This is a genomic window from Levilactobacillus hammesii DSM 16381, assembly GCF_001434395.1.
Lineage (GTDB): Bacteria > Bacillota > Bacilli > Lactobacillales > Lactobacillaceae > Levilactobacillus > Levilactobacillus hammesii.
Genome location: NZ_AZFS01000016.1, coordinates 1 through 99,993, shown reverse-complemented (window position 1 = coordinate 99,993; position 99,993 = coordinate 1). Strand labels below are relative to the sequence as shown.

Genomic DNA, 99,993 nt, shown 5'->3' with positions numbered 1-99,993 from the left:
AAGATTAATAGATGAATTATTGTTTTTCATCTGTCAATCTTAAGGGGACTATAGCAAGTGGCCGTTTATCTGTGTAATGTTATTTTCTAGTGAACGTCATCCCGGAAGAGGCCAACAACCTTACCCAGGATGCTGACATTGTTCAAGATGATGGGCGCCATGGTGTCATTCTCGGGTTGGAGCCGGAAGTGATCAGCCTCCTTGAAGAATCGCTTACACGTGGCTTCGTTTTCTTCAGTCATGGCAATTACGATATCTCCGTTGTCGGCATTTTGTTGCCGGCGAACGATGACCTGGTCACCATTCAGGATTCCGATATTAATCATACTTTCACCACGGATGGTGAGCATGAAGAGTTGATCGTCGTCGCGTTCAAATTCAGGCGGAACGGGGAAGTAGTCCGTGGCTTCTTGGACGGCCAAGATTGGTTCTCCGGCCGTCACGGTGCCCAACACGGGGATCCGTGTCTGCTGTTCGTGAACGCCTAATTCTTCAAGCCCGGCTGGTGTGACTTCCAGAGCCCGTGGCTTGGTGGGGTCCTTCGTCAAGAGCCCTTTCTTTTCTAGGCGGGCGATGTGGCCGTGCACCGTAGAGGTTGAGGACAGAGAGACGGCTTCACCAATCTCCCGAACCGTTGGTGGATACCCCTTTTCATTTACCCGTTCCCAGATGAAGCGCAGGACGGCTAGCTGTTTACTTTCAGAAGCTTTACTCATTTTTTGCCACCTCGTTCGTCATTCGTAGTATAGTTTAATCACAGTGTAGCATACGTTCCCCGTGTTTTCAAACAGATGTTCGGGTAAATGAGTTGAAATCTGAAAATAACCCTGATATGATAGGGCATGTCTTGAAATACGCGGAAAATGATGATCGTATTTCAATTGGAAAGCCTACCATTGTCGGGTGTGTGTGGTTGGTGACTGACTCGGGTCGGTTGACCGAACCAATTCGCATCACTGAGAATAGGTAATCAAAATAAAATAAAGGAGGGTTGTTCATGGCTGAAGAAACGATGGACACCTTATTAGTACGGATTAATGAATTGGCTCATAAAGCCAAGACCAGTGAGGGCCTAACCGCTGAAGAGACCGCAGAACGGGCAACATTACGGAAAAAGTATCTAAAACTGTTCCGGGCCAGCTTTAAGAGTCAGGTTGAAATGATGCAAGTTTATGACAAGGATGGCAAGGAAGTCACCCCAGAAAAGGTCCGTAATATTCAACGTAAGAAGGGTTTACGCGACAATTAATTGCGAGAGCGGGTCTTTTTACCGGATTCGCTCTTTTATTTTGCGTTAAATTTGTGTAAAATTGTAAAATGAATGACTGCAAAAAGGAGGGGAATACCTTGTCAACTTGGATCTGGATCATTATCGTCATCGTTGTCGGCCTTGGCTGTGCGGCTGGGGGCTTCTTCGGTGCCCGTAAGTACATGGAAAACTATCTGAAAGACAATCCGCCAATTAACGAAGACCAATTGCGTGCTATGATGTTGCAAATGGGGCAAAAGCCATCACAACGGAAGTTACATCAAATGATGAATGCGATGCAACAACAGTCACACAACAAAAAATAGGTCGGGTTTTTCTGACGACTCGCTTCCAGTTTTCCTGGGGGCGAGTTTTTTTGTTTGCTTTTTGCTGTGATTTCTGTAAAATTGGAAAGTCTGTTACAATTTAATCATATTTTAATTTAAGGAGGGGACGTTCGTGAGTATCTTTCGCAAATTGGCTTGGTATTTTCGCTTGGAATGGCGAACGTATCTGCTCGGTGTCATTGGCTTGCTCCTAACGGCCATCATTGCTATTATTCCGCCGCGGATCATTGGGAACATGGTCGACGGCATTCACGGGCAAACCATGACCGGGCGACTCCTAGTCATTGACTTAGCCTTTGTCACACTGGCTGCTTTGGGTCAGTATGCGACCCGCTATTTATGGCGAAATGCGATTTGGGGAGGGGCGGCCCACCTCGAACAACTGTTACGAAACCGCCTGTTTAATCATTTCATGTTGATGGATCGTGAATTCTACCAGCACTACCGTACGGGTGATCTCATGGCGCACGCGACGAACGACTTGGAAGCCGTTCAACGGGTTGCCGGTGGGGGCATTCTACAATTCGCCGACGCGATTATCACGGGGGGGACCACGCTGATTGCCATGATGACGTTAATTGATTGGCGATTAACCCTGATTGCGATCGTGCCTTTTCCATTTTTAGCCGTGATCTCATGGTTCCTGGGGCAACGTATTCACCGGGCCTTTGGCGCCTCTCAGGCGGCCTTCTCGCGACTGAACAACAAGGCTCAGGAAAGCATTAGTGGGATCAAAGTGATCAAGGCACTGGGCCAAGAAGACGCTGACGTTGCGGACTTTGATGCGCAGGTTGATCAGACCATTAAGATTAATCGCCGAGTTAACCGGTTGGATTCCTTGTTTGATCCAGCCATTACGTTGGTGATTTCACTGTCGTATGTGGCGACGATTGTCTTGGGTGGGCTTTTTGTAACCCACAACGTGATCACGATTGGAAATTTAGTTTCATTTATTAGCTACCTGGCCATGATGGTTTGGCCGATGTTTGCCGTGGGAATGTTGTTTAACACCATGGAACGTGGGAATGCCAGTTACGACCGGGTCATGGAGCTTCTCAACCAGAAGACCCACATCATCGATCGGGTTAATGGTATCAAGACCCGTCCAACGGGGACACTGAGCTATCACGTTAAGCGGTTTGATTATCCGGATGATGCCGGTGCAAGCCTCCAGCAGGTCGACTTTGAGCTACAAGCCGGAAAGACGCTAGGCATTGTCGGTCGTGTCGGTGCGGGTAAATCGACCATCATGAAGTTGATTCTGCGTGAATTTGATGCGTACGACGGCGAAATTAGTTTTGGGGGTCATCCAATCAAGGCATACGCGTTGGATAGTTACTTGCCAGCCATTGGGTATGTTCCCCAAGAGAGTTTCCTGTTCTCATCGAATATCTTTGAAAACATTCGTTTTGCTAAACCGGATGCTTCACAGGCTGAGGTTGAAGCTGCGGCTGCAAAGAGTGATCTCTCCGGACAAATTGCTCAACTCCCTGATGGCTATGACACGCAGGTTGGTGAGGAAGGGATTTCTCTGTCTGGTGGGCAACGGCAACGGATGGCGATCGCCAGAGCGTTGCTGATTAATCCGGAGCTGCTGATCTTGGACGATGCCTTATCCGCCGTTGACGCGGAAACCGAGGCGGAAATCCTGGCGAACCTCAAGGCGGAACGGGCCAACAAGACCACGATTATTTCGGCACACCGGTTAAGCTCCGTGATGGGTGCCGATGAAATTCTGGTGTTGGACCAAGGAAAGGTTGCCGAGCGGGGAACCCACGAACAATTGATGGCGGCTCATGGCTGGTATCAACGGATGTTTGAACAGCAACAATTGGAAACGCAAGTGAAGGGAGGCGTTCGTCATGACGGATAAGCATGAATCGGCTTGGGCCCACAGCATGACCACACGCGAGCAGTGGACGGTCATTAAGCGCCTCTTGAAATTTGCGGCGCCATACAAGTGGTTCTTTATCGGATCGATTGTTTTGTCGGCGGTCATCAGCGGTGTTAATGTTTTCCTGCCCTGGTTATTGCAGACGTACATGGACCGGTATCTGCGAGCGGGTAATGCCACGATCGTGATCATGTGGCTCTTCGCGGGCCTGTATTTCTTCGGCATGTTGATGCGTGCACTGATGCAGTTCTGGCAAAACTATACCAGTACCATGGGTGCCGAATACATGCTGGAAAATGTTCGCCGCCAGCTCTTTAGCCAGCTCCATGGCAAGGGGATGCGTTACTTTGACCAGACACCGGGTGGTTCCATTCTGTCGCGATTGATGAATGACACGATGACCTTCTCAAACTTCTGGGCTTTGCTCAACACCTTGATTTTGGCCATCTTTGCGGTCATCTCGTCCTTTATTGCCATGTACTTCACGGACGTTACCGTTGCATTGTGGACGCTGGTCCTCGTGCCATTTCTGGGCGTGACCATCTGGTACTATCAACGGTACAGCTCAAAGGTTTATCGGCGCATGCGGGAACGGCTCAGTGAGCTGAATACCAAGCTGGCCGAGGCCATTACCGGGATCAGTGTGATCCAGGAGTTCCGACAAGAACGGCGGACCGCGGCCAATTTTGAAACGACCAACCAAGCCTACTATGACACGCGTAAGGCTATGATTCGGACCAATTCGTTACTGCTGAGTCCGATGATTAACCTCTTCTACGCCTTAGGCACGGTCATTGTCCTGAGCATCTTTGGGATGCGTGGCCTGCATGAGGTTGTTGCGGCCGGGGTAATCTACGCGTTTATTACCTATCTCAACAACTTCTACAGTCCCATGAGTAACATGATGGATAGCCTAAGTGACTTCCAAAATGGGATGGTTGCCGGGTCACGGGTTCTGCGTGTGGTTGACGATCAGACGTTGGCCCCTAAACAACACCCTGTGGCCGATGCCAAGATTACGCGAGGCAAGGTTGAGTTTCGTCACGTGACGTTTGCCTATGATCGGGAACATCCCGTTTTACGCGACGTTTCCTTTGTTGCGGAACCGGGCCAAACCGTGGCCCTAGTTGGTCAAACGGGATCGGGGAAGACGTCCACCATTAACGTGCTCATGCGTTTCTACGAGTTCCAGTCGGGTGAAGTATTGATCGATGACCGTGACATTCGCGACTATCCGGCTGAGGAGCTACGGACGAAGATGGGGTTAGTTCTTCAGGAACCCCAATTGTTCTATGGCGACATTCAGACGAACATTCGGATGTTTAATTCGGATATTTCGGACGCGCAAGTGCATCAGGCGGCGCACTTTGTTCAGGCAGATGACTTCATTGATCAACTGCCACAGGGTTACGCGACACCGGTGTTGGAACGGGGAACGGAGTATTCGGCTGGTCAGCGTCAACTGATTACGTTTGCCAGAACGGTGGTTACCGATCCGAAGATCCTAATTTTGGATGAGGCCACGGCGAACGTTGATACGGAGACGGAAACGATGATTCAGACGGGGTTGTCCCGGATTCAAGAAAACCGGACGACGATTGCCATTGCGCACCGATTATCGACGATTCAAAACGCCGATCTAATCTTGGTTCTGAACCACGGTAAGATTGTAGAACGTGGAACCAACGACGAGCTGATGCAGAAGCAGGGGTATTATTACGATATGATTCAACTGCAGAACGCGGCACACGTTGACGATTAAAATAAGGTGCATTCACCAAATGAAGTGGGTAATTCGCCATTGAATTGCCCATTTTTTTTGCGGTTTCGACCGGCGCTGGACGCTGTTTTGCTAAAAGATGACGGTACGGCAGCCATTTCGCGTGGCGTTATCACGGCCACCAGTTGGTCTTTGTTCCAATACGATGGTTTCGAACGCAATAGCAGTCCCTATTAATACTAACGATATTTTGCCGGAATCAGTCTCATCGAATTGGTTGGATGCGGGCTTTAGCGAATAAGCCATTACAGGCACTAACCTTTCCGACAACCGCAGTCATCGGCCACCGATGAAAAAAGGCCCGATCAACTGGCATTTGGCAGTCGATCGGGTCTTTCTTGGTTAATTTTGGTCGGATTTATCTCGGTCCTTTTCACCTGAAACATCCACGTACTCAAAATTGGGGTTAATTTGTTTATCTAACGCGTTGAAGGCGGCCTGCATTTGTTGTTCGATATCGGCTTGGCCAGCTTCGTCTAGCTTCAACTTGCGGTCGATGGTGATGGGATCACCGAAGGCCACCGTGACCCGCTTTCTGGAGAATAGACGTTTGAACGTCAGGGGGCCCTGATAGACGGCGGGGACTAAGGGGACCTTTGCCATCTTAGCAATCACGGCCGCACCACCCTTGAGTTCCTGGGAGTGCCGGGAACCGGAGGGAAACATAATCAGGGACAACTCACCCTTGCGCAAAATCCGCACGGGGGTCTTGATGGCTGAGGGACCAGGATGATCACGATTTACCGAAAAACCATTGACATGATGGAGTAGCCATCGGAAAATGGAGTTCTGGAATAGTTCTTCCTTAGCCATGAAACTAAACTTACGAGGACTGGCGGCAAGGGCAAAGTAGACGGGATCGAACCAAGTCCGATGAGGCCCCACCAGAACGTAGGGACCTTCGGGTAATTTTTCACGGTTTAGGTATTTGGCCTTACCGTTTACAATAAATAGGATAACGCGGATGACGTTCCGCAGAAACGAATAAAACATGTGTTGTGCTCCTCTCGCAGTGAATCTAATGAATCTAGTATGCAAAAAAACAGGCGGGGTTGCAAGTAATCTTAACGAAAAGTGAAAGAAGGTGGGGATGGTGACTACCCCAGAATTAAAGGCTGGCGAACGAATTGACCAGCTCTACAGTCAGGATGTTCAAATTATTCAGAGCCCGGAGGTTTTTGCCTTTTCATTGGACGCCGTGCTATTGGCAGACTTTGCCAAGCTGCCATCGCGTCAATCAAGCCAAACGGTCGATCTGTGTGCGGGTAACGGGGCAGTGGGCCTCTTCATGAGTCATAAAACACGGGGACAGATTGCTGAGGTCGAGATCCAGCCGCGTCTCGCCGACATGGCCCGTCGGAGCGTGCAGCTTAACGCGTTAACGTCACAGATGACGGTGTATGAAGGTGATCTTGCCCAGGTCAATCAATGGATTCCCAAGGACTCCGCTGACGTGGTAACCTGCAATCCGCCGTATTTTGCGGATCTGCCGGACAGTCAGAAAAATCCGAATTCCTATTTGGCTATCGCACGACATGAAATCAAGACCGATTTGGCGACAGTGGTGGCAACGACCAGTGGCTTGCTCAAGATGAACGGCAAGGCCTACTTTGTTCATCGGCCAGATCGGCTCCTACAGCTGCTTGACCTCATGGCGGCTAACCGATTGGCACCTAAGCGGATTCGATTGGTCCATCCCAAGCCGGGTAAGGAAGCCAATATGGTCCTGGTAGAGGCGATTAAGGATGGTAAGCCGGGGGGACTGCGTTTCTTAGCCCCCCTGACCGTGTATGATCAAGCGGGGGACTATACTCCAGAAGTGAAGGCGTTACTGTATGGAACAGACTAAACGATACTACTTTTACGTGTTATTGTGTGCGGATAACTCGCTGTATGGCGGCTTTACGACGGATGTGGCCAAGCGGTTTGCCACCCACGTCGCGGGTAAGGGCGCGAAATATACTAAGGTTCACCGGCCCTTAAAGGTGTTATTTAGCCAAGAATTTGAGAGCAAACACGATGCCTTACACGCCGAATGGGCATTTAAACACCAGTCCCGGCAAAAGAAACTTCAGTTCTTAAAACAGCAAGGGATTTCGATGCAAAAGTAGGCGTTTTCTCCCTTAAATAGTGGGGACTATGGTACACTTGTGGCGGGTAGTAGATGTTGTATTTTAGACAAGTGAAGGAGGAACTTACTGTGAAAATTATTGCTTATGGCATCCGTGACGATGAACGACCTTACTTAGAAGAATGGTCCCAGGACCAGGGCATCGAAGTTAAAGCCGTGGGTGAATTATTAGATGAAACGACGGTTGATTTAGCCAAGGGTTATGACGGGGCAGTAGTTTACCAACAAAAGCCATATACGGCGGCAGTACTTGATCGATTAGCTGCCGATGGTGTAACGAACTTATCTTTACGGAACGTTGGGGTCGATAACGTTGATGCCGATGCGGTTAAACGCAACGGTTTCAAGGTAACTAACGTGCCTGCTTACTCACCGGAGGCCATCGCTGAATTTACGGTGACCCAACTGATGCGCCTACTGCGACGGACGCCAACGTTTGATCGCAAGCAGGCTAACGGTGACCTGCGCTGGGCGCCAGACATTGCCGATGAACTCAATTCCATGACGGTCGGGATTGTGGCGACCGGGCGTATTGGTCGTGCAGCCATGAAGATCTATCAGGGCTTTGGGGCCAAGGTGATTGCGTACGATGTTTTCCACAATCCAGAATTGGAAAAGCAAGGCATCTACGTGGACACCCTGGATGAATTGTATGCTCAAGCCGATGTAATCTCACTGCACGCACCAGCCACTAAGGATAACAATCACATGCTGAATGATGAGAGCTTTAACAAGATGAAGGATGGCGTGTGGATCTTGAATCCGGCTCGAGGTGCACTGATTGACACGGACGCCCTGATTCGGGCCCTCGACAGTGGCAAGGTTGCCGGTGCAGCTCTGGACGTTTACGAAGACGAAGTGGGGATCTTTAACGCTGACTTTGGGAGCTTTGATGCAATTCCTGACGAACGGTTAAAGAACTTGCTGAAGCGCGAAAACGTTTTGGTTAGCCCACACATTGCATTCTATACACGGACCGCGGTTAAGAACATGGTCCAGTTTGCCTTAAATAATAACAAACAGTTGATCGAAACGGGGAAGGCCGAAAACGAAGTCGCCTTTTAGGTTTTAATCATCACAAAAAGAGACGTGCATTTTACTGCGCGTCTCTTTCTTTGTGAAAACGATTAGGCTTCTGAACAGGCAACGGTTAACGCCAGAAGCAGATCCTGAAGTTCGAATGAATCCGTCACGGTTTGATCGGGAATCCATTGTCGATCGGGGATCTCTAAGTTACGATGATTAAACCAGAAGGCGTGCCAGCCAGCCTGTTTGGCGGCTTTGACATCCATACTGTAATTATCGCCAACGTAGGCAACTTCACTCGCCCGCAAGTTAAGTTTGCGGTTCATTAACGTGAAAATCTGGGGATCAGGCTTGGCAAGTCCAGCTTCTTCTGAGGTGACGATGGCTTCCCTAGTAATCCATCGGTGCATCTGAAGTTGCATGACCTTGGCAAGCTGTGAATCCGTGTTGCCATTCGTAATAATACCCAATTGGTATTGCGCACTCAGTTGGTCGAGGGCGGTTTCTAGCCCCGGAAACAACTTGATTTGGCGCAATCCCGTCGTGTAGGCCCGTTGGAAGTCAAGAGCTGACTGGGTATCCACGGCGGGTAAATGTTGGGCTAAAAGCGCGGTGTTGAGCCGCTTAACGGCCATTTCCTGGTGCGACCACCGGCCATTGGCAATCCGTGCGTAGGCATCGGCGCTTTGCTGGCGGTAGGTCTGGAAGGTCAAATTAAGATCAAAATCTTGCGGTAAATTTAAAATCGGCGCAAGGGCGGCCTCGAAGGGCGCTTTTTGATCGTAGAGCGTGTCATCGACATCGAAGACGACCGCTTTAATCATATTCGTTTCCTCCTCAGTTATGCCTAAGCAGTTTACCATAACTAAAAATAAAAGCAACGGGCGTTTGATGGTTAGGCACGTTAAGAATACGGATAACCTATCGTTTTTGCCGGTTAGTCAGTAAATGTGGTTAACCTCTAAGGCTGCGATATCAGGTGTTTCAGACGGCCATCCGATTGGTAGGTTCACTGAGAAACGAATGATGACGATTAAATCGCGGCTTTTCACAATTTCCCCTTGTGTTAGGCGCCGTAGTTTTGTATAATAACTTTCGGTGCGTATGCGCCAATTCACACCTCGCGTGATGACCGGAGGGGTGCTCACCTGGTGAGTTCTCGGGTCAATTGAGCGTGGGGGAGGAAATCAAAAACTATTTGGAGGCATTTTATCATGGCTGTTATTTCAATGAAACAACTGCTCGAAGCCGGTGTCCACTTTGGTCACCAAACCCGTCGTTGGAACCCAAAGATGAAGCAATACATCTTTACGGAACGTAACGGTATCTACATCATCGACTTACAAAAGACGGTGAAGTTGATCGACGCTGCTTACAACTACATGAAGGACGAAGCTGCTAAGGGCGCCGTTGTTCTGTTTGTTGGGACTAAGAAGCAAGCGCAAGACTCTATCGAAGAAGAAGCTACCCGTGCTGGTCAATACTACGTTAACCACCGTTGGTTAGGTGGGACTTTGACCAACTGGGAAACCATCCAAACTCGGATCAAGCGTCTTAAAGATTTGAAGAAGATGGCTACTGACGGTACTTTTGATGTTCTTCCTAAGAAGGAAGTTTCCTTACTTAAGAAGTCTCAAGACAAGTTGGAACGTTTCTTGGGTGGTATCGAAGATATGCCTAAGTTACCTGACGTTATGTTCATCGTTGACCCTCGCAAGGAACAAATCGCTGTTCACGAAGCACAAAAGTTGAACATTCCGATCGTTGCTATGGTTGATACGAACACTGACCCAGACGAAATTGACGTGGTTATCCCATCTAACGATGACGCTATCCGTGCCGTTCGTCTGATCACTTCTAAGATGGCTGACGCTATCGTTGAAGGCCGTCAGGGTGAAGACCAAGTTGACGAAAAGACTTTCGAAGGTAAGAAGTCAGCTGACAAGAAGGGCGACAAGCCTGCTTCTGACAACTCGATGGAAGACATCGTTAACGCCGTTGAAGGCGACAACAAGTAATTAAATGCAAGGTGTCAGTTTTGACACTTTCCAAATATAAGATTTAAAGCACCTTAGGCTGGCTTAATGTTTAGGACCGATAATGGCCTGAGATTGAGTCAGTCTTTTTTGCTGAAATAGATGCATTAATAAAAGGAGGCCATTACACATGGCAAGCAAAATCACTGCGGCACAAGTTAAAGAATTACGGGACAAAACCCAAGTTGGGATGATGGATGCTAAGAAGGCCCTCGTTGCTTCTGAAGGCGACATGGACAAGGCCATCGATTTCCTGCGTGAAAAAGGGATTGCTAAGGCTAAGAAGAAGAGTGGCAACGTTGCTGCTAACGGTTTAGCTCGTGTGAAGGTTAGTGGTAACACCGCTGCCATCATCGAAGTAAACTCCGAAACTGACTTCGTCGCAACTAACGACACGTTCAACGCTTTAGTTGATACGGTTGCTGACACGATTGCTGCCCAACAACCAGCTGACTTGGATGCCGCTTTAGCATTGAAGACGACTGATGGCGACACGTTAAACGATGCTATCGTTAAGACCACGCAAATCACCAGTGAAAACGTTCAATTACGTCGTTTTGCTGTTGTTAAGAAGACGGATAGCCAAGTCTTTGGTTCATACTTACACCAAGGTGGCCAAATCGCCGCTGTCGTTGTCTTAGACGGTGCTGATGAAGCTACGGCTAAGGACGTTGCGATGCACGTTGCTGCGATCAACCCAGAATTCGTTTCTAAAGACGACATTCCTGCTGACCGTTTAGCTCACGAACGTGAAGTTTTGAAGCAAGAAGCTTTGAACGAAGGCAAGCCTGAAAAGATCGTTGAAAAGATGGTCGAAGGCCGTTTGCACAAGTTCTTATCCGAAATCAGTTTAGCTGACCAACCATTCGTTAAGGATGGCGACCAAACTGTTGGCCAATTTGTTGCCAGCAAGGGTGGCAAGTTAGTTAACTTTGTTCGTTACGAAGTTGGCGAAGGTATCGAAAAGCCTAAGAGTGACTTGGCCAAGGAAGTTAACGACCAAATCAACGGCTAATTTCAGTGAAAAAGCGTAGATTCCGGTGGGAGGCTACGCTTTTTTATTAGAGTTTTTAAGCGAATTATGGTAATTCATAACCCCTGACTATCACTAGCCCCGGGAATATGATAGAATTATTGTCAGAATACAATAGGAGGAAACACAATGGCGGACGTAAAGTATAAACGGATTATGCTCAAGCTAAGTGGCGAGGCTTTGGCCGGCGACAAGGGTTTTGGGATTAATCCGCCTGTGATTAAAACCGTAGCGGAAGAGGTTAAGAGTGTCTATAATTTGGGCATTCAAATCGCTATTGTGGTTGGTGGCGGTAACATGTGGCGTGGCGTGTCTGGTGAGCAAATGGGCATGGAACGCGCACAGGCTGATTACATCGGTATGTTAGCCACCATCATGAACGCGTTAGCCTTGCAAGACAATTTAGAGTCAATTGGGGTACCAACGCGTGTCCAGACTTCTATTGAGATGCGGCAGATTGCCGAGCCGTACATTCGGCGCAAGGCCATCCGTCACTTGGAAAAGGAACGTGTTGTCATCTTTGCTGGGGGGACGGGTAGTCCGTACTTCTCAACGGATACAACCGCTGCTTTACGGGCGGCAGAAATCAACGCGGACGCAATCTTAATGGCTAAGAATGGGGTTGACGGTATTTACTCTGCTGATCCCAACAAGGATCCAAACGCCGTTAAGTTTGATCAGTTAACGCAGTTGGACATCATTAACAAGGGCCTGAACGTCATGGATACAACAGCTAGTTCACTTTCAATGGATAATGATATCCCGTTTGTCGTATTCAACCTCAATAAGAGTGGCAACATTCGTAAAGTTGTTGAAGGCGAGAATATCGGGACCACAGTTAGGGGAAAATAGATATGGCAGATCAGATTATTACAGATGCACAGAGTCGGATGAAAAAGGCCGAAGAAGCTTTGAAGCGGGAGTTAGGGACGATTCGTGCCGGCCGCGCCAATGCTAGCATTTTGAACCGGGTTACGGTTGATTACTATGGCGCCCAGACGCCATTGAATCAGGTTGCCTCCATTACGATCCCAGAACCACGGGTCTTAATGGTTACACCTTACGACAAGTCTGCCCTAGAAGATATCGAAAAGGGTATCCTCGAATCTGACGTTGGGATTACCCCAGCGAACGATGGGACGGCATTGCGGTTAGTGATTCCACAACTGACCGAGGAACGTCGTAAGGAAATTGCTAAGCAGGTTAAAGCAACTGCTGAACAAGGCAAGGTTGCTGTTCGGAACGTTCGTCGTGACGCTATGGATAGCGTTAAGAAGGGCCACAAGAATGGCGATTACACTGATGATGACCTCCACAACTTGGAGGACCAAGTCCAAAAAGCAACGGATAAGGCCATCAAGGGTGTCGATGCAATTGCAGCAGATAAGGAAAAAGAAGTCTTAACTGACTAATTCAAGAGAGTAAGGAGCGCTTAAAAATGGCAGAAGATAACCAAAATAACCAAGATAACGTTGAAATCACGCCCGGTACTGAGGAATTTGGGAAGATGGTTTTCCGTCTGAACAACCCAGTTAACGCTGAGAACGTTTCTGTTCTGAATTATAACGGTGCCGAATTGGAACAAATCCAGGATGGCGTCTACGCACAACCAGCCTATGTTAGTGATGATTTCAACTTGTTCTTCGTTGTGACCCAACTCATTGGTGACGACTGGATTGTGGCTTTCTCCAAGGCTACGATCGAAAACGGTAACGAAATTACCGACCTCTCAGATCCACTGCCAACTGGTGAAGGCTTAAACCTCTTAGGCCAAACCAGTGCTGACGATGCCAACAACCTCTTAAGCTACTTTGGGACGTTGGTTGACGCTAAGCGCGGCGAATGGCGGTTAATCGAGTAATACCGGTCAAAAGCTAAAGAATTTGCTCAAATTGGGGGCCGGGATAGTTTCCCGGCCCTTTTTTTGTTATGATGAGAGGTTGTAGAGATAAACTGACTGGTGGCTGGACATGATGTCAGCCCACAAGAAGGTTAGGATTAAGTTATCGCTAACAAACTAACTGTATTGGATTTGATCGGTGTCAGCCGTGAGGGTGATCCTGTAGGTGCTTAGTGGTGTCTTTTGTGTTACGGACGGTTTTTTTCCAGTTACACAAAGGCCGAACTTGAAGACCCATGTTTTTTATGGGGCGCCAAGTCGTGCCCACCACGTTCCAGCGTCTACAGGACCGCCTGGTAAGGCGTAGGTCAACGACCAGAACCAAGGTTAGTTTGTTGGAGAATGGAAGAGTACGAAGAATCAACGGAGGTGCGCAGTGTTTTCATTTTTGAATAAGGATCAAGCCACGGGCGAGGTCACAGAGCGCCAGTTAGATGAACAAAACATTCCCGCGCACATCGCCATTATCATGGATGGTAATGGTCGGTGGGCACAACAGCGTCATTTGCCCCGGATTGCCGGACACAAGCAGGGAATGAATACCGTAAAGACGGTGGCCAAGGCCGCTAGCCATTTGGGCGTTAAGGTTCTCACGTTATATGCCTTTTCCACGGAGAACTGGAAGCGGCCTTCAACCGAGGTGAATTACCTCATGAAGCTGCCGGTCGACTTCTTTGGAACCTTTGTGCCTGACCTGGTAAAGAACAACATTCGCGTGAAGGTCATGGGGTATACCGATCAGTTGCCCGCCGCCACGCAGAAAGCGGTTCATGATGCCATTGCTGATACGGCCGATTGTACGGGAATGGTGCTGAACTTTGCCTTGAATTACGGAGGTCGTGCTGAGTTGGTGACGGCCACACAACGGTTGGCTGAGCAGGTACAAGCCGGCCAGTTAGCGGCCACGGATATCACCGAGGACATGATTGGTCGTCAGCTGATGACCGGGGACTTGGCGGATCTGGCCGATCCCGATCTGTTGATTCGAACCAGTGGTGAAGAGCGGCTATCGAATTTCATGCTCTGGCAGGTGGCCTACAGCGAGTTTGTCTTCATGCAGGAACATTGGCCAGACTTCGATCAAACGACGCTGGAACGGGCGATTTATACGTATCAGCAGCGTCATCGGCGCTTCGGTGGGTTAACACCTGCGGCCGATAAAAAATAAGAAAACCGAGGAGTTTGTAAAATGAAACAACGGGTTATCACGGCGGTTGTCGCCTTAATTATCTTTATCCCCATTATCATCGCTGGGGGCATCTGGGTTGATATTGCCGCCTTTGCTCTGGGATTAGTGGCCTTATCAGAAATTTTAATCATGCGTAAGAAACTCTTAGTGAGTCCAGAAGCAATTATTTCAGGAATTGGGATCCTACTGGTGATTGCACCACAGGGCTGGTGGGCAGACTTGCCACACTTCCTGGATCCTTGGTACATCGTTTACCTGTTTGTGCTGCTCTTGTTGCTACGGACAGTGGTTTCCAAGAACCGGTTCTCCTTTGACGATGCCGGGATGATTACCCTGAGCATGCTGTACATCGGGATTGGGTTCCACTTCTTCATTGCGGCTCGGGCCGTCAGCCTGGTCGCCTTGCTGTACGCCTTGTTTATTGTTTGGACAACGGATTCCGGCGCCTACATGATTGGTCGGAAATTAGGGAAGCACAAATTGGCACCACACATCAGTCCTAACAAGACGTGGGAAGGTTCCATTGGTGGGTCCCTGGTGGCCACCATTGTCGGCAGTGTCTTCTGGTACTTCTTCCCAATTGGTCACTACAGTTTAATTGTCATGATTATTTTAACGTTGATCTTTTCAATCGTTGGTCAGTTTGGTGACTTAGTTGAGTCGGCACTCAAGCGGTATTATGGTGTCAAAGATTCTGGTAAGATTCTGCCCGGCCACGGTGGGATTTTAGACCGGTTTGACAGTTTACTGTTAGTTCTGCCTGTTATCCATTTGTTTGGGTTGATTTAACTTCTTGCTGTTCGCTTGCGCCATCTAGGGTGGTTAGGGTATGCTATACAGCAGTTAAAAAACGACAAATCAATACGAACAGTAGAAGGGACGACAGCTGTGATTACAACGATTATTACCTTTATTATCGTCTTTGGGATTCTGGTCATTGTCCATGAGTTTGGTCATTTCTATTTTGCCAAACGTGGCGGGATTTTAGTCCGAGAATTTTCCATTGGTATGGGCCCCAAGCTGTTTTATCGGCGGGGCAAGGATGGAACCACCTATACGGTTCGCCTTTTGCCAGTTGGTGGGTACGTCCGCATGGCCGGTGCCGAGGACGATGAAGACGAGATTAAACCGGGAACCCCTGTGAGTCTGTACCTCGGTAAAGATGATCAAGTTGAACGGATTAATGCTAGTAAAAAGTCGACATTATTTAATGGGATTCCGGTAGAAATTACCGGGTCTGATCTGGAAGAGGAACTCTGGATTGAGGGCTATGAAAACGGTGATGAGTCAGAGGTTAAACGGTACCCCGTGGCGCACAATGCGACGATTATCGAGACCGATGGCACCGAGCTGCAGATTGCCCCCAAAGACGTTCAATTTCAGTCGGCTTCTTTAGGACGCCGGTTGATGACCAACTTTGCGGGACCAATGAATAACATCATTCTGGCGATTGTGACGTTTATGTTGATGTCGTTCGTTCAGGGTGGCGTCGCGATGGGGACCAATCAGGTTCAGGTGGCGAATTCACCCGTTTCGGTCGCCAAAAAAGCGGGAATTCAGACCAACGATAAGATTTTGTCGGTCAATGGCCAACAGACGAAGGACTGGACGTCGTTGAGTACGGCGATTCAGCCCCGTGCCAATAAGGCCACCAAGGTGGTTATTCAGCGAGACGGTGCCAAGAAGACACTGACGCTGACGCCTAAGGGTGAAAAATCCAATGGTAAGACGGTTGGGATGATTGGCATTACACAGGCGCAAAACAAGCATATCGGACCGATCTTGCTGTCTGGGTTTACCCAGACGTGGACCATGACGAAGGCCTTGTTCGGTGCGCTGTGGTCCATGGTTTCCGGGCACTTTAGTCTCAACGACTTGGGTGGACCCGTGGCCATTTTTGCGACGACCTCGCAAGCCACGCAGTTTGGCCTCGTTGGCGTTCTGAACTTCTTGGCCTTTCTCTCAATTAACTTGGCAATTGTCAATTTACTACCAATTCCTGCCTTAGATGGTGGTAAAATATTATTGAACTTTATTGAGGCAATCCGGCGCAAGCCCCTTTCCGAAAATGTGGAAGCGGGGATCACGCTGGTGGGTGTCGGCTTCCTGGTAATCCTGATGTTACTGGTTACCTGGAATGACATCGAACGCTACTTTATTCACTAGTAAAATAGGGATGTAACGAGAAGGGAATATTTGACTATGAAACAATCGAAACTGCTCATTCCAACGCTCAAAGAGGTACCTAATGGTGCGGAGGCGCTGAGCCACCAAATGATGTTACGGGCCGGCTACATTCGCCAAGTGACAGCAGGGGTTTACGCCTACCTGCCACTGGCCTATCAGGTGCTGGAAAACATCGAAAAGATCATCAGAGAAGAAATGGCTAAGATCGATGCCGTGGAAACTTTGATGCCCGCCATCTTACCAGCATCATTGTGGGAAGAATCCGGTCGTTACGAAACGTACGGTCCGAACTTATTCAAGCTGAAGAACCGGCACGATAGCGACTTTATTCTGGGACCAACTCATGAGGAAACCTTCACCATGTTGGTACGGGATGCGGTCAAATCCTACAAACGACTACCACTGGTGATGTACCAAATTCAGCCTAAATATCGTGACGAAGATCGTCCCCGGTATGGATTGCTGCGAGGTCGCGAGTTCATCATGAAGGATGGGTATTCCTTTACGATCAACGATGAGGACCTGGATCGAATCTATAACCAAATGGAACAGGCTTACGAAAACATCTTTGATCGCGTTGGGTTGAACTACCGGGCCATTGTGGGTGACGGTGGTGCCATGGGTGGTAAAGATTCCAAGGAATTTTCTGCCATTGCGCCGGTCGGTGAAGACACGATTGTTTACTCCGACTCGTCTGACTACGCGGCTAACCTGGAAATGGCACGGAGCCTCTTCATCAGTAAGAAGTCCCATGCGCAACCAGAAGAAATGCAAAAAATTGCGACCCCTGGTGCTAAGACGATTGATGAGGTTGCTGAATTCCTAGATGTGAAGCCGTCAACCTTGGTCAAGAGCATGCTCTACGTGGCCAATAAGGACCAGCCTGTGATGGTATTGGTTCGTGGCGATCACGAAGTCAATGAGACCAAGCTTAAGAACTACTTGGATGCGGACTTCTTAGATCCCGCAACGCCAGACCAAGCTCAGAAATTCTTGGGGGCTAACTTTGGTTCTCTGGGTCCCGTCGGTGTTGGTGAAGACGTCAAGATTTTGGCGGATCAATACGTGGGCGATATGGTCAATGTGACCGTGGGTGCCGATGAAGATGGCCACCATTACATCAATGCAAATGCAGGCCGCGACTTCCGGGTCGATGACTACGCTGATCTTCGCGAAGTTCAGCCAGGTGACTTGTCACCAGACGGTGCTGGCGTGCTGAAGTTCACGAAGGGAATCGAAATCGGTCACATCTTCAAGTTGGGGACGCGTTACTCCGATGCATTGGGCGCTACGGTGCTCGATGAGGGAGGCCGGCAAAAACCAGTGGTCATGGGTTCCTATGGGATCGGTGTGAGTCGTTTGCTGTCCGCTATTGCGGAACAACAAGCCGATGAAAACGGTCTGGTATGGCCACGGAACATCGCGCCATTCGACATTCATTTGGTCCCAGTCAACCTGAAGAAGGAAGACCAAGCCAACCTGACCGAAGAGCTGGAAAAACAGTTAACGGCCAAGGGCTACCGGGTCTTGACGGATGATCGAAAGGAACGGCCAGGGGTTAAGTTTGCCGATTCTGATTTGATGGGGATTCCGGTCCGTATCACAATCGGTAAGAAGGCCGGCGAAGGCATCGTTGAGATTAAGATTAGAAAGACTGGTGAAACGGTCGAAGTTATTAAGGATGAAGTCGCAAGTACTGTGGAAATCCTCTTTAAAGACATCGACTAGCTTACCGAAAAGACCAGCTAGCGGCTGGTCTTTTTAGTCTTTCAATCAAAGAACCGAAAGTGGCGGGGCAACGATTGTGTCTGCTGGCCGCCTTGCCGTTTGCCAAATTTGGGCCGGAACGCGGTGGGCAGGACGGAAGAAGCCTTAAGAGCGGTCTTCTTCCTCGCTTTGAGCCGAAAAGTTCACGTCTCAAAGTCGCCATTTTCCAAGCCAGAGCGCTTGGAAAATCCCACGGCTGAGCCCAAATTTGGCTTCACTAGCGGCTACGGGAGTGTCACAATTTAAGGTCGTCTTTTCGGTATTGTGGTGCGACAATGTTGCCGTTAGCCGGAGAGGGTCAAGGATGGAGGCAGCCGTGACAACGGTGTTAGCCGATGCTTTTTCGGCTTACAGCGTGGGACGTGTTTGGAGACCGGCGAAATTTGCCGGGCTTCAAACCGAGCCGGAGGACCGCTTTTTAGGCCGCAGGCGGTCCCCACAGACGCCGGAATTCTTGACCATCGCAGGCGGTAGAACACAACATTTTCGCGACCAATCAGGGATAGAGAGTAAGGAACAAGAAGGTTAGATAGTGTGAAAGGAGTTCGCTTGTGGACGAAGATCGCCATGCATTATTCGAAAAATTATTACAACAACTAGATTTGTCCGGTGCGGCGGACCAGTCGTACTTCCAAACGGCGACGATTGACCGGTTGACCGTTCATGAACAGTCCCGGCGCTGGCATTTTTACTTAAAATTACCCAGCATTCTGCCCTTTACGGCGTTTGTGGAATTTCATAATCATTTACAGATTGCCTTTCGGGAAATTGCAACGGTTGAGGCTTCGGTCGAAGTTGACCAACCGGAACTCACGGATCGGTTACTCGGTGACTACTGGGAATGGATTGTGAAGAACAGCGGATTGACGGGGAACCTGGTTCAGGAACTCTGCCAGTCACAAGTCCCACAATTGGATCCAGACGGACGGGTTCTGTTATACGCCCAGAATGAAGTGGTCAAGAATTTCTTGACGACTCAGGCGTTGGGGCCCATTGAGGAGACCTATCGCCAGGCCGGTTTTCCTAAATTTAATATTCACGTCATGGTCGATGAGTCCAAATCACAGGCCAAGATTGACGAATTTAAGGCACGGCAAGAAAAGACCGACGCACAGTTGGCCCAGCAGGCCGCTGCGGCTATTGAAAAGGCCAACCAGAAACGGGCCAGCCAGAGTAACGGTGACGTTCAGGCGGCCAGCGGTCCAACCCAAATTGGGAAGGCCATCAAGGGTGACCAGCCGACGATGCGGATGGTGGACATTACGCAAGAAGAACGTTCCGTTATCGTCGAAGGGTACATCTTTGACAAGGAAATTCGAAAGCTCCGTTCCGGTCGGCAGTTATTGACCATTAAGATTACTGATTATACATCGTCTATTGTCGTTAAAAAGTTCTCACGGGGTGCCGAGGATGAGGCCCAATTTGCCGGGGTTGAAGAGGGCAGTTGGGTCAAAGTTCGTGGGAGTGTTCAGGAAGACAGCTTCATGCGTGATCTGGCCTTGAACGCCTACGACATCAATGAGGTCAAGCATGCCAGTCGTCAAGACAAGGCGCCGGCCGATGAGAAGCGGGTCGAATTGCATTTGCACACGACCATGAGTCAAATGGACGCCACTAATCCGATTGGGGATTACGTCAGCCAGGCCAAGAAGTGGGGCATGCCCGCGTTGGCGATTACGGATCATGCCGACGTGCAGGGATTCCCGGCCGCCTTCAATGCCGGGGCCAAGGCTGGTATCAAAATGCTTTACGGGGTTGAAGCCAACCTGGTCGACGATGGGGTTCCCATCGGATATAACAGTGCTCACGTCCCGCTAGATGGGGCGACTTATGTGGTCTTTGACGTGGAAACGACCGGATTGTCAGCCATCTATGACAAGGTGATCGAACTTTCCGCGGTTAAAATGGAGCATAAGAACGTGATTGCTCAGTTCGAGGAATTCATCGACCCTGGTTTCCCACTGTCCGAACAGACCACGAATTTGACCAGTATTACCGATGATATGGTGGCGGGGTCCAAATCCGAAGAAGAAGTCTTCAAGCTCTTCCGGGAATTCTGCGGCGATGCCATCATCGTTGGACATAACGTCACGTTTGACGTGGGGTTCATGAATACCGGTTACAAGCGGCACAATATGCCTGAGATCAGCAATCCCATCATCGATACCTTAACGTTGGCACGATTCCTATATCCTACCTTGAAGAGTTATCGGTTGAATACGCTGGCTAAACGCTTCCACGTCAGTCTGGAACACCATCACCGGGCCGTTTATGATGCGGAGTCTACCGGTCACCTGAATTACCTTTTCTTAAAGGATGCTGAGGATCGCTATGATATTCAGTATCACGATCAGCTCAACGATCACATGACCGATAACGATGCGTATAAGCACGCACGGCCGAGTCATGCTATCCTGATTGCGAAGACGCAAGAGGGCTTGAAGAACATGTTCAAATTGGTCTCGGCTTCCAACGTGGAGTACTACTATCGGGTGCCCCGGGTCCCTCGGAGCGTGCTCGACCACTACCGTGAAGGGATCATTGTGGGCTCGGCCTGTTCCTCTGGTGAAGTCTTCACCGCGATGATGCAAAAAGGACAGGTTGAAGCAGCGGCGAAAGCCAAGTACTACGATTACCTGGAAGTGCAACCCAAGGCTGCTTACCAGCCACTCATTGATTCAGGGCTGATTGCCGATGAGTCCAACCTGGAAGAAATCGTGGGTAACATGGTGCAGTTGGGCCATGACCTGAATAAACCGGTGGTCGCTACGGGTGACGTACACTACTTGAACCCAGAAGACTACATTTATCGTAAGATCTTGATTCACTCACAGGGTGGGGCCAATCCGTTGAACCGGCAGGAGTTGCCGGATGCCCACTTTATGACGACTGATGAAATGCTGGCCGACTTTGCTTACCTAGGCGAAGACACGGCTAAAGAAATTGTTGTGACCAATACCCAGAAGATTGCCAACGATGTCGATGAGGTTCATCCGTTGAAGGATAAACTGTATACGCCACGAATGGAAGGGGCCGAAGACGAAATTCGGCAACGGACCATGGATACGGCGCATGCGTGGTATGGCAACCCACTACCTGAATTGGTGCAACACCGGGTTGACCGGGAACTGAAGTCAATCATTGGGAACGGGTTCTCCGTGATTTATTTGATCGCCCAACGGTTAGTTGCCAAGTCCAACAAGGACGGGTATTTAGTTGGGTCACGGGGGTCCGTTGGGTCCAGTGTGGTGGCCACGTTTACCGGGATTACCGAAGTGAACCCACTGCCGCCACATTATCGGTGCCCGAACTGCCAATACTCTAAGTTCTATACCAAAGGGGAATACAGTTCCGGTTACGATTTGCCCGAAAAGAACTGCCCGAACTGTGGCACGTTGATGATTGGCGATGGCCATAACATTCCGTTCGAAACCTTCTTAGGTTTCAAGGGGAACAAGGTGCCCGATATCGATTTGAACTTCTCGGGAGACTACCAACCGATTGCCCATAACTACACCAAGGTGTTGTTCGGTGAGAAGAACGTTTACCGTGCCGGAACGATTGGTACGGTGGCGGATAAGACGGCTTACGGGTACGTGAAGGCCTACGAGCGTGACACGGAGCAGACGTTCCGGGGCGCGGAAATTGATCGGCTAGCCAAGGGTGCGACCGGGGTTAAACGGACGACCGGACAACATCCCGCGGGGATCATTGTTGTGCCGGACTACATGGATATTTACGACTTTACGCCGATTCAGTATCCCGCCGATGACCAGAACGCGGCTTGGCAAACGACCCACTTTGATTTCCATTCGATTCACGATAACATCCTGAAGATTGATATTCTGGGACATGATGACCCGACCATGATCCGGACCCTCCAAGATTTGTCGGGGGTTGATCCCCAGACGATTCCGATGGATGATCCGGGCGTGATGGCCCTGTTCTCTGGCACGGATTCGCTCGGCGTCACGCCGGAACAGATTCAGTCCAAGACGGGGACGCTGGGTGTGCCAGAATTTGGGACGCGTTTCGTGCGGGGGATGCTTGAAGAAACGCACCCGAAGAACTACTCACAGTTGCTTCAGATTTCTGGTCTGTCTCACGGGACCGACGTGTGGTTGGGCAATGCCGAAGAACTCATCAAGGCCGGTACCGCCACCATCGCCAACGTGATTGGGTGTCGTGATAACATCATGACCGACTTGATCAACTTCGGTCTCGATTCCGAAACGTCCTTCCAGGTGATGGAACACGTGCGGAAAGGCCGAGGGATTCCAGACGAGTGGCAAGAGAAAATGAAGGAAACCGACTGTCCGGACTGGTACATTGATTCTTGTTTAAAGATCAAGTACATGTTCCCCCGGGCCCATGCCGCAGCCTACGTGCTGATGGCGCTACGGGTGGCTTACTTCAAGGTCTACTTTCCAATTATCTACTATTCAGCATACTTCTCTGTTCGGGCAGACGACTTTGATGTCGTGGCCATGTCACAAGGGAAGACGGCGGTTAAGGCAGCGATGAAAGAGATTAATGACAAGGGGATGGACGCCTCCACCAAGGAAAAGAATCTCTTGACGGTGCTGGAACTGGCCAATGAAATGTTGGAACGTGGTTTTGAATTCAAAATGATTGACCTAGAAAAGTCGGATGCAGCTGAATGGATCATTGACGGTAACACGTTGATTGCGCCATTTAAGGCAGCACCTGGCCTGGGTCTGAACGTGGCCAAGCAGATTGTGGCGGCGCGTAACGACCGGCCATTTATTTCTAAGGAAGACTTGGCTAAGCGGGGCAAGGTTTCGAAAACGTTGATCGATTTCATGACCGAAAACGGTGTGCTCGATGGCTTACCTGATGAAAACCAACTGAGCTTGTTTGACGACATGATGTAAAAGTACTCGGTGGCTGATGTGATCGTGCAGACGACGGTAGCAGTCACTGCTGTATGCGTTAACCATTAACTTGAATGATGAGGTTCACCGCGTAGGCAGTCTGCCTGCGCGGTGAACCTTTTTTGGCGAGCTGGGCTTATCTCATAACTAACGAATTTTAGGCGGCAGTCCCGTCTTTTTGTCCAGTGGCGTGAATCATTTTAAATCTAAATTGGTTGTGGAGTCTAAGTTGTTTCATATTACGCTCGAGACGAACGGTTATGGATACCACGTGTACTTTACAGTGACGCGCAAAGTAAACGGTCGTAAAAATCCAGTAAAGTCGCGGCTTGAAGCGGTTGTTTCACAACCCGTCTTTATCAGGATTAATAGCATAGTAAGCGCTTACAGAATCGTCAAATTATGGTACAATAATGGTGAGGAATCAAGGAACCATTACTAAACTTTAACGAAAGCGGGTGTTCACCATGCTACAGCGGTTTGCACGTTTACCAGACGGTTGGCTATTTCTGGCAGGCTATTGTTTGATCGGTTTAGGTTATGTGTTGTTTGGCTTGGTATCAACTGTCGCGGCCGTTCCATTTTTAGCAGTTGTGATCGGTTACTTCCTGATCGCGTTCATTCTGACCGTGATCAAGGCGATTAGCTTAAAGGAAATGGCGTTGAATCGGTTAAACTTATTGGTTTTTGAATTCATTACGATTGCGGGATTTGTTTTGCTCCTGTTTACTTGCGAACAGTAGGTAGCACAATGGTTGCAATCCCGCGTGAACTGTAGTAAAGTAAGCTTTGTAGTTAAACTCGTTTTTTAAATGAGTGAGCAGTCCATGCTCACTCTTTTTAATGGAAAAATGTAGGAGGCGGAATTCTTTGAGTACAGTCGTCGAGACCGTGACGGCCCTGGCCCAGCCAATTGTGGCGCATCATCAGTTTGAATTAGTTGACGTTGAATTTGTCAAGGAAGGTAAGAGCTGGTATCTACGGCTCTACATTGATAAGCCCGGGGGCATTAATATTGAAGAATGTGCGATGGTGAGTGATGAGCTATCCGAAAAGCTGGATGCCATTGACCCTGATCCCATTCCCCAAGCCTACTTCCTCGAAGTTTCTTCACCGGGCGCTGAACGGCCGCTGAAGAAGCCGGAAGATTTTGAGCGAGCCGTGGGTGATTATATTCACGTTTCTCTCTACCAAAAGATTGGTCAAAGCAAGGTCTATGAAGGCACGTTAGAAGCATTGCGTGACGATTCCTTGGACTTAACTGTTAATTTAAAGGGACGCATCAAGACGTTGACCATTCCACGCGATGCGATTGCCCAAGCCCGGTTAGCCATCAAGTTCTAACTAAATAAGGAGCGAAACACAACATGAGTAAAGAATTATTAGGTGCCCTTGACGTCCTTGAGACGGAGAAGGGTATCCAGAAGTCAGTCGTTATTGAAGCTTTGGAAGCGGCCTTAGTCTCAGCTTACAAGCGGAACTACGACCAAGCCCAAAACGTTGAAGTTCAATTCGACCAAAAGAAAGGTGACATTCACGTCTTTGCCGTTAAGAAAGTCGTTGACCAAGTCTACGATTCACGGCTGGAAGTCAGCTTAGACGACGCCTTGGCTATCAGCAAGGGCTACGAAATTGGTGATGACATCAAGTTCGAAGTGACGCCTAAGAACTTCGGTCGGATTGCAGCGCAGACGGCTAAACAAGTCATCTTACAACGGGTTCGTGAAGCCGAACGGAACATCATTTACGATCAATACAGCCAGTATGAAAATGAAATCATCACCGGTGAAGTTGAACGTCAGGATTCCCGTTTTGTCTACGTTAGCTTAGGTAAGGTTGAAGCCGTTATGGGCCGTCAAGACCAGATGCCAAACGAAACGTACCGGATTCATGACCGGATCAAGGTTTACGTGACCCGGGTTGAGAATGCCACAAAGGGTCCTCAGGTTTTTGTTAGCCGGACACACGCTGATTTATTGAAGCGCTTGTTCGAACAAGAAGTGCCTGAAATCTTCGATGGTACCGTTGAAATCATGGCGATTGCCCGCGAAGCCGGTGATCGGGCCAAGGTTGCGGTTCGTTCAAACAACCCTGATATCGATCCTGTCGGGACCAGTGTTGGGCCTCGAGGCCAACGGGTCCAAACCATCGTTAACGAACTCGGTGGCGAAAACATGGATATCGTCGAATGGACGGATGACGAAGCGAAGTTCATCGCCAATGCGTTGAATCCTGCCGAAGTTTTGGATGTTATTTTTGATCCTAACAACGAACGGGCTTGCCAAGTCATCGTGCCGGACTATCAACTGTCATTAGCCATTGGTAAGCGGGGGCAAAATGCCCGTTTGGCTGCTAAGTTGACGGGTTACAAGATTGATATTAAATCAGAATCCGAAGCTTCTGCTATAATGGAAGCTGACCAGGCTGCTGACGAACAGCCAGTGTCTGACGATGATGTCACGGAAGCACCAGCTGCCGAAGAAGACACGACGGTAGCTCCTGAAGCAGCCGATGATGTCTCTGCCGATGCAGCAACGTCTGAGACAGCGGATAACGCCGATGAGACGAGTGATGCTACGGCTGACGATTCATCAGCCGAATAGGCCACATCTAAAGGAGGGTTGGTCCCATGAAACAACGGAAGATCCCCATGCGCAAGGATATTGTGACTGGGGAAATGGCACCTAAGAAGCAATTGGTACGGGTTGTACGCAACCAGGACCAAGAAGTTAGTGTCGACCCGACCGGCAAGCAATCCGGTCGCGGTGCCTACATCGCTTTAGATGTGGACATTGCCAAACGGGCCAAGAAGGAACGGACTTTTGATCACGTCTTTGGCGTTAAGATTGACGAGACGTTCTATGATGACCTCATTGCTTACGTGGATCACCAACAAGCACGGCGGGAATTATTCGACAATGACTAATTCTGAGCGCGCTTTACAACTTTTAGGATTGGTTCGGCGAGCAGGTAAGCTGGTCACCGGCGAATCCTTCGTCATGGCAGCGGTTAGAGATGGCTCGGCCAAGATGGTTCTGTTGGCAAGTGATGCCGGCAAGACCAGCCAGAAGCAATTTCGCGATAAGACCACCAGTTATGACGTCCAAATTAACGAGGACTTTACGAAGGATCAGTTGAGCACGGCCATTGGGTCAGCGCGCACGGTCCTTGCAATCACCGATCCGGGTTTCGTCCGGAAGTTACAACAATTACTTGCTAAGTAGCCGCCTGACGTTCTCGTGATCGGCAGAATACAAAGGAGTGTGAAGATATGGGGAAAAAGCGAATTTATGAACTCGCCAAAGAAATTAACGTCTCCAGTAAACAGATCATTGCGAAAGCCGAAGCAAAGGGCTTTCCGGTGAAAAACCACATGTCAACGCTCGGCGAGAACGAAGAACGTCAGCTCCGCGAAGCATTTAGCAAGTCAGCTGCTGGTAAGACGTCACACAACGCCCAACCAGCTAAGCGGCCTGCCATGCAAGCGGCACGACCTGCTAGTCAAAAGAGTGATCACCCCAAGACCAGCCACAAACCTGCAACGCAGAACAGTGGCAATGGGTCTAGCCATGCAACTGCCAATCAGGGTGGGAATAAACCTACCAGTAATCACGGCAATCACACGACTAATGGGAATGGGCAATCGACTAACCAGCGGTCAAACAACAGCGGTAATCGTAACCAACAACGTAGTACCAGTAATAACAATAAAAATAATAATGGCCAGTCCGGAAGCCAACACACTGAGCAACATCGTTCCGGGACCGGCAGATTTGGTGGAAGCTTGAATAATAATACAAATAATAGTAACGGCCGGCGTGGTAGTAGCAACGGCAGTAGCCGCGGGGGCCGGAATAACCGGAACAACCGCAACAATCGCCGCCGTAACAACAATAACAATAACCGGTATAAGAAGAACCAACGGATTAAAGACACGAACCAACACAAGGGCGCACCAGAACGGAAGAACAAGGCTTTACCTGAAGTCTTAGTTTATACGGATGGGATGAACGCGCAGGATTTGGCCAAGATCTTACACCGTTCTTCAGCAGAAATCGTGAAGAAACTCTTCATGCTGGGTGTGATGGTTAACCAAAACCAATCCCTGGATAAGGATACGATTGAAATCTTAGCGGATGACTATGGTATTCAAGCCCAAGAAAAGGTTCAAGTTGACGTTACCGATATCGACAAGTTCTTTGACGCTGAAATGGCTAACACGGATCATCAAGAGACCCGTGCACCCGTTGTCACGATCATGGGACACGTTGACCACGGGAAGACGACGTTATTGGATCACCTGCGTCACTCTCACATCACTGAGGGCGAAGCCGGTGGGATCACGCAGGCCATTGGTGCCTACCAAGTCCACTACAACGACAAGTCCATTACCTTCTTGGATACACCAGGACATGCGGCCTTTACTGAAATGCGGGCGCGTGGTGCTGAAATCACCGATATCACGGTCTTAGTTGTGGCTGCTGATGATGGGGTTATGCCACAAACCATCGAAGCCATTCACCATGCGAAGGCTGCTGGAACACCAATCATCGTGGCAGTTAACAAGATTGACAAGCCAGGTGCTAACCCGAACCACGTCATGGAACAATTGACGGAATACGAATTGATTCCTGAAGACTGGGGTGGCGACACCATCTTCGTTGAAATTTCTGCGAAGTTTGGGAAGAACATTGATGAACTGCTCGACATGATCTTGCTGCAGTCCGAAGTGCTGGAATTAAAGGCTAACCCAGAACAAAACGGGGTTGGTTCCGTCATCGAAGCCCGGTTGGACCAAGGTCGCGGTTCCGTTGCAACCTTGCTGGTTCAACAAGGGACCCTGCATGTGGGTGACCCAATCGTTGTTGGGAATACCTTTGGTAAGGTTCGGACCATGACTAACGAACGTGGTCGGCGGATCAAGGATGCCAAGCCATCAACACCTGTTGAAATCACGGGGTTAAACGACGTGCCAGAAGCCGGGGACCGTTTCGTGGTCTTTGACGATGAAAAGACCGCGCGTTCAGCCGGTGAAGAACGGGCGAAGGAAGCCTTGGTTCAAGAACGGAAGAACACCAGTCATGTCACCTTGGACAACCTGTTCGACTCCCTTAAGGAAGGCGAAATGAAGGAAGTTGACGTGATTATCAAGGCTGATGTTCAAGGTTCCGTTGAAGCCTTAGCTGGTAGCTTGAAGAAGATTGATGTTTCCGGTGTTCGGGTCAACATCATTCACTCTGCTGTTGGGGCCATTAACGAAAGTGATGTCACCTTAGCGGAAGCTTCCGATGCTATTATCATCGGGTTCAACGTGCGTCCTACGCCACAGGCACGGATGCAAGCCGACAGCGACAAGGTTGACATTCGTCTGCACAACGTCATCTACAACGCCATCGATGAAATCGAAACGGCGATGAAGGGGATGCTGGAACCAACCTACGAAGAACAAGTGACCGGTGAAATTGAAGTTAAGGATATCTTCCATGCTTCTAAGGTCGGCACGATTGTCGGTGGGATGGTTACCGAAGGCTACATTACGGCGGATGCCGATGTCCGGTTAATTCGGGATGGCGTTGTCATCTACGAAGGTAAGCTGGGTAGCTTGAAGCGTTTCAAGGACGACGTCAAGCAAGTTAAGATGGGTTACGAATTAGGATTAACTATCGAGAACTACAACGACATCAAGGTAGACGACGTTATCGAAGCCTACGTGATGAAGGAAGTTCCCGTTAAATAAAAATCGGAGGCAAACGTCATGGCACAATATCGAGTTGGCCGGTTGGAGCAAGAAATCCAACGGGAAGTTACGGATATTCTCCTAAAACGTGTCCGCGATCCGCGGGTCGAGGGCGTCACCGTTACCGGCGTGGAAGTCACAGGTGACTTGCAGCAGGCAACGATTTACTACAGTATTTTATCGGACAAGGCCTCATCTGTGGAAAAGACACAGCAAGGTCTGAAGAAAGCTACGGGACTGATTCGCTCTGAATTAGGATCACGCTTGAGCATCTATAAGACGCCCGAGTTGGTCTTTGAACAGGACCAATCCGTGCGTTATGGTAGCCGGATCGATAAACTGCTAAACGATCTCCACCACCAGGAGTAATTTCCGCGGTGTTTGAGATGGAGGCGTTGGTCCTAACGGGATCAACGCCTCTTTTTAGGTTCCAAGCTGGCTAGAAATCGGAAATGAGAAACGGAGGAAGCAAGATGGACGGGATTATCCCACTGTACAAGGAACGGGGCCTCACCAGCTTTGACTGTGTGGCCAAATTGCGCCACATTCTCCATACGAAAAAAGTGGGGCACAGTGGCACGCTGGACCCTAGTGTCGATGGGGTTCTTCCCATCTGTATTGGGAGCGCCACTAAAGTAGTGCCATATCTGATGGCCTCAGGTAAGGTTTACAAGGGGACGGTCACCCTGGGAATCGCGACGACGACGGAGGATCTTGATGGGGACGTGATCGCACGTCAGCCTTTGACAACCCCGTTTGATCGCGCTAAACTGCTTCAAGCGGCCGCAACGCTAACCGGCACGATTCAGCAGACGCCACCGATGTACTCTGCGGTCAAAGTGAATGGGCGTAAACTCTATGAGTATGCGCGTGCTGGGGAGACCGTCGAGCGGCCAACCCGGACGATTACCGTGACGGCCTTTGATCTGGTTGAAGCTGGGACTTTCGATGCGGAGGCTGGGACCCAGACGATTGCCTTTGAGATTGCCTGTTCCAAGGGAACCTATGTCCGCACCCTGGCGGTCGATCTGGGCCGGCAGTTGGGCGTTCCCGCTGTCATGGCCTCGCTAACGCGCCTGAAGAGTGGCGGCTTTGATTTGGATCAGACCGTCACACTAGAGCAGGTAGCCACGGCAATGGCGAACGAAGACCTGTCCGGAATTCTCCGGCCGATCGACTATGCGCTGCGGGATTATCCCCACGTGGCGTTGTCGGATCGTCTCTGGGGACTGGTCAAAAATGGCGTTTTCTTAGACGAAGCGCAAGTGGGCCAGACCGCACCAATCGTGGCACTGACCTATCAGGATCAGACCAAGTGTTTGTACCAGTACCTGCCTGAAAAAAAGCAATATAAACCGCTAAAGATGTTTGCGGTGAATTAAGATTTGAGAAAGAGGCGTCTTGTCATGGAAGTTATTCGAATACATCATCCCCTAGACCCCCGTCAGATTCCCGAAGATCCCGTCGTATTGGCTATGGGATTCTTTGATGGCGTCCACCGGGGCCACCAGGCGGTCATTAAACGGGCTAAGGCGCTCGCTACGGCCAAACACGTGAAGCTTGCGGTGTTGACCTATGATCACCATCCCGCGTTGGTCTACCGGCCGCTAGAGGGCGATGATCGTAAATATCTGAGTACACCGGACCGTAAGCTACAGCAACTGGACCGTTTGGGTGTGGACCGGGTTTTCCTCGTCAGCTATACGGGTGAGTTTTCAGCACAAACGCCTCAGGAGTTTGTTGACAATTATTTGGTGGCCTTTCATACGGTTGTGGCGGTCGCAGGGTTTGATCACACCTATGGCAAAAAGGACGTGGCCACGATGGATCGCCTGCCAGCGTACGCGCAGGGACGATTTGACGTGGAAACGGTGGCTAAGGAGACCAGTGGTCAGGAGAAGATTAGTTCAACCCAGATTCGAGCAGCGATGAAGGCTGGCGATATTGATACGGCTAATGCCTTGCTAGGCTACTTGTATCGGTCAACTGGCGTCGTGGTCCACGGGGAAGCTCGGGGGCGCACGATTGGTTATCCAACGGCTAATGTCTTGACGCCGGAAAATGAGTGGGTTCCCGGCATTGGCGTCTATACGGCCCGACTCAAGGTGGGCGCCATTTGGTATCCCGGTATGATCTCAGTAGGTCGTAACGATACGTTTGGTGATAATCGGCCGATCACGGTGGAGATGAACCTGTTGGATTATCAAGGCAATCTCTATGGCGAAAACGTAGAGGTTGAGTGGCATCACCGTTTGCGGGGCCAAGTGAAGTTTGACTCGGCGGAGGGGTTAATTACCCAACTCCAGAAGGATGAAGTTGCTACACGTGACTACTTCTCACAGGTAGCAGCCGATTAATGAAATGACCTATCATCATGAAGTCTAGGCCTTGCGCCTAGGCTTTTTTGCCGTTTCAATGGCGTAATGGGTTAAGAATCGCCCGGGGATTGTGTTCGCGTAAAGGGCGTTGTTTTGGGAAGATAATTGCAAGTCCTGACAGATTTGATATGCTGGTGACTGGTTGATGCTGGGTTCCCCAAGCAGGTGAGTAGGCGAGAGTCAGCAAAAATTAGCACTTAATTGCAGAGATTGCTAATTTTTCTACCAGATTTCTTGACTTCAAAACCCGGTTTTGCTACATTATATATGTGTCTTAGCACTTGATTAGTTTGAGTGCTAAAAAAGGGGTGATTGTGATGCTTTCAGAAAGACAAATGATGATTCTGCGAGCCGTTGTCCGAGACTTCACCAATACCGGTGTTCCGGTGGGGTCTAAGGCATTAGCCAAGCAGTTACCCATCCACGTAAGCTCAGCGACAATTCGTAACGAGATGGCAGCCTTAGAGGAACAAGGGTTGATTAAGAAGACCCATTCCTCTTCCGGCCGAGTTCCTTCGGTCGAAGGCTACCGGTACTATGTTGATCATCTGGTCAAGCCCGATCCTTTGCGGCCGAACGATATTGATGTGATTCAGTCCTCCTTAGGGGGCGATTTTCATAAGATTGACGAAATCATTTCGCAATCCGCGACGATCCTCTCTAACCTGACGAGTTACACCGCGTTCACGTTAAAGCCGGAGCTCAAGGATAGTCGGCTCAGTGGGTTCCGATTGGTTCCCCTGGGGAAGCGGCAAATTATGGCGATTCTGGTCACCGACAGTGGTGACGTTGAAAACCAAACGTTTGACGTGGCTGGCGACGTTGATGGCGAACAGCTGGAGGCAGTGGTTCGTTTGATCAATGATCAACTCGTGGGGTTGACTTTACCGGAAGTCTTGAAGAAGTTGCAGGCTGAGATTCCCGTTCAGATTGCCAACTACCTACAGAGTCCGCAGGGATTCTTAGATATCTTTGGCGATGTGCTGACGCGGGCCGCACAAGAGCGGTTCTACGTTGGTGGGCGACTTAACCTACTGAACTTTTCCCAGGATAGTGATGTTGATTCACTGAAGTCACTGTATTCGTTGATTGATAAAACCGACGATATTGCCAGTGTTCTCGGGCAACCCAGTGATAAGATTTCGGTGCGTATTGGGAATGAAATGACCAATGATGCGCTGCGAAACTTCAGCTTAATCACGGCGACCTATGACGTTGACCAACACGGCCAAGGGATGATCGCCATCCTGGGACCCACGCGAATGCCATATTCTCGGATGCTCGGAATCGTTGGTGCGTTTCGTGAAGAGCTCGCGAAAAAACTATTAGATTACTATCGGTTTTATGACGAGTAAAGAAAGGGAGGTTTTTTATCGTGGCTGACAAGCAACAAGCGTCTACCGATGACCAAACTGCGGCAAAGGCCGCCACTACTAAGCCAGATTCAAAGACTGAATCGGCTAAAGAGGCAGCACCGAAGAAACCGAAATTATTTAAGAAGGTTGCGACGGCTGCTGAAGTCGATGCACTTAAGAGTAAGGCCAGCGACTTTGAAGATAAGTACCTGCGTGCGGAGGCGGAAGTTCAAAACATGCAAGCGCGGTTCCAAAAGGAACAGGCGACGCTTATCAAGTACGATGGCCAGCAATTGGCTAAGGATGTGCTCCCCGTCATTGATAACTTAGAACGTGCTCTGGCGGTAGAAGCAACGGACGAGACGGGCCAACAGCTGAAGAAGGGTGTCCAGATGACGTACGATCATTTGGAAGACGCTTTGAAGCGGAACCACGTCACGGAGATTGAAGCTATTGGGAAGCCTTTTGACCCAACACTTCATCAAGCCGTTCAATCCGTTCCGGCAGAGGAAGGCCAGACCGCTGAAACGGTGGTTAAGGTTCTCCAAAAGGGTTACCAGTTGAAGGACCGTGTTCTGCGACCAGCAATGGTTGTTGTGGCACAATAAATCAAATTAAAAAAACTAATAAAGAGGGAATTTTTGATGGCAAGTAACAAAATTATCGGAATTGACTTAGGGACGACCAACTCAGCCGTTGCCGTTCTCGAAGGTAGTACCCCAAAGATTATTGCGAACAAAGAAGGCGCCCGGACGACGCCATCAGTTGTCGCTTTCAAAGATGGCGAAACCCAAGTCGGTGAAGTTGCCAAGCGGCAAGCAATCACGAACCCCAACACGATTTCATCTATCAAGAGTCACATGGGTGAAGCGGGTTACAAGGTTAGCGTTGATGGCAAGGACTACACGCCACAACAAATCTCCGCAATGATCTTACAATACTTGAAGTCATTCGCTGAAGACTACATTGGTGACACGGTTGAAAAGGCGGTTATCACCGTCCCAGCCTACTTTAACGATGCCCAACGTCAAGCCACTAAAGATGCTGGTAAGATTGCCGGCTTAAACGTTGAACGGATCATTAACGAACCAACGGCTGCTGCCTTGGCTTATGGTCTGGACAAGCAAGACAAAGATGAAAAAATCATGGTTTACGACCTTGGTGGTGGGACCTTTGATGTTTCTGTCTTGGACTTAGGTGACGGTGTCTTCGATGTGCTGTCAACGAATGGTGATACCCATTTAGGTGGGGATGACTTCGATAAGAAGATCATGGACTGGTTAATTGCAGACTTCAAGCAAGAAAACGGTGTGGACTTGTCTAAGGACAAGATGGCTTTACAACGTTTGAAGGACGCTGCTGAAAAGGCTAAGAAGGACCTTTCTGGTGTTACCGAAGCCCAAATCAGCTTGCCATTTATTTCAGCCGGCGACAATGGCCCCTTACATTTGGAAAAGTCATTGAGCCGTGCTAAGTTCAACGAATTAACCGCTGACTTAGTTGAAAAGACACGGATTCCTGTTGAAAATGCGTTGAAGGATGCCGACTTAAAGGCTGGCGACATTGACGTTGTGATCTTAAACGGTGGTTCTACGCGGATTCCAGCCGTTCAAGAAGCCGTTGAAAAGTGGACGGGTAAGGAATCTAACCACTCCATCAACCCTGACGAAGCCGTTGCTTTAGGTGCCGCTGTTCAAGGTGGTGTGATCACCGGTGATGTTAAGGACGTTGTCTTGCTTGATGTGACGCCATTATCCTTGGGTATCGAAACCATGGGTGGTGTCTTCACGAAGTTAATCGATCGGAACACGACGATTCCTACCAGCAAGTCCCAAGTCTTCTCAACGGCCGCTGATAACCAACCAGCCGTTGATATCCACGTCTTACAAGGTGAACGGCCAATGGCTGCTGACAACAAGACGTTGGGTAACTTCCAACTTGCTGACATCCCAGCTGCACCTCGTGGGGTTCCTCAAATCCAAGTGACCTTTGATATCGATAAGAACGGGATCGTTAACGTTTCCGCTAAGGATATGGGCACGAACAAGGAACAAAAGATTACCATCAAGAGTTCCGGTGGTTTATCCGATGAAGAAATCGATAAGATGATGAAGGAAGCTAAGGAAAACGAAGCTGCCGACAAGAAGCGTAAGGAAGAAGTCGACACCAAGAACGAAGTCGACCAATTACTCTTCCAGACTGACAAGACGTTGAAGGACGTTAAGGGCAAGGTCTCTGATGATGAAATCAAGAAGGCTGAAGATGCTCGTGATGCTCTGAAGAAGGCCCAAGAAGCCAACGACTTGGATGACATGAAGACGAAGAAGGATGATTTGACGAAGATTATCCAAGACTTGTCTGTCAAGTTATATCAACAAGCACAACAAGCCCAAGGCGGCGACGCTAATGGTGCTGCTGGTCAAGCTGCAGGCGCTGATGGTGCCAAGGCTGACGGCAAAGATGGTGACACCGTTGACGGTGACTTCCATGAAGTCCATGATGACGACGACAAGGATAAGAAATAAGACTTGTCTCGTGAAGTAGCAAGGACAAAAAGTCAGAGTCCATGGGGCTTTGGCTTTTTGTTTCGAGTATGCTATTCTTACTAGTAGCGAAAAATTTCGGAACGGATTGGGAGGAAAACGATGGCGCAATCGGACTTATATGGCGTTTTAGGTGTCTCAAAAGATGCCAGCCAAGATGAAATTAAAAAGGCCTACCGGAAACTGTCTAAGAAGTATCATCCAGATTTAAACAAGGCCCCCGACGCGGCGGACAAGTTTAAAGAGGTTCAGGATGCCTACGATGTTTTAGGCGATAAGGACAAACGGGCTAACTATGACCAATACGGTTCTGCCGATGGCCCACAAGGCTTTGGTGGCTTTGGCGGCGGCAATGCCGGTGGCGGCTTCGGCGGTTTTGGTGGCGGCGGTGGTTTCGACGACATCTTCAACCAATTCTTTGGCGGGGGTGGCGGTCAACGTAACCCTAACGCGCCACGGCCGGGTCGTGATCTCCAGTACCAAATGAACCTCAAGTTTGAAGAGGCCATTTTTGGGAAGAAGACCAAGATCAAGTATACGCGTGAAGCGCAATGTCATACGTGTGGTGGGAATGGTGCTAAGCCAGGAACTTCACCAGTCACTTGTCACCAATGTGGCGGTTCTGGTTACGTGACGACGGAAACCAACACGCCACTGGGCCGGATGCGGAGTCAACAACCATGTCCTGTCTGCCACGGTACGGGTCAAGAAATCAAGGAAAAGTGCCCAACCTGTGGGGGTTCTGGTCACGAAGAAGAACAGCATGAAGTTGAAGTTACCATCCCAGCTGGGGTTGATGACGGCCAACAAATGCGGTTACAAGGACAGGGTGAAGCCGGTCAAAATGGCGGTGGCTATGGGGACCTCTTCATCATCTTCCAAGTGACGCCAAGCAAGGACTTCCGTCGTGATGGCACCGAAATCTACTTTGACCAGCCGATTTCATTCGTCCAGGCTTCTCTGGGTGATGATGTCACGGTCAAGACCGTTCACGGTGACGTCAAGTTAAAGGTCCCCGCCGGAACACAAGGCGGAACGACCTTCCGACTGCGGGGCAAAGGTGCACCGCGGTTACGGGGCAATGGCAACGGTGATGAACACGTGACGGTTAAGGTAATGACGCCTAAGAACCTGAATAAGGGTCAGCGTGATGCCTTACGTGACTTTGCGAAAGCTAGTGGTGAGACCGTTACCGGCACTGGCAAAGGTAACTTATTTAACAAAATGCGTGATAAATTTAACGAAAATTAACTTGCGGGGCGAAGCCCTCAAATAGCTAATCTATCAAGGCTGCTGAAAGTTTCAGTAGCCTTTTTTAGTGGGAAACTCTATAATAGAAGTTATGAAATAAAAAGAAACCATTAAGGTTGAGTAAGGTTAATTGCAATCCGGTTTTAGCAATGATACTCTCAAAACATAAGGATCACAGTATAACTGTGGATTTCCTCACCACGTAGCGTGGATTCGTCGGAGAAAGTACACGCTGGGTGGTTGCGAACGGAAGCTGGTTTGGGGGACGAATCGACCAGCAAAACTTGGGGGTGAATTTCATGAGAGCAAAGTGGCTGGCGATCTGGCATCAGCCAGTGATAGCCTTTATTGGATGGACCTTATTTTACTTTGTGATTTTGATGGTTTTGGTTTATTTGTACGGTTATAGTGGTTTGAACAACTCGACGTTTATTTACAACGAGTTCTAGTTGTGGGGTCAACTAACTAATAACCACGATTCTTCTGGGGGGGATATAGAATGATAGAAAACATGATCACGGCGATCGATCAGTTTGCCACGAGTGAGCCAGACCGCATCGCGTATGATGATCTGGGGCACACGAACACGTATGGTGAGTTAAAACAACGCTCGGATGCTTTAGCCGCCCACTTGGATGCCATGCAGTTACCGGCGCACGCACCCGTTCTGGTTTATGGGGGCCAAACGTTCGATATGATGGCAACCTTTCTTGGCATTGTCAAGAGTGGTCACGCCTACGTGCCAATTGACACACACTCGCCGCTCGAACGGATTACGACAATCAATGAGATTGCCCAACCGGCAGCAGCTATTGCTGTCAGCGCGTTACCCACGACTTTAGGGGAGACGCCGGTCTTAACGCCGGCCAACCTGCAGACCATCTTTGAGAGTCCTGTAGTGGACTATCAAGTGGATCACGCTGTTAGTGGGGATGAAAATTACTATATTATCTTTACGTCCGGAACGACTGGGAAACCTAAGGGCGTACAGATTTCACACAAAAATTTACTAAGCTACGTGAACTGGATGTTGAGCGCGGACTTTGTCCTACCAACGTATCCACGCACGTTATCGCAAGCACCGTATTCGTTTGACCTCTCCGTTATGGACTGGGGGCCAACGTTGGCTAGCGGTGGGACATTGGTCGCCTTGCCAAAGACGATCACAGATAACTTCAAGCAACTCTTTGAGACGTTGCCACAAATGAACCTGAATGTTTGGGTGTCAACGCCATCATTTATGGATATTTGCTTGTTGGAGCCCACTTTTGATGCCGAACATTATCCAGAACTCAGTCGTTTCCTGTTCTGTGGTGAAGAGTTGACGCATGCGACCGCACAGGCCTTGCATTTACGCTTCCCAGATGCGCGGATCTTTAACACGTATGGTCCTACCGAAACCACGGTGGCGGTCACACAGGTTGAGATTACGGCGGAAGTCTTGGCCGATCATCCACGATTGCCGATTGGTTATGCCAAGGGCGATACGGAGATTAGTGTGGTGGATGATCAGCTTAACCCGGTACCAGCGGGGACTGAAGGCGAGATTCTCATCAGTGGGCCATCCATGTCGAAGGGCTACCTGAACAATCCTGAGAAAACGGCGAAAGCCTTCGTTACGGTTGACGGTAAGACCGTGTACCGTTCCGGTGACTTGGGTGTTCAAATGGCGGACGGCTTGATTATGTACCGTGGGCGGACTGATTTTCAGATTAAGCTGCACGGTTACCGGATCGAACTGGAAGAGGTTAACCATTACCTGTCACAGGAAGATCACATTCAGGTTGGGGTCGCCGTACCACGGTATGACCGGAATCATAAGGTCAGCCAACTGATTGCTTGGGTGGTACCAAGCGAACATGATTTTGCCAGTGAATTAGACCTTACCAAGGCGATCAAGGATAATTTACAAGGCGGCGATATGATGGAATACATGATTCCACAACGCTTTGTTTACAAGGACAGCCTACCGATGACCCCCAACGGCAAGGTCGATATCAAATCAATCATTGCTGAGGTCAATCAATAATGTTGACATTCGAACCGTACGGCAACCCAACGTATTTCGCCTTGTTGGGAGTGGCATTATTGCCACTGATGATTGGTCTTCTGTACGGTAAACGGTCACGTCTCTACGAAACGCTAATTTCAATCTTCTTTCTGGTCTTAACTTTTGGCGGTGCCAAATGGACGCAGGGGATTGCATTGATTATCTACATTTTGTACGAGGTGGGATTGACCTGGGGGTACGCCGTTTACCGGAAGAATCATAATTCAGGGCCGTTCTTCTACCTGATGGTGATTCTGGCCATCGCACCACTGACGATCGTCAAGGTGACGCCGGCTGTTGAAAACGGGCAGTCGTCACTCATTGGTTTCCTGGGGATCAGTTATCTGACCTTCAGAGCCGTTCAGACGATTATGGAAACACGGGATGGCACATTAAAGAACTACAACCTCATGACGTTCTTGCAGTTCATGTTGTTCTTCCCAACCATCTCCTCCGGACCTATTGACCGTTACCGGCGCTTTGAAGCGGATTATCGGTCAGTGCCGGATCGAGAAAAGTATCTGGGAATGCTACAAAAGGGGATTCGTTACCTGTTTGTCGGTTTCCTATACAAGTTTATTCTGGCGTACTACTTTGGCACGATTTTGATGCCGAAGTTGCAACTCATGGCGATGCATTCACGAGGTGGGTTCTTAGACCTATCCTGGCCGCTGGTGGGTTACATGTACGCTTACAGTGCCGATTTGTTCTTTGACTTTGCGGGTTACAGTTTGTTCGCGGTGGGGACCTCATACATTATGGGAATTGCCACGCCAATGAACTTTAAGCAACCCTGGCGGTCACCGAACATTAAGGATTTCTGGAATCGTTGGCACATTACGCTGTCGTTCTGGTTTAGAGATTTTATCTACATGCGCTTAGTTTTCTGGTTCATGAAGCATAAGGTCTTTAAGAAACCGACGACGACGGCGAATGTCACCTACATCATCAACATGTTAGTCATGGGTTTCTGGCACGGGGTAACCTGGTATTACATTACCTACGGGCTGTTCCATGGGGTCGCGTTGATGGTTAACGACGTTTGGCTACGCTACAAGAAGAAGCATCGTCAAAGTGTGCCACATAATCACTTTACGCAGATCTTCGCGATCTTCTTGACGGCCAACCTGGTCTGCTTCAGTTTCTTAATCTTTTCGGGGATTTTGGATAAAATTTGGTTTCAATAAAACTTAGAGGATTTATTTCATCGAGGGGGAAATAAAAATGGATATCAAAGCAACTGTATTAGACATTTTAAACGATTTAACGGGTAGCGATGTTAGTGGCGCGATGGACGAAAATCTGTTCGACAGCGGCATCATGGACTCAATGGCTTCTGTTCAATTATTACTGTCACTGCAAAGTGAATTGGGCGTTAACGTGCCTGTTTCCGAATTTGAGCGGTCAGAGTGGGACACGCCCAACAAGATCATTGCGAAAGTTGAAAGCCTGGACTAGCCAATGGCAAAGCGATTACTGCGGATTTTTGGTCCGTTAATTCTCGCGGCTATTCTAGTTTTTGCGGTGCTCGCCTCGCCAGTCACCTTCGGGTTTAAGCACATTAGTGCCACTCGGGAACGACAGGCGGCGGTGTCACTGTCACCCAACGTTTTACGCGGTAAGCATGTTAAGGAAGCAGCCCTCAGTAATGGTTATGTGCCGTTCTTTGGCTCATCGGAATGGTCACGGATCGATCCGATGCACCCATCGGTTCTGGCACAGAAGTATCACCGGGACTATCGGCCGTTTCTGTTAGGCGCGCGGGGGACCCAATCGTTAACGCAATTCTTCGTGATGCAAAATATTCAAGGCGAGTTGCGCAACAAGAAGGCGGTCTTCTTCATTTCGCCGCAATGGTTCGTGAAGAACGGGACGCGTAAGGATGCCTTTGGCTTCTACTACTCACAATTACAGACGACGGAATGGTTGACCCATTACCGTCACGATGCGATTGATCAGTACGCGGCTAAACGGCTTCTACAGATGCCTGCCGCACAATCCGACCATTTCATCTATGCTGCACTACAACGGGTGGCAGCGGGTAAGTCAATGACCGATTATCAACGGTTCTATCTGCAAACGCGGAAGAACATGTTGACCCAAGAAGATCAGTTCTTCTCCGGCATCAACTTACCATCGCAGAACTTGAGTCGAGTTAACCGGCAAGCCAAGAAGTTACCCACTCATTACTCCTATTCGGCGCTGGATCAACTCGGTGGTCAGTTAGGGAAAGAAGCAACGGGCAACAACCGTTTCCAAATCAGTGATAAGTTCTACAATCAGGGACTGAAGCAGGAGATTAAGACGGGAAATCTGAAGAACTTCCAGAAGAATCTGTCTTACCTGAAGTCGCCTGAATATGGTGATTTCCAACTGGTATTGGATCAATTCGCCCGACTGAATACGAACGTGATGTTCATTATTCCACCAATCAATAAGCGTTGGCAACAATATACCGGCTTATCTGAAACGATGCTGAAGCAATTCGATCAGAAGATTCGTTATCAGTTACAGTCGCAAGGCTTTAACAATATTGTTGACCTGTCAGATAAGGGGAACGTGCCGTACTTTATGACCGACACGATTCATCCGGGCTGGCGCGGCTGGTTGGCCATTGATCGGCGGGTGGACCCATTCTTAACCAAGAAGCAGGCCCAACCACACTACACGATCAATGATCGGTTCTATGACAAGCAATGGCAGCAGTTAGGGCCAGGGCAACTCACGCAGTACGAAAACAATACGAAGTAACTGAGAAGGTCCGGGTGAATGCCCGGGCCTTTTGTCGACTATAGGATGCGCTAGCTAGCGGGGCGCCATTGACGTTCAGCTTTTTGTGCCGTGTGAATTTCTTTTAGTTTGTGCTTACCGCTGATGGTTGGTATAATTGTCTGGACATGGTGTTTAAGAAAGTAGGAAATCAACATGGATCTTGAGAAATTAAAAAACCATCAAAAATATATTCGCAACTTTTCCATTGTGGCGCACATTGACCACGGGAAATCCACGATTGCGGACCGTATCTTGGAGCTCACGGATACCATCTCCAAGCGCGATATGCAAGATCAAGTGTTGGATAGCATGGATCTTGAACGCGAACGGGGTATCACGATTAAGTTAAATGCCGTTGAATTGACGTATCACGCCAAGGACGGCCATGACTATGAATTCCATTTAATTGACACACCAGGGCACGTCGACTTCTCCTATGAAGTCTCACGGAGCCTGGCCGCCTGTGAAGGGGCCGTTCTGGTCGTTGACGCGGCGCAGGGGGTCGAAGCTCAGACCCTGGCTAACGTCTATTTAGCCTTGGATGACGACCTGGAGATTGTGCCCGTCGTCAATAAGATTGATTTGCCAGCCGCCGATCCGGAGAAGGTCAAAAAAGAGATTGAAGACGTGATTGGCCTGGATGCCTCCGACGCCGTTTTGGCTAGTGCCAAGCAAGGGGTCGGGATTCCTGAATTACTGGAACAGATCGTCCACAAGGTCCCCGCCCCAACGGGAGATCTGGATGCGCCACTCAAGGCCTTGGTCTTTGACTCCGTTTATGATGACTACCGTGGGGTCGTGATGAGTGTGCGGCTCTTTGAAGGGACCGTCAAGCCGGGCGATAAGATCTTGCTGATGAACAGCGGCAGTGAGTACGAGGTCACTGAGGTGGGTGTGAACTCACCTAAGCCAATCTCACGCGATTACCTGATTGCGGGGGACGTGGGTTATATTACGGCCAGCATCAAGGATATTGCTGATACTCGAGTGGGTGATACCGTGACAAATGCGGCAATGCCTGCTGAAAAGGCGCTGCCAGGCTACCGGGAAATGAACCCAATGGTCTATGCTGGGTTGTACCCAACGGATAACGCTAAGCTGAATGACTTGCGGGAAGCCCTAGAAAAGTTGAAACTCAACGATGCTGCGTTGGAATTCGAACCCGAAGCCTCACAGGCCTTAGGATTTGGGTTCCGGTGTGGGTTCTTGGGGATGCTCCACATGGACGTCATCCAGGAACGGTTGGAACGTGAATTCAACCTGGATCTGATTACGACGGCACCATCGGTTACTTACCATGCGTACTTGACGGATGGCACGATGAAGACGGTGGAAAACCCTGCAGAAATGCCGGAGGCTGCCTCAATTAAGCGAATTGAAGAACCGATCGTGAAGGCAACCATCATGGCACCAAATGACTATGTGGGGGCAGTTATGGATCTGTGCCAACACCGTCGTGGGCAATTCTTAACGATGGAGTACCTGGATGACTACCGGGTGAATATCATCTATAACATGCCGCTGTCGGAAATCATCTTTGACTTCTTTGACAAGCTGAAGTCCAGCACCCGGGGCTATGCCTCATTGGATTACGAGCGGAGTGGCTACCAAGAAGCCGATTTGGTTAAGATTGATATCTTGCTGAACGGTGACAAGGTCGATGCACTGAGCTTCATTGCGCACAGAACGTTTGCGGCACAACGGGGCCGGGAGATTGCATCGCGGCTGAAGGGCATCATCCCTCGCCAAAACTTTGAAATCCCCGTTCAAGCGGCTATCGGCGCTAAGGTCATCGCTAGAACGACGATCAAGGCCTACCGGAAAGACGTGACCGCCAAGCTCTATGGTGGTGACCGAACCCGGCGGATGAAGCTGCTGGAGAAGCAGAAGGTCGGTAAGAAACGCATGAAGGCTGTCGGGAAGGTCGATATCCCGCAGGAAGCGTTCATGGCCGTTTTGAAGACTGATGAGGATGAAACGAAGTAACAGGAAACGTCAGCAGTCCGCGTTAGGTGCGATATTACCTGATGGGGGCTGCTTTATTGATAACAACAGAAAATTTTAATTTGAGCAAGTTCTAATCAAGGATGTTTAATGTATAAACGAAGCATGAAAAGGAGGTAGAAAGGGTGAAATATTTTCAAGCAAGGATATCTAGAGAAACAGCTCAAATCTTTCAGATGTTAAAAGATACTTATGAACAAGTTGATGGTAAAAGTTTAACGCAGGCGATGATAATTTCTAAGGCCGTGGACGATGTGTCGGTTTTGAAGCGCTGGGATAAAGTTGTCAATGATAATTCAGTTAAGGGCAAAGAGTTAGAAAAGATTACGGATAAGGACTTAAGAATTAGGGTGCAATTGAGTCCGCAAACTCAGGAAAAAATTCAAAATTATAAATACTACTTTCCCCAGCTGGTTGGAACGCGGAGTGTTACATTAGGTGTCGCTTTAAAATTTATCTTTAAAGGTGCGCTCTTAATGCGAGATGATGCGACTTTAGTCGATTTCCAATCGAGAGATGTTGATAGTATTATAGACAGCTGTAAATACAAGTTGGCAGAATTAATTGCACCGACCAATAAAGTGGCCTTTGAAGCCATTTTCAGTGAGATGAAAAATGAAATTACCAGCTTAAAAAAATAGAAACATGTCGAAAGTTTGACGCCATTTAATTGGATTGATTATTTGCGTCAAACTTTTTTAATATATTTGTTAGCGTTCATTTGAGTGTCCACCGGACGTAGATTCTTGACAAATGATTGAAACTTCGCTAATATGAGATATATGGAACGGTAATAGCATAACTTTATCGGTGGAGGAGTTGCTGGGTCCGAAAGAAATACGAGTCGTTAGAGTAGTCACATCGGAAAAATTAATGCAGGGCACTATTGAAGGTGAACAAGAGAAAGGTTGCGCTTCTAATGGCTGATTTCATGAGAGTAGATATCACTAAGAATCCAGGTTTTGACAGGAAAGAAAGATTAAAGCATCCGGATGCCGAGTCATCAATGGCAGCAATGGAGTTTTTATGGATAACATATAGTCATGTTCGGTGGGATTTTTCAGATGATGTTTGGTTTGGCGGCGAAGGGGATGCTCGCTTTAATAAGGGGATGGCGTTCAAACTAAAACATGGCTCAAAAAATCATCAGTTACTTGGATATAAGACTATGGTATCGGGGACTTTGGACTTCAAGTTTGATGCAATACCAAGTGGTGTTCTTGAGCAACCTAGTGTACCAGGATCAGTCCAAAATTTAAGTGATCTTTGGGCAGATTGTGTTGGACGAACTTCTAGCTATCTCAATTTTAGTTTGATGCCAATGTTGGGTGAGAGAAAATTGCCTAAGTCCCCATGGTTGCCGGTATTTTTGGTCGAACTAAATCAATACTATACAGAGAACTCGCAGCGTATTTTCAAAGGCTTCACACATTCTGAGCAGAAAATGTTTGAATTGTACTTGGATAATGCCTTTAACTTAAAACCCTTCAGAAATCAGGCTAGCGGAATTAGCGACTATTGTCGTCAAATTTTATTTCTGGAAGATCCTTGGTTGTTGGAAGCTGCTGTTGATTTTGGAGAACGATTTCAACAGGCAGAGGATGCTGGTAAATCACTACTATGGGATCCCGTTGAGGTTCGTAAGCTCATCTACTTGGCTCGATGGTATTGGGCTGAAAAGGAAGCCAATCATCCGTTCCTTTGAATAATCATGAAAAGAGGGAAAAATATGGCAGGCGTGTTGGCAGCAAATATTCCGTTCGTCGAAGGAAGTGACGCGATTTTGAAAGACGATCTGGTTACCCGTTAATCATGAGAGGAGAAAAGAATATGACAAGAGAGAAAGACACGACAAGCGTGATGGCGGCAAATATTCCACCCATCGATAGAAGCAGTGTAGTTTTAAAAAAGAGTGGGATCTCAGATGAACTGCGGATAGAACGGATCATAAAAAAAATTACGACAAGGCACCCGGACGTGATCTTCTTTTTGGAGGAGGACCAAGCAATCTTCCCCCGTATAGTTGATCGACTGTCACAGAAATATCGGTTCTATTATCCTCAGGGGTTTAATCGTTCCTGGTACGCCGCTGTCGTTGTTGCTGTGAGACGTACAGCAAATTGTCAGAAAACTAGCGATGGTACTGGAATTGTATCAAAATCAGGAAAGTGGAGAATTTTAGATGTCAATGGAATCACGATGCTAGGGGTTCACTTTCCACAGCCCAATGATCCAACTTATGCAGACTTTTCTAAAAAGGTAGTAGCAGTCGCAGAAGAGGGAAACGCTGACCTGATTATTGGCGATTTCAATCCACGACGAGGGGAGAGCATACATTTACCTAATTTCCAGAGCATTTTGCCAGATCGGTCAACCTCCTTGTTTGGTAATCAGTTGGATTATATTTTTGTCAGGAATGGGCGAGCGTTCCAAAACGAACGGATTGATGATGGCTGTATGACGCCTCGTGAAGAACTTTTTTCTGACCATGCGATTATCGAAGTTGACTTGTAAGGGTATGTGGCGGTATAAACTAAATTTAGGGAATTGAATTTCCCAAATTGCTAGGGGAGTTTTTTAATAAAAAGTATCATATGAAATATAGAAGGAGCGAATGATATGTGCCCTGTGATATGTGTCTCAGATATTCATGGTCAGCTCTTTGTTTTCCCTAAAATCAAAGAGCTACGTCGTCGCTATCCAAGCGCTCATGTAGTTTTTGGCGGAGACTATCAAGACAGCATCCATCACCACACCGGTTTAGCCGTTGCGGATACCATTAGAAAAATGAAAATTGCCGAGCCAGACAAGATTCACGTGATTAAGGGTAACCATGATCAGCTATTGTGGCAAAGTTTGACTGGAAAGAATACTGACTGGTTCGAAGCGGGGGGTGATGACATAATCGAAGAACTTTCCTTAACCTTTACTCAGTCTCCAGCCGACTTGTGGGAAGCTATCGAACTGGTGAAAAGGAAATACGCTTTTCTAATCACCTGGATCGGACTTCTGCCAATGTCAGTGAGGATTGGTCATTTGATTGTCGTTCACGCGGGCATCGATCTGACTTTAGCTGACCCTGTCAAAGAAACTTCTGAGCACGATAAACTATGGATGCGTGAACCGTACTGGTACTCCGCTTTTTACCCGAATTACGCGCATAATCCTTTGGATGCAGCAATTATCAGTGGACACACCCCCACGAGTCTAATAACCGGTATCTATGACGGTCAACCTTCTCAGGAGACTTTGCGCAATCGTACCGTCAGCCCACGTGGTATATTAACAGTTCAGTACAAAAATGAGTATGCTCGTTTCTTTATTGATGGCGGTAACCACTCAGGGCCAGTCAACCATATTGGCAACATTGGGGTATTTGATGCAGATACAGGCCGACTCATTGAGGCAATTGAAGATAGTGAGTAATGAAAATTTTGGACGTCGACTATCGGTCATAGGAGGTTCTTAGTCATTTTTAAGATCATTCAAATATGGTATCGAAATCATCAAGATCGTCGGTTTGAAAGACAGTACGAAGGCGTGATGCGTCCAACCTACTTACCTAAAAAGAATTTATGGGTAGTAGATACGTTGGCGCTACAACGGGTCCGGCAGGCAGACCAGGAAAGCCAGTTAGAAAAAAGAATGCGGAAGGAATTTGGCTGGCGCCTCGGAGAGCGGTTGACGTTCCGAGTGGGGGATGGTCCGGAAATTGGTGATATTGATGATGTGATGAGTGAATTTATCGGAAGTGGCTTAACCTATCACTTTTGGAACAGTCATGCTCGCCGTCACAACTATCCAGAAGAGGCGCACACCTTCAATGAAGTCTTACATTTTTTAGCGGAAGACCCGGGTAGTTTCGAAGTGCAAGAGTTTGCGGACGAGTATTCTCAACAAGAGCTAGTTTTTCTGGCTGCTGTCAAAAAGCGATATGCGGATCTTGATGCTGATGAATAAAGACGGTGCACAGGTGCCGTTTACGTTGAAGGATAGTTTTAGTAAGGGAGGGGCTTAATATGGCGCTTATTATTGCGTTGGGAGATTTACACGGACATGTCGAAATTTTGGCACGTTTAAGACAGGTACAGACACAGTATCCAGAAGCCATCACGGTCTTCAATGGTGACTATATTGACAGTTATGGGCCAAACCAAGGTTTTGAATTACTCGAAAAGATTCACGCCCGCCAGCTAGCGGATCCGCAACACACGGTCGTTTTAATGGGAAATCACGAACAGGCAGCGGTCAATTTTTTTACCAACGAACAACGGCAAGCGTGGTTAACTTTTGGTGGCGATAACACGTTAAAAACCGTTGCCGCGTCTTTAGGTGGCGATGGAAGCGTGAGTCAAGATCGGCAACTGATACTGGCATATAAACCAGAGCTACTGGCTTGGTTACGCGCCCTGCCACTAACGTATACGGTGGGAAAGATCTGTTTTGTGCATGCGGGTTTAGATTTGACCTTAGCTGATCCCATTCGTGACACCTCAGACCATGATCGCTTGTGGTTACGAGCCAACTACTGGTATGCTGGTTCACCAAGCTTTGGGATATTCGGACGCAATCCCTTGCCGATGAGCATCGTTACGGGTCACACGGCTAATGGTTGGATTTCCGGAAAATATGCGCGATCAGAAGGTCAGGTCCCCGAAGATAAAATTAAATCGACTGATAATTCCATTTACGCGATTCAGTATCCGGGTGAATTCCCCCGATATTTGATGGATGGCGGAGCTGGCGGAAATGATTTGCAAGATCTGGGGAATATCGGTGTGTTCGATAGCGAAACGGGGATGCTAATTGACAAATTTGAAGATTAAGCGGGCTAGTGTGTTTGCTAATTTCTAAGAGGTGCTCAGGAAAGGAATTAATACAATGTCAATAATCTATGCGATGAGTGATATTCACGGTTGCTATGTGGCTATGAAGCAGGCACTAGACCATATTCAACTAAAAACAGCTGACCAGCTCTTATTCGTTGGGGATTACGTAGATGGTGGGAACGAATCTTTACAGGTTTTAAATGAGATAATGGCTCTCGAACAAGCTCATCCCAATCAAGTGATTACGCTACTTGGGAACCATGATGAATGGTTTTGCAATTGGCTTTTTCCTAAAAATACGGAGACTTTTGAGCCATCGTTTGTAGATTTTAAAACAGTTAAAAGTTTTCTGAGCGCGGCTGAGCTGGAAGAAATTAAGGATGCCAGTCGGGCTCAGGTGAATAGTAGCGAGCCAATTAGTGTGGATGAACTGATCCGTCTGGAGGTGGTAGAAGCGGTTCGGCACCAGGAGCTATTCAAGTGGCTAAAGCAAAAGATGACGGAGCAGCGATACTATGAGCGGTCAAATCAGATTTATGTGCATGCCGGCATTGATGAAGAGGCCGGGGAATACTGGAAACAAGGGACGATGGATGATATCTTCACGGGTAAATTTCCGGCGACTACGGGTAAATTTTACAAGGATATTATTAGTGGGCATATTCATTCCGAAGAAGTTGCTAACGATAACGCTTATTTGGGTAAAGTGTATTGGGATCACGACAATCATTTCTTTATTGATGGCCACTCAGTTACTAGCGGGATTGTGCCCATTCTCAAATATGATACGGAAAATGAACATTATTCATCCTTTGAAATGATGAATGGTGTTTGGACCAAATATAGACTTAAATAAATATTTTGAGGCAACTTCAATTGAAATAGAGGGACACGTTGGACAGTAACCGTGGACTTACAGAAATGAGGAATCGTATTGGCAACGACCAAGACAATCTATGCCTATTTAGGGCTACCAGGGATGGAGACGTGGTTGTTTGATCAACCAGGCTTAGAGCCTTATATTCTTACAGAGTCCCGAATATGGGCGGCTGCTGGTAATCCACAATTGGTGCTGCATTCTGATGGCACCATTGGTACGGCGGTTAATTCTGGGGCCGCGCCCTTGGTTAAGCGGTTGATGGATCAACTGATGCGGCAACGAGTCGATGCGCAAGGGCCGATTATTCTTGCCGTTAACCTCTTGTCACGGGAAACGTTGCGTTGGTTTCGCCATATTGTCAGGGATGCTTGGGGGTATGAGATTGTCATTGTAGATGCTCTGGCAGAAAATGAGAATCATTTATCTATGAGTCCTGCAAATTCTGATGATGGATTTAAGCAACGCCTACCCAAGTATTTATCACGTTATCAAACGGTCGATTGGACGGGACTAGGGAGGGTCATTAGCCCGGCCGCGTTTTTAGAAGAATTGAAACGTCCACTTCAATTCATACAGACTCATCCCAAAATCAATCGCTTGGTCATCTTCAGTGATGTCCATGGCGATGCACAAAATTTACAGGAAAAACAGGCTGAATTAACTTCGACTGGTACGGCTTTCGCTTTCCTAGGGGATGCAATTGATCGTGGTACCGATTCAGCGGGGGTGATTCGCACATTGTTAGCGCGTAATGATGGATTTCAAATTTTAGGTAATCACGAGCATCGTCTATTAGCTTGGTATCAAGAACAGCGGATCAGTCAATCTGCGAATGATTTTTCGCAAACGACCTTACCACAACTGAATTCAGCTGGGATTACCCGCCAGGAGATCCATCAATTGATTGATGGCATGGGGACTTATCATGCCGTGAAATTTGCCGGAAAGAAACTCCTGCTTAGTCATGCCGGGTTGGAACCTACCCAAGTGGCACAATGGTGTGACCCACAGTCACTGACGAAAGGTGTGGCATTGGCGCCGACCGATGTTATGACCCATGGGTTGGGGGATGGTCGGCATTCCGTTTACACGCGTGACATTGATCAGGCTTGGGCCGACTCGGCTGACGTAACAGGAATGATTGCGATTCATGGGCACCGTAATCGGTTTAATCGTGACGTGGTTGTTGGGCGAAACTTAAGCTTCAATCTAACTGATGCTGACGGCGAAACCTTTCGTTATTTGATTCTGACAGCGGAAGATCAGCGATTTGAGATGCATATTGGGCAGCGTTATAGTCGCCAAGAGCGTGTGATAACAGGTTATCTTTGAACAATCATAATATTCTGAGGATGGATTTTAATGATCGATACTGGAGCTATACACGTTGTTCTAGTGAACTCCCAGCGTACAAGTAGATGTGTTTTTCAAACCCAGATTGTAATTCAACTGGGCGTTGCTGAGCTCTATTTCCGAGCTTGTTCAGTGCTTCATGCGTAGCGTCACAATATGGACAGGAGTTGGCGGTTGAGGTTGTGAACCAATTAGAATTGAATGATCTTTTTTAGTGGAATCCAGAGAAGGTTCTTTTTTTAACATCATCAAGCTATAAGAGAATCATCGGGGATCTTATTAGATGGACAAAGTGAAAAATTAGCGTATTCTTAGTAGAAGAAATGTGTAGTTAACGGTCACTTCATGGTTTTTGATGGTTGTTGCGGTCAACGAATCGGAGGTTAAATAATGGCAGTTAATATCATTACGCTTAGTAAAATGCAAGAAACATCGTATGCGCTGAAACTCTATGAGGTTTTGGGAGAGTATATCATGGAATATCTTCTTAATGATGACCATGCCGTGGCAGAGAAAGTTGAGGACAAGACCGTGGCATTACTTCAGGAGTGCAATACATATGCCGAAGCTAACGGATTACCAGCTCTATGCGATATCTATGACGTCTTCGGTCTTGAGCAGGACGCTGCAATCATTTATCATATGGTCGCGGATTATTTGATACGTGAGAAACAGCAAATTGAAGAATGTGAAATCACCATTAAGCGGCGGTACAATTCAAGTGATCAGATGGAAAGTTAATTGTAGAACTTTATTCCTAAACCTTAATTTCTACCCGGATTTAAATCTAATGTATCTGGCGGTCGTCAAATGTGGAAAAATGCGGTTAAGCAGCTGTAAAGGGTTCAAGCTCTGCCGTAAGATAACAAATTAATGCCACCTCCCCAAGTTTTACTTGTGGGGGTGTTTTACAGAATAAAAAATGTTACCACCACAGCTTTTTCGTGGCGGTAACATTTTTTCTAGTCAGCTCGCGATTGTGAGTCATCATTCTGTGGAACATAGTTTTTACGAGGGTGCTGTAACATGATGAATACAGCGGCAACGATAAGGACAACCATTGCTGGGAAGGCTAACGCAGCAGTAAAGCCGAAGAGCGCACTCCCAATAATTCCCAACACTGAACCTACCAGTGAGATGTTGTGTTTACGGGATTGTACCAGGGCAATGATATTCAGGACTACGCCAATCCAAGCCATTGCGTAGAAGAACGTCGCTGCTGAATCGGTTGAACTACCCCCATTGCTGGCGTCACTGAATGCGGCACCGAAGATGACAAACCAGGAAAGTGCGAACAAAACGCAGTTGACGATATCTAAGATACCCGTCCAAGTGTTAATTTTTAATCGAGTCATTTCAAACTCCTCCTCAAATATGTACTCAGCTTTTAACGTCATCGGGTAGTGGACGAAAGTTGGCATCGTTCTGTGATCGGTCTCTAGCGTAATCTGTGCTGTGATTTTAAGTGGGGGGAATGTCCTGATTTTAATCAGGGCAAAGAGCAATGTTTCCCCGCGGAATCGAACCGCAGAGAGTCACCAGACGGAAACACAAAGTACAATTACTGGTTCAACTGCACCGTCACATCAAAGTCTTTATAAGCGTTGTCATCGTCATAATCGTCGGTATCGTAATCCGCCGACCATTTGAGACGAATGCTGGATAGATCTGAAACGTCGTCCAAAGTTGGTAACAGGAAGTAGACGTTCCCGTCAGACTGGGTCCCCGAGTCCAACTCGCCGTCAAAGTCATCGCTGTCGGCGAGGTCGGAGTCAACCTGTTGGCCATCGTTGGTGCTTAGCGTCGCTTGCGATGGGTAGGCGTTAATGTCGCGACCAGCATCAATGTTCATGTGAACCTTAACAACACCGTTAAATGAGGTCTTATCGTGACCGCTGCCTTGCGTGTAGTCGCCATCCGTTTTGTAGACCGTGACCTTGTCGATGGCAAAGGTTGATTCCGACCAGGTTTCAGAGAAAGTCGTGGTATAGGCCTTCTTATCGGCAATGTCAATGGACGAATCACCCAGATCAATGGTGTCATCGGAACTTTCATCGTCCGTGTCATCGTCATCATCCGTTGTGTCGGTGTCCTCGGCCTTAGCATTGCCATCGTTTTGAGTTTGGCTGGTTGCGGATTGTTCCCAAGCACTGGGATCCATGTAACGCGCCGATAGGTTGAACATGGCCGTTGTTGCCACCGCGATGAGTACAAGAATGACCCAAGTCCACCATTGTTTAACCCAAGCTTTAGGTTGGGTTGTCTTGTCGAAACGTTGGCCGGCCGGCTTGGCTTTCTGTGCCAAAAAGACAATGACGATAATGGGACCAACCAATGGAATTAACAGCAACCAGAGGAAATGACCAGAGCGGTTGGTATCATGTAACCGCCGTATTTCTGCTGTAAACAGGGCTACTGTCGTAACCGCATAGGGGATGGACAGCAGGAATAGCAACAGTAACCAGACAGAGTCGCCGCTGAAAGCCAGTTGCTTAAGTAATGGTGAAAGTATGAGGTTAAGAATTAAACCAATGATAAAAATATCTAAGTATAACCACCAGAAACCGGCACGGCTCGTCCGTTTACCAATCGTGAACATCTCAGTTAACCCTTGTTTGAGGGCCGTCAGCATGTTCATCTTTTGAGGCTGGTCTGGTTGAGGGTGTTGCCCAGCAGGTGTTACAGCTGCCGATGTGGGGGCGTCGCTATCTGATTGCACGCTAGATTGATCCGTGCCACAGTAGGGACAGAATTGAACGTTAGCTGGAATCTCCTTTCCACAATGAATACAGTACATGTTGGGCTTGTCAGTCATAAAGAATCCTCCAGAAGTAGGTATCAGCTTTTAGTATCTTCAGTGTTTGGACGATCTTGATTTATAGGTTTAAACCCGCAGAGTGGGGGCTGAACTCAGTCGCAGACACGACAATACTAAGAATACTACGTGAAATTAATAATTAAAAGGACTATTTGAATAAATATTCGAAATATTAGTGGTGTTAGCCGCTTGGCCACGAATCTATGAGGTTATAAAATGAATAGTTATCGGATTTAGTCGTCGTTCGTTCATAAACTGGCCTACCAAGGGCAGTCAAATCAGCACATGATTAACGGCAACAATGGTACGCTACAAGTAAATAAATGGCGATTTAACAAGGGGGAGTATGCAATGACGAAGGGATTAGCATTCACGTTTCACGGTGGGGCCACAGCCTTTATTGATCGGCTGGCGGTGGTTATTGACGATTTAGATGATGAGGACATTCGGCTACTCGATCAGATTACGCAGTGGTCTTGGACCAACGACTGTGTCATTCCGATGGGCGGAATTTCATTGTCAGCGGCGGAGATAGCCCAACGATTGAATAAGTTTGATCGCTTGAAATTACTGGATTTTGGGAATCACGTGTAAGCAAAAAGGGACAACGCCAGCCAATTGGGCGTTGTCCCTAACTATTTATTATTGTCGAATTTGTTGGTCTGAAAAAGTAACATCAGGGAGTTAACGTTTCTGATGAATCTCCAGTACCGGGTGACGTCGCGTTCCCGTGACCTCCACGTGAAGCGCCGTGTTAGTGGCGAGTTGTTCTTCTAGCGCAGTGACCTGTTCCTCGGTGAAGCCCTCCACGTCATACATGAGTGTGCGTTTAGCCGGGAGTTTGGCCACCTTGGCTAGGATTGTTTTGATGAGTGTGTCCATTGATTTTGCCTCCTTCAGGCAACCGATCTTTGCGGTTAGTTGGTCAATCACGCTTTCTTAGTCAGCCGTTTTCGGTGGCAAATGATGATAGCGGTGATAGGCTAAGGCTGAACATTTTAGTGCCATAGATTGATTCTGGGGGATGAAGATTGTGGAATTTAAGTTCAAAAATGGGGTTCATGCTTTCGCGTGCCGACTAAATCAAGTCATTGACCAGCTTGATCCGATTGAAGAGACTTTGCTCCATACCTTACTGGCCATTGCCGTGGCGCCTGAAGAAAACGTCACCGTGGTCGCTTTGCAAAACGAGTTGGGTCTAACGACCGATGAGCTCAGTTTTTACATGAATCGACTTGATCACTTGGGCTTGATCACCTGGACAGCCGATAGAGCCGTTGTCCCTTAATTTTGAATAAAACGCGTAGGGCCAGTGGTCTTACGCGCTTTTTAGTTATTCCCGTTCGGCATCCTCAGCCAGCTCCAGCCAAATGGTGAGCTGCGAGGGGATGTAGTCCGGCCAATTTTCCATCTTCTTCGCACAACGTGAAAGCAAGTGGCTTTGACCATCCTTCGCGAGATCGGTGAAGACACTGAGAGCCTGCGTATTATCCTCCAGATCGGTCATTAACGTGGGTAAATTGTGCTTCCATTCTTCAATCAGATCCTGATAAATCACGATTCGCCGGGCTTGAAGAATCGTGTAGTCCACGCCCTCAACATGTAGCTGCTTCACGAACCGGTCATATTCATTAAAAATGGCCGTCTGTGCCCGCTGCCAGTCGGTTTTGGTTAATTCCAACTTCTCATTTCTCATATGCTCATCCTCTTGACGATTCATAATTTTATATCACGATTTTGGGAAATCAATCGTTTTCTTTACGATATCGCATCTCTCAAATAGTATAGCATTTTATCTGAGAAAGGTAAGCTAACTTGCGAATTAATCACAGCTGCGGGTGAAATGGTTAACTGACGTGACTATAGCCCGTGGCGTAGTCGATCGTATAACCGGGTTCGATGTTAAAGATATAAACGTTGAAATGAACGGCATTGGAGCCGACTGACTGTGCCCGCATCTGGACGCCCCGGGCCACCAGTTCGTTGCCCTTAAAGACCGGCGTCACGGCGTACCGGACGTAGTGACGTTTGCTGGACTTGAGGTAAGTGGCAACATCCATTTCATTATGCAACATGCTGGGATTGTTCAGCGTGCGGGTTCCCGTCATTAAATTCTTGGGATTGTTGTTCTGCCCGGTAAATTGGTAACCAATCAGGTGGCTACGATTATAGAGCCAGCCGTGCTGGGTACGCTTGTTGTGCCACCCCGTGGGATCAACCGTTAGGGGTTCGCGGGTCGCGGACGGCATCAATGACTGATTGAGGAGAGCGGAGGCACCGGTGACACGGTTCAGACTATCCAGATTGGCGTAAGTTGCCCAAGCGCCGTGGCTGGTCGAGAGCTGTGCGCGGGTGAAACCGGGTTTGTTCTGATTGACGGTGATTTCTTGTTGACCACTGTAGGTTAGATTGGCCAGATTTACACCGGAAGATTTAGTCGTGGTGGTGTGAGGGGCCGGCGTGGCTTTTTTAGCGGCTTTCAAACTGGCCTGTTGGCGATTTAACTTGGATTGCCGCTGATCCAGTCGGGCTTTTTCAGAAGCGTTGGCCTTCTCTAGGCTACTGGCTTTCTTTTGGGGACCGTGATCGTAAACGACTTTAGTGCTGGAACTGGCCGATTTAGCCGTTGACTTTTGCTGACCACAGCCGCTTAAGCCGAGCCCCAGTAAGGCCAGAATACTGATCGTGAGTGTGAGTGATTTTTTCATTAGCGAAGCGCCTTTCTATAACCCGCCGCCTTGGCTTGGGCCTCTGTTTGGAAATAAACTGCGTTGCTACTGTTCATGTGGTAGCCTGCCTGATCGGGGGTGTGGTAGATCTTAGAATTACGGTTACCCACAATCTTTTGGGCCTTGTTGGTGTCGAGGTCCCCTTGTCGATGGCTAGCGTTGCTGGTTTGGGTATGTTGACTGCTGGCCTCCTGGTGAGCGGCTGCTTTGGCGGCCGCCTTGGAAGCCGACTTAGCGGTTGCTTGGGAACTGGCAGTGGCTTCACTCGCACTATCAGCTTTAGACTCACTGACGGAATTTGAGGTGGCCACCTGACTGTCGACCAATGCGAACGCCTTGTCTTGTCGACTAGCAGAAGCCGCTAACTGACGGGATTCCTGTTGTGCTTTAGACAGGCGTTGTGTCCCGACCTTCACCGTCTTGGTTGTCACGGTCGGTTGGGTTGAACCGAGAGCACCGATCCCGCCAAAGACGAATAGGACGGCACTGAGGGCCACGAGCCATTTACGGTGATGGGTAAATGCCCAGTAACCACCGCCGGCGCAGAGTAGTAGCCAAATAAGAAAGAACATCATGCGTGTTGTCGCTCCTTTATATGTAAATCATCGCAAGGATGATGGCTTTAGCCATAAATTAATGGGCACCCCAAAAAGGTGTCTTGGCTTAATTTTATGGGGCTGAGCACCTGATTTCAAGCGGAACTCTATTTTTTCCTTAAAATTGCGGGTCTCGACGTAAAAATGGGTCTAAATTTCGTACAGCAAAAAAGGATCGCCACCCCGTGACCATCCTTAAAGAGAGCTTACTTGTCGTCTTTCTTCATCATCTCAACAATTTCCTTGAGGTACTTTTCTTCAGCCGTAGGTTCCGGTTCAACCTTTTCCTCGACCGGTTTAGGAACCAGCTTGTTTAAGAGCTTGATCAGCAGGAAGACCACAAAGGCGATAATTAAGAAGTTAATGACCGAGTTGATAAAGGCACCATAGCGGAAGTGTGCTTTACCCACAGTCAGCACGAGATCGGAGAAGTCGATGCTACCAATGAAAATTCCTAGTAGGGGGTTGATCAGATTTTCCACCAGGGAATTGACGATGGCGGTGAATGCAGCCCCAACGATAACCCCAACGGCCAGGTCCATCACATTTCCCCGGGCGATAAACGCTTTAAATTCTTTCAGCACAATAAATTTCCTCCCTCACGGCATAGGGCCGTTTCATTTAACTTCTATTTTTAACGATTTATTTTTAAATTGCAACCAAAACGCAGCCGTCAAACTGAGTGACGTGAAAATTGCGCGGCATCGCTAGGGCTTCATGTGCTTAGGACGTGTCGAAGAAGACGGAGAGAACCAGCGATGATGGTGTGTCCCTTGGTAAACGATTCTGTCATACAGGACTAAGCTGATCGCGATAATCACCGCGATCAGAACCAAGTGGTGACTGACCCATAGGCCGAGGTCAATGATGATAATTATAGGAAGAAGCCACCAGATCCAACTGCTGAATAGTTTGTAGGTGAATAGGCCAAGTAGAATTAGCAGTAAAAGTAGCATTATATGCACTCCTTAATAGGATGAGAGAATTGAACTTAAGTCAAAAACGGAGTTACTTATTCATTTCTATCATAGGCTACTTAGGCGACTAGTTTAAGCAAAAATATTGGGGATTCTGTCACAATGTTGTGGTTAAAACGTTCTTTCAAGATTATCGAAATTTAAGAATGCTTTAATGACGGCGTTTGTTTGCATTAAAGGTTTCAATAAAACGTAAATCATAGTATAATGTAAGTGTTTACAAAATAGTGAATGCCGAAGTGAAATCAAGCACCGCAAATGTTACGCCGAGTAGACTTTTTACTTGCAATCCGGCGTGAAATCAACTATTATCAATTATTGATACATTTTAAAGTGGGTTAGACAACCGAAGTGGCCTTAAAATGTTTGAGAACCGAGTAGATTGTCATTGTATAGGAGGTGATTACCATGCTGAGTCGAACCAAAGAGTTTTTGCGGCAGAACAACTATCGTTATGAAAAATCGTATATTCGGCCGTTGATGGCGCCAGAGAGCGTCTACGTCTTCAAATTCGGAAAAGATTCGCTCAATAACCGGGTAATCATTCGTTATGGGCATACGTGGACCGGGCGTCAGCGAATTAACGAGATTGATTTGCGCCTGCATAAACAGAAGCATCCCCGCGTATTCCAAAATGAGGCGGACATGTTGGATTATCTGGAAACACGTCTTGCCCAGCGAAAGCAAAAAAACGCTGACCACCCGTCCAAAACCGAGAAGGTCTAGGCGGCCGTCTTCGTCAATTTCTTAAATGTTTAGCGGTGAGCTGGTGACAAGATTGTTGTCTCCAGCTCTTTTTTACATAAATTAAGGAGGAAACAAGTCATGGAATGGACCGAAGTAAGTGTCTTAACTACCAATGAGGCCGTTGAAGCGGTCAGCAACATTTTACAGGAGGCCGGCGCGAGTGGCGTGAAGATCGACGACGCGGCCGACTACGCCAACCTAAAAGCCGGCAAGTTCGGAGAAATCGTGGACTTAAAAACGATTCCACACCGGACCAGTGGCGCGCTGATTACGGCGTACTATCCCGAAACCATTTTTGTTCCCGAAATTCTGCCAACGATTAAGCAACGCGTCGCCGAACTCAGCCAGTTCGGTCTCGATCCCCAACCCGGAACGGTGACCACCAAGGCCGTTGACGATGAGAGTTGGGCCACAGCTTGGCAGAAGTATTACCATCCAGTCCGGGTAACGCGCTATCTAACCGTGACGCCGAGTTGGGAAAACTACCAACCCGTTCAGGCCGGCGAGAACGTTATCCGCTTAGACCCCGGCATGGCGTTTGGTACCGGGACTCATCCAACCACGCGTTTATCTATGACTGCTTTGGAAATGGTCGTCCGTGGGGGCGAATCCATGTACGATGTCGGAACTGGTTCGGGTGTCTTAAGTATTGCGGCGAAGTACATGGGTGTTAAGGACATCACAGCCTTTGACCTCGATGAAGTCGCCGTGCGCTCTGCCAAGACCAATCTCGACTTGAATCCCGTGGCGCAAGACGTTTTGGCAAAGCCCAATGACCTGCTCAAGGGCATCCATCATCCCGTTAACTTAGTGGTAGCGAACATTTTAGCCGAGATCATCTTGCCATTAGTTCCCCAAGCGTGGGAAAACCTCACCGAAGGCGGCTACTTCCTGACCTCTGGGATCATCGCGGACAAGTTGGATGAAGTCGTGGCGGCGCAAAAGAAACAAGGCTTTATTATTGATAACATCCTGCAAATGAAGGATTGGCGTGGTGTCATCGCCCATAAGCCAACGGAGGACGAATAGGCATGCAGCGGTATTTCTTAGAAGAAACGCATCAAGACGGTGATCAGGTCCGCCTAACCGACGTGATCTATCACCACTGGATAACGGTTCTGCGGGCCGAAACTGGGGCCACGGCTGAATTCGTCGATGAGACGGCCCAGCTGTTTCACGGTGAGCTCTCCCAGGTCACGGCCGATGAGGCTACGGTGACGCTGACGGCAGTGCCAACGCCCAAGGTGGAGCTGCCCGTGCACGTTACTATTGCCTGTGGGTTACCAAAACAGGAGAAAGCGGAATGGATTACACAGAAAGCCACGGAACTGGGCGTTGACCGCATTATTTTCTTTGGTGGCGACTGGTCCGTGGCCAAGTGGCAGGGTAATAAGGTAGATAAGAAGCTCAAACGCCTAACGAAAATTGCCCACGGTGCGGCGGAACAGTCTCACCGACTCCGACGCCCCATTGTCCAGTATGCAGCCAATCTCGCTGCGGTCCTACAGGAGCCCGTAGACGTCCGGTTGATGGCTTATGAAGAATCAGCTAAGCAGGGCGAACAAAGTGCCTTAAATCAGCAACTACAGGCCTTGACGCCTGGACAACGTCTGCTGACGATCTTTGGCCCCGAGGGTGGAATTAGTCCCGCCGAAGTTGCTGCCGCACAGGCTGCGCAGACGACTTTGGTCGGGTTAGGGCCACGGATTTTACGGACGGAAACGGCGCCATTATACCTCCTGTCTGCCGTTTCAATGGTCCTGGAGCTCCAACAACCGAGATGATTTGATGAAATCTCCGTGAAAACATGCTAAAATAGTTCCAATTATAAGAGAGTTGGGTGAATGCTGAATGGCATTTTTGGAGAGAGTTGGTTGGCGGTACTGGGTTGTTGGTATAATCATGGGCATCGTGGTTCCCGCGGTCGTGGCATGGATCGGGATTGGACCGGTCTGGCGCTTTGGCGGATTGCTGGCGATCGTCAACGGGGGCCTAGCGGTTGCTTTGGGGCGCGCCATGTATCGGCGCACGCAACCGGAGTGGTGGCTGTTGATTTGGCCACTGGTCTATTGGCTGGGTGCTTACCTGTTTTTGCCTCAGTATACCTGGTACTTTGCTATTGTTTATCTGTGCCTGTCTTATCTGGGGTACGGGTTAACGCAAACGAAAAAGACAATCGAATCATAATTTATAACTAAGGGTGGTGGCGTCCAATATGACCAAAGAACGTGTCTGGACGGCTGAAGAAGTAATTGCCAGAGTCGGTAAATATATGAATGCGCAACACGTTGAGATGGTGGTTAAAGCCTGCCATTTTGCAACGGTTGCCCACAAAGACCAGCATCGTCAATCTGGTGAACCCTACATTATGCATCCTATTCAAGTGGCGGGAATCCTAGCTGATTTAAACATGGATCCCGAAACGGTTTCTGCCGGGTTCCTGCACGATATTGTGGAGGATACCGGGGTTTCCTTGAGTGATGTGCGGGAGCTCTTCGGCGATGACGTGGCTTTGATCGTGGACGGTGTCACGAAGCTAGGGAAGATTAAGTATAAATCTAACCGAGAACAACTGGCGGAAAATCACCGGAAGCTGCTCTTAGCGATGTCCAAGGATATTCGCGTCATGATCGTGAAATTAGCCGATCGACTGCACAACATGCGGACGCTGCAGCACTTGCGGCCCGATAAGCAGCGGCGGATTGCCAACGAAACCTTGGAGATTTATGCGCCGCTGGCCGATCGCTTAGGGATTAGTACGATCAAGTGGGAACTGGAAGACATTTCCCTGCGTTACCTGAACCCGCAACAGTACTACCGCATTGTTCACCTGATGAATTCCCGGCGTGATCAACGGGAGCAGTACATCGCGGGGGCCATCGAGGTCATTCAGTCCTCAATTAAGGATTTGAATTTGGATTCCGAAATCTACGGTCGGCCCAAGCATATCTACTCGGTTTACCGGAAGATGAAGGATCAACACAAGCAGTTTAGCCAAATCTATGACTTACTGGCCATTCGGGTGATTGTCGATACCATTAAGGACTGTTATGCCGTCTTGGGGGCCATTCACTCGCAATGGAAGCCCATGCCTGGTCGGTTTAAGGACTACATTGCTATGCCTAAGGCCAACATGTACCAATCTTTGCATACGACGGTGATTGGTCCCGAGGGTCGGCCGCTGGAAGTGCAGATCCGGACCAAGGAAATGCACGCGGTCGCTGAATATGGGGTTGCCGCGCACTGGGCTTACAAGGAAGGGGTCACGGATAAGGTTCAAGAGACCAATTCCGGCGATAAACTCAATATCTTCAAGCACATCATTGAATTGCAAGAAGATACCGATGATGCCTCCGACTTCATGGACAGTGTCAAGGGTGAACTCTTTGGCGACCACGTCTATGCTTTTACGCCCAAGGGGGATGTCCTCGAACTCCCTAAGGGTGCCGGTCCCTTGGACATGGCCTATGCCATTCATACCGAGGTGGGCCATCACACCACCGGGGCCACCATTAACGGTAAGATTGTGCCGTTGAACTACGAGATCAAAAACGGAGATATCGTGGATATTCGCACGTCTTCAAGTTCCGCTGGTCCCAGTCGTGACTGGTTAAAGTTGGTCTCAACGCGGCGAGCTCGTAACAAGATCAAGCAGTTCTTCCGGCAAACCGATCGCGAACAAAACATCGTGGCGGGGCAAGATGCCGTGGAACGGACAATCCGCGAGCTGGGCTACGAGCCTAAGGCCTTGATGAACAAGGAAAACTTGGAAAAGGTCACGGCTAAGATGCACTACCAGCATGCCGATGACTTATTGGCGGCCATTGGGTTCGGTGATATCCAACCACGTGGTGTGGCTAACCGACTCACGGAAGGCGTCCGTCAGGCCGAAGAAAATGAGCGTCAGCGGCAAGAAGAACGTGAACTGCTGGAGGAACACCAAACCATTAAGAACGATCCCGATAATGATAAGAAGGATCGCAAGGGTAAGGAGTCCGATGGCGTGGTCATTGAGGGCGTCGACAACCTGTTGATTCGGTTGAGTCACTGTTGTTCACCGGTTCCTGGCGACGACATCGTGGGGTACATCACCAAGGGTCGTGGGGTTTCAGTTCATCGCAAGGACTGCCCCAACGTTAGACACGCCGAGGAGAATGGTGAACGAATCGTAGCCGTTCGGTGGGGCAACACGGCTGGTGACAAGACCAACTACAATGCCGATATCGAAGTCCAGGGTTACAATCGCAATGGCATGTTAAACGATGTCTTACGGACGATTAACAACAATACCAAGTTCCTGACGTCGATTAACGGCAAGGTTGATCACAACCGGATGGCAATCATTTCGGTCAGTGTGGGCACCAGAAATCAGTTTGAATTACAACGGATCATCGATAACATTAAGAACATTCCGGACGTCTATGTGGTTAAGCGGGCGTTCCATTAAAACGAGACACGTGAAAATTGGGGCGGTTAGGCTGCCCTTTTTTCACGCATTGATTTAATTTTTCCAGTGATCAAACAATTTGTATGCGACAGAAAGGCGGGAATACGATGCGGGTATTACTTCAAAAAGTGAGTGAAGCTTCGGTTACAATTAACGGTCAAGTTCACGGGGAAATTCAACAGGGATTTTGTCTGCTGGTGGGGGCTCAGGACAGTGACACCAGCGCTGAGGTTGACTACCTGGTGCATAAGATTAGTAAACTGCGGGTCTTCGAAGACGATGCGGGGAAGATGAATCTCAGTCTGGCAGACGTGGCTGGCAGCATCCTGTCTGTCTCCCAATTCACGTTATATGCTAGTACCAAAAAGGGCAACCGTCCTAGTTTTACGGCAGCTGGGGAACCCCAACATGCTAAAAAATTATACGAAGAACTCAATGAAAAATTAGCGGCGGCCGGAATTCACGTCGAAACGGGGGTGTTCGGCGCCGACATGCAAGTGGCGCTGGTAAATGATGGTCCCGTCACGATTTGGTTCGATACGGATCACAAATAACGGACCCGTTTTTAGGAGGATGACAATGCGTTATCAGCAACTTTTTTGGGATTTTGATGGCACCCTGGTCAATACCTATCCAGGAATGGTCAAGGCCTTTGGCGAGGCACTTGTCGCCTGTGGGGTTAACGACTTTGAAATTGACAGCGAGGACATCTATCGGTCAATGCGGCAACACAGTTTGGGTCGGGCTTATCAGCGGTTTACGGCGGAATACCAAGTAGACCGGGCTCGGTTGACGAAGATTTATGAGCGATTGGCGGCGCCTCTGCTCGATGAGACCCAGGCATTTCCCGGTGCCGCCGAACTATTGGCGCAGGTAACGGCCGCGGGTGGCCGTAATTTTCTACTGACTCACCGCGATCATCGGGCCTTGGACCGGTTGGCTGCATTAGGACTCGATCAGTTCTTCAGCGGCTATGTCACCAAGGATGATGACTTTCCACGAAAGCCTGATCCGACCAGTTTGTTGGCCCTCTGTCAGAAATACGATGTGGTCAAGTCGGAGGCAATCATGATCGGTGACCGTAATTTGGATGTGGCGGCCGGTCACCGTGCGGGCATGGCCGGGGCCTTGTTTGACCCGGAACACCTGATTGTCGATGAGAGTCAACCCGAGGTGCGGGTCACCCGGCTGGCGGATTTGCAGGCGTGGCTGGCGGAATAACTGAATGACACACGCCATATTAGGCGAGTTATTGCTGATAAGGCGCTTATTGTTAGTGACAATTATTCTGGCTCGTGGTGGCCCAAATTCAGACGATTTTGACGAGTCGAATTGCCACATCGTAAGCACGTTTTGAAAACAAATTTGGTCTATCAATTTCAAAAATGCATCCTACAATATCTTGATTTATCAATTTTTGCATATAGCAATTAAATTCTACGATAAAAGGGCTCCAGCTCATGGTCAACCATGAGCCAGAACCCTTTTTCGATTGCGTGTGATTAGAGGTGACTTAGCCGCGCGCCAGTGTTTGATCTACGGCTTCCCCATAAGTTTCACCGAACAAATTCAGGTGCGCCAAGAGGTAATAGAGTTGGTAGTGTGGTAAGCGTGTCGTGTACCCATCGGCTAGTGGGTAGACGTCCTGATAACCCCGATAAAAATCAGCGGTGAAGCCGCCGAAGATGGTGGTCATGGCCAAGTCGAATTCACGATCACCGTAGAGCACATCGGGATCGATCAGAGTAGGTACACCCTCGGCCGTAAACAGGTAGTTGCCCGCCCAGAGATCACCGTGTAACAGCGAGGGTTGGATCGGCCGGTGTTGATTTTCGGTCAGGATCGCTTGGTGAACGCGGTCATAGGCGGCTTGCCGTGAATCATTCCATAGATGGTGCGTTTGAGCCCGTGCGACGAGCGGATCGAGCCGCTGCTTCAAATAAAAGGTCGACCAGTCATCCTGCCACGTATTGTGCTTAGGCAGTTTGGCCACCAGGTTATCCTGATCAAAGCCGAAACGTGGAGCCGTGACGCGGTGGACCCGGGCAACAGCCTGACCCAGTTCGTACTGGCTGCCGTGACCGGTTTCCAGAAATTCTAGAACCAGGTAGGCGTCCTGGTCAATCTCGCCCGTGGCGATCACTTCGGGAACATTGACCGCTTGACCGAGTGCCTGAAGACCGGCGACCTCATGGGTATAGAAACTCGCCGGTTTTCCGGGTTGAACTAATAAGAAGTAAGGGCCTTCTACCGTTTCTAAACGAAAGGCCTGATTGATGTCCCCACCGGAAACGGGTTGAACGGCCGTAATCTGCGGTAAGGGCAGCTGATTGTACCAAGCCGATGTGAGTTGCATGTGAAGATCTTCTTTCCATAAAAGTTAAGATTGCGCGCTGAAATAGGCACTGAGGCCCTTAACCACGCGAGTAGCCACCTGCTTTTGGTACTGCGGGCTGCTGATATACTTAAAGTCCTTCTTGGTATTGATATAGCCCATTTCGAGAAGCAGTGATGGGCGGCTATTGTCCCGGATCACTTCGAAGTTTCCGTACTTGATACCCCGATTAGTGAGGGGGAGATCGTTCATTTCGCCGTTGATCGCTTCGGCTAACTTATAAGACGTTTCTTGGTGATAGTAGTAGGTAGTGGTTCCAGAGGCAAGATTATTAGTTGGTGAGGAGTCAAAGTGAAAGCTGATGAAGGCACTGGCCTGGTCCGTATTGGCCAGGGCCGGTCGATCCGCTAGACTCACACTTTTATCACTGTCCCGTGTCATAATGACGTGGGTGCCCCGTGCCCGTAACTGCTTAGCCACCTGTTTTGCCATGGCCAGAGTGTACGTCTTTTCGTCATGGTTCTGATCGATCGAGAGGGCACCGGAGTCGCTACCCCCGTGACCAGGGTCCAGGACGATCGTGGCTTCCGAAAGGTTGGTGACCTTTTTGAGGTTTCCGGGGTGATCGACTAACCAGCTCGCCACCCAACCGAAGTGGTTTTGACTGTCGCGAACGTGGTACCAGTTGTTCTTTTCATTCAGGATGGTTAGTTGGCTATTTTGTTTGACTTTATGGGTGACCTTATAAGTCAAGCCGGGGCCGTCCCGTAGGTTAAGATTGCTGACGGTAGCGGTCACGGAATTGTTGCGCGTGAAACTAAAAAGTAGCCCTCCCGCAATTAAGAGGATCGCCAGTCCGGTAACGATTCCGGGCCAGTTGCGTGGTTTAAAATGCATGCTGAGTTCTCCTTCATCAAATTAGTTTCAATTATACCACGAATGGTTTTCAGTACCTTTAAATTTCATGAGCGATGCCTTGACTTTTCACAGCACTTTCAGTAAGCTTAGGAAGAATAAAATAGATTGCCAATGAGAGAGAATAGTAAGGGAAAGCCCGTTTTAAGAGAGACCGCGTTGCTGGGAGCGGTTGACGGTGTGACCCCGAAGACGCTTTTGAGGCTAATGGCGCTTGCGTCATTCGTTTGCAACGTTATCCTGCAGAGAACTTTAAAAAGGTGGTACCGTGCATACCTGCGCCCTTGTCAATTGACAGGGGCGTTTTTTATGCTCTGATACAGGGTTGAGGTATCGACCGTGATCGTTACGGGCCACTCGTGTTTAAGTTTCGTTGCAGGCGTAGAAAGGGAGAATGCTCATGCGTTATCAACGACCAAAGGGTACGGCCGACATCTTACCAGGCGATTCACAGACCTGGCAATTCGTCGAAGCCACCGCGCGCCAGTTGTTTGCTAATTATCGCTTTGAAGAGATTCGGACACCTATGTTCGAAAACTTCGAAGTCTTCTCACGAACTTCCGGGGATACCTCTGACATCGTGACGAAGGAAATGTACGACTTTAAGGACAAGGGGGATCGGCATTTATCCCTGCGGCCTGAAGGAACGGCTGGGGTTGTTCGGGCCTTTGTTGAAAACAAGCTTTACGGTCCCGAAACCAACAAGCCTTACAAGGTTTACTACATGGGGCCAATGTTCCGTTACGAACGGCCACAATCCGGTCGGCAACGGCAATTCCACCAAATCGGGGTTGAAGCCTTTGGGAGTGACGCGCCTGAATTGGACGTTGAAGTCATTGCCCTAGGGATGAACTTATTAGGCAAGTTAGGCCTTAAGCACTTGCGCTTAGCCCTGAATACGCTGGGGGATAAGGAAAGCCGCGATGCTTATCGGCAAGCCCTAATTGACTTCTTGGAACCCCACTTTGATGAACTGAGTGATGATTCCAAGGTTCGGCTGCACAAGAATCCATTGCGGGTCCTTGACAGCAAGGACAAGCACGATCAAGAGATCGTTGCCGATGCACCTTCGATCCTCGATTTCTTAACGCCAGACGCCACGGCTCACTTTGACCGGGTCAAGGCCAGTCTGGACGCCCTGGGCATCACTTATGACGTTGATGCCACTATGGTGCGGGGGTTGGATTACTACAACCACACCATCTTTGAAATCATGGCCGATTCACCTGCATTGGGTGAGGGCTACACGACGGTCTTAGCCGGTGGCCGGTACAATGGTTTGGTCGAGGAACTCGGTGGTCCAGAAATGCCAGGGGTTGGTTTCGGCCTCGGTGTTGAACGCTTGGTTCTGTTGATGCAAGCCGAAAAGGTGACGATTCCTAACGATCACCCACTCGATGTTTACGTGGTGGGGATCGGGGATGACACCTCCTTAGAAACACTCAAGTTGGTTCAGGCCATTCGTCAAGCTGGTCTGACCGCTGATCGTGACTACTTGGCCCGCAAGCCGAAAGCCCAATTCAAGACGGCCAACCGCCTTGCTGCTAAGTACACGTTAACCATTGGTGACCAAGAGTTAGCCAATCAAACGGCTAATTTAAAATCCATGGAAACCGGTGAAGAAGTCAGCGTACCACTGGCTGACGTCTACCAAGATTTCCAAAACGTTGTAAACACCAAGTTTACGGCAAAATAAGAGGGGATAAGCATGGAAAAGAATTTAAAACGGACCACGTATGCCGGTTTAGTTAACGAACAATATCTTGACCAAACCGTTGTTTTAAAGGGTTGGGTGCAAAAACGCCGTGACCTGGGTAGCTTGATCTTTGTTGACCTTCGCGACCGCGAAGGCATCGTTCAATTGGTCTTCAGTGAAGAATATGACAAAGACGCCTTAGCCGTTGCCGATCAACTGCGGAGCGAATATGTCATTGAGATCCAAGGGAAGGTCGTTGCACGGACGCCTAAGGAAATCAATCCAGACATGCGGACTGGGAAAGTTGAAGTCCGGGTTACGGGCATCAATCTTCTGAACAAGTCCAAGGAACTGCCATTCGAAATTAAAGATGGCGTGAATGCTTCCGATGACCTGCGTCTTCAGTACCGGTACCTAGATTTACGCCGGCCAGAAATGCAAAAGTCATTAATGCTGCGTAACCGGATTGTGCAATCCGTTCACAGTTACTTTGATAAGAATGGGTTCATTGACATTGAAACCCCAGACTTGACCAAGTCAACACCAGAAGGGGCTCGGGATTACCTGGTTCCTTCACGGATTTATCCTGGTCATTTCTACGCGTTGCCACAATCTCCACAATTGTTCAAGCAATTGTTGATGGGCTCTGGCTTCGACCGTTACTACCAAATCGCTCGTTGCTTCCGTGACGAAGACTTGCGTGGTGACCGTCAACCTGAATTTACCCAGATTGACTTGGAAACGTCCTTCTTAACGGCTGAAGAAATTCAAGACCTCACTGAAGGTTTGATTGCTAAGGTCATGAAGGATACCTTAAACGTTGACGTTAAGTTGCCATTCGAACGGATGGACTGGGATGATTCCATGGCCCGCTTTGGGACCGACCAACCCGATGTGCGTTTCGGTATGGAATTAAAGGACTTGTCTGACATCATGACCAACACTGATTTCAAGGTGTTCTCCGGTGCTGTCGCTAATGGTGGCCAAGTTAAGGCCATCGCCGTTCCTGGTGGTGCTGACAAGTACAGCCGCAAGGACATTGACAAGTACGGTCAATACATCGAACGCTTCGGTGCTAAGGGCTTGGCTTGGATGAAGGTTACCGATGATGGTTTCAGTGGTCCAATCGCGAAGTTCTTTAAGGACGGCGACTGGTTCGCTCAAATTACCGAAAAGACGGGGGCCAAGAGTGGCGACTTGTTACTGTTCGCTGCCGACTCCAAGCGTGTCGTTGCGCAAACGTTAGGCTACCTCCGTGTCGCCATCGCTAAGGAACAAGACATGATCGACCAAAACAAGTGGGCCTTCTTATGGATTGTGAACTGGCCATTGTTTGACTACGATGTTGATCTGAAGCGTTGGGTCCCAGCACACCATCCATTCACGATGCCTGCTGAAGGGGATGCCCACTATCTTAATGACGGTGAAGACCCACACAAGGCCTACGCCCAGAGTTACGACATCATCTTAAACGGTTTGGAACTTGGTGGGGGATCTATCCGGATTCACACTCGTGAGCTGCAGATGAAGATGTTGAAGGCCTTAGGCTTTACCCCAGAACGTGCTGAAAAGCAATTTGGCTTCCTCTTGAAAGCCTTAGATTACGGGTTCCCGCCTCATGGTGGTCTGGCTATCGGGTTGGATCGTTTCGCCCGGTTGCTGGCAAAGCGCGATAACATTCGTGACGTGATTGCCTTCCCTAAGAACTCGAAGGCTACGGAACCTATGACCGAAGCACCAACGACGGTTGCGGACAAGCAATTGCTTGACTTGGACCTGTTGATTGCTAAAAAAGAAGAGACGGACCAAGACTAATCGGCCTTGGGCACGCGTTTCAATAATATAGGTTTGGCGGAATGAGGCTAGGAAACATGTTCTAGCCTCATTTTTGCGTGCATGGTGACCTTGACGCCGTGGCCGAAAAGCCGTTTAATGGAATCATTAGAAAATGGAGTGATTATGATGAGTGAACGAATTGAAACAGCAACATTTGCTGGCGGTTGCTTCTGGTGTATGGTGCGGCCCTTTGACACGTTTCCCGGGATTGTGCGGGTGCTGTCGGGTTATACCGGGGGAACGGTGACCGATCCCACCTATGAGCAGGTGAAGAGTCAAACAACGGGCCATACCGAGGCCGTTAAGATCTGGTTCGATCCCAGCGTCGTGACGTATGAACAGTTAGTTACCTTATACTGGCAACAAACCGATCCGACCGATGATGCGGGGCAATTTCAGGATCGGGGAACGAATTATCGGCCCGTTATCTTCGTAAATAGTGCGGCTCAGGCAGCGACAGCTCAGGCATCTAAACAGGCCTTGCAGGAACGTGAACAGTTCGATAAGCCTATTGTGACGCGGATTCAAGTCGTGCAACCCTTCTTTGTCGCCGAGGAACGCCATCAGCAGTTCTACAAGAAACATGCCGATCGTTTTGCTGAAGAGGAAGCGGGCGGCCGTTCTGCCTTCATTGACCAGCATTGGCAGAATCATTAGAAGTCGCTAAAAGATGCGCATTGCCGTGGCCGAGACCCCGGATAAATGCTATACTAAGCCGAGCATAGTGTGAAATATGGCAAAAGAAAGTAAGCGAGGTTGGGGTTTAAATCATGGATGATGTGCAGCAGTTGTTAAAACGGCATACCTATACGGCGAAATTCTCCGTGGCGTTCTTCTACGGTGTTTTGGTGTCGATTGCGGTGAACTTTTTCTGGACGCCGGGACATATTTATTCTTCCGGTGTGACTGGGTTAGCTCAGTTAGTCAACAGTTTGACGGCAGGGTTGGGAACGTTTCATATTTCAACAGCCCTGGGGCTGTTTCTGATTAACATTCCCATGTTTGTCTTGGCCTGGAAGCAAATTGGCAAGTCATTTACCGTTTTTACGTTTATCTGTGTTCTGTTCGCGTCAGTGATGATTCGGGTGATTCAACCCGTGCATTTGACTAGTGACCCCATTATCTGTGCAATCTTTGGGGGCGCGGTCAATGGTTTCGGAACGGGATTCGCGCTTAAAAATGGGATCTCAACCGGTGGACTGGATATCATCGGAATCGTGTTGCGGCGTAAGACGGGCCGGAGCATGGGAACCATCAATATTGCCTTTAACAGTCTAATTGTGATTAGTGCCGGTTTCGTCTACGGCTGGCCATATGCGCTGTATTCCGCGCTGGGACTCTTCGTCAATGCGAAGGTCATCGATATGACGTTTACGCGTCAACAGCGGATGCAGGTCATGGTCATTACCGATCGCCCGAAGACGGTGATTGACAGCATCCAAAATCACATGCGTCGTGGGATCACCATTGTCCACGGGGCAGAGGGTGCGTATCACCACGATGAAAAAACGATTCTGTTTACGGTGATTACACGTTATGAGATGGATGAACTGGAAATGGCAATGGAAGAGGCCGATCCACACGCCTTTGTGAGCATTTCGGATACGATCAAGGTGTTGGGACATTTCTACGAACCAAAGTGGTAGCCTGTGCAGCGTTGGGGGTAAACCTCACCGCTGTATTTATTTTGGACAAGGGCGGTCTTTGCCTAAATTAACCCGTCTATAGATTACTAACGAAAATTTGGCGGAATCAGTCTCAACATTTTTTGAAAATTTGGGCGTTAGATAATCGGGCAAGCTAGCAAATGGCGGGTAAATCAGCAGTCCGGGCCAGCTGTTGTTATAAAATTAGTCTAATGATGTCAAGATTACTCACAAATTTGGTTGCTGTTTCTTAAAGCTTCTTAAATTTCTCTAGGTTCCCGGTGGAGATGTGGTATAATTCTCGGTGTTATGGACAGCGAAAATAAGTGATATTGGTGATAGCGTGAAAGATATTTATTTATGGTTAATTCGGCTCATGTCACGTTTGAACGCTGGGCGTCAGCAACGTCAGTTTGTTTACTTGATGAGCTTTGGCGATAACCTCGCGTTCATTCGAGCATTGGCTCAGGCATCACCGGTCGATCGACCGTTAGTTGTGTTTTACCGACCGCAACAGGAACGGGCGGCGCAGCGTCTAGCGCGGTCCGGGATTGATGTGCGGCCGTTTCACGATAATCTACAGTTTGTCCTGAAGGGCATTCCACAGATTATGCGTGCGCGGGTCCTGTTTTGCGACAATTACTATGCGTTTCTGGGTGGCTTGGTTCACCCCAAGCGCATGCGCATCGTGCAGGTTTGGCATGCGGCGGGGGCCATCAAGCGTTTTGGCTGGGATGATCCCACCACGGCGCAACGTTCAGCGAGTGACCAACGACGATTCCAGGCGGTATATGACCACTTTGATGAATTCGTCGTGGGTTCACCCGCAATGGGCCGGGTCTTCGCCCGCAGTTATCGGGTTCCCGAGACACGGATGCAGGTGTTGGGCTATCCGCGTTCGGATCGGTATGCGGATCCCAAGTGGCAACAGTTGTCTCGCGAAGCTGTTGCGGAGGCCGCTCCCGAGCTGGTCGGTCATCGGGTTATCCTGTACGCACCGACTTATCGCGAAGGGGTGACCTTCACGCCACCAGCTGGTTTGGCAGCGGCACTGACCGCTGATCCGACGGCTAAAGTCGTGGTGAAGGTCCATCCGGCGCTAAAGGACAGTGCGCAACACTTACAGGCGCAACTGGGACAACAGGTGGTGGTGACTGAGCATATCAGCACAATGGATCTGTTGAACGTGGCGGAAACGGTGGTCACGGACTACTCGTCTGTCGCTTTCGACTACAGCTTGGTGCCCAATGCCCATAGCTTACTCTTCTTCTTATTCGATTGGGATGATTACCGGCGTGATCCGGGCGTTCAACCGGATTTAGAAGAGTGGTTACCAGGGCCGATCATTAAGACGACTGAACAGTTGGCGGCGGCCATCAGAGCTGACGCCCCAACTGATTTAACTCAGTTTAACCAACGGTGGAATTCCGCCAATGATGGGGCGGCCACACAGCGGGTCGTTGACCGTTATGCTGCGTTGCTAGATTAGCACCAGCGATTACAATTTAAAGGAGTGCAGTGCCTTGAAAGAGGTCATGACCTTATTCAAAGAACAGGTCTCGAGCATCGGAATCATTTTTCGGATTTCACGCTACGAAGATCAAGCAAGTTATCAAAGTCATTACTTAGGTTTAATGTGGGAGTACTTATACCCGTTGATTCAAATCGGTATTTACTGGTTAGTCTTCGGTGTGGGGTTAAAGCACGGCCAACCCATTAGCGGTGTCGGCTACCTCCCTTGGATGGTGATCGGGATTTCACCTTGGTTCTTCATGAACCGGGCCACGTTGGATGGTTCTAAGAGCATCTACCAACGGGTCAACATGGTGGCGAAGATGAAGTTCCCAGTCTCAGCATTACCGACGATTAAGATCGTCAGCAACCTGAGTTCCTTCTGGACGATGATGGTTTTCACCATCTTTATCGGTCTGTTGAACGGGGTTTATCCTAAGGTCGCTTGGTTCCAGTGGATCTATTACTTCTTTGCGATGATCTGCTTACTGGTTGCCTTGGGTATCTTTAACTCTTGTATCAGTGTGCTGGTGCGGGATTATCACATTCTCTTACAGTCTGTAATGCGGATGTTATTCTACGTGTCCGGTGTGCTGTTTAACTTCGTGACGCCATCATTCCCAACGCCATTCATTCACTTGCTCGAACTGAACCCGTACTACTACATCGTTGCGGGCTTCCGGGAATCCTTCTTGGGGACCGGCTGGTTCTGGGATAAGCCAATGCTGACGCTAGAATTCTGGCTATTCGTGTTCTTCTTACTGTTAGTGGGTTCCCACTTGCACTATAAGTTCCGGTCACGCTTTGTTGATTTAATCTAATTGAAAGGGGCAACCTCAGATGGCGAACGGTTTACAAAAAATCACGCAGTCACTGAAGCTAGTTGCTCGCTATGGGCTCATCGTGCTGAACGATGGGCTTATTTGTTTACCTGTTAAACGGCGACTAGTGATGTTTGAAAGTTTTAATGGCAAGGATGTTAATGATAACCCGGCGGCAATCTACCGGGCATTGGTGGCGGCAGATCCACGTTACCGTGAGACGGCGTACTTCAGCGTGAAACCACGGGAATACGCGGCTTTAAAACGGCAGTATCCGGAGGTCCAATTGATCAAGCGGTTCACGCCGAAATGGGTGTGGTTAATGGCACGGGCCCAATACTGGGTCCTTAACTCGCGACTGCCTAATTGGTGGCGCTCCAATCGTCATACCCGTACCATTCAGACGTGGCACGGAACGCCTTTAAAAAAATTGGGTGCGGACATTCAGCACGTGGCGATTCCCGGGACCAGTACGGCGGATTACCACCAACAGTTTGTGACGGCGTCGTCGCGTTGGGATTACCTGATTGCGCCGAACCAATACTCGCGGGATATTTTTAAACGGGCCTTTGGCTATCGCGGCCACTTCTTGACGATTGGTTATCCCCGTAATGATGTGCTTTACACCGACAATCAGCCGGATAAGGTGGCCGCACTACGGCAGCAGCTTTTGGGAAGGGTGACCGGGCCAGTCGTCACCTATGCGCCAACCTGGCGGGATGACATGGCGGTACGCCCGGGCGTGTATCGTTTCGATTTACCCTTTGATTTGGGTGCGTTCTTTCAGCATGTTCCCGCAGGCACGCACCTGATTATTCGGCCACACTATCTGGTCAAGGACGCCGTCGACATTCGGGGTTTTGAGGACCGGGTGACGGTGCTAGCGGATACCGATATTGCGGAACTTTATCTCATCACGGATTTACTGATTACGGATTATTCCTCCGTGATGTTTGACTTTGCCAATTTAAAACGGCCACAGTTGTTCTTTGCTTATGACCTGGCGCACTATCGCGATCAGTTGCGAGGCTTCTACTTTGACTATCAAAAGGAAATTCCGGGGCCGTTGGTGACAACGGCTACCGCCTTTTATCAGCAGCTCGATGAATGGCAACGGGAAGGCAGTTTTCCAGCCTATCAGGCGCAACAGGCGGCCTTCTATCAGAAGTTTTGTGACTGGGAGGATGGTACGGCTAGCCAAAAGGTGGCCAGTCTGATCATTAGTGGAAAGGATGACTTGTAATGGCTGAATTCTTAATTGGATCGCATGTTAGTATGAAGGGCAAGGACATGTTGCTGGGGTCGGCAAAAGAGGCTGCTCATTACGGCGAGAACGTCTTCATGATTTATACCGGCGCGCCGCAGAACACCCGTCGTAAGCCGATTGACGAGCTGAATATTCCGGCTGGTCGGCAGTTCATGGCGGACCACAACCAACGCGCTGTGGTGATTCATGCGCCCTACGTGGTTAATCTCGGCAATACGACAAAACCGCAGAACTACGCCTTTGCCGTGGATTTTCTGACCAATGAGGTTAAACGGGCGGCGGCACTTGGGGCGACACAGATTGTCTTGCATCCCGGCGCGCACGTGGGTGCCGGTCCGGACGCAGCCATTGCCCAGATTGCCAAGGGCTTGGACGAAATCTTAGCAGCGGCCGATGCACCCGTCCAGATTGCCTTAGAGACGATGGCGGGCAAGGGGACCGAAGTCGGTCGCACCTTTGAAGAACTTGCGGCGATTATGGACGCGACGGCGGCAAACGATCGACTGTCGGTCTGCTTTGATACCTGTCACACCAGTGATGCCGGTTACGCGATTGCCACGGACTTTGATGGGGTTCTGAATGAATTTGATCACGTCATTGGCGTGGATAAGATTAAGGTCATTCACTTGAATGATTCCAAGAATCCTCAGGGGAGCCACAAAGATCGTCACACAAATATTGGGCTGGGAACGCTGGGCTTTGACGTCCTGAACGGCGTGGCCCATCATCCGCAATTAACGGCGGTGCCCAAAATTATGGAAACACCCGTGATGGGGCCGGACCGGAAGCACGGCGTTAACCCGCATGGTTATGAAGTCGCCATGCTTAAGCACCAACGGTTCAATCCGGATTTGGAAGCCGATGTCTTGGCTGACGAGCCGGTTGATGCCTACCTGACGCGTTAAGTAGACCGTCCAACCTGGTTTTCGGCAGGACTGTTGGATGATGCCAGAATGAATTGAATTAAACGTAAAAGGGCCCACCGCTTCAGTAATTGCTGAGACGGTGGGTCCTTTTATGAGGGTAATGGTGGCTGATCAAATTGTCCTTAATCGGTTAAGGAATGCGGAATCAGATCGTAGTCCACGCTTTCCATAATGAGCGTGGCGGTTTCCTCGATTGACTTGTTCGAGACGTCAATGACGAGGCAACCGATCTTTTTATAAATCTTTTGCGCGTAATCGAGTTCTTCACTGATCTTTTTGGTGTCGGAGTAAGCACTGTCGGCTGGCAGACCGTAAGAAATCATGCGTTCCTGACGAATTTTGCGCAAGGACTCCGGCTTGTTGGTCAGACCAAAGATTCGTTTGGGGTCGACTTGCCATAATTCATCTGGGAGCTGCGTGGTGGGTCCTAACGGCAGGTTGGCGACCCGCAAGTTCCGGTTGGCTAGGAAGAGTGAGAGGGGCGTCTTAGAGGTCCGAGAGACGCCGAGAATGACGATGTCGGCCTTGAGCAGGCCAGTCGGGTCCTTCCCGTCATCATAGGTCACCGCAAACTCCATTGCAGCAATACGATCGAAGTAGGTGTCATTTAGATTGTGCACCAGCCCGGGAACCCCCTCGGGCGTCAAACCGGTTGCATCACGCATCACGGTCATAGCGGGCTGAATGCAGTCGAACTGTTGCAGCTGATTGGCGGTCGCAAATTCTCTGACTTTTTTACTCAGGGTTGCGTTGACCAGGGTGTGAAAGATCATAGCCCGCTGTTTCTTGGCCAGATTTAGGATACCATCGAGAATGGAATCGGTTTGAATAAAGGGAAAGCGTTGGTAGCTGGCTTGTACGGTGGGAAACTGAGAGACGGCTGTCTGGGCCACGGTCAGCGCCGTTTCCCCGGAAGAATCGGAAATAATAAAGATCGTAATCTGCGGCATGGCGAGCAACTCCTCTGACGTATTTTCTTGGTAATTACCCCTAGTTTACCCCCTCCGATAAAACGGTTCAAATTTTATTGCCTTGCGTTATTGACGCCGTTTGGATGATTATGTATAATAGTTAAGAACCGTTACGCCGGTGGTAAAAAGCTAACCGGCGTTATTACTTGTGCTCGGAGGGAGGGAATTTTATATGGCAAAGACAGTCGTTCGCAAAAACGAGTCTTTTGACGACGCTCTTCGGCGCTTCAAACGTACGGTTTCCCGTAGCGGTACTTTACAAGAATACCGTAAGCGTGAATTTTACGAAAAACCAAGTGTGAAGAAAAAGTTAAAATCAGAAGCTGCGCGTAAGCGTAAAGCTAAGAAGAAGCGTTTCTAAGCTCTTTTTGCAATTTAACTAAGAAAACCGCTGACCTTATGGTTGGCGGTTTTTTTGTCGCTTAAAAAGAGGGTTATTCAGAGATTGGCCAAGGCTACCGTGATCATCTTGGTAAAAGTTGAGCGACTACCGGAGAACCACTGAATTAGTGAGGCGCACAGTCCCATAAAATAGGCCCCCTGATCGGACTTATATAAATACCTGTTGAATTTTATGAATTATAGTATAAAATAAATATGTTTGTTAAATAGTGATCAAGCGATGGAGGGAAATTTAATGAATATTACAGTAGCGATGGCGCGCAAATCGGGTGAACCGTTGACCATTGAAAAAGCACAACTGGCAGATTTAGAAATCGATGAAGTTCTCGTGAAAATGGTGGCTAGTGGTGTCTGTCATACGGATGCCGTGGGTCGTGATGCCGGTATGGCGGGGTATCCGGTTGTACTGGGGCACGAAGGCTCTGGGATTGTACAGGAGGTAGGCGCAGCTGTATCAACCGTCAAGCCAGGCGACCATGTGGTTTTATCGTTCAATTCATGTGGTGTCTGTGAAAGCTGTTTGTCCGGTCATCCTGCAGAATGTGATAAGATGAACCAAATTAATTTTGGTGGGCGGCGAAAAGATGGTTCCGCTGCCATCACGCAAGACGGTGAGACAGTCTCAAACTTCTTTGGACAATCGTCATTCAGTACGTATTCGGTCGTTTCTGAACGTGGTGTGGTTAAGGTTGACGAGGCTGCGGATCTTAAATTGCTCGGCCCCTTGGGTTGCGGCATTCAAACGGGTGCTGGCACAGTGCTCCAATACTTCCAGCCTAAATTTGGCGATTCAATTGTCATCTTCGGTGCCGGCGCGGTTGGGTTATCCGGCGTTATGGCTGCCAAACTGCTGAACATGGCACACATCATCGTGGTGAACCGGCCTAATCCCTACCGGCTAAACATGGCGCGTGAATTGGGGGCAACCGACGTTATCGAAAGTAAGCCGGGCGTTGATGTGGTGGCTGAGATTAAGCGAATTACCGGTAACGGCACCGACTTTGCGCTGGAGACAACGGGCGCCGCACCATGCATCAAGGCATCGGCCAATGCCATCAAGCCGCGTGGTATCGATGCGGTAGTCGGGATTGCTGGTGACGTGACGTTTAACGTGAATGATGACATCATGGCCGAAAGCAAGACTATTGCCGGTGTCATTGAGGGGGACGCCATTCCACAGATCTTTATCCCTAAAATCGTCAAATATTATCAAAAAGGGCTTTTCCCATTTGATAAACTCACGAAGCTCTACAAGTTTGAAGACATCAATCAAGCCTTTGCAGATTCCGCCAGTGGAAAAGTTATCAAACCAATTGTGGTCTTTGACTAACTGGTTGCGCATGACGGTGAGTTCAGCTGTCTCTTAGTGGGCAGTACTGAGCGTTTGGTGCAATAAAATAGCCGTTTCCAACAATCGCGTTGTTATTTCTAGTGAATTGTTGGAAACGGCTATTAAATTAGGTGGAAATAGTTAGTTTTCGTTCGTTAGGACGACCTTGCCGATCATGCGATTAGCTTCCACCAACGCATGGGCTGCACGGAGATTGGCCGCATTAATTGGTGAAAAGGTCTTCGTTAGGGTGGACTTAAGCTGACCGTCGTCCAGTAATTGACGAATCTTTTCTAGAATGACATGTTGGCTCAACATGTCTGGGGTTTCGTAAAAAGACTTGGTGTACATCCACTCCCAAGCAAAAGTGGCCCGTTTCTGCTTGAGGGCACGTAAGTCTAAGGGGTGATCGTTACCCGTAATGGATACAATGTGACCACTAGGCTTGATTAGTGCCACGATTTCAGCCCAGTGTTGGTTGAGGTTGCTGAGCTCTAGGATGTAGTCGACCGTTGGGTAGCCGAGTGCGTGGACTTCATCAACGAGATTCTTACGGTGATTGACGACGGCGTCTGCGCCGTGGGCCTTGGTCCAGGCAATGGTTTCAGGGCGAGAAGCGGTCGCGATGACGGTGAGTCCAGCCAGGTGGGCCAGTTGCGTTGCGACCGAACCAACGCCACCAGCACCGTTGATGATCAAGAGGGTTTTACCTGCGTTACTGGCTGGATCTTTGGGTGAAATGGCTAATTGCTCAAAGAGGGCTTCCCAGGCCGTCAGTGAGGTCAGCGGCATGGCGGCAATCTCGGCCGGCTTGAGTCGAGTTGGTGCGTGACCCACGATGCGTTCGTCCACGAGATGGTATTCGCTGTCCGTTCCCGGACGCTTGAAAGAGCCCGCGTAAAAGACACGATCCCCCGGCTGAAACAGCGTGACGGCATCACCAACGGCAGTAACAGTCCCGTAGGCATCCCAGCCGATGACCTTAGGTGTGGGCAACACGCCCGCCGTACTGCGACGGACGCCGGTATCAACCGGGTTGACCGAAGTGGCCTGAACCTGAACGAGAATGTCGTGACCGGTCGGCGTTGGTTTTGGCTCGAAAAATTCAAAAAAACTGTTTTTATCTTCAATGGGTAAGTGTTGTGTAAACCCAATGGCTCGCATATCTGACATGGCAAAACTTCCCTTCCTTAATGATGGTCTCATGGCTAGCGTAGCCCATCGCGAGGGGAAAAACAATCCTGAACTTTTGGGGAGTCACTAACACTTTTGTAAGTAACTCTTACCAGAAAAGACGGTCGAAAACCGAAATAATCAGGAAAGCCGGTTGAAGGACAGTCAAAGTAGTGGGTTTTTTCGGTGGTTCAGCGTAAACTGGTAACATTGGCATGGGGAGGATGAGGGCGATGGAACGACGGGCTTACGATTGCGCTGAGGGGTGTCCGGTAGAAAGTACCCTGCAGTTTGTATCAGGTAAATGGAAGAGTGTGATCCTGTACCGGTTATTTCAGGAACAGGTCGGCCGCTACAGTGATTTTGAGCGCTGGTTACCCACGATTTCCGCAAGAATGTTGGCCCGGCAGTTACGAGAACTCGTGGCTGATGGCTTGCTGGAGAAGAAAATCTACGCGCAGGTCCCACCCAAGACGGAATACCGGTTGACCCCGTTTGGGCAGTCTTTGTGGCCGGTGATTTCGGCCATGGAGCAGTGGGGGCGGGGCTATAATTTAGCGCATGCCAAAGCAACTTCGGCTGACGTTCCCGCTAAATAGGTGTAAACTAATAAGTAATCATGATTTTTTAGGAGGAAATGAAATGAGTTTAGAAACCCAACTCAACACTGATTTAAAGACGGCGATGAAGGCCCACGACAAGCTGTCACTGAACGTTATCCGGATGATGAAGACCGCTTTGACCAACGAAAAGGTCAAGCAGGGTCATGACTTAACCCCTGATGAAGAACTGACGATTGTCTCCCGTGAATTGAAGCAACGTAAGGAATCCATGGAAGAATTCGCCAAGGGTAACCGGGACGACTTGGTTGAAGGCGTTAAGGCCGAAATTGCCATCGTTGAAAAGTACGCGCCTAAGCAAATGAGCGAAGACGAGATCACCAAGATTGTCGCTGACAGCATCGCTAAGGTGTCTGCTAGTGGCATGGGTGACTTTGGTAAGGTTATGGGCGTTGTGATGCCTCAAGTTAAGGGCAAGGCCGATGGTGCCATTGTCAACAAGACGGTTAAGGCACAATTAAACAAGTAATTGACGGGAATCATCACGGTCGAGCCGTGGTGATTTTTTTAACCGACAGGGGGATTTGACATGACACTGGTTTATCAAAAAATCACGCGACCGACACCGGCGCAGAAGGCCTTGCTACTGACGGCCGATCCCAGTCAGCAGCTGATTGATCAGTATTTACCGTTGTCTACGGCGTTTGCGGCCAGGGATGCGCAGGGCTTGGTGGGCGTTTTGGTTCTGCGCCCCCGCGCCCAGCAGGTGTTAGAGATCGCTAACCTGGCAATAACACCCAATCGTCAGCGCCACGGTTTTGCGAAGGTCCTCCTGGAATTTGCCCGTCAGTGGGCCATTGAGCATGGCTACCGGACACTGCGCGTGGCGACGGGATCAACGAGTCTGGTGCAGCTGAAGCTTTACCAACAGTGTGGGTATCGGATGATTACCGTGGAGCCAGATTATTTTACTAAGACCTATTCACAAGATATCTTTGAAAATGGCTTGAAACTACGGGATAGAGTCATTTTAGAACGCAAGGTTGAGCGCCCTCAATATTAGACTTGAATTAGAGGAAAAAGAGGGTGACGGCCGATAATTGATAATTATGGTTATTCCCAGTGAATCCCATTGGCTTTTCGCGCGGAATCCTTTTACAATCCCCGGCAGTATGCTAAAATTTGACTATCAGACACTAATTAAAAATAAAGGAGCCACCGTATTTGACTGAAAACACAACGATTGAAAAAGAATATATTCTGGCGCGACCCGAAGACGAAGTCGCCTTATTGGGCGCACAGGATCAGTTTGTCACCATCCTTGAAGAGGGCCTTCAGGTCACAATCAAGCCCTTTGGTAATTCAATCAAAGTCTCCGGTGCCGCGGATGCGGTTGACCAAACGCTGGCTATTTTAAGAAACTTGAGTGACCTACTGGCTAAGGGCATTAAGCTCAACAGTGCTGACGTGATCAGTGCCATGAAGATGGCGGGTAAGGGGACGCTGACTTACTTTAAAGACTTTTACAATGAAACGCTCATCAAGGACGCCAAGGGTCGAGCTATTCGGGTTAAAAACTTTGGACAACGGCAATACATTGATGCGATTAAGCACAATGACATTACCTTTGGTATCGGGCCGGCCGGGACGGGGAAAACCTTCCTGGCTGTCGTCATGGCCGTGGCGGCGTTGAAGCGCGGGGATGTCGAAAAACTCATCATTACCCGTCCAGCCGTTGAAGCCGGAGAGAGCCTCGGCTTCTTGCCGGGGGACTTGAAGGAAAAGGTTGATCCTTACTTGCGGCCGATCTACGATGCGCTGTATGCCATTTTAGGGGCAGAACATACGACCCGCTTGATGGATCGTGGCGTTATTGAAATTGCGCCGCTGGCCTACATGCGGGGGCGGACCCTCGAATCGGCCTTTGTCATTTTGGACGAAGCACAGAACACCACCAATATGCAGATGAAGATGTTCCTGACACGTCTGGGCTTTGGCTCGAAGATGATTGTCAACGGGGATATTTCCCAGATCGACTTGCCACACAACGCCAAGTCGGGGCTGATTCAGGCCCAACGAATTTTGCAAAATGTGAGTCACATTAACTTTGTGACCTTTAATGCCGATGATGTGGTCCGGCACCCAGTCGTGGCCAGCATCATTAACGCCTATGAAGCCAACGATACTAAACCAAATGGAGCTAATAACTAATGGATCTAGAGATTTACGATAAGACTAAAGATGGCGTACCAGCCAAGCATGTAGACATGATTAAGGACGTTTTAGAATACGCCGGCAAGTATTTGGAATTGGCCGAAAATACGGAAATGTCCGTGACCCTGATGAATAATGAAGACATCCACCGGATTAACAAGCAATACCGTGGGGTTGACCGGGCCACCGATGTCATCAGTTTTGCGATTGAAGATGACGAAACGGCCGACGATGATTTTCCATTGGTCATGGATGAAGAAATGGCGGCCGAGATTCCAGAAAATATCGGGGACATCTTTGTTTCGATGGATAAGGTTGAAGAACAGGCAGAATATCTGGGCCACTCCTACGAACGGGAACTTGGTTTTCTCGTGGTCCATGGGTTCTTACATCTGAATGGTTACGATCACATGAAGCCAGAAGATGAGAAGGTCATGTTCAAGCTGCAGGCTGACATTCTAGATGCCTATGGCCTCAAACGATAAGAATAAGCAGACCGGTAAGAACCGGGCTTTCGTACAGTCGTTGGGTCACGCGTGGGATGGCCTGCGGGCACTGTTTCACTATGAGCGAAATTTCAGAAAGCACCTGCTGGTCGGCTCATTAGCTGTGATTGCCGGCGCCATTTTACGGCTATCATTGAATGAGTGGCTATGGTTGGTTCTCGCCATCTTTTTGGTGTTGATTGCAGAAACGCTCAATACCATCGTGGAAGCAGTCGTCGATTTGGTGGTGGGGACAACCTACCATGATCTCGCCAAACGTGCCAAGGATGTTGCCGCCGGTGGGGTCTTACTGGCTGCTATCTTTGCGGTGATTGTCGGCGCACTCGTGATGTTACCGGCGTTGAGTCGTTGGTTCTAAGTGGAGGAAAATATGGATAATCCAAATTATAAGTCAGGTTTTGTGGCCATCGTTGGCCGGCCCAATGTGGGGAAATCAACGTTTTTAAACCGGGTGATTGGCCAAAAGATTGCCATCATGTCGGATACCGCGCAAACCACGCGGAATAAGATTCAAGGGATCTACACGACGGATGAGGCACAGATCGTCTTCATCGATACACCGGGGGTCCACAAGCCCAAGAGTAAGTTGGGCGATTACATGGTGCAATCTGCGATGTCGGCGTTGAACGAAGTCGATGCCGTCCTGTTCATGATTAACGCGGCCGAGAAGCGGGGAGCCGGAGATAACTTTATCATCGACCGCTTGAAGGGGATTAAAGCCCCAGTCTACTTGCTGATTAACAAGATTGATCAGATCCATCCGGACGACCTGTTGGCCATTATGGAACAGTATAAGACGGCGCTACCATGGAAGGCCGTTTACCCCATTTCCGCTCTCGAGGGGAATAACGTGGATGAATTCCTGGGTGACTTGGTTGACGAGATGCCCAACGGTCCCCAGTACTACCCCGAAGATCAGGTGACCGATCACCCAGAACGGTTCGTGGTCAGTGAACTGATTCGCGAAAAGATCTTCATGTTGACGCGTGAGGAAGTGCCGCACTCTGTGGCGGTTGAAATCGAAAGTATGAAGCAAAAGGATGAGGATCACGTTCACATCGAGGCCACGATTATTGTTGAACGGCCCACCCAAAAGGGTATCATGATCGGCAAGGGCGGTAGTATGCTCAAGAAGATTGGTACGATGGCGCGACGGGACATTGAACACCTGTTGGGGAGCAAAGTTTACCTGCAATTGTGGGTTAAGGTGCAACCCAACTGGCGTGACAAGGCCACGTTGCTGAAGAGCTACGGCTATCGTAAGGATGATCTTTAATCACAAGAGAAAGTGGGGATGACTGTGGCACGTAATGTGACGGATTTTCACGGCATCCTACTGTTTCGGCGCGACTACGCTGAACGTGACTTCCTGATTAAGTTCTTAACGCAAGAATTTGGGAAGAAAATGTTTCTGGTGCGGGGCGCTAAGAAAAAGGGCTTCAAGATGGTGGCGGATATTCTACCGTTTACGGTGGGCAGTTATGTGGGCGATATCGCCGACGATGGCCTGTCCTATATTCGCACGGCGCGTGAGACCAATCAATTTCAGAATATTAGCGCGGACATTTTTAAAAATGCCTACGCCACGTATATCATGAGCCTGGTGGATTCGGCGTTTCCCGATAGTCAGCCGCTACCCGACTGGTATCACCGGGTGCAACGGGCATTAACCCTGATTGACGATGGTGTGAACGCCAGTATCGTGACCAACATCATGGAGATTCAGCTGATGCCGGCCTTCGGGGTGGCCCCGCAGCTTCAGGGCTGTGCGGTTTGTGGCCGCAACGATCTGCCGTTTGACTACTCGGAAAGTTATGGGGGCCTGTTGTGCCAGCAGCATTGGCAGATGGATCCGCGGCGCTTGCACCTGAGTCAGCGGACAATCTACTATTTGCGGCAATTTTCCGTGCTCGACTTGGACAAGCTCCACACGATTAACGTGAAGCCCCAGACGGAACATGCCCTGCGGCAATTGATGGATGAAATCTATGACAGTCAGATTGGGGTGCATCCCAAGAGCAAGCGGTTCTTGGACCAGATGCAGTCTTGGTCGGCCCGATTGATGACACCACCGGACGATGAGACAGCACCTAAATCTTAAAATAAAAAACGCGAACTTGCTTTTGGGGCGGGTTCGCGTTTTAACTAGAATTCTTGGTTAAGTAAAAGTTGAAAGTTCGAAAACTGGCATCAATCCAAGAATAGTATGGTGTTACGGGGTTGAAATTAGTCTTACCCAGCACCTCCGGCTCGATTTGAAGCCAATGAAGATTGCCCACTTTGCGCCGAAATGTTCACGTTGATACTTAAATTCACGTGAACATTTCGGCACGACGAACGGGTCAATTGCATACGCTTGTAATGGACCAATACGCCGATTGATACTTCAATCTGATACACAAAAATCGAATCACAAACTAATAGCCTTCAAATACTACTATAATTTGAGCAGTCATGTTTTGGTTAGCAGATGAAAGGAGTAGTTATGGAAATTCGTGTGTTACAATACTTTTGGACGATTGCCAATGTTGGTACGATTTCAGGAGCAGCGGAGATTTTACATATTACCCAGCCAACTTTAAGTCGACAGATCAAAGATCTTGAAACCGAATTACAAACACCACTATTTACACGTCATCATAATCGTTTAGAATTGACTAGTGCTGGCATTTATCTACGCAGTCGTGCGGAGGAAATTTTGACCTTAACGCGTCAAACTGAGCAGACCTTCATCGATCAACGTAATCAACTATACAGCGGTAAAGTGACGATTGGCTGTGTTGAGGCGGATAATACTGACACCATGGCACAGGCAATCGAATCACTGATTCAAGACTATCCACAAGTCCACTTTTCAATCACTACTGGTGCGGGCGACTTGATAAAAGAACAACTTGAAAAGGGATTGATAGATCTTGCTTTGATGCTGGAGCCAATTGATACGAAACGCTATTTTTCCTTGCGCTTGCCGCGGCAAGAACAATGGGGATTGTTGGTGGCCAAAGACTCGCCTTTATCTGAACATGCGACGATTACACCAGATGACTTGATTGATTTGCCTTTAATCATTTCCCAACGCCAAGATGTGCATAGCATGTTAAATGATTGGTTCGATCATCCAAATTTGGAATTGAGTATTGTTGGTGAATATAACTTAATTTTTAATACATTGCCATTTGTCTTGCATCATGTGGGGGTTACTTTAACTGTGGTAGGAGTGACACGGACATTGGACCAAAGTCGATTGACCTTTGTGCCGCTAGCACCAATGTTGGAGACAAATTGTGTACTAGCGTGGCGCAAAAATAAGGTCTTAACACCAATCGCATCAGAGTTGATTAAACGATTCAAAAAGTTCAACGAAGAATCTGAGGCATAACTCAAAAACAGTTTTTTCAGTAGTTTTTTGAAAAAGCTGTTTTTATTTTGGCCATTATGGTGTTGAAACGTGGCACCTAAGGCAGTTTTTCGCGTTAACGCTCGCAAACTAACCGCCTCGTATTATAGCGCACTCTCGTTTGCTATCCATGCCTTTAGGGCATAACTTCTTGGCCTAAGAAGTATTCGTTTATTTCGTCATAACGATTTATGATAATACTACACGTCGTAGAAGTGATGACTGAAAGGAATACTGGACATAAGTGAGCCAATTTTCGGAATGATACGATGTGGTCAGTGATGGTTATATCAACTGAGCATTAATTTGATTCAAGGAAACGAAAACAGGAGGAATTTAGAATGGAATTTGTCACGTTAAACAATGGCGTCAAAATGCCTGTCCTTGGATATGGGACTTTTCAAACCCCACCAGAGCAAACGACTGCAAATGTCACGGAAGCCTTGAAAGTAGGCTATCGTAGCATTGATACTGCCCAAGTTTATGGGACTGAACAAGGTGTCGGTGAAGCCATCAAACGCAGCGGTCTTAATCGAGATGAAGTGTTCATTACGTCAAAAACGCAAACCGATGGGTATTCGGAAACGATTCAAGGCATCGACGCTTCCCTGAAACGCTTAGACAGTGATTATTTTGATCTTATGATTATTCACTGGCCGACCGCTAATAGTTTGGAAACTTATCGTGCTTTAATCGATGCCTTAAAAGCAGGTAAGACTCGGGCAATCGGCGTTAGCAATTTCAATTCAAAGCAGCTCGACAAATTGATTGAAAATGTTAATATCGTCCCTGCACTTGATCAAATTGAAACCCATTTATATTGGCAACAGGCAAAGATGCGCCCGTACTTGCAGGACTACAATATTGTTCATGAATCATGGGCGCCACTGGGTGAGAACTTTGGGCGTGAAATGATGGCAGAGCCGGAAGTCCAAATCTTATCCGAGAAGTACCAGGTCTCTGCCGCTCAGATTTTGTTGCGGTTTCTGACCCAACAAGACATAGTCACTATTCCCAAATCATTGAATCCAGTCCATGTGGCTTCAAATTTTGACAGTTTAAGTTTTAAGCTAACTACTAGTGAAGTAGCTAATTTGAAGCGGCTGGATCGGCATCAGTCGATCAAAGATTGGCCGCAAACCATGCGTGAAAGTGCGTATTAATCAGAGGTTATTATGAAAGTTCTAATTTTAGCAGCAAATAGCCGCATTGCCCAAATCGTGACGACTCGCCTATTGTCTGAAGGACGCTTTGATAATGTGATTCTCACACTTGGAGTGAGACATCACGACCGTTTGGCAAAACTTGATTCTAAACGCGTCCACGTAGTTGAAGCTGATCTGCGGGACCTGACATCTTTGAATAAAGTACTTGTTGGTCAGAATCTGGTATTTGTGGCGACGGTTGATTATAGTCGCAATTCCCAAGTAACCCAGAACGTAATCGCGGCAATGCAAGCAAATCAGGTGTCACGGGTGATTTTTAGTAATATTCTAGGAATCTACGACGAGGTACCAGGGGCCTTTGGTAAATGGAATCACGAACAAGCATTAGTTCAGCCGTATCTCGCTTCCGGAAGAAATTCGGACCGCTTGCTACGAGACTCAGGCTTGGTATACACGACACTACGATTGCCTTGGTTAAATGATCACAATGAGATTAACTACCAGATTACGACCAAAGGTGAACCTTATATTGGAACTTCAGTTTCACGGCGAAGTATTTCAGATGTCGTCTTAAAGATTATTGCTGATCCGGACTTTGCCGCCAACGATAGTATTGGAATCGGTGACCCTGATACGCAAGGGTTGAGACGACCAGTATTATAAGATGCCAGTGTTCGAAACTAAAGACACTATCAAGAGCGAACGCGAACTTGCCTTTGGGGTGGGTTCGCGTTTTAGTTTGCAGTGAAGTTGACGGGGCCTGATCTCTCGCGAAAAGACACGCATTTGGGGGGATGTTAAATGGTTTTGATGTCGCCCCACCAGTCAGAAAGAAGGTCATCGAGAGTGACAGCCCGTCTAGTCGTATAATCGGCCATGATCTGGGTGTGGCGGTTGTTGGGCGAGAATTGTAGCAACGTTTCCCGACAAACACCGCAGGGCATTCCGCTGATTCCGGTGGGCGGTGCCTAACGAAAGGCAATTAACCGTGGATGTAACCTTGTATTTTTCGGTCATTTCCGATAGTTATCGGCAGCGACTACAACCGGCGCGGTTTAGTTTTTTAGTGCCCGAAAGACCGAATCAGTCTGTGACATACGCCGTCCTGCTAGATTTAGGACGTCAGGGATCGGTTTTGGTAAAGCGCAGTGGCTATCAACTATGTGGCTGGATAGCCCAATTCAGATGAGCACGGGTGGGTCACAGTATAAAACCAGTAGGCGAATCCAGGTAGTCGTGGTAATCTAGATTCATATCATTTTTTAATCAAACTATCATTATTTTGACATAAAAGGAGTGCCTACATATGAAGTATCGACAATTAGGTCAGTCCGGCTTACGGGTAAGTGAGCTCGCACTGGGGAGTTGGTTAACAGATGTCAGTGATGCCGCAAAACAGGACTTGGCCGCCCAGAGTATCAAATTGGCGTATGACAAGGGTATCAATTATTTTGATTGTGCGGATGTTTACAGTCGCGGTGCCGCTGAACGTTTCTTAGGTAAGGTTTTGCAGCAGTTTCCCCGTAAAGAATTGGTTGTCTCAAGTAAAGTCTTTTTTCCATCCGATCGTGGTATTAATGACCGGGGGCTTTCACGGAAACACATCACGGAAGCTATCGACCAGTCATTGACCAATCTTCAAACAGATTATTTAGACCTGTACTTCTGTCACCGGTTCGATCCGCAAACGCCACTAGCAGAAACGTTGACGACGTTGAGTGGGTTAGTTGACCAAGGAAAAATTTTGTATTACGGGGTCAGCGAATGGACGCCGGTTCAGATTTTAAAGGCGGAGCTGATTATTCAGAAACGGGGCTTGCATCCCATCACGGTCGTTCAGCCAGAATACAATCTGTTTGATCGTTACATTGAGCACGAACTCTTGGACTTATGTGGCGAACTCGGGTTAGGTATCGTTCCGTTTTCCCCGTTGGCTCAGGGACTATTGACCGGTAAGTATCGGCAGGGGCAATCCGCACCAGCCGGTTCCCGGGGAACGTTCCAACCAGATCTGCAGGCACAACTAATCCCTGAGAACCTGGCCAAAGTTGAAGCGTTGTCCCAGATGGCAGCGGAGTTAGATACGGACTTGGCAACCTTTGCGTTGGCGTGGGACAAGCGGGATGCCCGTATCTCCAGCCTGATAACCGGCGCAAGCAAGCCGGAACAGTTACAGAATAATTTGAAAGCCGTCGACTTAGAGATTCCAGCAGCATATGAAACCCGGATTGATCAGTTGTTTGGGTTTAAGAAGTTTTCCCGCGAAATTTAAGTGATCAAAAGAGCGCATTCAAACTTGTTTGGTAATCAAACGAGTTCGAATGCGCTTTTAAGCAGTTACAAGGGCCACTGCAGAACAGCTGTGGCAATCCACCAGGTCAGGCCACCGCCAATGAGCAACCCGACGAGGCCACTCAGCACGAGCGTTACGGTTTGACGCGTGTGAGACCGCGTGATCGGAGGCACGGGTTGGTGGCGTAGGTAGGCTTTGATTTGCCGAAAAGTTTTCAGCTGAAGGCGTTGGCTGAGGTAAATCAGATAGCCTGTCAAGGCCAAACCAATAGTGGTTACCGCGGCAATCGCCATCACGGTCGGAATCATGGGCAGCCAGCGCAGACTTACGAATAGTCCGTAAACGGCAACCAGGCAGGTAATGGCGGCTAGACTGAACGGCTTGAGATGATATTTGGCGGTCTGATTTTGTATGGCAGACAGATCGGTTTGGACGAGGTCATTGACGGTCACGTGATACAGGTTAGCCAAGCGGATCAAGCTTTGAATGTCTGGGTAGGTTTTGCCCGTCTCCCAATTGGAAATGGTTTGTCGGGATGTGTAAAGTTCTTCAGCCAAGTCAGCTTGAGTTAAATGTTGCTGCTGACGATAAACGACAAGTGTGTGCTGCAAATTTAAGGGTACCATGGAAAAAGCTCCTCCCTGAGATAAATCTATTGTCCCATTTATCTGGTGTTTTGTCTGCCAAAAGTCTTTGACATAGCGGTAGTAAAGGGGGCTGAGAGGTGGATAATTTGATAATGTCTTAAAAAAGATCAGGGCGTTCCCCCCATCTTTTAAAAATAGACAGTTAGCTGTGCAATTGATGCAAGGGTAATCACATGAGCGGCAATCAAATGCTTTCCCGGAAGATCGTTGTTCTGGGATGAAAGACTAGGCATAAATGAAACTCATTGTCGGTATGGCTGACATTGTTAAAGGATAAGCTGGATGAGATATCGAATTATTGGTCTGATAATGTCCGGTTTCTAACAATCACGGGTGGTGTTTGGCACTCTTTGTGTAGTGAGATTGTGATCAAAAGAGACGAGGTTAATGATAGAACCTGCATTAGACGATTAAAGATAGCCAGCGCCAAGAAAAATATTATTCATCACAGATAAGAAAATTTGTGATGAATTTTGATAATCGTTGCGTATTGTTCCCAAATACCGCGATTTTGACGCGAGTTCTAGACATAGGGTAATCAGAACACATTAATATAGAGTGAATCGTTTGTCCCATTGCTATCTAGCGGTATCTGGTAATTCACATTATTCGTGCTACGCTTGAAATATAAGGAAATTTATTAATCGGAGAACATCTCCATGCGTGACAACGGCTTGGGGCAAAGAAAAGGGAAGATTAGATATGCAGATGGAAGATCGTCAAGAATTTGGTCGTGAAAATAAAACGCAACATCCGCTCCTATACGCGGGCGTTACGCTAATGGCTTTGAGCACGGGGCTCATGATCAGTGCACAATCAGCACAAGCCGCAACGGATACTACAAAGCCGGCAACAACAGCTGTTAAAGATTCTGAGGACACAACATCTAGCGAAGTTGGCCCTTCAAAAAAAGTTGATGGTAGTGCAAGGAGCGGTGCGTCTGACGAAAATCCGGTGTCATCTTCAATTGTGGCTCAGTTGTCTAGCACTGCACCGTCGTCAGTAGCCAGTCAGACATCTAGTACGACAAGTGAGAAGCCAACGGTTGCACAACAGCCGTCTCAGTCGAGCTCGCTAACCGTGACAAGCCAATCAACAACTAAGAAACCAGTTGAAAAGCCAACGGACCCCGTGCAACCACCGGTAACGCATAATGATTCACTTCAGGTAAAGACACCGTCCGTGTCAGTAAAGTGCTCCAAAATATTCTCGGCGATGGGATACTCATTGCGGCTGAATCAGGTTCGGCCGTCCTTACTTTTGTTATCGCGATCTGTGCCTATTCCAGCAAGTGTTGATACCACGACGCCAGATGTGGATGGATTTTCGTATGTCTTAAATGGTGGTGGTGATGGTTATATTATTACTGGATATTCGGGTACGAGTAAGAATATTGTGATTCCAGATGCTCATACTGGGAGTGCGGGTACTTTTAATGTCTCGGAAATTGCTGATAAGGTTTTCGAGAATGCTGGAATCACGAGCTTAACCATGGGTGCTCATATCCAAATTATTGGGGAAGCTGCTTTTGAGAATAATCTGCTGACTACAGTTGACTTTTCAAAGGATACTGATTCGTTATGGGATATTAAAGCCAATGCATTTAATGGTAACAAGCTAACAGGTGTCTTGACGTTGCCAACAACTATAAAGCAGATTGAGAATTCAGCGTTCGAAGGAAATGAGACAGGCGATGGCTCTGGTAACCATTTAACTGGAGTTAATTTCGGGCAAGGAGACCAGTCTCTTGGAATTGGAGACAATGTGTTCTCCCATAATGCACTGACCAGTATAGCGTTACCGAAAGGGACATGGTCCGTTGGGGCAAGCGCGTTTGCCTATAATTATTTGACCACCATTGATTTAGGGAGTGCCCTACAGGTAATTGGAAAAGCTGCATTTTTAAATAATAAGATCACAGCTGTTACCATACCTGGGACAGTAACTAAGATTGAGAATAATGCTTTTCAGTACAATCAAATTTCTCAGCTTGATTTTGATAATGCCAATGCATTGAAAACGATTGGTGAATCAACTTTTGATAATAACTTGCTAACCAGTGTTGTAATTCCAGACAAGGTTGAAACGATTGGAACAGCCGCATTTTCAACAAATAGCACGCTTACACAGCTCACGCTCGGGAAGAATGTTCAGTCCATAGGAGACGCAGCCTTTGCCGGGGATAGCATTGGTGGAAACCTCTACATTCCGAATACGGTGGCTACTATTGGGAATACTGCTTTTGCTGGCAATCATTTGGCAGGCTTGCAACTCGGTGACGGGTCCTCTGAACTTCAAACGATCGGAAGTGCGGCCTTCTCCGGTAATACGACCTTGACTGGAAAGTTGGTGATTCCAGACAGTGTGACGTTCATTAACGATGGTGCTTTTGCTAGGGATACCTTGACAGAAGTTGACTTTGGTAAGAGTACGGGAACTATTGGGAATGATGCCTTTGTTAGCAATCACCTGACAGGGACGCTGACATTGTCAGATGGTATTCAACATGTTAATGATGACGCTTTCGCGGGCAATCACCTGACTGGCCTAAAACTGGGGACAGGTTTAGTGACGATTGGAAACAATGCTTTTGCTGGCAATCAGGTGACGGGGACTTTAGAAGTGCCTGACTTGGTAACGACAATTGGTGAGAATGCCTTTGGAAGTAATCAATTAAAGGCACTCACATTGGGAAAGTCTGTAAAAACGATTGGGGCTACAGCTTTTGCGAACAATCAATTGCAAGGGACATTGGTCGTTCCTGGCTCGGTGACGGATGTTGGTGCTTCGGCCTTTGCCAGCAACCAGTTGCGAGGGATTCAACTGAACGGTCCCGTCAATAGTATGGGAAACGGGGCCTTTAGTGACAACAATTTACAACAGATTCAGGCTACCCAACCGATCACACATCTTGGAGATAACGCTTTAGCCGGGCAGAAAACGCTAGCCGTTACCGTTAACGAATCTGGTAATCAGCTGACCGGCATCCGTGCGGCCATTGCCAAGCAATTACAATTACAAAACTTCAGTTTAACGAATCCCATGATCTTTATGCTGAACGGCACGCAGGTGACATATGATCCCGTCACTGACGCGTTAACCCTGCCTGCGGGCTTTTCGGGAAACCGTCTGGTCTTGTCACTGGCCAGTGGAACGACGGGGGATGCAACGGACCATTCCGGAAATTATGGGGTGGCAGCCCTTACGTTGGATTGGTCAACACCAAATCATGGTTCTGGAACAACCAGCCCCACAACGCCGACCAATCCAATTAAACCAACAATATCGACTGAACCAGCGCAACCGGCGACGCCAACCACAGCAGCTACTCCTGGCCAATCGGCTAGTCAACCTAAGCCGACGAAGCGGTCGCCTAAAAAGGTGCCGTCCCGTCAAGTGAAGCAGCACCAAACTAGGGGGATGGCTGTGAAACACACGGGTCGGCGAGCAGGTTTTAAGCTAACTGATCCGGTTAACTTCAGCAGCGAACGACAGAAAATGTCAACCCCTGCCTGGTCGTACACACACCAGTCGGCCGTTGTAAAACGTGGTGCCAAAGTCGACGGGCAGGTAACACAGGAACAGACGCAGTTGCCCCAAACCTATGAACGGCCCAATTATTGGTCAGCCATTGGGGCGACGCTGTTGACGGTGTTGGCCGGACTAGGATTAGGTGCACGTCGCCAGCACCGGTAAAGGCTTTGAAATTTTTATCAAATAAAATTGCAGTTTCAAATGGTCGTCAGGATGAACTGACGGCTATTTTTGTGCCTCGGCTGTATAACGAATGTGGGAGAAGAAATGGCGCACGGGTAGCAACGATTCACTGACGGTTTACGAGCTGTACTTGACGGGTTCGGTCACCATACCGCTGAAACAATGGCGAGTTGGAAAAAGAAAAAGTCGAGCAAGCCTTTTAAAATCGTACAGCTAGCTGTACAATTGCTTTAGAGGTGATTTCATGAACGGTGATCAAATGCTTTCCCGCAAGCTGGTTATCTTGGGGCGGCGGATCAGACACAAGCGTAATCGATTCGTTGGTCGGTTAGGGTTAACCAGTGAGCAGGCCGATGCATTGCGGTTCTTTGAGGACTTTCCGCAGAGTACGATTACGGATTTTAAAGATCATCAGCAGATTACGCACCAGACGGCTCGCCTGATTGTTAAGCGGCTGGTTAATCGACAACTGTTGCGGTTAGATCCTAACCCCGATGACGGTCGTACCAAGCTGGTGGGGTTCACTGCGGCCGGCCTCGCGAAATGCCGGCAGTTGGATGTGCATATTAAAGATACCAGCCAGGCATTGTTCACCGACTTTACACCGACCGAACAACAAGAACTTTTGGCGATGCTAGATCGCGTCAGCCAGAATTTGGAAAGGAACTGAGGTCGTGTGAAGACCCGTTTGTATACAAAAGATGTTAAATTAGTTTTAGCCGCCAGCTTCTTCTTTCTGATGAGTCCGATGCTGGTAAATCCGATCATTGCGGGGTTCTCTAGCAATGTCGGGGCGAACAGTGTGTTAGCTGGGGTTGTTGCGGGGATGATGAACTTGACCTCGCTAGTCTTGCGGCCCTTAGCCGGGAATCTGACGGATCGTTTCTCCAAGTACCGGTTGACCATGATTGGGGGCATCCTGATCCTAATAGCTTGCGTGGGTTATGGCTTAACCACGTCCGTTCCCTTGATTATGGTGTGGCGAGTTGTGAACGGCCTGGGATACACGCTATGTACTGTTTGCATGTCGACCTGGATGGCTAGCCTGTTGCCGGCCGATCGAATTGGCGCTGGCATGGGCATTTACGGGATTGCCAATGCTTTGGGGATGGCGATCGGACCGGCAGTGAGTGTCTATCTCTACCATCACTTTGGCTATCGTAGCGTGTTCTGGGTAGCCGCGATTTGCGTGACACTTTTACTCATCATTATTCAGTTTGTGGGGAATCGTAGCGTGCCACATCCCGATTACCGAAAGAACAAGGTCCAGCAGCCGAAATTGCGTTTGGTTCAGCCCAAGGTCATTCCAGTTGCCGTGATTCTCTTGCTCTTTTCTCTGCCGTATTTCGCGACACAGACTTATATTGTGAGCTATGTCGAACACCGTGGCTTTCCAATTCCAGCCGGGGCCTTCTTCCCAGTTTATGCCCTGGTACTGTTAGCGATGCGGTTACTCTTAAGAGACGCCTTTGACCGCATCCCCTTTGGCAAGTTCTTCTGGGTCTGCCTAGGGTGTAATCTGATTGGCATGATCGGCCTGACGGAAATGACGAACTGGCTGATGCTAGCGGTAGGGGCCGTGGGTCTCGCCGCCGGGTATGGCCTGATGTTTTCTATCTGTCAGGCGAAGTCACTCACGCTGGTTCCCAAGTCTGACCGGGGCCTGGCTAATAGCACTTTTTATATTGGGATCGACCTGGGGATGACACTGGGTCCCATGCTGGCGGGGGTCATCACGACCTATCTGCCATGGGTCTGGCTCTACCCGGTGATGGCAATTACGCTCCCGCTGCTTGTGGTGGTGTACTGGCAGAATCGGCGGAAGCTAGCCTGAATTGAATTTGATAGTTCGTGTAGGCCTGCCATTTGGAAGGCCTATTTTTTACGCCTGTTGATTACCGGGTGTCGCGTTGAAGCATCTGACGAGGCTGTAATTTTGAACAAGATGGCTTTCCAGTAAATTATAAGTAAACAATGTACAAGTTGTGTAAATGGGATTGTAAGTCAACTCGTTGTTTGCTAGTTTAGAAGGAAATATTGTACGGGGAGCTGACAGAGCACATGGGCCTAAATTTTTCGGAGATACTGAAACCGGTGTACGCCATGGTCACCCCCAAACAACCTGGGGCGCTTGTGACTGTTCCAGCACCAACCGGTAGTGGCAAAACGTTTGGGGTGATTGATTATCTATGCAAACGGGTGGTTGAAAATCAAAAATTTCGTGCATATTTTGTCGTAACCAAGAAAAGTAATCTTCATGTGGATGAGTTTGGCGAGAATCTACTCACCCAATACGTGACGGAGCATGGCGCCTTTGCGTCTGCTGAGGCTCGGCAACAGTACCTCTATCGAACGTTGGCCGTTCTGAGGTCGCTAGAAGAAACAGTTGACATGATCTTAGCTCATCAGCGTGACATCCCAGTGGACCTACAATCAGAAGGACTCTCACGTGTGGTGGAACGATTAGCAGCGTACTATCAACGTTTTCATAATCAGCCGGATCAGGAATTAAGCGGGGGACGAATCAAGGATTATCAAAATATGGCACAAGCCTTTACCGAGTTTAAGGGGGAACTTATCCAGGTGTTAGCGGCTGAGCTGGGATTAGAGACGCCGTTAAGCCATGAAGATCGGGTCTTCTTTTGCCAATATGTCGCAACTGATGAAACACCCGCTGCACATTATCTCAATCGGTACTTTCCAGAAATTAATTTAGGCCAGCATCAAGTGGTTCTCCTGACGTGGTCCAAGTTTACGCGGAGCTATCAATCTTTTTTCAATTCGCAGTCAATCATAATCAGTCGTGATGAGGAACTCGGTGACGCGCTGATTGTGTTGGATGAAATAGACAAAATGAAGCGTATTTTGAGTGATCAAATTATTGATGACAGCTTGCGACTACCGATCGACTTTTTAGCATTTTTTCGAGAAATTCACGCGGCAGCGAATACTCTCCAGAAAAGACGGTCGACGGATATTATGGCAATTCTGCGACAAAATAAAAGTTTTAGTAAGCTAAAAGACCAGGTCAATCGTCTGGATCAAAAGTATAAATTGACTGAAGATTATAAGACGGTCAACGCGACAACGGCGACAAATTTCATTTTCAATCTATCACGTTTAACGATAACCAGTAGCCATGCTTGGTGGAGTCAAGATAATCCGGACGAAAAGAAGGTCGTTTTGACCCGGGCAAAACCTAAAATTAATGATCTCCATTTTTATGAGATGGTCCAGCAGATTGGTCACTTTCTGGAGATGCTCACGGCGTTAATGGGAAAGTGGGCGGAACGCTATCAACTTCAGGTCAACGGACAACGTGCGGCTTTGGAAACGCAGTTGCAGATAGAGAGTGCTCTGCGCACGATTTGTGACACCTTGTGGCTATCGCAAGATGCCCAAGATATTATTACAGCGCTGTTTCACCAGCTGGGTAGTCATCGTCATGAGATTTCTAAGATTAAATTTGAAAATTATTATGGACGTCATTTACAACGCTCTGGCCTGCAACTGGTTTCCTTAACAGATAGCGACGATCATTTAAATCGGACGCAGATTGAGATTGCAACTGTCCAGACGACGCCGGAAAAATTTCTTTTGAAGCTTGTGAAGCGGGGCATTGTTTTGGGAATGTCGGCGACCGTCAATATCGAAACGGCGCTTAGTAATTTTGACTTTAATTTTTTACGAGAACAGCTAGGGGAACGACTGCTTGATGGTCTTGAAAACTTGCCGGATTCGGTTAAGGAAACCTTTGATGTCAGTCGGCGCTATCGTGAAAACGGCGGGACCGTCAAAGTTTTAGAGACGACCTCACAGGCTGCAACCAGTGAGGGTGGGCACTGTATGCGTGACTTATGTTGCACCCGGTTACAGACGTTGGCACTGTCACACGAGCAAGATGAGGACTTAAAAAAGCTGGATCAATTTGTTAAGCAGACGATGATCCAGGTTCATCAGCAGTTTCAGAAGAAGAGTAATCCTAAAGAATATCAGTATATCCAATTGCGCTATTTGGAACTATTCGATAGCTTCATCTGTTTTTTAGGGAATGCCAAGTACCCAACATTTTTAGGATTGCAGAGTGTCCTTCCAAAAGAAGACGACGATTTTCGCCATTTAGCAATGGATCGAAAATTTATAGAACAAGTGTGGGCAAAGCTGGTGGACATACTTTGTGCAACAGAAACATCACGTCCACAGATACGAATGATTGCGAAGAAGTTATCGGCACAGCACTTGGCCGTTGAAAAGCAGGTGGTTGAGGCGTTAAAATTGCCAGCCGTTAAGGCAACTAGAGTGTATTTGTTGAGCAGTTACCCCACGCTGGGCGTTGGTCAAAATTTGCAATATCGCGCGGGAAGTTTAGAAGGCGCACAGATTATCGATATCGCACCTAAGGCAGTCTCAGCTGGCGATGAACGCCGACAAATGGTAGACATTGCTGGTATTTATTTGGGACGAATCACCAACATATTTACGCAGATTCCTGATCAGGCTGAACCTAGTAACCGTAAGGAATGGCTGACAGCCTATTATGAATTGGCTGGTCTCGTTGACAATGACGAGATTAATTTAGCGCAGGTGGACCTGTATGCGCGAAAGCAAAGTAATGGTCAACCCGTTCGTCAATTTCGTGACACGATCAGCTATGTTGGGGCGCATACGCAAATTATCTTACAAGCGGTTGGTCGCTTGGATCGAGCGTTTAATAAGGTGCCGGAGACGATGGTCCTGTTAGGAACCCAAGTTATTGATTATTATAATGTCTCAATGATGCACGACTATCAGTTGGGGCCAGTTGCGCAGGCCATTCGAGAGCAGCAACGTCAGAAGAAACATGTGGTCCCAACGTTATCGCACATTCGCCAGATTAGGTTCCGGAATCAGACGCAGGAAACGCTGGACGCGGTTAGGCGGATGGCTGGTCAGCTGCAGACCTCTGGTAACGTTGCTAGGCAATTTCAGAAGTTTCGCGAGACACTCTTAAAATATCCAACGATGACGGCACACCAATATGATAGTTATCAAAATCGGGCGGAATTTTCTTATTTAAGCATGAAAGCGACCGCATATCGGGCGCAACGAGATGGAGATGATTTTACTTTTCCATTGAATGATCAGGGGAATGTTGAGATTTCGGCGGACGCAGCCGGACTGACCATTATTGCCCAGAATCCTGATCTTCGGGCTCTGTTTGAGGCCAATCACTGGCCGCTGGATTGGACGGCGTTGGATTACATGCTTAATCCCGTCCAACTGGATAGTTATCAGGGAATCTTAGGTGAAAAATGTGGCAAGTTTTTTATCGAAAAATATTGGTCAACGCAATTGCACGATCTGGAGCAGTTGAATCATGAACTTTTTGACTTTCAGACAGCTAATCACGTTTTAATTGATCTCAAAAATTGGCGGCATCCTCATCAACGTGAGATGCTAGAAGAACGACGGCAGGTCATGGATAAGCTAGATGAAATCAGTAAACGTGATGGGCAATCAGATTGGCGAGTTCTCATGGTTAATTTGATTGAACCAGTCGGACCGCAGAATTTCATTCAACAGGAATTAGTAAACGGGCGTGTTATGGAGGTACCATTTCTTTTAGACCAGGACGGCAAATTTGCGTTGACAAGTGCTGAGCAACGAAAGGTGGGTATTTTCTTAAATGGTCGATGATGACGAGCTGGTAAAAACAAATTATTTAGATCTAAAGGTTGAAAGTACGAAAATAGCCCTCAGCCCTTATCACGAAAGGCCTGAGGT

At 48.6% G+C, this 99,993-nt stretch carries 96 protein-coding genes; 80 read left to right on the top strand and 16 right to left on the bottom strand.

The window, feature by feature from the left end; translation table 11 throughout:
- Positions 1-86: 86 nt before the first annotated feature.
- Positions 87-716, bottom strand: coding sequence for a transcriptional repressor LexA (gene lexA / locus FD28_RS01605; RefSeq protein ID WP_020088607.1), 630 nt, complete (start codon positions 714-716; stop codon positions 87-89).
- A 281-nt stretch (positions 717-997) separates the two neighbouring features.
- Between lexA and FD28_RS01600 the strand changes: the two genes are divergently transcribed.
- From FD28_RS01600 to FD28_RS01585, 4 genes are all read left to right on the top strand, one after another.
- On the top strand, positions 998-1,249 hold the full coding sequence (locus FD28_RS01600; RefSeq protein ID WP_057731928.1) for a DUF896 domain-containing protein: 252 nt from the start codon (positions 998-1,000) through the stop codon (positions 1,247-1,249).
- A gap of 98 nt (positions 1,250-1,347) precedes the next feature.
- Positions 1,348-1,575: a YneF family protein gene (locus FD28_RS01595; RefSeq protein WP_020088605.1), complete on the top strand. Its 228-nt coding sequence runs from the start codon at positions 1,348-1,350 to the stop codon at positions 1,573-1,575.
- Between the two features lie 133 nt (positions 1,576-1,708).
- Positions 1,709-3,469, top strand: coding sequence for an ABC transporter ATP-binding protein (locus tag FD28_RS01590; protein ID WP_057731925.1), 1,761 nt, complete (start codon positions 1,709-1,711; stop codon positions 3,467-3,469).
- Positions 3,459-5,252 carry an ABC transporter ATP-binding protein gene (locus FD28_RS01585; protein ID WP_057731923.1) on the top strand — a complete coding sequence of 598 codons (1,794 nt, stop codon included), beginning with the start codon at positions 3,459-3,461 and terminating at the stop codon, positions 5,250-5,252. The genes FD28_RS01590 and FD28_RS01585 overlap by 11 nt, the downstream gene beginning before the upstream one ends.
- 360 nt (positions 5,253-5,612) lie before the next feature.
- On the opposite strand, the gene FD28_RS01580 is transcribed toward FD28_RS01585, so the two are convergent.
- Positions 5,613-6,263 (bottom strand): lysophospholipid acyltransferase family protein, encoded by a 651-nt coding sequence (locus tag FD28_RS01580; RefSeq protein ID WP_057731921.1) that lies wholly within the window; start codon positions 6,261-6,263, stop codon positions 5,613-5,615.
- A 100-nt stretch (positions 6,264-6,363) separates the two neighbouring features.
- Between FD28_RS01580 and FD28_RS01575 the strand changes: the two genes are divergently transcribed.
- The 3 genes from FD28_RS01575 to FD28_RS01565 all read left to right on the top strand — a co-directional run bounded on the left by FD28_RS01575 (position 6,364) and on the right by FD28_RS01565 (position 8,466).
- The gene (locus FD28_RS01575; protein WP_235806825.1) at positions 6,364-7,119 is read left to right on the top strand and encodes a tRNA1(Val) (adenine(37)-N6)-methyltransferase; all 756 of its coding nucleotides are present in this window, start codon (positions 6,364-6,366) and stop codon (positions 7,117-7,119) included.
- Positions 7,106-7,381 carry a GIY-YIG nuclease family protein gene (locus FD28_RS01570; protein ID WP_057731917.1) on the top strand — a complete coding sequence of 92 codons (276 nt, stop codon included), beginning with the start codon at positions 7,106-7,108 and terminating at the stop codon, positions 7,379-7,381. Before FD28_RS01575 ends, FD28_RS01570 begins: the two co-directional genes overlap by 14 nt.
- An 89-nt stretch (positions 7,382-7,470) precedes the next feature.
- On the top strand, positions 7,471-8,466 hold the full coding sequence (locus tag FD28_RS01565) for a D-2-hydroxyacid dehydrogenase (RefSeq protein WP_057731915.1): 996 nt from the start codon (positions 7,471-7,473) through the stop codon (positions 8,464-8,466).
- 62 nt (positions 8,467-8,528) lie between these two features.
- On the opposite strand, the gene FD28_RS01560 is transcribed toward FD28_RS01565, so the two are convergent.
- The gene (locus FD28_RS01560; RefSeq protein WP_057731912.1) at positions 8,529-9,251 is read right to left on the bottom strand and encodes an HAD family hydrolase; all 723 of its coding nucleotides are present in this window, start codon (positions 9,249-9,251) and stop codon (positions 8,529-8,531) included.
- Between the two features lie 390 nt (positions 9,252-9,641).
- On the opposite strand from FD28_RS01560, the gene rpsB reads away from it, so the two are divergent.
- From rpsB to FD28_RS01365, 38 genes are all read left to right on the top strand, one after another.
- Positions 9,642-10,445: a 30S ribosomal protein S2 gene (gene rpsB / locus FD28_RS01555; protein WP_057731910.1), complete on the top strand. Its 804-nt coding sequence runs from the start codon at positions 9,642-9,644 to the stop codon at positions 10,443-10,445.
- Positions 10,446-10,593: 148 nt separating this feature from the next.
- Positions 10,594-11,478 (top strand): translation elongation factor Ts, encoded by an 885-nt coding sequence (gene tsf, locus FD28_RS01550; RefSeq protein ID WP_057731909.1) that lies wholly within the window; start codon positions 10,594-10,596, stop codon positions 11,476-11,478.
- A gap of 147 nt (positions 11,479-11,625) precedes the next feature.
- The gene (gene pyrH / locus FD28_RS01545) at positions 11,626-12,348 is read left to right on the top strand and encodes a UMP kinase (RefSeq protein ID WP_057731907.1); all 723 of its coding nucleotides are present in this window, start codon (positions 11,626-11,628) and stop codon (positions 12,346-12,348) included.
- A 2-nt stretch (positions 12,349-12,350) separates the two neighbouring features.
- Positions 12,351-12,908, top strand: coding sequence for a ribosome recycling factor (gene frr, locus FD28_RS01540; RefSeq protein WP_020088593.1), 558 nt, complete (start codon positions 12,351-12,353; stop codon positions 12,906-12,908).
- 26 nt (positions 12,909-12,934) lie between these two features.
- A complete protein-coding gene (locus FD28_RS01535) occupies positions 12,935-13,357 on the top strand; it encodes a hypothetical protein (RefSeq protein WP_057731905.1) in 423 nt (140 codons plus the stop codon).
- Positions 13,358-13,772: 415 nt separating this feature from the next.
- The gene (locus FD28_RS01530) at positions 13,773-14,564 is read left to right on the top strand and encodes an isoprenyl transferase (protein WP_057731902.1); all 792 of its coding nucleotides are present in this window, start codon (positions 13,773-13,775) and stop codon (positions 14,562-14,564) included.
- Between the two features lie 21 nt (positions 14,565-14,585).
- The gene (locus tag FD28_RS01525) at positions 14,586-15,374 is read left to right on the top strand and encodes a phosphatidate cytidylyltransferase (RefSeq protein WP_057731901.1); all 789 of its coding nucleotides are present in this window, start codon (positions 14,586-14,588) and stop codon (positions 15,372-15,374) included.
- A gap of 99 nt (positions 15,375-15,473) precedes the next feature.
- Complete coding sequence (gene rseP / locus FD28_RS01520; protein ID WP_057731899.1) at positions 15,474-16,751, top strand: RIP metalloprotease RseP; 1,278 nt, start codon at positions 15,474-15,476, stop codon at positions 16,749-16,751.
- Between the two features lie 36 nt (positions 16,752-16,787).
- A complete protein-coding gene (locus FD28_RS01515; protein WP_057731897.1) occupies positions 16,788-18,500 on the top strand; it encodes a proline--tRNA ligase in 1,713 nt (570 codons plus the stop codon).
- A 590-nt stretch (positions 18,501-19,090) separates the two neighbouring features.
- The gene (locus tag FD28_RS01505; protein ID WP_057731893.1) at positions 19,091-23,434 is read left to right on the top strand and encodes a PolC-type DNA polymerase III; all 4,344 of its coding nucleotides are present in this window, start codon (positions 19,091-19,093) and stop codon (positions 23,432-23,434) included.
- 467 nt (positions 23,435-23,901) lie between these two features.
- On the top strand, positions 23,902-24,177 hold the full coding sequence (locus FD28_RS01500) for a hypothetical protein (RefSeq protein WP_057731891.1): 276 nt from the start codon (positions 23,902-23,904) through the stop codon (positions 24,175-24,177).
- Positions 24,178-24,304: 127 nt separating this feature from the next.
- Positions 24,305-24,778, top strand: a complete 474-nt coding sequence (rimP, locus tag FD28_RS01495) for a ribosome maturation factor RimP (RefSeq protein WP_057731889.1) — start codon at positions 24,305-24,307, stop codon at positions 24,776-24,778.
- A 23-nt stretch (positions 24,779-24,801) separates the two neighbouring features.
- Entirely contained in the window at positions 24,802-26,037 is a 1,236-nt protein-coding gene (gene nusA / locus FD28_RS01490) for a transcription termination factor NusA (RefSeq protein ID WP_057731887.1), read from the top strand.
- Between the two features lie 26 nt (positions 26,038-26,063).
- Positions 26,064-26,360, top strand: coding sequence for an RNase P modulator RnpM (rnpM, locus tag FD28_RS01485; RefSeq protein WP_057731885.1), 297 nt, complete (start codon positions 26,064-26,066; stop codon positions 26,358-26,360).
- Entirely contained in the window at positions 26,353-26,658 is a 306-nt protein-coding gene (locus FD28_RS01480; RefSeq protein WP_057731883.1) for a L7Ae/L30e/S12e/Gadd45 family ribosomal protein, read from the top strand. The genes rnpM and FD28_RS01480 overlap by 8 nt, the downstream gene beginning before the upstream one ends.
- Positions 26,659-26,705: 47 nt before the next feature.
- Positions 26,706-29,171 carry a translation initiation factor IF-2 gene (gene infB, locus FD28_RS01475; protein WP_057731880.1) on the top strand — a complete coding sequence of 822 codons (2,466 nt, stop codon included), beginning with the start codon at positions 26,706-26,708 and terminating at the stop codon, positions 29,169-29,171.
- A gap of 18 nt (positions 29,172-29,189) precedes the next feature.
- The gene (rbfA, locus tag FD28_RS01470) at positions 29,190-29,540 is read left to right on the top strand and encodes a 30S ribosome-binding factor RbfA (protein ID WP_057731878.1); all 351 of its coding nucleotides are present in this window, start codon (positions 29,190-29,192) and stop codon (positions 29,538-29,540) included.
- Positions 29,541-29,644: 104 nt separating this feature from the next.
- Positions 29,645-30,553: a tRNA pseudouridine(55) synthase TruB gene (gene truB / locus FD28_RS01465; protein ID WP_057731876.1), complete on the top strand. Its 909-nt coding sequence runs from the start codon at positions 29,645-29,647 to the stop codon at positions 30,551-30,553.
- A gap of 24 nt (positions 30,554-30,577) precedes the next feature.
- Positions 30,578-31,528, top strand: a complete 951-nt coding sequence (ribF, locus tag FD28_RS01460) for a riboflavin biosynthesis protein RibF (RefSeq protein WP_057731874.1) — start codon at positions 30,578-30,580, stop codon at positions 31,526-31,528.
- Between the two features lie 338 nt (positions 31,529-31,866).
- A complete protein-coding gene (hrcA, locus tag FD28_RS01455; RefSeq protein WP_057731872.1) occupies positions 31,867-32,904 on the top strand; it encodes a heat-inducible transcriptional repressor HrcA in 1,038 nt (345 codons plus the stop codon).
- 20 nt (positions 32,905-32,924) lie between these two features.
- Positions 32,925-33,512 (top strand): nucleotide exchange factor GrpE, encoded by a 588-nt coding sequence (gene grpE, locus FD28_RS01450; protein WP_057731870.1) that lies wholly within the window; start codon positions 32,925-32,927, stop codon positions 33,510-33,512.
- 36 nt (positions 33,513-33,548) lie between these two features.
- Positions 33,549-35,429 (top strand): molecular chaperone DnaK, encoded by a 1,881-nt coding sequence (dnaK, locus tag FD28_RS01445; RefSeq protein WP_057731868.1) that lies wholly within the window; start codon positions 33,549-33,551, stop codon positions 35,427-35,429.
- A 120-nt stretch (positions 35,430-35,549) separates the two neighbouring features.
- Positions 35,550-36,698: a molecular chaperone DnaJ gene (dnaJ, locus tag FD28_RS01440; RefSeq protein WP_057731866.1), complete on the top strand. Its 1,149-nt coding sequence runs from the start codon at positions 35,550-35,552 to the stop codon at positions 36,696-36,698.
- Positions 36,699-36,997: 299 nt separating this feature from the next.
- Entirely contained in the window at positions 36,998-37,147 is a 150-nt protein-coding gene (locus FD28_RS01435; protein ID WP_057731936.1) for a teichoic acid D-Ala incorporation-associated protein DltX, read from the top strand.
- A gap of 50 nt (positions 37,148-37,197) precedes the next feature.
- A complete protein-coding gene (dltA, locus tag FD28_RS01430; RefSeq protein WP_057731864.1) occupies positions 37,198-38,727 on the top strand; it encodes a D-alanine--poly(phosphoribitol) ligase subunit DltA in 1,530 nt (509 codons plus the stop codon).
- Complete coding sequence (gene dltB / locus FD28_RS01425; RefSeq protein WP_057731862.1) at positions 38,727-39,935, top strand: D-alanyl-lipoteichoic acid biosynthesis protein DltB; 1,209 nt, start codon at positions 38,727-38,729, stop codon at positions 39,933-39,935. Before dltA ends, dltB begins: the two co-directional genes overlap by 1 nt.
- Before the next feature lie 37 nt (positions 39,936-39,972).
- Entirely contained in the window at positions 39,973-40,206 is a 234-nt protein-coding gene (dltC, locus tag FD28_RS01420; protein ID WP_057731860.1) for a D-alanine--poly(phosphoribitol) ligase subunit DltC, read from the top strand.
- A 3-nt stretch (positions 40,207-40,209) separates the two neighbouring features.
- Positions 40,210-41,499, top strand: a complete 1,290-nt coding sequence (gene dltD, locus FD28_RS01415) for a D-alanyl-lipoteichoic acid biosynthesis protein DltD (protein ID WP_057731858.1) — start codon at positions 40,210-40,212, stop codon at positions 41,497-41,499.
- A 174-nt stretch (positions 41,500-41,673) separates the two neighbouring features.
- Complete coding sequence (gene lepA, locus FD28_RS01410; protein WP_057731855.1) at positions 41,674-43,506, top strand: translation elongation factor 4; 1,833 nt, start codon at positions 41,674-41,676, stop codon at positions 43,504-43,506.
- 143 nt (positions 43,507-43,649) lie between these two features.
- A complete protein-coding gene (locus tag FD28_RS01405) occupies positions 43,650-44,165 on the top strand; it encodes a hypothetical protein (RefSeq protein WP_057731853.1) in 516 nt (171 codons plus the stop codon).
- A gap of 278 nt (positions 44,166-44,443) precedes the next feature.
- Positions 44,444-45,229, top strand: coding sequence for a hypothetical protein (locus FD28_RS01400; RefSeq protein WP_157059804.1), 786 nt, complete (start codon positions 44,444-44,446; stop codon positions 45,227-45,229).
- A gap of 125 nt (positions 45,230-45,354) precedes the next feature.
- Complete coding sequence (locus FD28_RS01395; protein WP_057731849.1) at positions 45,355-46,038, top strand: endonuclease/exonuclease/phosphatase family protein; 684 nt, start codon at positions 45,355-45,357, stop codon at positions 46,036-46,038.
- A gap of 105 nt (positions 46,039-46,143) precedes the next feature.
- Positions 46,144-46,950: a metallophosphoesterase gene (locus FD28_RS01390; RefSeq protein WP_057731847.1), complete on the top strand. Its 807-nt coding sequence runs from the start codon at positions 46,144-46,146 to the stop codon at positions 46,948-46,950.
- Positions 46,951-47,067: 117 nt separating this feature from the next.
- Positions 47,068-47,484 (top strand): hypothetical protein, encoded by a 417-nt coding sequence (locus tag FD28_RS01385; RefSeq protein WP_057731845.1) that lies wholly within the window; start codon positions 47,068-47,070, stop codon positions 47,482-47,484.
- A gap of 59 nt (positions 47,485-47,543) precedes the next feature.
- The gene (locus tag FD28_RS01380) at positions 47,544-48,350 is read left to right on the top strand and encodes a metallophosphoesterase (protein ID WP_057731843.1); all 807 of its coding nucleotides are present in this window, start codon (positions 47,544-47,546) and stop codon (positions 48,348-48,350) included.
- Positions 48,351-48,405: 55 nt separating this feature from the next.
- Positions 48,406-49,209 carry a metallophosphoesterase gene (locus FD28_RS01375; RefSeq protein WP_057731841.1) on the top strand — a complete coding sequence of 268 codons (804 nt, stop codon included), beginning with the start codon at positions 48,406-48,408 and terminating at the stop codon, positions 49,207-49,209.
- Between the two features lie 78 nt (positions 49,210-49,287).
- A complete protein-coding gene (locus tag FD28_RS01370) occupies positions 49,288-50,565 on the top strand; it encodes a metallophosphoesterase (protein WP_057731839.1) in 1,278 nt (425 codons plus the stop codon).
- Between the two features lie 411 nt (positions 50,566-50,976).
- The gene (locus FD28_RS01365; protein ID WP_057731837.1) at positions 50,977-51,327 is read left to right on the top strand and encodes a hypothetical protein; all 351 of its coding nucleotides are present in this window, start codon (positions 50,977-50,979) and stop codon (positions 51,325-51,327) included.
- Between the two features lie 221 nt (positions 51,328-51,548).
- On the opposite strand, the gene FD28_RS01360 is transcribed toward FD28_RS01365, so the two are convergent.
- A complete protein-coding gene (locus tag FD28_RS01360) occupies positions 51,549-51,941 on the bottom strand; it encodes a hypothetical protein (RefSeq protein ID WP_057731835.1) in 393 nt (130 codons plus the stop codon).
- 206 nt (positions 51,942-52,147) lie between these two features.
- Positions 52,148-53,401: a DUF805 domain-containing protein gene (locus tag FD28_RS01355; protein ID WP_057731833.1), complete on the bottom strand. Its 1,254-nt coding sequence runs from the start codon at positions 53,399-53,401 to the stop codon at positions 52,148-52,150.
- Between the two features lie 354 nt (positions 53,402-53,755).
- On the opposite strand from FD28_RS01355, the gene FD28_RS01350 reads away from it, so the two are divergent.
- A complete protein-coding gene (locus tag FD28_RS01350) occupies positions 53,756-53,998 on the top strand; it encodes a hypothetical protein (protein ID WP_057731831.1) in 243 nt (80 codons plus the stop codon).
- Between the two features lie 90 nt (positions 53,999-54,088).
- On the opposite strand, the gene FD28_RS01345 is transcribed toward FD28_RS01350, so the two are convergent.
- On the bottom strand, positions 54,089-54,286 hold the full coding sequence (locus FD28_RS01345; protein ID WP_057731829.1) for a hypothetical protein: 198 nt from the start codon (positions 54,284-54,286) through the stop codon (positions 54,089-54,091).
- Between the two features lie 142 nt (positions 54,287-54,428).
- Between FD28_RS01345 and FD28_RS01340 the strand changes: the two genes are divergently transcribed.
- Positions 54,429-54,692 carry a hypothetical protein gene (locus tag FD28_RS01340; protein ID WP_057731827.1) on the top strand — a complete coding sequence of 88 codons (264 nt, stop codon included), beginning with the start codon at positions 54,429-54,431 and terminating at the stop codon, positions 54,690-54,692.
- 45 nt (positions 54,693-54,737) lie between these two features.
- Here the strand turns inward: FD28_RS01340 and FD28_RS01335 are convergent, their stop codons facing one another.
- The 5 genes from FD28_RS01335 to FD28_RS01315 form a co-directional block, all read right to left on the bottom strand.
- On the bottom strand, positions 54,738-55,100 hold the full coding sequence (locus FD28_RS01335) for a hypothetical protein (RefSeq protein WP_057731824.1): 363 nt from the start codon (positions 55,098-55,100) through the stop codon (positions 54,738-54,740).
- Positions 55,101-55,251: 151 nt separating this feature from the next.
- A complete protein-coding gene (locus tag FD28_RS01330) occupies positions 55,252-56,112 on the bottom strand; it encodes a DNA/RNA non-specific endonuclease (protein WP_057731822.1) in 861 nt (286 codons plus the stop codon).
- Positions 56,112-56,708, bottom strand: a complete 597-nt coding sequence (locus FD28_RS01325) for a sunset domain-containing protein (protein WP_057731820.1) — start codon at positions 56,706-56,708, stop codon at positions 56,112-56,114. Before FD28_RS01325 ends, FD28_RS01330 begins: the two co-directional genes overlap by 1 nt.
- A 227-nt stretch (positions 56,709-56,935) precedes the next feature.
- Positions 56,936-57,313, bottom strand: a complete 378-nt coding sequence (gene mscL, locus FD28_RS01320; RefSeq protein ID WP_057731818.1) for a large-conductance mechanosensitive channel protein MscL — start codon at positions 57,311-57,313, stop codon at positions 56,936-56,938.
- Positions 57,314-57,436: 123 nt separating this feature from the next.
- On the bottom strand, positions 57,437-57,685 hold the full coding sequence (locus tag FD28_RS01315; protein WP_057731816.1) for a hypothetical protein: 249 nt from the start codon (positions 57,683-57,685) through the stop codon (positions 57,437-57,439).
- A 429-nt stretch (positions 57,686-58,114) separates the two neighbouring features.
- Between FD28_RS01315 and FD28_RS01310 the strand changes: the two genes are divergently transcribed.
- The 7 genes from FD28_RS01310 (at position 58,115) to FD28_RS01280 (ending at position 64,121) form a co-directional block, all read left to right on the top strand.
- On the top strand, positions 58,115-58,432 hold the full coding sequence (locus FD28_RS01310) for a hypothetical protein (RefSeq protein ID WP_020088552.1): 318 nt from the start codon (positions 58,115-58,117) through the stop codon (positions 58,430-58,432).
- A 99-nt stretch (positions 58,433-58,531) separates the two neighbouring features.
- Positions 58,532-59,482 (top strand): 50S ribosomal protein L11 methyltransferase, encoded by a 951-nt coding sequence (prmA, locus tag FD28_RS01305; protein WP_057731814.1) that lies wholly within the window; start codon positions 58,532-58,534, stop codon positions 59,480-59,482.
- A 2-nt stretch (positions 59,483-59,484) separates the two neighbouring features.
- Positions 59,485-60,237, top strand: coding sequence for a 16S rRNA (uracil(1498)-N(3))-methyltransferase (locus FD28_RS01300; protein WP_057731812.1), 753 nt, complete (start codon positions 59,485-59,487; stop codon positions 60,235-60,237).
- A 67-nt stretch (positions 60,238-60,304) separates the two neighbouring features.
- On the top strand, positions 60,305-60,640 hold the full coding sequence (locus tag FD28_RS01295) for a hypothetical protein (protein ID WP_057731810.1): 336 nt from the start codon (positions 60,305-60,307) through the stop codon (positions 60,638-60,640).
- A 28-nt stretch (positions 60,641-60,668) separates the two neighbouring features.
- Positions 60,669-62,900 carry a RelA/SpoT family protein gene (locus FD28_RS01290; RefSeq protein ID WP_057731808.1) on the top strand — a complete coding sequence of 744 codons (2,232 nt, stop codon included), beginning with the start codon at positions 60,669-60,671 and terminating at the stop codon, positions 62,898-62,900.
- A gap of 107 nt (positions 62,901-63,007) precedes the next feature.
- The gene (gene dtd / locus FD28_RS01285) at positions 63,008-63,454 is read left to right on the top strand and encodes a D-aminoacyl-tRNA deacylase (protein WP_057731806.1); all 447 of its coding nucleotides are present in this window, start codon (positions 63,008-63,010) and stop codon (positions 63,452-63,454) included.
- A 25-nt stretch (positions 63,455-63,479) separates the two neighbouring features.
- On the top strand, positions 63,480-64,121 hold the full coding sequence (locus FD28_RS01280) for an HAD-IA family hydrolase (protein ID WP_057731803.1): 642 nt from the start codon (positions 63,480-63,482) through the stop codon (positions 64,119-64,121).
- Between the two features lie 292 nt (positions 64,122-64,413).
- Here FD28_RS01280 and FD28_RS01275 read toward each other — a convergent pair whose 3' ends face one another.
- Together FD28_RS01275 and FD28_RS01270 are read right to left on the bottom strand one after the other, a co-directional pair.
- Positions 64,414-65,256 carry a fructosamine kinase family protein gene (locus tag FD28_RS01275; protein WP_057731801.1) on the bottom strand — a complete coding sequence of 281 codons (843 nt, stop codon included), beginning with the start codon at positions 65,254-65,256 and terminating at the stop codon, positions 64,414-64,416.
- A 24-nt stretch (positions 65,257-65,280) separates the two neighbouring features.
- The gene (locus FD28_RS01270; RefSeq protein WP_057731800.1) at positions 65,281-66,132 is read right to left on the bottom strand and encodes an N-acetylmuramoyl-L-alanine amidase family protein; all 852 of its coding nucleotides are present in this window, start codon (positions 66,130-66,132) and stop codon (positions 65,281-65,283) included.
- Between the two features lie 418 nt (positions 66,133-66,550).
- Between FD28_RS01270 and hisS the strand changes: the two genes are divergently transcribed.
- From hisS to FD28_RS01225, 8 genes are all read left to right on the top strand, one after another.
- On the top strand, positions 66,551-67,846 hold the full coding sequence (hisS, locus tag FD28_RS01260; protein WP_057731796.1) for a histidine--tRNA ligase: 1,296 nt from the start codon (positions 66,551-66,553) through the stop codon (positions 67,844-67,846).
- Between the two features lie 12 nt (positions 67,847-67,858).
- A complete protein-coding gene (gene aspS, locus FD28_RS01255; RefSeq protein WP_057731794.1) occupies positions 67,859-69,661 on the top strand; it encodes an aspartate--tRNA ligase in 1,803 nt (600 codons plus the stop codon).
- A gap of 147 nt (positions 69,662-69,808) precedes the next feature.
- Entirely contained in the window at positions 69,809-70,339 is a 531-nt protein-coding gene (msrA, locus tag FD28_RS01250) for a peptide-methionine (S)-S-oxide reductase MsrA (RefSeq protein WP_057731934.1), read from the top strand.
- Between the two features lie 113 nt (positions 70,340-70,452).
- Complete coding sequence (locus FD28_RS01245; RefSeq protein WP_057731792.1) at positions 70,453-71,328, top strand: YitT family protein; 876 nt, start codon at positions 70,453-70,455, stop codon at positions 71,326-71,328.
- Positions 71,329-71,704: 376 nt separating this feature from the next.
- Entirely contained in the window at positions 71,705-72,817 is a 1,113-nt protein-coding gene (locus tag FD28_RS01240; RefSeq protein WP_083478079.1) for a CDP-glycerol glycerophosphotransferase family protein, read from the top strand.
- Between the two features lie 34 nt (positions 72,818-72,851).
- A complete protein-coding gene (locus FD28_RS01235; protein ID WP_057731790.1) occupies positions 72,852-73,661 on the top strand; it encodes an ABC transporter permease in 810 nt (269 codons plus the stop codon).
- A gap of 19 nt (positions 73,662-73,680) precedes the next feature.
- The gene (locus FD28_RS01230) at positions 73,681-74,904 is read left to right on the top strand and encodes a CDP-glycerol glycerophosphotransferase family protein (RefSeq protein ID WP_057731788.1); all 1,224 of its coding nucleotides are present in this window, start codon (positions 73,681-73,683) and stop codon (positions 74,902-74,904) included.
- Positions 74,904-75,833 (top strand): deoxyribonuclease IV, encoded by a 930-nt coding sequence (locus tag FD28_RS01225; protein ID WP_057731787.1) that lies wholly within the window; start codon positions 74,904-74,906, stop codon positions 75,831-75,833. The genes FD28_RS01230 and FD28_RS01225 overlap by 1 nt, the downstream gene beginning before the upstream one ends.
- Before the next feature lie 143 nt (positions 75,834-75,976).
- Here FD28_RS01225 and FD28_RS01220 read toward each other — a convergent pair whose 3' ends face one another.
- The gene (locus FD28_RS01220; RefSeq protein WP_057731785.1) at positions 75,977-76,804 is read right to left on the bottom strand and encodes a pyruvate, water dikinase regulatory protein; all 828 of its coding nucleotides are present in this window, start codon (positions 76,802-76,804) and stop codon (positions 75,977-75,979) included.
- 193 nt (positions 76,805-76,997) lie between these two features.
- Here FD28_RS01220 and rpsU point away from each other — a divergent pair, with 193 nt between their 5' ends.
- On the top strand, positions 76,998-77,186 hold the full coding sequence (rpsU, locus tag FD28_RS01215) for a 30S ribosomal protein S21 (RefSeq protein ID WP_011667518.1): 189 nt from the start codon (positions 76,998-77,000) through the stop codon (positions 77,184-77,186).
- Positions 77,187-77,462: 276 nt separating this feature from the next.
- A complete protein-coding gene (locus FD28_RS01210) occupies positions 77,463-78,557 on the top strand; it encodes an NAD(P)-dependent alcohol dehydrogenase (protein ID WP_057731784.1) in 1,095 nt (364 codons plus the stop codon).
- Between the two features lie 141 nt (positions 78,558-78,698).
- Here the strand turns inward: FD28_RS01210 and FD28_RS01205 are convergent, their stop codons facing one another.
- Positions 78,699-79,721 carry a zinc-binding alcohol dehydrogenase family protein gene (locus FD28_RS01205; RefSeq protein WP_057731930.1) on the bottom strand — a complete coding sequence of 341 codons (1,023 nt, stop codon included), beginning with the start codon at positions 79,719-79,721 and terminating at the stop codon, positions 78,699-78,701.
- 242 nt (positions 79,722-79,963) lie between these two features.
- On the opposite strand from FD28_RS01205, the gene FD28_RS01200 reads away from it, so the two are divergent.
- The 12 genes from FD28_RS01200 (at position 79,964) to FD28_RS01145 (ending at position 89,845) form a co-directional block, all read left to right on the top strand.
- Complete coding sequence (locus FD28_RS01200) at positions 79,964-80,329, top strand: winged helix-turn-helix transcriptional regulator (RefSeq protein WP_057731782.1); 366 nt, start codon at positions 79,964-79,966, stop codon at positions 80,327-80,329.
- 43 nt (positions 80,330-80,372) lie between these two features.
- A complete protein-coding gene (locus tag FD28_RS01195) occupies positions 80,373-80,819 on the top strand; it encodes a GatB/YqeY domain-containing protein (RefSeq protein WP_057731780.1) in 447 nt (148 codons plus the stop codon).
- Positions 80,820-80,879: 60 nt separating this feature from the next.
- Positions 80,880-81,353, top strand: a complete 474-nt coding sequence (locus FD28_RS01190; protein WP_057731779.1) for a GNAT family N-acetyltransferase — start codon at positions 80,880-80,882, stop codon at positions 81,351-81,353.
- Positions 81,354-81,514: 161 nt separating this feature from the next.
- The gene (locus FD28_RS01185) at positions 81,515-82,501 is read left to right on the top strand and encodes a PhoH family protein (RefSeq protein WP_057731777.1); all 987 of its coding nucleotides are present in this window, start codon (positions 81,515-81,517) and stop codon (positions 82,499-82,501) included.
- Entirely contained in the window at positions 82,501-82,989 is a 489-nt protein-coding gene (ybeY, locus tag FD28_RS01180) for an rRNA maturation RNase YbeY (protein WP_057731775.1), read from the top strand. Before FD28_RS01185 ends, ybeY begins: the two co-directional genes overlap by 1 nt.
- On the top strand, positions 82,967-83,368 hold the full coding sequence (locus FD28_RS01175) for a diacylglycerol kinase family protein (RefSeq protein WP_057731773.1): 402 nt from the start codon (positions 82,967-82,969) through the stop codon (positions 83,366-83,368). Before ybeY ends, FD28_RS01175 begins: the two co-directional genes overlap by 23 nt.
- A 12-nt stretch (positions 83,369-83,380) precedes the next feature.
- A complete protein-coding gene (gene era, locus FD28_RS01170) occupies positions 83,381-84,286 on the top strand; it encodes a GTPase Era (protein WP_020088523.1) in 906 nt (301 codons plus the stop codon).
- Positions 84,287-84,304: 18 nt separating this feature from the next.
- The gene (recO, locus tag FD28_RS01165; protein WP_057731771.1) at positions 84,305-85,111 is read left to right on the top strand and encodes a DNA repair protein RecO; all 807 of its coding nucleotides are present in this window, start codon (positions 84,305-84,307) and stop codon (positions 85,109-85,111) included.
- Positions 85,112-85,495: 384 nt separating this feature from the next.
- Positions 85,496-86,389, top strand: a complete 894-nt coding sequence (locus FD28_RS01160) for a LysR family transcriptional regulator (protein WP_057731769.1) — start codon at positions 85,496-85,498, stop codon at positions 86,387-86,389.
- 359 nt (positions 86,390-86,748) lie between these two features.
- The gene (locus FD28_RS01155) at positions 86,749-87,570 is read left to right on the top strand and encodes an aldo/keto reductase (RefSeq protein WP_057731767.1); all 822 of its coding nucleotides are present in this window, start codon (positions 86,749-86,751) and stop codon (positions 87,568-87,570) included.
- A 12-nt stretch (positions 87,571-87,582) separates the two neighbouring features.
- Positions 87,583-88,236, top strand: coding sequence for an NAD(P)H-binding protein (locus FD28_RS01150; RefSeq protein WP_057731765.1), 654 nt, complete (start codon positions 87,583-87,585; stop codon positions 88,234-88,236).
- A gap of 643 nt (positions 88,237-88,879) precedes the next feature.
- Complete coding sequence (locus tag FD28_RS01145) at positions 88,880-89,845, top strand: aldo/keto reductase family protein (RefSeq protein ID WP_057731762.1); 966 nt, start codon at positions 88,880-88,882, stop codon at positions 89,843-89,845.
- Between the two features lie 65 nt (positions 89,846-89,910).
- On the opposite strand, the gene FD28_RS01140 is transcribed toward FD28_RS01145, so the two are convergent.
- A complete protein-coding gene (locus FD28_RS01140) occupies positions 89,911-90,492 on the bottom strand; it encodes a helix-turn-helix transcriptional regulator (RefSeq protein WP_057731760.1) in 582 nt (193 codons plus the stop codon).
- A gap of 723 nt (positions 90,493-91,215) precedes the next feature.
- Here FD28_RS01140 and FD28_RS01135 point away from each other — a divergent pair.
- The 4 genes from FD28_RS01135 to FD28_RS01120 all read left to right on the top strand — a co-directional run bounded on the left by FD28_RS01135 (position 91,216) and on the right by FD28_RS01120 (position 99,906).
- On the top strand, positions 91,216-94,209 hold the full coding sequence (locus tag FD28_RS01135; RefSeq protein WP_057731757.1) for a leucine-rich repeat protein: 2,994 nt from the start codon (positions 91,216-91,218) through the stop codon (positions 94,207-94,209).
- A 265-nt stretch (positions 94,210-94,474) separates the two neighbouring features.
- Positions 94,475-94,900, top strand: a complete 426-nt coding sequence (locus FD28_RS01130) for a MarR family winged helix-turn-helix transcriptional regulator (RefSeq protein ID WP_057731755.1) — start codon at positions 94,475-94,477, stop codon at positions 94,898-94,900.
- Positions 94,901-94,906: 6 nt separating this feature from the next.
- Positions 94,907-96,064: an MFS transporter gene (locus tag FD28_RS01125; protein WP_057731752.1), complete on the top strand. Its 1,158-nt coding sequence runs from the start codon at positions 94,907-94,909 to the stop codon at positions 96,062-96,064.
- Positions 96,065-96,324: 260 nt separating this feature from the next.
- Positions 96,325-99,906, top strand: a complete 3,582-nt coding sequence (locus FD28_RS01120) for a hypothetical protein (RefSeq protein ID WP_235806824.1) — start codon at positions 96,325-96,327, stop codon at positions 99,904-99,906.
- Positions 99,907-99,993: the final 87 nt, after the last annotated feature.

What these genes read in the sequence shown, in the direction of transcription:
- frr (WP_020088593.1), top strand. Translation starts at nt 12,351, where the DNA reads ATGGCAGATCAGATTATTACAGATGCACAGAGTCGGATGAAAAAGGCC.
- FD28_RS01330 (WP_057731822.1), bottom strand. Translation starts at nt 56,112, where the DNA reads ATGAAAAAATCACTCACACTCACGATCAGTATTCTGGCCTTACTGGGG.
- tsf (WP_057731909.1), top strand. Translation starts at nt 10,594, where the DNA reads ATGGCAAGCAAAATCACTGCGGCACAAGTTAAAGAATTACGGGACAAA.
- recO (WP_057731771.1), top strand. Translation starts at nt 84,305, where the DNA reads ATGACTGTGGCACGTAATGTGACGGATTTTCACGGCATCCTACTGTTT.
- FD28_RS01325 (WP_057731820.1), bottom strand. Translation starts at nt 56,708, where the DNA reads ATGATGTTCTTTCTTATTTGGCTACTACTCTGCGCCGGCGGTGGTTAC.
- FD28_RS01570 (WP_057731917.1), top strand. Translation starts at nt 7,106, where the DNA reads ATGGAACAGACTAAACGATACTACTTTTACGTGTTATTGTGTGCGGAT.
- FD28_RS01340 (WP_057731827.1), top strand. Translation starts at nt 54,429, where the DNA reads ATGAAGATTGTGGAATTTAAGTTCAAAAATGGGGTTCATGCTTTCGCG.
- hisS (WP_057731796.1), top strand. Translation starts at nt 66,551, where the DNA reads ATGCGTTATCAACGACCAAAGGGTACGGCCGACATCTTACCAGGCGAT.
- FD28_RS01240 (WP_083478079.1), top strand. Translation starts at nt 71,705, where the DNA reads ATGTCACGTTTGAACGCTGGGCGTCAGCAACGTCAGTTTGTTTACTTG.
- rnpM (WP_057731885.1), top strand. Translation starts at nt 26,064, where the DNA reads ATGAAACAACGGAAGATCCCCATGCGCAAGGATATTGTGACTGGGGAA.
- hrcA (WP_057731872.1), top strand. Translation starts at nt 31,867, where the DNA reads ATGCTTTCAGAAAGACAAATGATGATTCTGCGAGCCGTTGTCCGAGAC.
- FD28_RS01300 (WP_057731812.1), top strand. Translation starts at nt 59,485, where the DNA reads ATGCAGCGGTATTTCTTAGAAGAAACGCATCAAGACGGTGATCAGGTC.
- FD28_RS01270 (WP_057731800.1), bottom strand. Translation starts at nt 66,132, where the DNA reads ATGCATTTTAAACCACGCAACTGGCCCGGAATCGTTACCGGACTGGCG.
- dltC (WP_057731860.1), top strand. Translation starts at nt 39,973, where the DNA reads ATGGATATCAAAGCAACTGTATTAGACATTTTAAACGATTTAACGGGT.
- FD28_RS01145 (WP_057731762.1), top strand. Translation starts at nt 88,880, where the DNA reads ATGAAGTATCGACAATTAGGTCAGTCCGGCTTACGGGTAAGTGAGCTC.
- prmA (WP_057731814.1), top strand. Translation starts at nt 58,532, where the DNA reads ATGGAATGGACCGAAGTAAGTGTCTTAACTACCAATGAGGCCGTTGAA.
- FD28_RS01130 (WP_057731755.1), top strand. Translation starts at nt 94,475, where the DNA reads ATGAACGGTGATCAAATGCTTTCCCGCAAGCTGGTTATCTTGGGGCGG.
- FD28_RS01380 (WP_057731843.1), top strand. Translation starts at nt 47,544, where the DNA reads ATGGCGCTTATTATTGCGTTGGGAGATTTACACGGACATGTCGAAATT.
- FD28_RS01200 (WP_057731782.1), top strand. Translation starts at nt 79,964, where the DNA reads ATGGAACGACGGGCTTACGATTGCGCTGAGGGGTGTCCGGTAGAAAGT.
- infB (WP_057731880.1), top strand. Translation starts at nt 26,706, where the DNA reads ATGGGGAAAAAGCGAATTTATGAACTCGCCAAAGAAATTAACGTCTCC.
- FD28_RS01310 (WP_020088552.1), top strand. Translation starts at nt 58,115, where the DNA reads ATGCTGAGTCGAACCAAAGAGTTTTTGCGGCAGAACAACTATCGTTAT.
- FD28_RS01355 (WP_057731833.1), bottom strand. Translation starts at nt 53,401, where the DNA reads ATGACTGACAAGCCCAACATGTACTGTATTCATTGTGGAAAGGAGATT.
- FD28_RS01515 (WP_057731897.1), top strand. Translation starts at nt 16,788, where the DNA reads ATGAAACAATCGAAACTGCTCATTCCAACGCTCAAAGAGGTACCTAAT.
- ribF (WP_057731874.1), top strand. Translation starts at nt 30,578, where the DNA reads ATGGAAGTTATTCGAATACATCATCCCCTAGACCCCCGTCAGATTCCC.
- FD28_RS01525 (WP_057731901.1), top strand. Translation starts at nt 14,586, where the DNA reads ATGAAACAACGGGTTATCACGGCGGTTGTCGCCTTAATTATCTTTATC.
- era (WP_020088523.1), top strand. Translation starts at nt 83,381, where the DNA reads ATGGATAATCCAAATTATAAGTCAGGTTTTGTGGCCATCGTTGGCCGG.
- msrA (WP_057731934.1), top strand. Translation starts at nt 69,809, where the DNA reads ATGAGTGAACGAATTGAAACAGCAACATTTGCTGGCGGTTGCTTCTGG.
- rbfA (WP_057731878.1), top strand. Translation starts at nt 29,190, where the DNA reads ATGGCACAATATCGAGTTGGCCGGTTGGAGCAAGAAATCCAACGGGAA.
- FD28_RS01135 (WP_057731757.1), top strand. Translation starts at nt 91,216, where the DNA reads ATGCAGATGGAAGATCGTCAAGAATTTGGTCGTGAAAATAAAACGCAA.
- FD28_RS01245 (WP_057731792.1), top strand. Translation starts at nt 70,453, where the DNA reads ATGGATGATGTGCAGCAGTTGTTAAAACGGCATACCTATACGGCGAAA.
- nusA (WP_057731887.1), top strand. Translation starts at nt 24,802, where the DNA reads ATGAGTAAAGAATTATTAGGTGCCCTTGACGTCCTTGAGACGGAGAAG.
- dnaJ (WP_057731866.1), top strand. Translation starts at nt 35,550, where the DNA reads ATGGCGCAATCGGACTTATATGGCGTTTTAGGTGTCTCAAAAGATGCC.
- FD28_RS01190 (WP_057731779.1), top strand. Translation starts at nt 80,880, where the DNA reads ATGACACTGGTTTATCAAAAAATCACGCGACCGACACCGGCGCAGAAG.
- FD28_RS01360 (WP_057731835.1), bottom strand. Translation starts at nt 51,941, where the DNA reads ATGACTCGATTAAAAATTAACACTTGGACGGGTATCTTAGATATCGTC.
- FD28_RS01205 (WP_057731930.1), bottom strand. Translation starts at nt 79,721, where the DNA reads ATGCGAGCCATTGGGTTTACACAACACTTACCCATTGAAGATAAAAAC.
- dtd (WP_057731806.1), top strand. Translation starts at nt 63,008, where the DNA reads ATGCGGGTATTACTTCAAAAAGTGAGTGAAGCTTCGGTTACAATTAAC.
- FD28_RS01385 (WP_057731845.1), top strand. Translation starts at nt 47,068, where the DNA reads ATGCGTCCAACCTACTTACCTAAAAAGAATTTATGGGTAGTAGATACG.
- lexA (WP_020088607.1), bottom strand. Translation starts at nt 716, where the DNA reads ATGAGTAAAGCTTCTGAAAGTAAACAGCTAGCCGTCCTGCGCTTCATC.
- FD28_RS01295 (WP_057731810.1), top strand. Translation starts at nt 60,305, where the DNA reads ATGGCATTTTTGGAGAGAGTTGGTTGGCGGTACTGGGTTGTTGGTATA.
- FD28_RS01230 (WP_057731788.1), top strand. Translation starts at nt 73,681, where the DNA reads ATGGCGAACGGTTTACAAAAAATCACGCAGTCACTGAAGCTAGTTGCT.
- ybeY (WP_057731775.1), top strand. Translation starts at nt 82,501, where the DNA reads ATGGATCTAGAGATTTACGATAAGACTAAAGATGGCGTACCAGCCAAG.
- FD28_RS01210 (WP_057731784.1), top strand. Translation starts at nt 77,463, where the DNA reads ATGAATATTACAGTAGCGATGGCGCGCAAATCGGGTGAACCGTTGACC.
- FD28_RS01290 (WP_057731808.1), top strand. Translation starts at nt 60,669, where the DNA reads ATGACCAAAGAACGTGTCTGGACGGCTGAAGAAGTAATTGCCAGAGTC.
- FD28_RS01220 (WP_057731785.1), bottom strand. Translation starts at nt 76,804, where the DNA reads ATGCCGCAGATTACGATCTTTATTATTTCCGATTCTTCCGGGGAAACG.
- FD28_RS01580 (WP_057731921.1), bottom strand. Translation starts at nt 6,263, where the DNA reads ATGTTTTATTCGTTTCTGCGGAACGTCATCCGCGTTATCCTATTTATT.
- FD28_RS01435 (WP_057731936.1), top strand. Translation starts at nt 36,998, where the DNA reads ATGAGAGCAAAGTGGCTGGCGATCTGGCATCAGCCAGTGATAGCCTTT.
- aspS (WP_057731794.1), top strand. Translation starts at nt 67,859, where the DNA reads ATGGAAAAGAATTTAAAACGGACCACGTATGCCGGTTTAGTTAACGAA.
- dltD (WP_057731858.1), top strand. Translation starts at nt 40,210, where the DNA reads ATGGCAAAGCGATTACTGCGGATTTTTGGTCCGTTAATTCTCGCGGCT.
- FD28_RS01365 (WP_057731837.1), top strand. Translation starts at nt 50,977, where the DNA reads ATGGCAGTTAATATCATTACGCTTAGTAAAATGCAAGAAACATCGTAT.
- FD28_RS01175 (WP_057731773.1), top strand. Translation starts at nt 82,967, where the DNA reads ATGCCTATGGCCTCAAACGATAAGAATAAGCAGACCGGTAAGAACCGG.
- FD28_RS01160 (WP_057731769.1), top strand. Translation starts at nt 85,496, where the DNA reads ATGGAAATTCGTGTGTTACAATACTTTTGGACGATTGCCAATGTTGGT.
- FD28_RS01315 (WP_057731816.1), bottom strand. Translation starts at nt 57,685, where the DNA reads ATGCTACTTTTACTGCTAATTCTACTTGGCCTATTCACCTACAAACTA.
- dnaK (WP_057731868.1), top strand. Translation starts at nt 33,549, where the DNA reads ATGGCAAGTAACAAAATTATCGGAATTGACTTAGGGACGACCAACTCA.
- FD28_RS01395 (WP_057731849.1), top strand. Translation starts at nt 45,355, where the DNA reads ATGACAAGAGAGAAAGACACGACAAGCGTGATGGCGGCAAATATTCCA.
- FD28_RS01155 (WP_057731767.1), top strand. Translation starts at nt 86,749, where the DNA reads ATGGAATTTGTCACGTTAAACAATGGCGTCAAAATGCCTGTCCTTGGA.
- FD28_RS01480 (WP_057731883.1), top strand. Translation starts at nt 26,353, where the DNA reads ATGACTAATTCTGAGCGCGCTTTACAACTTTTAGGATTGGTTCGGCGA.
- FD28_RS01280 (WP_057731803.1), top strand. Translation starts at nt 63,480, where the DNA reads ATGCGTTATCAGCAACTTTTTTGGGATTTTGATGGCACCCTGGTCAAT.
- FD28_RS01400 (WP_157059804.1), top strand. Translation starts at nt 44,444, where the DNA reads ATGGCTGATTTCATGAGAGTAGATATCACTAAGAATCCAGGTTTTGAC.
- FD28_RS01345 (WP_057731829.1), bottom strand. Translation starts at nt 54,286, where the DNA reads ATGGACACACTCATCAAAACAATCCTAGCCAAGGTGGCCAAACTCCCG.
- FD28_RS01350 (WP_057731831.1), top strand. Translation starts at nt 53,756, where the DNA reads ATGACGAAGGGATTAGCATTCACGTTTCACGGTGGGGCCACAGCCTTT.
- rpsU (WP_011667518.1), top strand. Translation starts at nt 76,998, where the DNA reads ATGGCAAAGACAGTCGTTCGCAAAAACGAGTCTTTTGACGACGCTCTT.
- FD28_RS01585 (WP_057731923.1), top strand. Translation starts at nt 3,459, where the DNA reads ATGACGGATAAGCATGAATCGGCTTGGGCCCACAGCATGACCACACGC.
- FD28_RS01195 (WP_057731780.1), top strand. Translation starts at nt 80,373, where the DNA reads ATGAGTTTAGAAACCCAACTCAACACTGATTTAAAGACGGCGATGAAG.
- FD28_RS01600 (WP_057731928.1), top strand. Translation starts at nt 998, where the DNA reads ATGGCTGAAGAAACGATGGACACCTTATTAGTACGGATTAATGAATTG.
- rpsB (WP_057731910.1), top strand. Translation starts at nt 9,642, where the DNA reads ATGGCTGTTATTTCAATGAAACAACTGCTCGAAGCCGGTGTCCACTTT.
- FD28_RS01560 (WP_057731912.1), bottom strand. Translation starts at nt 9,251, where the DNA reads ATGATTAAAGCGGTCGTCTTCGATGTCGATGACACGCTCTACGATCAA.
- FD28_RS01390 (WP_057731847.1), top strand. Translation starts at nt 46,144, where the DNA reads ATGTGCCCTGTGATATGTGTCTCAGATATTCATGGTCAGCTCTTTGTT.
- FD28_RS01335 (WP_057731824.1), bottom strand. Translation starts at nt 55,100, where the DNA reads ATGAGAAATGAGAAGTTGGAATTAACCAAAACCGACTGGCAGCGGGCA.
- lepA (WP_057731855.1), top strand. Translation starts at nt 41,674, where the DNA reads ATGGATCTTGAGAAATTAAAAAACCATCAAAAATATATTCGCAACTTT.
- truB (WP_057731876.1), top strand. Translation starts at nt 29,645, where the DNA reads ATGGACGGGATTATCCCACTGTACAAGGAACGGGGCCTCACCAGCTTT.
- pyrH (WP_057731907.1), top strand. Translation starts at nt 11,626, where the DNA reads ATGGCGGACGTAAAGTATAAACGGATTATGCTCAAGCTAAGTGGCGAG.
- FD28_RS01150 (WP_057731765.1), top strand. Translation starts at nt 87,583, where the DNA reads ATGAAAGTTCTAATTTTAGCAGCAAATAGCCGCATTGCCCAAATCGTG.
- FD28_RS01140 (WP_057731760.1), bottom strand. Translation starts at nt 90,492, where the DNA reads ATGGTACCCTTAAATTTGCAGCACACACTTGTCGTTTATCGTCAGCAG.
- FD28_RS01225 (WP_057731787.1), top strand. Translation starts at nt 74,904, where the DNA reads ATGGCTGAATTCTTAATTGGATCGCATGTTAGTATGAAGGGCAAGGAC.
- FD28_RS01535 (WP_057731905.1), top strand. Translation starts at nt 12,935, where the DNA reads ATGGCAGAAGATAACCAAAATAACCAAGATAACGTTGAAATCACGCCC.
- FD28_RS01500 (WP_057731891.1), top strand. Translation starts at nt 23,902, where the DNA reads ATGCTACAGCGGTTTGCACGTTTACCAGACGGTTGGCTATTTCTGGCA.
- FD28_RS01375 (WP_057731841.1), top strand. Translation starts at nt 48,406, where the DNA reads ATGTCAATAATCTATGCGATGAGTGATATTCACGGTTGCTATGTGGCT.
- FD28_RS01275 (WP_057731801.1), bottom strand. Translation starts at nt 65,256, where the DNA reads ATGCAACTCACATCGGCTTGGTACAATCAGCTGCCCTTACCGCAGATT.
- dltA (WP_057731864.1), top strand. Translation starts at nt 37,198, where the DNA reads ATGATAGAAAACATGATCACGGCGATCGATCAGTTTGCCACGAGTGAG.
- dltB (WP_057731862.1), top strand. Translation starts at nt 38,727, where the DNA reads ATGTTGACATTCGAACCGTACGGCAACCCAACGTATTTCGCCTTGTTG.